111 protein-coding genes, 2 pseudogenes and 1 riboswitch are annotated in these 115,343 nt (G+C 35.7%); of the genes and pseudogenes, 98 read left to right on the top strand and 15 right to left on the bottom strand.

Translation table 11 applies throughout. From position 1 onward, the window contains the following. Positions 1-432 precede the first annotated feature (432 nt). The 3 genes and pseudogenes from A5866_RS00285 to A5866_RS00295 all read left to right on the top strand — a co-directional run bounded on the left by A5866_RS00285 (position 433) and on the right by A5866_RS00295 (position 1,744). Positions 433-1,011 (top strand): annotated as a pseudogene (locus A5866_RS00285) (histidine phosphatase family protein). Positions 1,012-1,053: 42 nt separating this feature from the next. Next, positions 1,054-1,410, top strand: coding sequence for an MmcQ/YjbR family DNA-binding protein (locus A5866_RS00290; protein WP_086444709.1), 357 nt, complete (start codon positions 1,054-1,056; stop codon positions 1,408-1,410). Positions 1,411-1,471: 61 nt separating this feature from the next. Beyond that, on the top strand, positions 1,472-1,744 hold the full coding sequence (locus A5866_RS00295; protein ID WP_086281305.1) for a hypothetical protein: 273 nt from the start codon (positions 1,472-1,474) through the stop codon (positions 1,742-1,744). Positions 1,745-1,960: 216 nt separating this feature from the next. Here the strand turns inward: A5866_RS00295 and A5866_RS00300 are convergent, their stop codons facing one another. Both A5866_RS00300 and A5866_RS00310 read right to left on the bottom strand, forming a co-directional pair. Continuing rightward, entirely contained in the window at positions 1,961-2,194 is a 234-nt protein-coding gene (locus A5866_RS00300; RefSeq protein ID WP_339099735.1) for a hypothetical protein, read from the bottom strand. A gap of 117 nt (positions 2,195-2,311) precedes the next feature. Beyond that, on the bottom strand, positions 2,312-3,748 hold the full coding sequence (locus A5866_RS00310) for a SulP family inorganic anion transporter (RefSeq protein ID WP_086281309.1): 1,437 nt from the start codon (positions 3,746-3,748) through the stop codon (positions 2,312-2,314). 145 nt (positions 3,749-3,893) lie between these two features. Between A5866_RS00310 and A5866_RS00315 the strand changes: the two genes are divergently transcribed. The 19 genes from A5866_RS00315 to A5866_RS00405 all read left to right on the top strand — a co-directional run bounded on the left by A5866_RS00315 (position 3,894) and on the right by A5866_RS00405 (position 18,277). Next, on the top strand, positions 3,894-4,190 hold the full coding sequence (locus A5866_RS00315) for a helix-turn-helix domain-containing protein (RefSeq protein ID WP_086353006.1): 297 nt from the start codon (positions 3,894-3,896) through the stop codon (positions 4,188-4,190). A gap of 169 nt (positions 4,191-4,359) precedes the next feature. Beyond that, entirely contained in the window at positions 4,360-4,659 is a 300-nt protein-coding gene (locus A5866_RS00320; RefSeq protein ID WP_086444707.1) for a hypothetical protein, read from the top strand. Positions 4,660-4,896: 237 nt separating this feature from the next. Continuing rightward, positions 4,897-5,097, top strand: coding sequence for a hypothetical protein (locus tag A5866_RS00325; RefSeq protein WP_086444706.1), 201 nt, complete (start codon positions 4,897-4,899; stop codon positions 5,095-5,097). Between the two features lie 22 nt (positions 5,098-5,119). Next, entirely contained in the window at positions 5,120-5,350 is a 231-nt protein-coding gene (locus A5866_RS00330) for a hypothetical protein (RefSeq protein ID WP_086444704.1), read from the top strand. A gap of 12 nt (positions 5,351-5,362) precedes the next feature. Continuing rightward, complete coding sequence (locus A5866_RS00335) at positions 5,363-5,923, top strand: hypothetical protein (protein ID WP_086444703.1); 561 nt, start codon at positions 5,363-5,365, stop codon at positions 5,921-5,923. A gap of 142 nt (positions 5,924-6,065) precedes the next feature. Continuing rightward, the gene (locus tag A5866_RS00340) at positions 6,066-6,269 is read left to right on the top strand and encodes a hypothetical protein (RefSeq protein ID WP_086444702.1); all 204 of its coding nucleotides are present in this window, start codon (positions 6,066-6,068) and stop codon (positions 6,267-6,269) included. Between the two features lie 33 nt (positions 6,270-6,302). Then, on the top strand, positions 6,303-6,773 hold the full coding sequence (locus tag A5866_RS00345) for an isochorismatase family protein (RefSeq protein ID WP_339099736.1): 471 nt from the start codon (positions 6,303-6,305) through the stop codon (positions 6,771-6,773). 52 nt (positions 6,774-6,825) lie between these two features. Further along, a complete protein-coding gene (locus A5866_RS00350; RefSeq protein WP_086444705.1) occupies positions 6,826-7,089 on the top strand; it encodes a hypothetical protein in 264 nt (87 codons plus the stop codon). Positions 7,090-7,417: 328 nt separating this feature from the next. Next, positions 7,418-7,591 carry a bacteriocin immunity protein gene (locus tag A5866_RS00355; RefSeq protein ID WP_176332569.1) on the top strand — a complete coding sequence of 58 codons (174 nt, stop codon included), beginning with the start codon at positions 7,418-7,420 and terminating at the stop codon, positions 7,589-7,591. A gap of 173 nt (positions 7,592-7,764) precedes the next feature. After that, positions 7,765-8,292, top strand: coding sequence for a hypothetical protein (locus tag A5866_RS00360; RefSeq protein ID WP_339099737.1), 528 nt, complete (start codon positions 7,765-7,767; stop codon positions 8,290-8,292). Between the two features lie 176 nt (positions 8,293-8,468). Beyond that, entirely contained in the window at positions 8,469-8,879 is a 411-nt protein-coding gene (locus A5866_RS00365) for a hypothetical protein (RefSeq protein ID WP_339099738.1), read from the top strand. A 16-nt stretch (positions 8,880-8,895) separates the two neighbouring features. Further along, complete coding sequence (locus tag A5866_RS00370; RefSeq protein ID WP_140335129.1) at positions 8,896-9,252, top strand: hypothetical protein; 357 nt, start codon at positions 8,896-8,898, stop codon at positions 9,250-9,252. Between the two features lie 58 nt (positions 9,253-9,310). Continuing rightward, positions 9,311-9,913, top strand: coding sequence for a hypothetical protein (locus tag A5866_RS00375; protein WP_086444700.1), 603 nt, complete (start codon positions 9,311-9,313; stop codon positions 9,911-9,913). 888 nt (positions 9,914-10,801) lie between these two features. Continuing rightward, positions 10,802-11,023: a hypothetical protein gene (locus A5866_RS00380; protein WP_086444699.1), complete on the top strand. Its 222-nt coding sequence runs from the start codon at positions 10,802-10,804 to the stop codon at positions 11,021-11,023. Between the two features lie 1,130 nt (positions 11,024-12,153). Beyond that, positions 12,154-14,352, top strand: a complete 2,199-nt coding sequence (locus A5866_RS00385; RefSeq protein ID WP_086444697.1) for an adhesive domain-containing protein — start codon at positions 12,154-12,156, stop codon at positions 14,350-14,352. Between the two features lie 35 nt (positions 14,353-14,387). Further along, complete coding sequence (locus tag A5866_RS00390; RefSeq protein WP_086444696.1) at positions 14,388-14,990, top strand: WxL domain-containing protein; 603 nt, start codon at positions 14,388-14,390, stop codon at positions 14,988-14,990. Between the two features lie 85 nt (positions 14,991-15,075). Next, positions 15,076-16,152, top strand: a complete 1,077-nt coding sequence (locus tag A5866_RS00395) for a DUF916 and DUF3324 domain-containing protein (protein ID WP_086444695.1) — start codon at positions 15,076-15,078, stop codon at positions 16,150-16,152. A 488-nt stretch (positions 16,153-16,640) separates the two neighbouring features. After that, positions 16,641-17,939 carry a Y-family DNA polymerase gene (locus A5866_RS00400; protein ID WP_086444694.1) on the top strand — a complete coding sequence of 433 codons (1,299 nt, stop codon included), beginning with the start codon at positions 16,641-16,643 and terminating at the stop codon, positions 17,937-17,939. Continuing rightward, entirely contained in the window at positions 17,936-18,277 is a 342-nt protein-coding gene (locus A5866_RS00405; protein ID WP_086281335.1) for a hypothetical protein, read from the top strand. Before A5866_RS00400 ends, A5866_RS00405 begins: the two co-directional genes overlap by 4 nt. A 51-nt stretch (positions 18,278-18,328) precedes the next feature. Here A5866_RS00405 and A5866_RS00410 read toward each other — a convergent pair whose 3' ends face one another. Continuing rightward, positions 18,329-19,543, bottom strand: coding sequence for a YdcF family protein (locus A5866_RS00410; protein ID WP_086444693.1), 1,215 nt, complete (start codon positions 19,541-19,543; stop codon positions 18,329-18,331). 264 nt (positions 19,544-19,807) lie between these two features. Continuing rightward, positions 19,808-21,658, bottom strand: coding sequence for a sensor histidine kinase (locus A5866_RS00415; protein ID WP_086444692.1), 1,851 nt, complete (start codon positions 21,656-21,658; stop codon positions 19,808-19,810). Positions 21,659-21,770: 112 nt separating this feature from the next. On the opposite strand from A5866_RS00415, the gene A5866_RS00420 reads away from it, so the two are divergent. Then, a complete protein-coding gene (locus tag A5866_RS00420; RefSeq protein ID WP_086444691.1) occupies positions 21,771-22,499 on the top strand; it encodes a response regulator transcription factor in 729 nt (242 codons plus the stop codon). Positions 22,500-22,579: 80 nt separating this feature from the next. Here A5866_RS00420 and citG read toward each other — a convergent pair whose 3' ends face one another. The 3 genes from citG to A5866_RS00435 form a co-directional block, all read right to left on the bottom strand. Then, positions 22,580-23,467, bottom strand: coding sequence for a triphosphoribosyl-dephospho-CoA synthase CitG (gene citG / locus A5866_RS00425; protein ID WP_086281344.1), 888 nt, complete (start codon positions 23,465-23,467; stop codon positions 22,580-22,582). Continuing rightward, entirely contained in the window at positions 23,451-24,155 is a 705-nt protein-coding gene (locus A5866_RS00430) for a GntR family transcriptional regulator (RefSeq protein WP_086281347.1), read from the bottom strand. The genes citG and A5866_RS00430 overlap by 17 nt, the downstream gene beginning before the upstream one ends. Before the next feature lie 156 nt (positions 24,156-24,311). Continuing rightward, a complete protein-coding gene (locus A5866_RS00435) occupies positions 24,312-25,655 on the bottom strand; it encodes a CitMHS family transporter (protein WP_086281349.1) in 1,344 nt (447 codons plus the stop codon). 400 nt (positions 25,656-26,055) lie between these two features. Between A5866_RS00435 and A5866_RS00440 the strand changes: the two genes are divergently transcribed. From A5866_RS00440 to icd, 13 genes are all read left to right on the top strand, one after another. Beyond that, positions 26,056-26,382 (top strand): hypothetical protein, encoded by a 327-nt coding sequence (locus A5866_RS00440; protein ID WP_086444690.1) that lies wholly within the window; start codon positions 26,056-26,058, stop codon positions 26,380-26,382. Between the two features lie 144 nt (positions 26,383-26,526). Further along, the gene (locus A5866_RS00445) at positions 26,527-26,919 is read left to right on the top strand and encodes an acetyl-CoA carboxylase biotin carboxyl carrier protein subunit (protein ID WP_086444689.1); all 393 of its coding nucleotides are present in this window, start codon (positions 26,527-26,529) and stop codon (positions 26,917-26,919) included. 42 nt (positions 26,920-26,961) lie between these two features. Beyond that, positions 26,962-28,077: a sodium ion-translocating decarboxylase subunit beta gene (locus tag A5866_RS00450; RefSeq protein WP_086444688.1), complete on the top strand. Its 1,116-nt coding sequence runs from the start codon at positions 26,962-26,964 to the stop codon at positions 28,075-28,077. Positions 28,078-28,112: 35 nt separating this feature from the next. Next, positions 28,113-28,238, top strand: a complete 126-nt coding sequence (locus tag A5866_RS00455; protein ID WP_010760868.1) for an OadG-related small transporter subunit — start codon at positions 28,113-28,115, stop codon at positions 28,236-28,238. A 13-nt stretch (positions 28,239-28,251) separates the two neighbouring features. Then, positions 28,252-29,247, top strand: coding sequence for a [citrate (pro-3S)-lyase] ligase (citC, locus tag A5866_RS00460; RefSeq protein ID WP_086444687.1), 996 nt, complete (start codon positions 28,252-28,254; stop codon positions 29,245-29,247). Between the two features lie 13 nt (positions 29,248-29,260). After that, complete coding sequence (gene citD, locus A5866_RS00465) at positions 29,261-29,569, top strand: citrate lyase acyl carrier protein (RefSeq protein ID WP_086444686.1); 309 nt, start codon at positions 29,261-29,263, stop codon at positions 29,567-29,569. After that, positions 29,557-30,444: a citrate (pro-3S)-lyase subunit beta gene (gene citE, locus A5866_RS00470; RefSeq protein WP_086444685.1), complete on the top strand. Its 888-nt coding sequence runs from the start codon at positions 29,557-29,559 to the stop codon at positions 30,442-30,444. The genes citD and citE overlap by 13 nt, the downstream gene beginning before the upstream one ends. A 1-nt stretch (position 30,445) precedes the next feature. Further along, positions 30,446-31,975, top strand: coding sequence for a citrate lyase subunit alpha (citF, locus tag A5866_RS00475; RefSeq protein WP_086444684.1), 1,530 nt, complete (start codon positions 30,446-30,448; stop codon positions 31,973-31,975). A gap of 28 nt (positions 31,976-32,003) precedes the next feature. Next, positions 32,004-32,504: a citrate lyase holo-[acyl-carrier protein] synthase gene (gene citX / locus A5866_RS00480; protein WP_254907563.1), complete on the top strand. Its 501-nt coding sequence runs from the start codon at positions 32,004-32,006 to the stop codon at positions 32,502-32,504. A 1-nt stretch (position 32,505) separates the two neighbouring features. Beyond that, the gene (locus A5866_RS00485) at positions 32,506-33,897 is read left to right on the top strand and encodes an oxaloacetate decarboxylase subunit alpha (protein WP_086444682.1); all 1,392 of its coding nucleotides are present in this window, start codon (positions 32,506-32,508) and stop codon (positions 33,895-33,897) included. A 1,210-nt stretch (positions 33,898-35,107) separates the two neighbouring features. Then, positions 35,108-37,822, top strand: coding sequence for an aconitate hydratase AcnA (gene acnA / locus A5866_RS00490; protein ID WP_086444681.1), 2,715 nt, complete (start codon positions 35,108-35,110; stop codon positions 37,820-37,822). A 479-nt stretch (positions 37,823-38,301) separates the two neighbouring features. Beyond that, positions 38,302-39,447, top strand: a complete 1,146-nt coding sequence (locus A5866_RS00495; protein WP_086444680.1) for a citrate synthase — start codon at positions 38,302-38,304, stop codon at positions 39,445-39,447. Then, positions 39,444-40,721, top strand: a complete 1,278-nt coding sequence (gene icd / locus A5866_RS00500) for an NADP-dependent isocitrate dehydrogenase (protein WP_086444679.1) — start codon at positions 39,444-39,446, stop codon at positions 40,719-40,721. The genes A5866_RS00495 and icd overlap by 4 nt, the downstream gene beginning before the upstream one ends. Before the next feature lie 99 nt (positions 40,722-40,820). On the opposite strand, the gene A5866_RS00505 is transcribed toward icd, so the two are convergent. The 4 genes from A5866_RS00505 to A5866_RS00520 all read right to left on the bottom strand — a co-directional run bounded on the left by A5866_RS00505 (position 40,821) and on the right by A5866_RS00520 (position 44,194). Next, positions 40,821-41,021 carry a cold-shock protein gene (locus A5866_RS00505; RefSeq protein WP_010760878.1) on the bottom strand — a complete coding sequence of 67 codons (201 nt, stop codon included), beginning with the start codon at positions 41,019-41,021 and terminating at the stop codon, positions 40,821-40,823. A 473-nt stretch (positions 41,022-41,494) separates the two neighbouring features. Continuing rightward, positions 41,495-42,625, bottom strand: coding sequence for a hypothetical protein (locus tag A5866_RS00510; RefSeq protein WP_086444678.1), 1,131 nt, complete (start codon positions 42,623-42,625; stop codon positions 41,495-41,497). A 506-nt stretch (positions 42,626-43,131) separates the two neighbouring features. Continuing rightward, positions 43,132-43,809, bottom strand: coding sequence for an ImmA/IrrE family metallo-endopeptidase (locus A5866_RS00515; RefSeq protein ID WP_086281705.1), 678 nt, complete (start codon positions 43,807-43,809; stop codon positions 43,132-43,134). Positions 43,810-43,816: 7 nt separating this feature from the next. Then, a complete protein-coding gene (locus tag A5866_RS00520; protein ID WP_086281704.1) occupies positions 43,817-44,194 on the bottom strand; it encodes a helix-turn-helix domain-containing protein in 378 nt (125 codons plus the stop codon). A 336-nt stretch (positions 44,195-44,530) separates the two neighbouring features. On the opposite strand from A5866_RS00520, the gene A5866_RS00525 reads away from it, so the two are divergent. Together A5866_RS00525 and A5866_RS00530 are read left to right on the top strand one after the other, a co-directional pair. Beyond that, positions 44,531-44,950, top strand: coding sequence for an ArpU family phage packaging/lysis transcriptional regulator (locus A5866_RS00525; RefSeq protein WP_086444677.1), 420 nt, complete (start codon positions 44,531-44,533; stop codon positions 44,948-44,950). Positions 44,951-45,121: 171 nt separating this feature from the next. Then, positions 45,122-45,505, top strand: coding sequence for a phage holin family protein (locus A5866_RS00530; protein WP_086281730.1), 384 nt, complete (start codon positions 45,122-45,124; stop codon positions 45,503-45,505). Positions 45,506-45,586: 81 nt separating this feature from the next. Here the strand turns inward: A5866_RS00530 and A5866_RS00535 are convergent, their stop codons facing one another. Beyond that, a complete protein-coding gene (locus A5866_RS00535; protein ID WP_086281702.1) occupies positions 45,587-47,023 on the bottom strand; it encodes an MFS transporter in 1,437 nt (478 codons plus the stop codon). A 504-nt stretch (positions 47,024-47,527) separates the two neighbouring features. On the opposite strand from A5866_RS00535, the gene A5866_RS00540 reads away from it, so the two are divergent. The 10 genes from A5866_RS00540 to A5866_RS00585 all read left to right on the top strand — a co-directional run bounded on the left by A5866_RS00540 (position 47,528) and on the right by A5866_RS00585 (position 56,924). Then, entirely contained in the window at positions 47,528-48,850 is a 1,323-nt protein-coding gene (locus tag A5866_RS00540) for a DRTGG domain-containing protein (RefSeq protein ID WP_086281701.1), read from the top strand. A 12-nt stretch (positions 48,851-48,862) separates the two neighbouring features. Continuing rightward, positions 48,863-49,813 carry a DHH family phosphoesterase gene (locus tag A5866_RS00545; RefSeq protein WP_086444676.1) on the top strand — a complete coding sequence of 317 codons (951 nt, stop codon included), beginning with the start codon at positions 48,863-48,865 and terminating at the stop codon, positions 49,811-49,813. A 202-nt stretch (positions 49,814-50,015) separates the two neighbouring features. After that, a complete protein-coding gene (locus A5866_RS00550; RefSeq protein ID WP_086444675.1) occupies positions 50,016-50,858 on the top strand; it encodes a histidine phosphatase family protein in 843 nt (280 codons plus the stop codon). A 112-nt stretch (positions 50,859-50,970) separates the two neighbouring features. Beyond that, the gene (locus A5866_RS00555; RefSeq protein WP_086281698.1) at positions 50,971-51,315 is read left to right on the top strand and encodes a zinc ribbon domain-containing protein YjdM; all 345 of its coding nucleotides are present in this window, start codon (positions 50,971-50,973) and stop codon (positions 51,313-51,315) included. Positions 51,316-51,617: 302 nt separating this feature from the next. After that, the gene (locus A5866_RS00560) at positions 51,618-52,301 is read left to right on the top strand and encodes a class I SAM-dependent methyltransferase (protein WP_086444674.1); all 684 of its coding nucleotides are present in this window, start codon (positions 51,618-51,620) and stop codon (positions 52,299-52,301) included. After that, complete coding sequence (locus A5866_RS00565) at positions 52,298-53,863, top strand: ABC transporter substrate-binding protein (RefSeq protein ID WP_086281696.1); 1,566 nt, start codon at positions 52,298-52,300, stop codon at positions 53,861-53,863. The genes A5866_RS00560 and A5866_RS00565 overlap by 4 nt, the downstream gene beginning before the upstream one ends. Next, positions 53,864-54,802 (top strand): ABC transporter permease, encoded by a 939-nt coding sequence (locus A5866_RS00570; protein ID WP_086281695.1) that lies wholly within the window; start codon positions 53,864-53,866, stop codon positions 54,800-54,802. Beyond that, complete coding sequence (locus tag A5866_RS00575; protein ID WP_086281694.1) at positions 54,799-55,581, top strand: ABC transporter permease; 783 nt, start codon at positions 54,799-54,801, stop codon at positions 55,579-55,581. The genes A5866_RS00570 and A5866_RS00575 overlap by 4 nt, the downstream gene beginning before the upstream one ends. Further along, entirely contained in the window at positions 55,574-56,281 is a 708-nt protein-coding gene (locus tag A5866_RS00580) for an ATP-binding cassette domain-containing protein (protein ID WP_086281693.1), read from the top strand. The genes A5866_RS00575 and A5866_RS00580 overlap by 8 nt, the downstream gene beginning before the upstream one ends. After that, the gene (locus A5866_RS00585) at positions 56,274-56,924 is read left to right on the top strand and encodes an ABC transporter ATP-binding protein (RefSeq protein WP_086444673.1); all 651 of its coding nucleotides are present in this window, start codon (positions 56,274-56,276) and stop codon (positions 56,922-56,924) included. The genes A5866_RS00580 and A5866_RS00585 overlap by 8 nt, the downstream gene beginning before the upstream one ends. Before the next feature lie 297 nt (positions 56,925-57,221). On the opposite strand, the gene A5866_RS00590 is transcribed toward A5866_RS00585, so the two are convergent. After that, positions 57,222-57,545, bottom strand: coding sequence for a hypothetical protein (locus A5866_RS00590; RefSeq protein WP_086281691.1), 324 nt, complete (start codon positions 57,543-57,545; stop codon positions 57,222-57,224). A 184-nt stretch (positions 57,546-57,729) separates the two neighbouring features. Here A5866_RS00590 and A5866_RS00595 point away from each other — a divergent pair, with 184 nt between their 5' ends. Then, positions 57,730-58,905 (top strand): VanZ family protein, encoded by a 1,176-nt coding sequence (locus A5866_RS00595; protein ID WP_086444672.1) that lies wholly within the window; start codon positions 57,730-57,732, stop codon positions 58,903-58,905. Between the two features lie 66 nt (positions 58,906-58,971). Then, positions 58,972-60,324 carry a DEAD/DEAH box helicase gene (locus A5866_RS00600; RefSeq protein WP_086281689.1) on the top strand — a complete coding sequence of 451 codons (1,353 nt, stop codon included), beginning with the start codon at positions 58,972-58,974 and terminating at the stop codon, positions 60,322-60,324. Between the two features lie 99 nt (positions 60,325-60,423). On the opposite strand, the gene A5866_RS00605 is transcribed toward A5866_RS00600, so the two are convergent. Then, a complete protein-coding gene (locus tag A5866_RS00605; RefSeq protein ID WP_086444671.1) occupies positions 60,424-60,873 on the bottom strand; it encodes a GNAT family N-acetyltransferase in 450 nt (149 codons plus the stop codon). A gap of 127 nt (positions 60,874-61,000) precedes the next feature. Here A5866_RS00605 and A5866_RS00610 point away from each other — a divergent pair, with 127 nt between their 5' ends. The 43 genes and pseudogenes from A5866_RS00610 (at position 61,001) to A5866_RS00820 (ending at position 108,968) form a co-directional block, all read left to right on the top strand. After that, positions 61,001-62,107, top strand: a complete 1,107-nt coding sequence (locus A5866_RS00610) for a DUF7278 family profilin-like fold-containing protein (protein WP_086444670.1) — start codon at positions 61,001-61,003, stop codon at positions 62,105-62,107. 320 nt (positions 62,108-62,427) lie between these two features. Beyond that, positions 62,428-65,067 carry an alanine--tRNA ligase gene (alaS, locus tag A5866_RS00615; RefSeq protein WP_086445531.1) on the top strand — a complete coding sequence of 880 codons (2,640 nt, stop codon included), beginning with the start codon at positions 62,428-62,430 and terminating at the stop codon, positions 65,065-65,067. Positions 65,068-65,425: 358 nt separating this feature from the next. Beyond that, on the top strand, positions 65,426-67,318 hold the full coding sequence (gene glgB / locus A5866_RS00620) for a 1,4-alpha-glucan branching protein GlgB (RefSeq protein ID WP_086444669.1): 1,893 nt from the start codon (positions 65,426-65,428) through the stop codon (positions 67,316-67,318). A 58-nt stretch (positions 67,319-67,376) separates the two neighbouring features. Beyond that, positions 67,377-68,519, top strand: a pseudogene (locus A5866_RS00625) (glucose-1-phosphate adenylyltransferase). After that, positions 68,509-69,660, top strand: a complete 1,152-nt coding sequence (gene glgD / locus A5866_RS00630; RefSeq protein WP_086444668.1) for a glucose-1-phosphate adenylyltransferase subunit GlgD — start codon at positions 68,509-68,511, stop codon at positions 69,658-69,660. The pseudogene A5866_RS00625 and the gene glgD overlap by 11 nt, the downstream one beginning before the upstream one ends. After that, positions 69,657-71,087: a glycogen synthase GlgA gene (glgA, locus tag A5866_RS00635; protein WP_086444667.1), complete on the top strand. Its 1,431-nt coding sequence runs from the start codon at positions 69,657-69,659 to the stop codon at positions 71,085-71,087. Before glgD ends, glgA begins: the two co-directional genes overlap by 4 nt. Before the next feature lie 382 nt (positions 71,088-71,469). Further along, entirely contained in the window at positions 71,470-73,374 is a 1,905-nt protein-coding gene (locus A5866_RS00640; protein ID WP_086444666.1) for an endonuclease MutS2, read from the top strand. A 141-nt stretch (positions 73,375-73,515) separates the two neighbouring features. Next, a complete protein-coding gene (locus A5866_RS00645; RefSeq protein WP_086444665.1) occupies positions 73,516-74,226 on the top strand; it encodes a tRNA (adenine(22)-N(1))-methyltransferase in 711 nt (236 codons plus the stop codon). Next, on the top strand, positions 74,216-75,334 hold the full coding sequence (locus A5866_RS00650) for a Nif3-like dinuclear metal center hexameric protein (protein ID WP_086281684.1): 1,119 nt from the start codon (positions 74,216-74,218) through the stop codon (positions 75,332-75,334). The genes A5866_RS00645 and A5866_RS00650 overlap by 11 nt, the downstream gene beginning before the upstream one ends. A gap of 22 nt (positions 75,335-75,356) precedes the next feature. After that, a complete protein-coding gene (gene pepT / locus A5866_RS00655) occupies positions 75,357-76,586 on the top strand; it encodes a peptidase T (protein ID WP_086281683.1) in 1,230 nt (409 codons plus the stop codon). A gap of 120 nt (positions 76,587-76,706) precedes the next feature. Continuing rightward, positions 76,707-77,615 (top strand): diacylglycerol/lipid kinase family protein, encoded by a 909-nt coding sequence (locus A5866_RS00660; protein WP_176271491.1) that lies wholly within the window; start codon positions 76,707-76,709, stop codon positions 77,613-77,615. A 74-nt stretch (positions 77,616-77,689) separates the two neighbouring features. After that, positions 77,690-77,968, top strand: coding sequence for a DUF1294 domain-containing protein (locus A5866_RS00665; RefSeq protein WP_086281681.1), 279 nt, complete (start codon positions 77,690-77,692; stop codon positions 77,966-77,968). 29 nt (positions 77,969-77,997) lie between these two features. Then, on the top strand, positions 77,998-79,044 hold the full coding sequence (locus A5866_RS00670) for a lysylphosphatidylglycerol synthase transmembrane domain-containing protein (RefSeq protein WP_086281680.1): 1,047 nt from the start codon (positions 77,998-78,000) through the stop codon (positions 79,042-79,044). Between the two features lie 80 nt (positions 79,045-79,124). Further along, positions 79,125-79,224: riboswitch (TPP riboswitch) on the top strand. A 97-nt stretch (positions 79,225-79,321) separates the two neighbouring features. Continuing rightward, positions 79,322-79,990, top strand: coding sequence for a thiaminase II (gene tenA / locus A5866_RS00675; protein WP_086281679.1), 669 nt, complete (start codon positions 79,322-79,324; stop codon positions 79,988-79,990). Then, positions 79,987-80,796 (top strand): hydroxyethylthiazole kinase, encoded by an 810-nt coding sequence (gene thiM, locus A5866_RS00680; RefSeq protein ID WP_086281678.1) that lies wholly within the window; start codon positions 79,987-79,989, stop codon positions 80,794-80,796. The genes tenA and thiM overlap by 4 nt, the downstream gene beginning before the upstream one ends. Then, the gene (gene thiD, locus A5866_RS00685) at positions 80,793-81,611 is read left to right on the top strand and encodes a bifunctional hydroxymethylpyrimidine kinase/phosphomethylpyrimidine kinase (protein WP_086444664.1); all 819 of its coding nucleotides are present in this window, start codon (positions 80,793-80,795) and stop codon (positions 81,609-81,611) included. Before thiM ends, thiD begins: the two co-directional genes overlap by 4 nt. Beyond that, a complete protein-coding gene (gene thiE, locus A5866_RS00690; protein ID WP_086444663.1) occupies positions 81,601-82,230 on the top strand; it encodes a thiamine phosphate synthase in 630 nt (209 codons plus the stop codon). Before thiD ends, thiE begins: the two co-directional genes overlap by 11 nt. A 166-nt stretch (positions 82,231-82,396) precedes the next feature. Next, complete coding sequence (locus A5866_RS00695) at positions 82,397-82,759, top strand: GntR family transcriptional regulator (RefSeq protein ID WP_086281675.1); 363 nt, start codon at positions 82,397-82,399, stop codon at positions 82,757-82,759. Between the two features lies 1 nt (position 82,760). After that, positions 82,761-83,459, top strand: coding sequence for an ATP-binding cassette domain-containing protein (locus tag A5866_RS00700; protein WP_086444662.1), 699 nt, complete (start codon positions 82,761-82,763; stop codon positions 83,457-83,459). Continuing rightward, positions 83,456-84,154 (top strand): hypothetical protein, encoded by a 699-nt coding sequence (locus A5866_RS00705; protein ID WP_086444661.1) that lies wholly within the window; start codon positions 83,456-83,458, stop codon positions 84,152-84,154. Before A5866_RS00700 ends, A5866_RS00705 begins: the two co-directional genes overlap by 4 nt. A gap of 3 nt (positions 84,155-84,157) precedes the next feature. After that, on the top strand, positions 84,158-84,889 hold the full coding sequence (locus tag A5866_RS00710; RefSeq protein WP_086444660.1) for a hypothetical protein: 732 nt from the start codon (positions 84,158-84,160) through the stop codon (positions 84,887-84,889). Positions 84,890-84,892: 3 nt separating this feature from the next. Beyond that, positions 84,893-85,807, top strand: a complete 915-nt coding sequence (locus tag A5866_RS00715; protein WP_086444659.1) for an ABC transporter ATP-binding protein — start codon at positions 84,893-84,895, stop codon at positions 85,805-85,807. A 1-nt stretch (position 85,808) separates the two neighbouring features. Further along, the gene (locus tag A5866_RS00720; RefSeq protein WP_086444658.1) at positions 85,809-86,621 is read left to right on the top strand and encodes an ABC transporter permease; all 813 of its coding nucleotides are present in this window, start codon (positions 85,809-85,811) and stop codon (positions 86,619-86,621) included. A gap of 384 nt (positions 86,622-87,005) precedes the next feature. Further along, entirely contained in the window at positions 87,006-88,448 is a 1,443-nt protein-coding gene (locus A5866_RS00725) for an amino acid permease (protein ID WP_086444657.1), read from the top strand. Between the two features lie 264 nt (positions 88,449-88,712). Then, entirely contained in the window at positions 88,713-90,242 is a 1,530-nt protein-coding gene (locus tag A5866_RS00730) for a hypothetical protein (protein WP_339099739.1), read from the top strand. A gap of 204 nt (positions 90,243-90,446) precedes the next feature. Continuing rightward, complete coding sequence (locus A5866_RS00735; RefSeq protein WP_086444655.1) at positions 90,447-91,163, top strand: YcjF family protein; 717 nt, start codon at positions 90,447-90,449, stop codon at positions 91,161-91,163. Positions 91,164-91,306: 143 nt separating this feature from the next. After that, the gene (locus A5866_RS00740; protein ID WP_217871572.1) at positions 91,307-91,675 is read left to right on the top strand and encodes an SDR family NAD(P)-dependent oxidoreductase; all 369 of its coding nucleotides are present in this window, start codon (positions 91,307-91,309) and stop codon (positions 91,673-91,675) included. Positions 91,676-91,703: 28 nt separating this feature from the next. Further along, positions 91,704-92,018 carry an SDR family oxidoreductase gene (locus tag A5866_RS00745; protein ID WP_254907330.1) on the top strand — a complete coding sequence of 105 codons (315 nt, stop codon included), beginning with the start codon at positions 91,704-91,706 and terminating at the stop codon, positions 92,016-92,018. A 122-nt stretch (positions 92,019-92,140) separates the two neighbouring features. Further along, on the top strand, positions 92,141-92,560 hold the full coding sequence (locus A5866_RS00750) for a VOC family protein (RefSeq protein ID WP_086281666.1): 420 nt from the start codon (positions 92,141-92,143) through the stop codon (positions 92,558-92,560). A 38-nt stretch (positions 92,561-92,598) separates the two neighbouring features. Then, positions 92,599-92,769, top strand: coding sequence for a hypothetical protein (locus A5866_RS00755; protein WP_176271478.1), 171 nt, complete (start codon positions 92,599-92,601; stop codon positions 92,767-92,769). Then, positions 92,723-93,223 carry a hypothetical protein gene (locus tag A5866_RS00760; RefSeq protein ID WP_176332567.1) on the top strand — a complete coding sequence of 167 codons (501 nt, stop codon included), beginning with the start codon at positions 92,723-92,725 and terminating at the stop codon, positions 93,221-93,223. The genes A5866_RS00755 and A5866_RS00760 overlap by 47 nt, the downstream gene beginning before the upstream one ends. A 26-nt stretch (positions 93,224-93,249) precedes the next feature. Continuing rightward, a complete protein-coding gene (locus A5866_RS00765; RefSeq protein ID WP_140335128.1) occupies positions 93,250-93,690 on the top strand; it encodes a DUF6287 domain-containing protein in 441 nt (146 codons plus the stop codon). Positions 93,691-94,009: 319 nt separating this feature from the next. After that, positions 94,010-96,775, top strand: coding sequence for a helicase C-terminal domain-containing protein (locus A5866_RS00770; protein WP_086444652.1), 2,766 nt, complete (start codon positions 94,010-94,012; stop codon positions 96,773-96,775). Positions 96,776-96,855: 80 nt separating this feature from the next. Beyond that, positions 96,856-97,362: a DUF5590 domain-containing protein gene (locus A5866_RS00775; RefSeq protein WP_086444651.1), complete on the top strand. Its 507-nt coding sequence runs from the start codon at positions 96,856-96,858 to the stop codon at positions 97,360-97,362. A gap of 99 nt (positions 97,363-97,461) precedes the next feature. Then, the gene (locus A5866_RS00780) at positions 97,462-98,652 is read left to right on the top strand and encodes a pyridoxal phosphate-dependent aminotransferase (RefSeq protein ID WP_086444650.1); all 1,191 of its coding nucleotides are present in this window, start codon (positions 97,462-97,464) and stop codon (positions 98,650-98,652) included. Between the two features lie 51 nt (positions 98,653-98,703). After that, entirely contained in the window at positions 98,704-100,002 is a 1,299-nt protein-coding gene (asnS, locus tag A5866_RS00785) for an asparagine--tRNA ligase (protein ID WP_086445530.1), read from the top strand. Positions 100,003-100,174: 172 nt separating this feature from the next. Continuing rightward, entirely contained in the window at positions 100,175-101,083 is a 909-nt protein-coding gene (locus A5866_RS00790; protein WP_422389667.1) for a hypothetical protein, read from the top strand. A gap of 256 nt (positions 101,084-101,339) precedes the next feature. Then, a complete protein-coding gene (gene murC / locus A5866_RS00795) occupies positions 101,340-102,677 on the top strand; it encodes a UDP-N-acetylmuramate--L-alanine ligase (protein WP_086444648.1) in 1,338 nt (445 codons plus the stop codon). Between the two features lie 134 nt (positions 102,678-102,811). Further along, entirely contained in the window at positions 102,812-103,294 is a 483-nt protein-coding gene (locus A5866_RS00800; RefSeq protein WP_086281658.1) for a MaoC family dehydratase, read from the top strand. Next, positions 103,287-103,970 (top strand): Bax inhibitor-1/YccA family protein, encoded by a 684-nt coding sequence (locus A5866_RS00805; RefSeq protein ID WP_086444647.1) that lies wholly within the window; start codon positions 103,287-103,289, stop codon positions 103,968-103,970. The genes A5866_RS00800 and A5866_RS00805 overlap by 8 nt, the downstream gene beginning before the upstream one ends. 236 nt (positions 103,971-104,206) lie before the next feature. After that, positions 104,207-105,364, top strand: a complete 1,158-nt coding sequence (gene argJ / locus A5866_RS00810) for a bifunctional glutamate N-acetyltransferase/amino-acid acetyltransferase ArgJ (protein ID WP_254907562.1) — start codon at positions 104,207-104,209, stop codon at positions 105,362-105,364. Positions 105,365-105,483: 119 nt separating this feature from the next. Then, positions 105,484-107,841 (top strand): ATP-dependent DNA helicase, encoded by a 2,358-nt coding sequence (locus A5866_RS00815; protein ID WP_086444645.1) that lies wholly within the window; start codon positions 105,484-105,486, stop codon positions 107,839-107,841. A gap of 161 nt (positions 107,842-108,002) precedes the next feature. Then, positions 108,003-108,968: an asparaginase gene (locus tag A5866_RS00820; RefSeq protein ID WP_086444644.1), complete on the top strand. Its 966-nt coding sequence runs from the start codon at positions 108,003-108,005 to the stop codon at positions 108,966-108,968. Between the two features lie 63 nt (positions 108,969-109,031). Here A5866_RS00820 and A5866_RS00825 read toward each other — a convergent pair whose 3' ends face one another. Continuing rightward, on the bottom strand, positions 109,032-109,526 hold the full coding sequence (locus A5866_RS00825; RefSeq protein WP_025871011.1) for a YajQ family cyclic di-GMP-binding protein: 495 nt from the start codon (positions 109,524-109,526) through the stop codon (positions 109,032-109,034). 272 nt (positions 109,527-109,798) lie between these two features. On the opposite strand from A5866_RS00825, the gene A5866_RS00830 reads away from it, so the two are divergent. From A5866_RS00830 to A5866_RS00850, 5 genes are all read left to right on the top strand, one after another. Beyond that, positions 109,799-110,734 carry a YitT family protein gene (locus tag A5866_RS00830; protein WP_086444643.1) on the top strand — a complete coding sequence of 312 codons (936 nt, stop codon included), beginning with the start codon at positions 109,799-109,801 and terminating at the stop codon, positions 110,732-110,734. A 210-nt stretch (positions 110,735-110,944) separates the two neighbouring features. Then, positions 110,945-112,561 (top strand): alpha-glucoside-specific PTS transporter subunit IIBC, encoded by a 1,617-nt coding sequence (locus tag A5866_RS00835; RefSeq protein WP_086281652.1) that lies wholly within the window; start codon positions 110,945-110,947, stop codon positions 112,559-112,561. A gap of 21 nt (positions 112,562-112,582) precedes the next feature. Further along, on the top strand, positions 112,583-113,914 hold the full coding sequence (locus A5866_RS00840) for a 6-phospho-alpha-glucosidase (RefSeq protein ID WP_086444642.1): 1,332 nt from the start codon (positions 112,583-112,585) through the stop codon (positions 113,912-113,914). 102 nt (positions 113,915-114,016) lie between these two features. Continuing rightward, on the top strand, positions 114,017-114,790 hold the full coding sequence (locus A5866_RS00845) for a MurR/RpiR family transcriptional regulator (protein ID WP_086281650.1): 774 nt from the start codon (positions 114,017-114,019) through the stop codon (positions 114,788-114,790). Then, a complete protein-coding gene (locus A5866_RS00850; RefSeq protein ID WP_086444641.1) occupies positions 114,790-115,239 on the top strand; it encodes a hypothetical protein in 450 nt (149 codons plus the stop codon). The genes A5866_RS00845 and A5866_RS00850 overlap by 1 nt, the downstream gene beginning before the upstream one ends. The last annotated feature ends 104 nt before the right edge of the window (positions 115,240-115,343 follow it).

Raw genomic sequence — 115,343 nt, forward strand, 5'->3', positions numbered from 1 at the left:
TCAAAAGTTGGGAGATAGTTTTTTATTTTCTTGGTAAACCAAGAAAATAAATCTGAGAAAGTTAATTGTGTCAAAAGCAGATATCAACTTCTTTCTTGTTACTGTCTATATCATAGATGAGAAAGATTAAATGAAGCATAAAAAGGAAAGAAGAATTTTTGAACAATCGTGAAAAAAGTATGAGTAATCAATACTTGGTAAGGGGTTCCTAGCGCGTATCAGCAATTTGTATTGATAAGACCTGTAGAATAGCTTCAAACCAGTGATTATTAAGTGTAACTTTTAAACTGTAAAAGTAGAATATTGACAGTTAGTAAAATAACAAGGTGATATTTTAAAGGTCTCAATACTCAGCTGCACATAGAATAAAAGGACCAAGGGGTTAGTAGAAGAAACAAATGTAAATTTAAATGAAGGATAGGTGTAAGGAGTATGAAGACACTATATTTACTGAGACATAGACAAACACTGTTTAATTTACTTGGTAAAATTCAAGGAGTATGTGATTCACCTTTAACTGAGCAGGGAATAGGTCAAGCTCAGGTTGCTAGGGATTACTTTTTAGATCATGATATAATTTTTGATCATGTGTATTCTTCGACACAGGAAAGAGCCGTTGATACTGCAGAAATAGTCTGTGACTACAAAAGTGTTACGCGATTAAAGGGAGTCAAAGAATAGAACTTCGGTTTATTTGAGAGTGAAAGTGAAGACTTAAATCCTAAAATAAAAGCAGGTGAGGTGTCTTATGGAGACTTTTTTGTAGATTACGGTGGAGAATCTAGTGATCAAGTACAAACCAGAATGAATGCTACTCTTGTTGAGGTTATGGAAAAGGAATGTCATCATAATATTTTATGTGTTAGTCATGGGGGTTCCATGTATCGATTTATTCAGAAATGGCTATCGCAAGAGCAAATTAAAACGATTAAATTTACTAACTGCTGTATTTTAAAGTTTGAGTATTCAGAGGGCATATTTAAATTTAAGGAATCAATTAGCCAAGATTAATGGGAGTTCCCAAAAAGGATAAAAAAGAACGGAGTGAGATAATTGGTTACAAGAGAATCAATTTTTGCATATGTAGAATCAACCTATGGGACAATGCCAGAAAAAACATTTAGTAAGTTTCCAGAATACCGTATTTTAAGACACAAACATAATAAAAAATGGTACGGCTTAGTAATGAATGTGCCAAAAAATAAGTTAAATAATGAAGGTAAAGGAGAAACGGATATTATTGATATCAAAGTTGTACCTGAATTAATAGGTTCTTTATTAGAAAAAAAAGGATATTATTCAGCTTATCACATGAATAAAGAAAACTGGATTTCAATAGATCTAAAATCTTGTGTATCGCTACAAGAAGTAAAAAAAATGATTGATATTAGCTATGAATTAACTAAATAATGGTGAAAGAACAAAAATTTAAAAATTGCTAAAAAGAAATAATAATGAAGGAGGAATAACAATGAAAAACAAAGAAATCGAAGGTAAGGTAATTTTAAAGATCAATGATAACTTAATTTATGCGATGATGGAGTTTAAAAATGATAGTCGCTACTTTGCGGTAGATCCATTAGTCAAACTAGACTTACGGCAAACAAAAGATAGTGAAATACCTGAGGAACTGATAAAGTATCTAACTAAGAAGGATGTTTGTGAGTACAATGTGTTTCAACAAATTAATTTAGAGGATAATCATGAATTAGTATATAAAGAAGTGATGGATCAGCTGCGGTAAAGTTCCCAAAAAGGATCCTTTTTGGGAAACACTATTTCTATTTTTATTTCAGAAATTCTATATTAATTCATCACAGATTATTCAAATTTCAATTGTATTATTTATTCATACCAAACAAACAACCCTAACAAAACTTTTTCATTTTTAACTCCTTTTCCTACCTTCCCCAAAGGTAGGTTTTTTTTGTTTATAAAGAGTGTTTATCCTTTTTGAGAACTACTGATATAATTTTTGAGTCAAATCAAATTTTTCTATTTGATCTGCCATTGCAGCGCTATAGCTAGGATCATCATCTTTTATTAAATAAGGGCTACAGAATATCTTTCCTGTAGATTCTTCTAAAAAGATTGAATAGAATTCTGAAATGAAATTGTTTTCCCAATGTGGAACGAGTTTATAAATATTTCCATTTTTATAAAGATAGTCCCCTAATTTATGCTTTCTCTTCATTTTTTGTTTTCTCCATTCGATCATTTTCAGAGAAATTATTCTCTTAGTACAATTTCTTTAAAATAAATTACTTAAATAGCCTGTCCAACGATTAATACAGTTGGACGGGCTACTTCTTTATTCAATAAGAAGTGACTCAATTTCTTTGGATAATTCAGGATTATGAATATCTAAACCAATAATAAAAATTTTTCTTTTTTGATTTTTCATATCAATTACAAAAGACTTTAATGCTTCAACTCCAGAATGATCTAAGATATGAGAATAAGAAAAATCTATTGTTAGCTGTTCGTTGTCATAATTAACAGTTTCAAAATAATGGAGAAACGAATGTGTGGAAGCAAAAAATAAAGGTCCTTTTACTGCAAACACACTATCTTTTTGAACAATTGAAATTGTCGATAGTTTTGCCATAAAAATGACTGCACTTAATAGAACACCTACAAAAATACCAATTGCCAAATTATGTGTATATACAACAATACCGATTGTCACAAGCATTACTAGACTCTCTGTTACTTGGAAAGAGCGTATGAGAGATAAACTTTCCCATTCAAATGTTTCAAACGAAACAGTAATCATAATACCAATAAGAGCTGCAGTAGGTATCTGTATCATAATATCTTTTAGACCAAAAATTAGGATTAATAAAGCCATTCCCGCAACCAAAGTAGAAAGTCTTTTTCTTCCTCCAGATTTTACATTGACCACAGCTTGACCAATCATTGCACAGCCTGCTGGACCACCAAATAACCCCGTCACTATATTTGCAAGACCTTGTGACTTCACTTCCCTTTTACTATCTCCTTTGGTTCCTGTCATTTTATCAACTACAGGAATAGTCAATAATGATTCTATCAGACCTACCATTGTTAAGGCAACTGCTGTCGGAAAAATAATAAAGAACGTTTTAATAGTGAAAGGAACCACAGGAAATGATAATGTTGGTACAATTGTCGACATATTGCCCATATCTCCAATTTTTTGTAGATATCCTGGGTAAGCCAATGCAACAACAGTCATTACTATAATAACAATTAATGCAGGTGGAACAGCTTTTGTAACTTTTGGAAGTCCGTACATTAGCATGATTGTGATAATTACCATGGAGTACGTCCATAGTGATTGCCCAGGTAATTGTTGTACTTGAGCTAGAAAAATTAAAATGGCTAAGGCATTTACGAAGCCAAACATCACAGTTTTTGGAATAAATTTCATTAATCTTTGAATACCAAGATATCCTAGAACTAATTGCATAATACCTGTTAAAATAGTTGCTGCTATCATATATTCAAGACCATGGCTTTTAATTAGCGCAGCCATAACGAGTGCCATAGATCCTGCGGCGGCTGAAACCATGGCTGGTCTTCCACCTGTAAAGGATATAATTAAAATAGTTGTTGCTGAAGCAAATAGTGCTGTCATTGGATTTACTCCTGCAATAATAGCAAAACCTACAACCTCTGGAAGTAAGGCTATAGACGAAACTAGACCAGCAAACAAATCATTTTTCCCATTTCCAATCCACTCTTCTTTTTTTATACTAAATAACATGTAGATAAATCACACCCTTTTAAGTTTTTAGTTGCATTTGACAACTTTATTATAGTATCATAGTCACATTGTTAAATAAAGTCCTAGGTTAATTTAAATTGTATTCAAATTAACCCTATAGTGAATTTTTGAGGTGATTTAATAGATGAATATTGGAATAAGAATTCAAGAATTAAGGAAAGCAAACCACATAACTGCAAGAACATTAGCTGAAAAAATTAATATTTCCCCATCTTTTATTTCTGCAATAGAGAATGATACAACAAAGCTCTCCTTAAAAACACTAACAAATATTTGTGAGGCATTAGGTGTATCATTGTCAGATTTTTTCAATCCTAAATTAAGTCCTACAGATCAGAAATTAATAACTGTTATTATGAGTTTACCAGAACAAAAAAAATATGAACTTCTTCAGTTTTTAACAGGATTAGAAGAGAAGTAATTTTTCCATAGATCAAATTTCTGATTTTAAAATTACTACTCAATTTCTGTAGCTTTTTAACCATGAATACGAACGGTGAAAATTCCTGAAGCTGAAAATCGTTCGGCTTCTCAAAAAGAATCGGTAGCAGCATGTATAAGATCTAAGAAGGATCAGTAGGAGGAAAATGATGAAATATGATATCAATTTGAATATACACTATACGGCTCCAGAAGAAGTGTGGATTGCAATTGAAGAAGTTTACAGATCAATGCCCTATTGGGCTGGATACAACAAAGAGGTCAGATGGACAGGCACGGAAATTGATTTGTGGGCTTCTGTTGAGCCTAGTGGTATACAAATTGCAGGTGTAATGCCTGAAAGTATATGGGATGAATGGTACGATAGTCTTAAAAATAAACTTACACAATCTTTAGGTTATCAAATAGGTGAACCAGAGGAAGGCTTTGATTTCAAGTATTGGAAATAATAAAGAATGCAATATATGCATATTGTATCAAAAAGGATGAATACGAACAGTAGAAATTCCTGAAGCTGAAAATCGTTCGGGAAAATAGGTCATATTGTCTAACTGCAGTGTGAGATCTACCAGAGAAAATGATCAAAGAGACGAACGATCGATCATACCTGGTCAATGGTCAATGGTCAAAGTCAGAATTACGAACTATGTATCAAAAAGGATCAATAACTGAAGGAGAGAATCATAATGAATATAATGAACGGATTTAAAAGACTTAATATTCAAATCTTAGTGTTTTTAGCAATAATCACAATACCAACGATATTGATGTTTGGTGTAATGAATACTCTAATCGGAGTTATTCCAATTGCTATAATCTGCATTTATGTAATACATGATATTGAAAGTTATGAACAAAAAAAGAAAAGTCCAAAAAAGGATCAATAACTGAAGGAGGCAGTCATTGCTTATGTTAGTAAAGTTTCCTAGCTATAAAAAAATATTTAAAGAAACAAATAGATGTCTGAAATCTCTTGAAAAGTTAGGTACAAAAAAAACAGGTGAGTTAGAAAATACCGATAAATTCTTATTTTTAATTGTTGGCAATATAAATTTACGCTTAAATACTATCTTTTTTCTCTTAGAGAATAATATTACAGATGGTGTACTTTCATTGCAGCGGTCTGTCTTTGAATTGTAGATTTCCTTTAAAGTGTATTCTGAATCTGATGAAAAGGAGAGATTCCTTAAGTCTTACTTTAATAAAAAAGGATTTGAGAATAGTATAAAGTGGGAAAGACTTTCAAATAGTAATGATGCTGACTTATTTACTGATAAAGATAGAGAAATGTTAAGTGATTTAAAAAAAGGATACAAATCATCTATTAAAGATAGCTTTGCCAAATCACCATTTAAAATTTGGTATGAATTAGCGAGTGGTAAATCATTAAAAGAGCTAAGCGATGAGTTTTACACAGGAACAGAGTATTATGCAAACTATGATGAATTATCTAGTTGGGTACACCCGCAAAGGTTAGAAGAAAATATAAACGTTAAATGTTTCACACAGTACCTACCTCCCCATTACTATGATCTTCTAATAGGTTCACTCATGTGGGCAATTGATAATTTAGCTAATGATATTGTTTTTATTGTAAAAAAATATAATATATCAGAAAGCCCACGAATATTTAAGTATGGAGAGAATATCAACATATTTTTGAAGGAATTAAAGAATTTGCAAATAGATGTTACCAAAAAAAATCGTTCGTAAAAGTAGTTGATTTCTGTCAGCTGCAGTGTGAGATCCACCAGGCAAAGCATGACTAAAAGCAAACGATCGATAATGCCAGGACAATGGACAAACACAAAATGGCGAACTATAAGCCAAAAAGTATAAGAAAGAAGTGAAATAAATGGATGTGAATTTTGTAAACATTCCTGAAATTATAAGCGACTTTAGAAATGCTGAAGACAAGGGCGATGTTGAAGCAGTCAACATTAACTTAAAAGATTTATACAATGAAATGGAGCATGATTTACATTTCATATGTAATGAGGTCAGTAGTGATCGTTTGGATTATTTCAAAAACAGATATTTTTCTAAACGAATTGAATGATTTCTGAAAAGGATCAATAGGAGGAAAAGTGAATTGAGAAAAGCTCTATTAGTAATTGATATTCAAAGTAAAACAATTGGATCACTGTATGGTAAAAAAAAGTTTTTGAGAAGAGTAAATAGGATGATCGATTTTTTTCATGAGAAAAATATACCAGTTATATTCATTAAGCAAGACGGATGTGGAGAGTTATCTAATAATTTAAATCTACTAGATAACGATGTTGTTGTAGATAAAAAAGAAGGAAATGCATTTACGTCTTCTCAATTTAATGAAGTAGTAAATAATCTCAAACTAGATTCATTCGTGGTTACAGGATTAATGAGTAATGCCTGTATTCAAAAAACATGTAAAGGTGCATTGAAACAAGGGTATTCTGTGACTCTAGTAGAAGATGCGCATGATTCCATAGTTAAGCCATTGAAAACTATTTGGAATAAAAGATTAAAGAAAATTGGAGTTAATACATTAACTTCAAGTATGTATATCACTATTCAAAAATAAATCTATTATTATAGAGGCTATCCTAAAAAGGATTAGTAAAGGGGATGAATAAATGAAAAAATCCCGAGGTAAAAATCCCACATTTTTAATTCTTTCCCTGCTAGTTCCATGGAGATTTATAAATACATGGTACTATTTATTGGAAGGAACATTATTTATTTCTAGATACTATGTAAATGAAAAAAGTCGGACTTTCAAAAAAGAACTTTTGGAAATTGATGTAGAAAATATAGATAAAATTGGTTTCAGTGGTGATTTTGGGAATCAGCCTATCGAACCAATGATACAAGGTTATTATGGCAGCTATAAATCGTAAGAAATTATTTTTATTTTGAATGATGGAAAAAAATTAGCTTGGAATGTAAGATTTTATACAAAAAAGCAATTGGCTGAATTATTTACGTCAATTAAAGAAGATATTATTTTTGGAAGTAGACTACGAAACGTATTAAAACTATGAATTTTTTCAAAAAGGATCGTTCGTAAAATGAAAGAAAATTCTCCGGCAGCAGCTGCGGATCTTCCAGGATAATTTTTCTAAAGGCGAACGGTAAAAATTCCTGAAGCTGAAAATAGTTCGGCTTCTCAAAAAGGATCGATAGCAGCATGTACGAGATCCAAAAATAATGATAAGGAGGGAAAATATGAGTAATGATAAAGAGACAAAACCATTAATAACTAATTTTTACAACAGTTTTAAAGATGGACAAGGAAAGAATTACTTGGAATTAAAAGATGTTTTATTGAAGGTGTATAAAAAATTTGATACGGCGATAAACGAGGAAGCTTTAATAGCTAGACTAACTATTTTATTTTAAAACTCTCACTAAAAAATGGAAATTTACTACAGAACAAAATCAGATCATAAATGAACTAAGCGACATAGCTAAATTTGCTAGTGTAAATAACGATTATAGAGGTGATTTAGGAAGCTTGTCTCAATTTGACTAAAATTGAAAACTTTTCAAAAAGGATTATTAGTGGAGGTTATATGAAAAGGATCATTGAATATATAAGAGGAAAATTGTTAAATAACCCTGAAAAAAGAGAAACAATAGATATTTACAATTTATCTATAACTAGTGCTAATGATAATATTACTAAAAAAGATTTAAACTTGATAAGTTTCTTTTTAAAATTTACTCCATCGGAAAATAAACTATTTAGTGTTATTAAAAAATGGAATGATGATACTTTTGTTAATATATCCTGCGAGAGTAATAATCAAAACTGGATTTCATGTACCCAAAAAATGCTGACTGTTGATGAAATACTTAAGGGTACCCCTGAAGATTATCTTGAAGATTTTTTTTGGTTGATTGAAGTAGAAAAAATATATGATATAGATAATATCATGAATCACGTTATTGATTTTATAAACAGTAATAAAAAAGAATATCAGAGTATTTGTTCAAAAAAAAGTCGTATCTATTTTTCTAGATACAGTGACGTTAATAGCTATACTGTGGTATGGGGACAAGAAAACTATCTTAATTGTATTGTATCTGATGTCGGTTAGTATACAACACTTTTTTATTATTAAAAACAATTGATTCCGATTGAATCAAACTTTCTAGAAAGTGAAAAGGAGTATCAAAAATGACTAGACCGAATAAAGACCGTGAACGTATTTTAAAAGAATTGTAAGATTTCTACACAAAGAATGAAGACAACTATGGATTTGGAAGAATTAATTTGTATACAATTCAATCAATTTCAATTCAAATGAAAGAAGATCCAACTATTAAAAATCTAGCAAGTTATGTCCCTGTTGTTCAAATGCCTTATGGTGATGAATTAATTATTCTTTGTTTTAGTGTACCAATATGTAAAAATAGAACAGTAGATCAATCTAAAGAAGCTGCAAGATTTGTTGTTGATAGAGTCGTCGAGTTGATTAGGATTAGAAACATTACTAGATTAGAGGAAAACGAGTATGTCGTTAGGAACTTTACCGAAAATCAAAGTAGTTCTTTCAATCCATATAAAGTACTATCAAAATTAGCAGTTGAAGATCCTAGTAAATTAGAAACAGTTGTGAAGGAATTAGAAGACCTTCCTAAAATCATCAGTAACAAAAGGAGTCAATATGGAAGTTATAATTGATAGACAGAGTGTATGTATGGGTGATGACATTACAAGTCACAAAACCAAAATTCAAGTAAGCGAAGATATTAGATTTCTAGAACTCTTTAAAGAGTTAATAACAAAAAATTATTTCCCACATATTCAAGGAAATGATGTCGTATGGGTTTTAAGGTTTGCTGGTAAAGATAGGATTGTTTGGAAAACAAAGAAAAATAAATTTTATGAATACAATAAGTCGTGTTGTTCGATAAGTAAGAATGGAAAAAAGATTCCAAAGGTTACTTTTATTTATTATTCAGCAGTTAAAGAGTGGACAGAAAGACAGGAAGACTATCTGGAGAATAAGATAGTAAAAAATTGGTTTGATATGTTGAAGAATTTTTCTAAATAGCTGTTTATGGAATACTGAAAGCATTCCTAAAAAGGATGAGAAAGAAGTGTGAAGAAAGATGAAAAAATTTATTTGTTTTGTTTTAGTTTCAGTTACATTATTAGCGAGCTGTGCTAGCAATAAATCAACCGGGTCTGTAGATTCTACTAAGCATTCGGTCACTAATATTAGCACTTATAAAAAAGAAGAGACCTCATTATCCAGTTCGATAAAAACAGAATCAATAGAAACTACTCAAAGTTCACAAGCAACTCCAAATTCTGAGGAAGCCAAGTACCCTAAAATTACAAAGACGTTGCTTAATGGAAAATCTTGGTATGAAGGAAATTCTACTGGTGTAGAAAACCAACCAAGACAAGGTTTTACTGAAGATAAGCTTCATGATCTTTTCGGTAATGAATTGGAATATGAAATTATTTCTGATGATAATGAACAAACATCTAGGGTTCTTGATTCTAGAAAAAATGAACTTGTCGATATTAAACTTCAAACAAAAATTAAAGTGAATAAACCAACCGTTGATGGTACCTATAGAGACGTATTCTACTATTTATATTATAAATATGACGGATCATTGATGATTGTACTAGAAGGAACTCCGGCAAAAGAGAGCGATTTGACAAGTTATCCTTTGGAAGAAATAAATATTTGGGGAAATTAGAGTGAATGAACAAACGGAATTTTTCACAGGTGACAGCTATAATATACTCAAACCGTTATCAAAAACTATCAGTAAGGAGTTAATAGGCCTGTAAAAAACGATTCAAACAAAAATAGGTATTTGTATATCTTAGAACTTGAAAATAATTGTTTTTATGTTGGGCAAATGTTTAGTTCAATAAAAAAAGATTAACAAAACATTTTAATGGGAAAGGTTCAGCATGGATAAAGAGGGATCTGCCAATAAGATTAGTAGATTTGGTCTATCTAGGAAATTTTACTTACACAGAAGGTGAATGCATGGAAAACAAATATGTATTTAAGTATATGAAGGAATATGGATGAGACAAAGTTAGAGAGGTATACACTTCACATTGAGTGATAGCAATGGGCATTGGATCACTATCAAAAAACACAAGAAGAAAAATGTTGTACGCGGGATTAAGGATGCAATTATTCCAGATAGGGCTCAAGACTAATGTTGTAAAAAGGATCGATAGCAGTATAGATTTGATAAAGAATGATTGAATGGAGAATATACACATGAGGAATGTCATCATTGTAGAATATATACATGAATTTAAGGTATTTAATTTTATCAAAAGCAATAATCCTATCCTTTGTTTATCTGTATACAGAATACGGGTTAAATCTTAAACCACCCCAAAAAAAGTAAGAAGTAAGTGTGAAGAATGATTAATAACATGATAAGAGCTATACTCCAAAAAAGATCGATAAATAATTGAAATGGAGCAAGATAAATTAATTTTTCAAACATTCAGCAAAAAAATATATTAGAATTAAATTTTTATGGGATGTAACGGATAAGACAATTGACAATCTAGAATCTAGTTTTCAAGATTTGTTTTCCCAGTCGGAAGACTATGAATTGAAAACATTTGAAAGACAGTCCTTTGAAGAACAGAATACTAAAACGATATTAGTGAAAATACCTGCGACTATTCAAAAAATTAATCATAAGCTATCCTTCTACAGAGCAGTGTTACAAGAAGAACTAGATAGTGAAAATCTAAAGAGGGTCGGGACTATTCGCTATTACGTGGATATAAATCGTATTTTCTATATACAACTTATCTTTGAAATGAGTTAAAGACTTTGTACCAAAAGAATTTAAAAGAAGAATTTTGATGAGACAATATGTAGAGGATGCTTTTACAGATAAAATTTTTTCAGGAAATTCTGCTGCTATATGCATATTAGATACTTGGATTGAGAAACTTTAATGTTGAAAATTGGAAAAGAAAATAATTTGTCTGAAACTGTTTTTTCAGTAAAAAAAGGTTTTTGAAGAAGGAGCGTAATCAGTATTTTAAAAGAGGATGTTTGATAAATTAATCTTAATTTAATGAAAAGGAAAAGTGACTATGTCAAACGGAAGAAAAAAGAAACTACCTGCAATGAGCTAGTCGTTGTTAGGGCAACAAATGCGATGAGATTTTCAGAGATTCCAGCTTTTTTGGGAGCGCTATTGAAAGCTGAATACTTATTCCATGCTATTTTCTATGGATGAAATAGACTTAATTGCCTCTTGTTTAAAAGCAAATCCTTGAGGATCAGTTTGTATTTTCAATTTAGAAGCAAAGCATGTGTTCCTATTTAAAGAAATATTCACTCAAGTTAAAGGGACTAAATTACAAACAAAAGATTATTATGTACAGTATGAAGAAATGAGACAAAAAAATAATTCAATACTGTTTGAATTTAAGCGGTTAACAAAAAAAGAACTAACGATTTACTAATTTGCTTCTCAAAAGAAAAGTTCTGTCTAAAGAGCTTTTCTTTTTATTTGCTGGCGATACTAAAAAATTAATTTTGGGGTGTGTTTCTTGGGAGAATTAAAGATGATTGTTTATTAACTGACAAATTAAACACTCTATATGAGAATGCTAAAATCAAACTATACTGCCACTACAGCTTAAAAAAATGAATATATTTTTATTATATACAGAAAAAATTAAGACAAATTCTTCCCTTTCTCAATTTTTCTCTGGTGCAAGAAAGAGATAAGTTATTTAAGTTTACTTAAATGAATAATTAAAAATCAGTTGAATCTATCAATCAAAGTTTTTTAATCTATTGATCCAATTTATTAAAAATACAATACTTATTATTTGCTAATGATTTCAATTTGAATTAAATTAAACATAATAAGTAATTTTGATTGTTAAGTTTAAAATGTTTCACAGTCAGTTTAGAATAATATAATTTAAGGAGGCAGTCATGAGAAAATTTACTCATTCTATAATTGCATTAGTAGGGACAGTGATTTTATTATTAGTAGCAATAATACCTAGTTCACTTATAATTGTGGGAAATCGAAGTCAATATGAAGTCAATGCAGAAAGTTCCGTGAGCACAGTTGATTTAGCCAATATTAACATTTTAAAAGAGACGCAACTTTTTTCTAAAAATGGCACATCTGTGAGTGATGGTGTTAAATTGGAAAAAAAAGAAGATTCTACATATGATTTGGATTTACTGTTTAAAGGAACTGCAGTAGCAGATGTTGGGTTGGTGTCACCTAAAATAATTGTTTTTACCATACCAGAAGAACTGAAAAGCAAGATTGTTGGACCGATCAAGATCAACATCAATGCTAAATTAATGCCAATCGTGCCTGGTGATGTTCCAGGTGTGAAAGACTTGGTTTTAAATGTTGGAGGGTTAGTTACTAAATTACTTGGATTGGCAAAACCTTTAGGCTTACAACTAGATTCATTAGAAAAAGCATTTGAAGGACTTAATTCTCTTCAAGATTTAGGGAGTTATCATGCTACTGTTGAAGGGAAATTATCACCAGATGGTAATTATGTTATGGTAGATTTTACAGATGGACTAGGAGAATATGTTCGTGCAGCATATGCCAATTTATTTAATCCGTTGAAGGAGGCTGTGGATGGATTAAAATTTACTGGACTACTAGCTATTTTAAATCCAACTCTTGATTTGTTAAAACCTGCTGTTAATGATTTGTTAGAGCTTGTTGGAAAAATTGCTGATGGTACATCAGATGTATTAACAAATGCGTTGCAAGCCAATGTACTTGGAAATGTTGATGTTGATTTTTCTACAACAGTCTTTGATGTAACCGCTGAAAAAGCGCAAGTAACAGTAATGGCAGTCAATGATCCAGTGATTGATTTAGAATTATTAAATACAATTTATGCGAATGGAGATTCTATCAATCTTTATTTTGACAAAGCGGTAGAAAATCCGTTGGCGAATTACCCAGTTATAAGCCCGATTGTTGAAGATATCATAGAAGGTATGACAGACGTTAAAGGGCGTGTGGCTCTTTCACAACCTATACCAGAAGGAACAACATTCAATGCCAAGGTTGAATTACCAGATGGAAGTATACTAACGAATAATATTAATGAGGATGGTTCTTTTGCAGTTCCTTTTGGTAAGTATCAGCCTCAAGGAAACGACCAATTAAAAATAGTAATCGAATCTCAAGTTGGAAGTTATTCTAAAGTTAGTGAACCTACAATTAAACAAGTCATTGCTGATCCCTTTCTTAAATATCCCATTGCAAAACCAATTGTTGAAGATATTCTTGAAGAGGCCACAAGCCTTAAAGGTAGTGTAACGCTCACTGAACCATTGCCGGATGGTGTAACATTTAAAGTGAAAGTTCAGTTGCCAGATGGAGCCTATCTGACTGGAACAATCAGCCAAAGCGGAACCTTTGTAATTTTATTTGATAAATACCAACCAATAGGAAATGATCAATTAAAAATAACAATCGAAGCAAGTGATGGGAAGCGAACGAAAAGTAGTGAACCTGAAATCAAGCAAGTGGTTGTCAATCCGCTAAACAATTATCAAGTGCCAAAACCGCAGTTTGAAACGGTAAATGAAGGAAGTAAGGCTATTACAGGAACTATTCCATTAGTGAATGTTCCAGTAGGGACTAATTTGTTTATGCAAGTTCGATTTCCTGACGGGTCTGTAAGAAAAGTAGCACTTGAAAAGGATGGAACTTTTTCGATTCCTATAGTAGATAAAAACTTAAAAGAAGGCAATCCTCTAAGGTTAGTAACTATTGCAGAGCATACACAATCTTTGAAAGGCAAAGAAAGTGACAATGTAGTTTTTGCAGTTGGTAGAATTCCATCTTTAGAAGGGTACATCGTTCCAACTCCTGTTGTATCCCCAATTTTCGTTGGCGATACAATGATCAAAGGATCTGTGAAGATTACTTCTCCTCCAGAGGGGACTCAATTTAAAGTTAGAGTGAGATTCCCTGGAAGTATTTACGAAGAAACACTTGTGAATGCAGATGGGACCTTCTCACTGGATATTTCCGGTCGACAATTAGCAGCAGGAACTTCGATCACACTTAATACAGCGGCAACACTTGGCACTGAGGCAGCAGCTAGCGGTCGAGTTATTGTTTCTGTCGGTGCCAAATAAATAGAAGATTTACCAAAAAAGAGAGGGTGCATAAAATGAAGAGTTCAAAATTCGTTACGACTAGCTCTACTGCTTTATTATTGTCAGTTATGTTAGGGACATTATTTTTAGGACAATCTGCTTCTGCTGCTGATATAAATAAGGCAACCGATTTAGATGTCACATTTACGCCAGGTGCTTTAACTTTAGAGGCTGTCTCTTCAATCAGCTACGCATCACAAACAATTTCAGTAAATGATGCATCATACATTCCAACAAACCCTAGTGCGATTAATGTTGTTGTTTCAGATGCTAGAGGAACCAATGCTGGTTGGAAGTTGAGTGGCAAACTGAATGGTTTTAAAGATAATGCGGCCACAGCCTCTTTGCCAAATGCAAGTTTGAATTTTAAAAATACACAGGCAGGAACAAATAGTGATGCTGAAGCACCAACACCCGTTAATACAGTTAAATTAACGAGTGGAGCAGCAACTGCATCTCCGTTTGCAACAGCTGCAGTAGGTGCTGGGGCAGGGACTTGGACTTTTACTTGGCCTGATAGCGAAAACAAAGGAGTTACGCTCAATGTACCTGCTGCAATGGCAACACTTGGCAAGCATACTTCTACAATTGACTGGACATTAGCTGATGCACCATAGAAATAAAGTATGATCTATAGAGAGTGGGATGAGAACTATTTTTATTCCACTCTTTTTTTCTGATTAACTAAAAGGAGTGATTTAGATGAATAGGTGTTCTAGATCAATAACGATTAAGTTATTCTGGTTATTTGGTCTTATTTTTTTATTTGGTTTGTTGCAGACTTTAAACGCTTCAGCACAAGACAAAAATAATGAAACGAATAGTTTTTATGTGCAAGCAGTTATACCGGAGAATCAAGTTGACATCAATAAATCCTATTTTGATTTGAAAATGCAGCCAGAAGAAGAACAAGAATTACAGGTTAAGTTGGTCAATCCAGAAGCAGAACCAATCACTGTTTCTGTAAATGCGATAAATGCGTCGACGACAGAAGAAGGAATGATCGATTATACGGTCAAAGGCATCAAAGACAAAACACTAAATTATCCTTTTGAATCATTGATCAAGGTTCTTAAAACAACGATTTCATTACAGCCGTATGAAACAAAAATTGCTCGTTTTCATTTGAAAATGCCGAAAGAACAATATGACGGTGTGATAGTAGGAGGATTACGTTTTACCAAAAATCTACCTGAAAATGAAGTAAAGAACAAAGAGGTGACTATTCAGCAGCGATTTCATTATGTAGTAGGTGTGGTCTTGAATGAAACCGAGACCACAATAGTGTCAGATTATGAGATGGATGCAGTCAAAGTAGCAAAATCTAAACAGGGGAAGAAAATGTCTGTCATCCATTCGATTCGGAATAAAAATGCTGCTATTTCAAAGGAAATAGAGCTTAAAATGATCATCCGAAAAAAAGGAGACAAGGCTCCCTTGATCGAATTAGAGAAAGAACATCTGGAAATGGCACCTAATTCGGTCATGGATTTTCCTGTACTGATAAAGAGACAGTTGCAGAGTGGAAAGTATACTAGCCATACTCAGATTTTACAAGATGGTAAAAAATGGATATTTGAAAATGAATTTAATATCACAAAAGATCAAGCAAAGCTCGTCAATAAGGAGATTGAAGACAATAAAGTCAAGAATAAAGTACCTTCTTGGCTGATTGTAGTGGTCATTATATTGACAGTACTTGTATTGATTCAATTCTATATTTTGTGGCTAAAAAGGAGCTTAAATGTGAAGCATTTGGATGATGAAAATAAAATTTAGTCAAACATCTTTTCATAAAAGTCTGTGACTATAATTATATGGATTAAAATCGGAATAATAAAAACGTAGAGGATTAGAATATGTTTATTTAAATTTATTATCATATATGAAGTTGTTTAATCTGACGAGCCGTAAGGAGTGTAACGTCATCGGTTTTAACTTCAGAATATTGTTTCACCCACCGAGCGACAGAAAACAGGACGATACCATATTCATTGGCTAATGCATTTTATGATTTTCCATCTTCCTAAAGTGTTACGTTTGTCTAGCATAAATAGTGTCTACTTTAATTAGAATACATGTAAAATCCAACAAGATGGAATGGCAATAATTTTTGTCAAAAAAATTATTGCCATTCCAATTTGTTCTGAGAGGTCTCTTATTCTTTTAATTTTGTCTATTTTCAAAACTTAAAAAGTTGTTCCCCTTTACAAAATGAACATACGTTCGTATAATTGATTGTGAAATAGAATAAGGAGAGGATTGAGATGATATTTGATTATGAAAAAGAACCTAGAAGAGTGCTTTTTTGTATTGATGTAAAATCTTTTTATGCATCAGTCGAATGTGTAGCTAGAGGATATGACCCGCTAGAAAAAATGCTAGTTGTAATGAGTCATGCTGAAAATACTGGCGGTCTTGTTCTGGCGTCTTCTCCAAAAGCAAAAGAAGTGCTGGGAATCACTAATGTAACAAGAAAATACGATGTGCCTAATCATCCAGATTTAATGATCGTACCACCGCGGATGAATGAGTATATCAAAGAAAACATGAAAATCAATGAGCTCTACAAAGAGTATGTTGCCAATGAAGATTTGCATATTTATTCGATCGATGAATCCTTTTTAGATGTAAGTGCTAGTTGGAAATTGTTCGGTCAAACACCAAAAGCTATGGCTAAAATCATCCAGAAACGGATAAAAAAAGAGACAGGATTAGCAATCACAGTTGGTATTGGCGATAATCCTTTACTAGCTAAATTAGCGATGGACATCGAAGCGAAGCGCAACAAAGAACGGTTAGCTGAATGGCACTATGAAGACGTTCCTGAAAACGTCTGGCGTATTGAATCAATGACGGATATGTGGGGGATTGGTCACCGTTTAGCCAAGCGTTTAAACAATTTAGGCATTCGATCTGTGTATGATTTGGCTCATGCAGATGTAAACAGTCTCAAAAGGAATTTGGGGGTTATTGGCGAACAGTTATATGCCCATGCCCATGGTATCGACCGAAGTCGTTTGTCCGAAAAATACATACCAGAAGAACGTTCCTATAACAATTCTCAGATTTTGATGCGCGATTATATGAGACAAGATGAGATCGAAGTTGTGATTAGAGAGATGGCGGAACAAGTAGCAGCGCGTCTTAGAAAAGCCCATTGTCAGACTGAATGTGTTCATTTATCTGTGGGCTTTTCAAAATCAGCTTTGTCGGGTGGATCAGGTTTTTCAAGACAAATGAAAGTACCTTTAACAAACAGCAGCAGGCTACTGATTGAATACTGTTTAACTATTTTTAGACAACATTGGCATGGAGAAGAAGTACGACATATTGGAATTACCTATTCCAAACTGAACTATAATACTTATATTCAATTAGATTTATTTCATGAGCCTGATGAGCAACTAAAAGAACGAAAACTAGACCAGTTGATTGACGAAATTCGACAGCGCTTTGGCTATGTTTCATTGGTTCATGCAAGTTCAATTTCCTCTGGCGGTACAGCAATTTCCAGAGCATCACTAGTTGGCGGGCACGCAGGAGGAATGGAGGGCTTACAATGAGCAAGGAACGAGATTATTATTTTGAACAATATCAAGATCGGAAAATGAAAAAATGGGCAGGTTTCTATTTATCTGAACATACAGCACTCATTGAACGAGAAAAAAAAAGACAGCCAGCCGAAAAGAAACGACAAATGAGTTGGTCAGACATCGATGAAGTGTTAGCGCAGGCCTTTCAAAATCAGGTTGAAGTGACGATTCAAAAAGAAGAACTAGACTCTGAAGGGAATTATGGAGCAGATATCATTGGCCTGATTCAAGGTCATGACGAATTGGGCCTCTATGTAGGCGGACATAAGATCGGCTACGATGAAATACGTCATGTCCAGTTATATTAAAGAAAACCCTCTAACTTTAGATAAGGTGCTAAAGTTAGAGGATTTTCAGTTTTAATGGTTAGTGACAAAAAAGAATTCAACTAATGCGTATAGAACCATCATTAGTGTAATCAGACCACACACGATCATATGACGACGTTTATGCATCATTACGATTGCAATAAATTCTCTTAAAAAGGCATTAGGTAGAAAATAGAAAGCTGTTCGAGCCCCAATCCCATCTGCCTTCAGATTGGCCATTTTGGCAAATAGTCCGGCACGAAATAGATGGAAATTGTTCGTTGTGAAAATCGCTTGAAAACCAGTTCCCCCAAAATCTTGCTCCATGATTTCTTTTGAAAAGCGCATGTTTTCCAAGGTGTTTTTAGAATTGGTTTCAACTAAAATAGCTTCTTCTGGAATCCCTTTTTCAATGGCATATTGTTTCATCGCAATACTTTCAGCGATATGCTCATCGTCACCTTTACCACCAGACATCAAAATTTTGGGTGGATTCAAAGTAGCATTGGACTGGGCTTGGTAAAATTGAATCGCTTTTTCGATTCGTTTGCCTAAAAGTGGTGGTACTGTTTTGCCATCAATCAAACCTGAACCTAAAACAATAATGAAATCCTGCTCATATTTTGGCTGATTAAATTGATAAATAATCGAAATCGTTAAAAAATTATAGAAAACGATTGAAAAATAAAACATGATGAAGGGTAAGATCCCAAATAATAGTGAAGCCCACTGCGGCAAAATTCGCGCTGAATAATAATTGAAAATCAGAAAAACGGTCAAGCCGATAGCTAAAAGCAAGGTCAATAAATTCGCTAATGAATGGCCTTCTTTACGCATAACGACAATCGCATTCCAATATAAGAAAGCGAGTAAAGCATAAAGTCCAATCAATAGCAGTAACAACAAAACGACACCTGTGATCCCTGCTAAAATAATCAATAGTGGGTTCAGTGTTCTAACAAGCAAAACCCCCAAATAGGTCATCCCGACAACTAAAAACAAATTAAAGAATAACCCATTGATTAATCTACGTTTTTCCTTGAAATAACAGAACAGGAAGAATAATAAAAAGCTTAATGGAATCAAAAAATAATAAGTATGAAGTTGTATTTCTAAAAAAATGACATAAACAATAAAACAAAGTGAAAACCAAAGCAACTCAAAAAATTTCCAATTTTGGTTTACCTTTTTTTTCCGCCATTTCGGAATAATAAAAACGCCAATAAGATAAATAAGCCCAATGATAATACTAAAATAATTCCCCATAGATAGAACTCCTTCAATAAATGATTTCACATTAGTATAACGAAAAATAAGCGAAAAAAAAACTACAAACCTTAAGTTAATGTAAATATCTTATGATATAAGTGAATAAGTCCGACTTAGAATGAAAAAATAGAAGAGGTTGGGACAGGAGTGTTTAACCCCGAGAAATAAGAAGGGGTTGCTTCTGCTCCCACCGTTTATTCATATTTAGGGTGTTAAACAAAAGTGCTTTTTACTTTTGTCCCACATCACTCCATTTCAGACTTATTCAGAAAAACGAACTGGAAAGGTGATAAAAAAGCTAGTTCCTTGGCCTTCTTCTGATACTAATGAAAGATGCCATTCATATTTTGCAACAATCGAGGTAACGGCGAAAAGACCAAGACCAGTCCCTTCATCAGCAGATTTTGTTGTAAAGAAAGGTTCAAATATTTTTTCTTGTAATTCTGTGGGAATCCCTGGACCGTTATCAGAAATTTCCAAGGTAACAAAACGATTCAGCTGATTCATCTGATAACTTGTCTTTTTCAGCTGTTCAGTTAATTCTTTTGAAGCAGGTGAAACAGTTACGTGAATTTCTTGCTGTTTTGTTATATTCTCTTTAGTCGCTTGATAGGCATTGGTAATCAAATTGTAGATCAAATTCTGTAAATCGGTTTCTTCCAATTTTGTCGTCCCTAGATTTTCTTGGATAGACAGAGTCAATTGTACTTTTTTAGGGATGATTTCTCCAATCAAGTGAGTAGCAACCCCAATAGCCGCTGAAATATCGATCCATTCTTGAACGCTTTTTTGAGGTTTTGAAAAGCGTAGAACATTGGATGAAAGTTGTTTTCCCTTTTGAGCAGAATGAAGAATTTCCTCTAAATCTGCTTTTAATACAGGATCCTCTCCATGTTCTTCCAACAACAACTGAGTGTTGCCGATAATCGGTGTTAAGAAATTATTCATATCATGGACGATCGAAGTTGTCAGTAGACCGACTGTTTCCATCTTATTTCGTTGGTAAAGTTCTAATTCCAATTGATGCTGCATTTTTTGTTGTTTTTGTTTTTCGATCAGCTGCCGGTTTTCTGCTTCAATCGTTTCTTTTTTTCTAAAATTATGAATAAACAACGAGCAAATGATAATTAAAAGTAATAATAAAACTAAAAGGAAGGACAACACAATGACAAAATTAATAATATCATCATTTCGTTCATTATAATCAGCATTGATTGCAACGACCCAATGAGCGAGACCTACATCGATCCATTCAAAGGCACTGATTTTTAAGACCTCAGTCGGTGTATCTTCATCCCACCAATAAGATTTATAGGTTAATTTTCCTGAATCATGGCTTAGCTGATATTTTTCGAGACGTTTTAAATCAGAATAATCAAAATCAGGATACAATTTTTCTCGCCCATTAATAATATCTAAGCCAACCTGTTGGGCGACCGGATGCATCACAACTGTCATCGAGCGATCTTTGATCATGGGATACCCTTTGTAATCTAATTCAAAATCTTGTAAGAAGTTTTTATAAAATGCTTCTAGATTTAGCGGTAAAATCAAATAGCCATCAATAGTGCCAGCTGCGGTACGGATTTCTTGATAAAAATTGACATAGGCCTTTTTATCGATAAAATAGGAATCACCATTTTGTGCAGTGGGTTTATCAAGTAGCTGCTTTAGGGATAAATCATGGCTGATAAAGGGACGAATTGTTTGGATATCAGCGGTGGTTACCTGTTTCTCCTGAGCATTCCAATGAAAAGCATAGAGAGGAGTACCGTCAGGTTCGATGTAAAAAAGAGCATCGGTTTCATTGTTTAGTGACTCAAAAAAAGTGTTTAGAGAAGAGGCACTGTTTTTTAGATAAGTCGCCGGATCATTACTATTTTTTAAATTTCCATCGATCGCTAGATAATTAAGCGCTTGGTGGCGATTTTTCATGGACAGTTGGATCACTTTCCCAACATACTCTGTCGACTGAAGTAAAAAATCTTGACTACTAGCAGTCGTTGTTTTACGAATGATAGAAAATCCTTGAATTGCAAAGAAAACGGATACAACGATAAAAACAGTCATCGCTGCGATCATGATGTTTACAATTCTGTTTGTTCGTTTCATTGGTCTAGCTCCTTTTAAAAGTCTGTTCATATCATAACAAGTTCATGTTGAAATTTAAAGTTAATTCAGCTATTGTATAGATAATGTAAAAAAGAATAATGAGGTGTGCACGTTGCGGAATGAAAAAATTTTAGTGGTAGATGATGATCCAGCAATTCGTCGATTGATTTGGAAGTCGCTTCAGTCAACGGGATTATTAGTTTATCAAAGTGATACGATCGAAAAAACGTTGGATATCATGAACCGAGTAGAGTTTCAATTATTTCTTTTAGATGTCAGTTTAGAACATGAAAATGACGGATACCATTTAGCTCAATTGATCCGAGAACGTCAGCCTTTGACACCCATTATCTTCGTTAGTGGGAAAAAAAGCGAGCAAGATATCATCAGTGGTCTAGAGTCCGGAGGAGATGTCTACCTTTCTAAACCATTTGCGCCAGATGTATTACGAGCGCAAGTCGTCAGTACATTAAATCGAACAGAGCAGTTATTGACATTAAGCCAACATCGAGAAGAAACGATGTTGAGAGATGGCATCTTTTCATTCGATAAAAATCAGTATCAATTTAGCAAGAATGGTGAAATCGTGAACATGACGTCTAAAGAAATCATGATGATTTTATTTTTTATGGAAAATCCTTATCAAGTATTTAGTAAGGAACAAATTTATGCCAGTGTTTGGAGTGACGGTGACATGGATAAGAATCTGATCACGGTATATATCAACTACTTAAGAAATAAAATTGAAGATGACCCTAAAAAACCGAAATATCTGCAGACAGTATGGGGGATTGGCTATCTGTTTAATCCTGAAGGGAAAGAGGCAGGGAATAGCATTTAGTTAATCGTTAGTATAGTGATAAAAACAGGTGGTGATCAATCAATGGTCATCACCTGTTTTTGTATTATTTTATGTAAAACTCAAAATAGACCTTCTAAGCGACCAAAAAAGAAGCTTAACGCAACTAAATCGGCTGAACCACCAGGACTGAGATGTTCTTTGATCAGTTGTTGATCGAACAAAATCAAAGCGTCTTCTAGTTCTTTTTTAGAGCTATTTATGGAAAAAGTTTGTAAAAGTTCAGTCGCCTGTTTTTGGACATTTTGCCAAGCTGAAATACCGCCTCGATTAATTAAATTAGAATCTTCAATTGTTGCCATTAAATGTAGTAATAAGAGTAAGAATAAGGTCTGTTGTTCTCTGTTATGATGTTGTCTTAAAAATGGAAGAGCACTATTTTTAAGTGCAGGATAACCTAATTCTGCTTCACCGCGAATCCCCACAATACCATGTTCTAAATAAAGTTTTTCTCCATAGCTTAAGTGTTTTTTTTGAGCTAAACCGGCAAAATCTTTAGAAATCAAACCTTTTGTCATCTGTTTTATATAGTCAAAAATTGCTGCTGTGTCTTTTTCAGTAAAAGGCAGCTCAAGTTTTTGATCCTGAATTATTTTTCCTGTTGCGCTTAACAGTAAGGCAAAAGAAAAATTTGCGCCTTTGTGGGTATTGACACCCTTTGTTTTAGCTAACATGGCAGCTTCAGCCAATTGTCCAAGTGTACGAACTTTTTCAAACAAGGCAAAAGGTGTTCCCTCATGGTTGAATCCTAAATTAGCATACTCTGTTAAAAAGGGAGCCAGTGCAGTACTACTATCAATAAAAGTAAAATAATTCATGTCTGCATGTGCACCGCAACTTTTAGGATCGACTAAGCCAGGTTTAGGATAAAGGGCTGCTTCATATAGTAATGCTTCTAAAGCAAATTCACCGATTAAATTTAGCGTTTTATTTCTATTTAGTTGTTTCATTTAAATGTTTTTCCATTTCTTTGAGAATAAAGGTTTGCGAATAATCTAAATGTTCCTTAATCAGTTGTTTTAACTGTTCTTCCTCTTGGTTCAACATACACTTGTAAATCAACCAATGTTCATTCAGCGCTTTATCACGTCGATCTTTTGATCGTATTGAAATATCTCGAAAATAGACTAAGTATTCACGTAATTTCATGACGATCGATTTTAAGCGCAACATCTTGCTTTTTTCATAAATCAATTCATTAAAATCAGAAAATTTTTGTAAGACTTGATCGATTTCATTTGCTTCGTTTAACCGTTCAGTTTCTTCTAACAAGAATTTTAACTCTTCAAAATCTGCAGAAGTCATCTCCTTCATTGCTGTGATCGTAGCTAAAACATCCAATGATTTTCTAATAGCATAAATCTCATTGGCATCGTTAAGTGAAATCCCTCGAACGATGATGCCGACACCGCGAACATGATCAACCAGTCCTTCCTCAACTAATTTTTGAAGTGCATAGCGGATCGGTGTGCGACTGATATTCATTACTTCAGAAAACTCTTTTTCATTGATCCGTTGTCCAGCAGGGATTTCACCTAGAATGATTGTTTTTCTGAACGCTTTATACACAAGTTCTTTCAATGGTTCATTAAGACTTAAATCTAAATTTTTTCCAACTGCTTCTGATATTGTACTCATCTGATTACTCCTTTGCAGACTAATAGTAGGAAACTAACTAAATATTCCTATTTGGTATTGCTAAGAATAAGATAAAAAATATAAGAAAATCTTCTTTTTAACAGAAAATCGCATAAACCATTTTACAGATTATGCGATTTTCAAGGATTAAGTTTTTTATTGCGGAATATAAAGTGGCATATGACCAGTTAGAATGATCGTTACAACAAAGATAATAAAAATTCCTAACGCCCATTTTGCTGATTCTTTTTGCCATTGTCCCATATCTAAACCTGTTAAACGTAGTAATAGATAAATGAAGGCTACCAGTGGACTTAATAAGTGGAAGGCTTGACCCATCAAAGAAGCTAACGCCATTTGCATATCGGTAAAACCATAGGCACGTCCAGCTTCGGCTAAAACAGGTAAGACCCCAAAGTAGAACCCATCATTTGAAATAAAGAAGGTACCAGGAGCTGAAATCAAGGCAATCACTAAGCCCCAGAAACCAGCTAATTGATTTGGAATAATTTTTGTGAAACTTTGAGCTAATGCATCTGCCATACCAGTTCCTTGGAAGAGTCCCATGAAGACACCCGCTGCAAAAACTAAGATGACAACTTGAACAGCATCGCCGCCATTTGCACCGATACGTTTTGATTGATCTTTTAAGACAGGGTAGTTGACCATTAAAGCAATTACAGTACCTGTCAAGAATAAGAACAACGGCGGTAAACCAAGACCAACAAATGAATCTGTTACTAATAATACAATCAGACCAATTGTTAGAATCGCATTGAATAACCAAATTTTTGGTCGACGGATGGACAATGTTTCTTCATCAGTTACAGTGGTCATTGCATCAATTTCTTCATCTGTCAATTGTTTAATTCCAAGGCGAGCACGCTCTTTGCGCCCCATAGAAGGTGCCACGATGAAAATCACATACAGTAATGCAATGATCATACCAGGAATCAGATAGGCTAAAATTTCAGCACCAACATTCAAAACACTCATCGCACGAGCAGTTGGTCCGCCCCAAGGTAGTAAGTTCATGATTGTATTTTGTAAAATAACAATGACTGCTAAGTTCATCAATTTCATATCAAGTTTCTTATAGATAGGAATAAAAGCAGAACAGCAAATCAAAGTAGTTGTCGTTCCATCTCCATTAAGAGATACAGCGGCTGCAACAACAGCTGTTGCAATCAATACTTTCATGGGATCGCCTTTAGCGATATGAATCATTTTTTTCGTGATTGGGTCAAATAACCCTGCATCCAACATAATTGAAAAATAAAGAATGGCAAACAATAACATGATACCAGTAGTGGATGTTGTTTTGATTCCTTCCATAACAAAGTCTCCGATAGAGCCTTTCTTAGAAACACCCGCAAACATTGCAATCAGAGCAAAAATAAGTGGAATCAAAACTAAAGCTGTAAACGGTGACATTTTCTTTTTCATGATGACGAACATAAAGACGATAATCATCACATAGGACAAAACAGTTAATAACATTTTTTTCTCTCCTTCAACACTAAATTCGTTTTCCGAAACAATCGGGCGTCTCTTTTGTGGTGTTGGATCAGTAGAAAAATAACAGTAAGGTAAAAATAGAAAGCCCTTTCTTGTTTCGTTAACAATGCTAAGTTTAATCTAAGAAAGTTTAGATAAATAGACGACAAGTGAAAAAAGAACACCAAAAAAACACGGATGAGAGCGGTTTCTTAAAGAGATGTTAATAAGATGTTAATAAAACCTTAAATGCGTATAAACGTTGATATATCAGTGTTTGTATGCGATTTAGTAGATTTGTGATGAAGAGGAACAGTGAAAGAACAATTTATGCTTGCTGATTTCATTTTATTGTAATCGTTTTTACCTATAATGAATTCATAAACAGAAAGGATGTGAGTTCATGGGTCTATTTGAACGGCTGTTTAATAAAGAAAAAACAGAAATGAAAACGGATAAACCACCGCTTTCTCCTAGTGAAGAAGAAAATGAGTGGCAAGAAATTGTGGGATATCTCCCAGTGGAAAGTACGGAATATCAATTTGTTTCATTGATAGCAAGCGCAATTGCTGCTGGAGATCAACTTGAAAGTGAATTTATTATTAAACGTATTTCAAAAAGAAATCCAGAAGCACAGTTGGTCTCTGTGATTGTTACGAGCATTGCATCAGCTGATCACGCAGAAAGTCAGTTTGTTATTCAGTCGATCAAGGAGAAAAGAACGACTTAGTTTTTGGATTATTTGATAGTATCGGTCAGTTTGTTGGAAAAAAGAAAATGATGAAAGAGGCAAAAAGCACCACAGTCATAATTTCCTATTTTTCAGTCAGAGTTGGACGAGCCCACTACACTTTTAATTTTAGGAGGAAAAGAAATGTTACGTAAGTTTAAAATCTCAATTGATGGAAAAGAGTATTTAGTAGAAATGGAAGAAATTGGCGGTGTGCCGCAAGCACCGGTCGTAGCGCCAGTAGCACCTGCTGTAGAAGCAGCACCAACACCTACACCAGTTGAAGCAGCAACACCGGCACCGACCGAAAGCACGCCAGCTGGAAATGATGCAATGCCATCACCTATGCCTGGAACGATCTTGAAAATTTTGGTTAATGTCGGGGATGCGGTACAGGAAAATCAACCGTTGATGATTCTTGAAGCCATGAAAATGGAAAATGAAATTGTAGCTGGTAAAGCCGGCACAGTCACAGGAATTCATGTTCAACAAGGTGACATGGTCAACCCAGGAGAACCATTGATTACAATCGGTTAAATAAGAAAAAAGTAGTTTAATTTTAAAAGAGGAGTGACGTTTGTGGAGACATTAATTGAAGGCGTAATAGGAATGGGGCAGGAGCCAGGTCGCATTGTAATGATGGTGATCGGGGGCATCCTGATGTACTTAGGGATCAAAAAAGAGTACGAACCTACCTTGCTAGTGCCAATGGGATTAGGGACGATTTTAGTCAATTTTCCTAATTCAGGTGTATTAAGTGCTGGTGGAGAATCTGGTCCGTTTCAAGTGTTGTTTGATATAGGAATTTCGACTGAGTTATTTCCATTATTACTATTTATTGGAATTGGCGCTATGATCGATTTTGGGCCATTATTACAAAATCCTTTTTTATTATTGTTCGGAGCAGCCGCTCAGTTTGGGATTTTCTTTACGATTATTGCGGCAGTGTTATTAGGATTTGATTTAAATGATGCAGCTTCTATCGGAATTATCGGAGCAGCTGATGGGCCAACTTCTATCTTCGTTGCAAACACATTGAATTCAAAATATATGGGTGCAATTATGGTAGCCGCTTATTCTTATATGGCTTTAGTTCCTATTATTCAACCAGTGGCAATCAAAGCTGTTACAACGAAAAAAGAGCGTAAAATCCGTATGACTTATCGTGCTGGTGAAGTATCACAAACAGCGAAAATTTTATTCCCAATCGTGATCACAGTTGTTGCTGGATTGGTAGCACCAGTTTCGCTTCCACTAGTTGGATTCTTAATGTTTGGGAACTTACTGCGTGAGTGTGGAGTCTTAGATCGTTTATCTGTAACGGCGCAAAATGAGCTGGTAAACATCATCAGTATTGTGCTAGGATTGGCAATTTCAGTGAAAATGCAATACGAAGAATTTTTACAAATTGATACGTTAATGGTTATTGGTTTGGGGTTAGTTGCCTTTGTAATGGATTCAGTTGGTGGTGTTTTGTTTGCCAAATTATTGAATCTATTTAGAAAAGAAAAAATCAATCCAATGATTGGTGCAGCAGGAATTTCAGCATTCCCGATGTCTAGTCGAGTGATTCAAAAAATGGCAACAGACGAAGATCCGCAAAACTTTATTTTAATGCATGCAGCAGGTGCAAATGTATCTGGACAGATTGCCTCAGTTATTGCGGGTGGCTTATTATTAGCATTGCTTGCGTAGCGTTTTGAATAGAAGAAAGGGAAAGGAGCTTGGTTATGTCAGCAGATTTATTAAAATCATTAGAGCTATTGGTTTTTGGTTGGGGTGGCGTGTTTGTGGTCATTTTCGTGATTTACTTTGCATCGTTTATGTTAAATAAATTATTCCCACCGAAAAGCTAGGAAGTGTTAAACAATGAACATCAGAAGAATTTGGCTTGATCGAGATTTGGCAGCAAAACAGCAGTGGTCAGATTTTTTGATTAATGCCGATCTTATACCAGATGACCAGTTAGACTATACGATTGGTATCTATGATCAGGAGAAACTGATTGGAACGGGATCGATTTTTAGGAACATTTTAAAATGTGTTGCGGTGGATCCTTCTTATCAAAATGAAAATCTACTTACTCAAATTATTCAAGCATTGCGAGAAAGATTGCAGGAACTTGGGTATCAGCATTATTTTTTGTATACAAAGCCAAAAACTAGCAAGTTATTTCACTCTTTGGGTTTTACGGAAATTGCTGCAACGAGTGAATTGGTTTTTATGGAGCAAGGTTTTCCTGATTTTAAAGACTATTTAACGGAACTTAAAAAGCATCAACGAAACACAAAGCAAAATGCCGCAATAGTTATGAATGCCAATCCATTTACAAATGGTCATTTATATTTAGTAACAGAAGCAGCTAAAAGAGCTGAAACGGTGTATCTGTTCGTTTTATCTGAAGAACGATCGTTATTTGATGCAAATACACGTCTTGAATTGGTAAAAGAAGGAGTCCGTCATTTAACAAATGTAGTTGTTTTACCGACAAGAGAATATATGGTATCCAGTGCGACCTTTCCAGCTTATTTTTTGAAGGATCAGGCGAAGGCTAATATTGCCAAGGTTCAGGCTATTTTAGATGCTACTTTATTTAAAGAAAAGATTGCCACAACTCTGTCAATTTCAACCAGATTTGTTGGAGAAGAGCCATTTTCAGAAGTAACTGAAATTTACAATCAGGCGATGAAAAAGACTTTTGGTTCTGAGCTGAAGCTAGTTATTTTACCAAGAAAAAAAATAGATGGAGAAGCAATCAGCGCCACAAAAGTTCGTGCTTTAATGGAACAAGAGAATTATGCAGCAATTAAATCACTTGTTCCACCCAAAACTTTTGAAGAAATAATCAAACAAAAAAATAAGTAATGAGGTGTCTATTTTGGAAATCAAACAAAACGCATCTGCTGGTACAACTGAATCAAGCGATATTATGATTACAATTGGGAAAAACAGTGGACAAGGAATTCAAATTGATCTAGACAGTAGTGTTGAAAAACAGTTTGGACGTCAAATTCGCGAAAAAATACAAGAGACTTTAACTAATTTGTCCGTCACTGACGCGAAGGTTCAGGCAATTGATAAAGGTGCATTGGATTGTACCATCCAAGCTCGAACGGTGGCGGCTGTTTATCGCGCTGCTGGTGAAGAAAATGTAGACTGGCAGGTGTTAAATACATGGAACGCTTAAGAAGAACGATGATGTTTGTACCAGGAGCAAATGCTTCAATGCTAAGAGATGCGACGTTGTACGGCGCGGATTCGTTGATGTTTGACTTAGAAGATGCGGTTTCTTTAAAAGAAAAAGATAGTGCTCGTTTACTTGTCTATAATGCTTTACGGACATTTGATTACTCAACTGTAGAAACGGTTGTTCGAATTAATGGGTTAGATACAGTTGGGCGCCAAGATGTTGAAGCGATGGTTTTAGCAGGTGTTGATGTGATTCGGTTGCCCAAAACAGAAACGGCTCAAGATATTGTGGATGTGGCGGCTGTGATCACTGAAATGGAAACCAAATATGGCGTAAGTGTTGGGACAACAAAAATGATGGCCGCAATCGAATCGGCTGAAGGTGTTTTAAATGCGCGAGAAATTGCGCAGGCAAGCGAGCGCTTGATCGGAATCGCACTTGGTGCAGAAGATTATGTTACAAATATGAAAACTCATCGCTATCCAAATGGACAAGAATTATTTTTTGCCCGTAGTTTTATTCTGCATTCTGCTAGAGCAGCAGGAATTGCTGCAATCGATACTGTCTATTCAGATGTTGATAATACGGAAGGCTTCTTAGCTGAAGTTGAGCTGATTAAGCAATTAGGATTTGATGGTAAATCTGTGATCAATCCACGCCAAATCCCTTTAGTAAACAGCGTTTATGAACCAACAGAAAAAGAAATCCAAAATGCCAAAGAAGTGATTTGGGGCATTCGTGAAGCCGAAGCCAAAGGTTCAGGTGTGATTTCAGTGAACGGAAAAATGGTGGATAAACCGATTGTTGAACGAGCAGAGCGAGTGATTGCTCTAGCGATTGCAGCAAAATTAATTTCTGAGGAGGAAGTCTAAGATGAAAAATAATGTAGGCAAAGAAATTCCAGATAATTATGCTGAACAATATGGTTTATTTAAAGGAGAACTAGCGAATATTCATGAGTACAAAGAGTCGAGTCGGACAATCAATCCTGTTAGACCGAGAGATACAAAGCTGTTAGGTAGTCTAAGAGAAGCGATTGAGAAAACAGAACTAAAAGATGGCATGACGATCTCCTTCCATCATCATTTCCGTGAAGGCGATTTTGTGATGAACATGGTATTAAAAGAAATCGCAGCATTAGGGATCAAAAATTTATCGATTGCGCCTAGCTCAATCGCAAATGTACATGAACCATTGATTGAGCATATCAAAAATGGTGTAGTGACAAATATTACCTCTAGTGGATTGCGTGACAAAGTTGGTGCAGCGATTTCTGAAGGAGTCATGGAAAATCCTGTTGTAATCCGTTCCCATGGTGGTCGTGCGAGAGCGATTGCAGCTGGAGATATCCATATCGACGTCGCTTTTCTTGGTGCACCGAGCTCGGATGCTTATGGAAACGTTAACGGAACTAAGGGCAAAGCAACATGCGGATCATTAGGTTATGCAATGATCGATGCTAAGTATGCTGATCAAGTAGTAGTCATTACGGATAGTCTAATGCCATATCCTAACACACCAATCAGTATTCCACAAACGGATGTTGATTTTGTTGTAGAAGTTGATGCAATCGGTGATCCAAATGGTATTGCTAAAGGCGCTACTCGTTTTACTAAAAATCCGAAAGAGCTACTGATTGCAGAATATGCAGCCAAAGTGATCACACATTCACCTTATTATAAAAATGGTTTTTCTTTCCAAACTGGAACTGGTGGAGCAGCATTAGCTGTTTCTAGATTTTTGAAGGAAGCGATGATCAAAGATGGTATTACTGCTAGTTTTGCTTTAGGTGGTATCACGAATGCGATGGTTGAATTATTAGAAGAAGGATTGGTTGAAAAAATCATCGATGTCCAAGACTTTGACCATCCATCTGCCGTTTCTTTAGGCCAGAATGAGAATCACTATGAAATTGACGCAAACATGTACGCTTCACCATTAAGCAAAGGTTCTGTCATCAATCAATTAGATACAGCGATTCTTTCAGCTCTTGAAATCGATACGAATTTTAATGTAAATGTAATAACTGGGTCAGATGGTGTGATCCGCGGGGCATCAGGCGGACACTCAGATACAAGTGCAGCATGTAAAATGAGCCTAGTCATTGCACCATTGATCAGAGGACGCATTCCAACAATCGTTGAAGAAGTCAACACAGTTGTAACACCTGGTAGTAGTATCGATGTCGTTGTAACTGAGGTCGGCATTGCAATCAATCCAGAACGTCAAGATCTAATCGAACATTTTAAAGCATTAGATGTACCTCAATTAACGATGAAAGAACTTCAAGAAAAAGCCTATAGTATCGTGGATAGACCAGATACAATCGAGTATGGGAACAAAGTCGTTGCATTGATTGAATACCGTGATGGCTCCATCATTGATGTGGTCAGAAATGTCTAAAACCTATTTAAAGGGAGAAACAATTACGATGATAGATATGCTGAATGCTCGAGAAAAACGAGTCAGTATTCAGCAAGAGCTTTTACAAAAATATCCTACTTGCGTCTTATTAAGCGCTACGATGAATATTCCAGGACCTGTAAAGACGAATGAGTTGCTAAAAAAAGCTTTTTTAACAGTCATTAAAGAGCTAAATCCACTTTTTCCTCCTGAAAAAATAGCGGCTCGGAAACACCGAGAGTTAAAAACAGGTTCAGAATATTATTTAGTCCTTGATGAAACACCTGAAAAACTGAAGAAAAAACTAATTGAAATTGAAGAAACGCATGTCTATGGTCGTTTGATGGATTTAGATGTCGTTTATCTAAAAGATCATCTCTTATGTTCTGTCAGTCGTACCGAACTAAATCACAAACCTAGAACTTGTTTTATTTGTAACGAAGAGGCAAAGGTTTGCGGTAGACAAAGACGTCACAACGTACAAGAAATGCAAGAGACAATAACGAACTTATTGAGAAAGGAAGGATGAAATGACAAAAGAAATCCTTTTTACTGAAACTGTGCTGCGTGACGGTCAACAAAGCCAAATCGCTACACGCATGCCGACAAGTGATATGTTGCCAATCATCCAAACATTAGATGAAGCAGGTTATCATGCTTTAGAAGTGTGGGGCGGTGCAACATTTGATGCTTGTATTCGTTTTTTAAATGAAGATCCGTGGGAACGATTAAGAGCGATTCGAAAAGTCATTAAAAATACAAAGCTACAAATGCTTTTACGAGGACAAAATCTACTAGGTTATAAAAACTATGCTGATGATGTTGTTGAAGCCTTTGTCCAAAAATCAATCGAAAACGGTATCGATATTATTCGGGTTTTTGATGCGCTAAATGATACTAGAAACTTACAAACATCAATTGAAGCAACGAAAAAATTTGGTGGGCATTGTCAGCCGGCAATTTCCTATACAACCAGTGATTTTCATACAATCGATTATTTTGTAGGGTTAACGACAGAACTTGAGAAAATGGGCGCAGATTCGATCTGTATTAAAGATATGGCAGGAATTCTAACACCAGATGATGCTTACCGTTTAGTGACAGAAATCAAAAGTAAAATCCAAGTGCCTTTAGAAGTCCATACACATGCAACAAGTGGAATTTCTGAAATGACCTATTTAAAAGCCGTTGAAGCAGGTGCGGATATTATCGATACTGCCATTTCTTCATTTTCTGGTGGAACGAGTCAACCAGCTACAGAATCAATGGCATTGGCACTAGAGAATCTAGGTTATAATACACATTTAGATATGAAAAAAGTAGCAGAAGCAGCGGACTATTTTAACCCGATTCGCGATAAATTTAGAGAAGATGGTTTGTTGAATCCTAAAGTAAAAGATACAGAACCTAAAACATTGATTTATAAAGTACCTGGTGGCATGTTGTCGAATTTGTTGAGCCAATTAACAGAACAAGGGTTAGCTGATAAATACGAAGAAGTACTAAGAGAAGTACCAAAAGTTCGTGCTGATGTAGGGTATCCGCCGCTTGTAACCCCACTATCACAAATGGTAGGGACTCAAGCTGTAATGAATGTTATTAGCGGAGAACGCTACAAGATGGTTCCAAAAGAAATCAAAGATTATGTCAAAGGACTATATGGAAAACCACCAGTCGCTATTTCAGAAGAAATGACAAAGCTAATCATTGGCGATGAAGAGGTGATTACTGTTAGACCGGCAGATTTGTTAACACCAGAACTTCCACAATACGAAAAAGAAATTAAAGAATATGCAAAGTCAACAGAAGATGTATTGATGTATGCCTTATTTCCACAACAAGGTAAAGATTTCTTAGGTCGAAGAGAAGATCGATTTTATGATGTTTTGATGCAAGAAGTAACCGTTAAACTAGATATTTAATTAAAAGAGTTGTAAAATCAGTCGATTTTGCAACTCTTTTAATTTATTTTTTTAAGATTTTCTTAGCAAAAATAAAAAAGTTTTGTCTTACATGACAACAGTAAAAATCGTTAGAAATGAATGGAATATGACTCAGTAAATGTTATGTAGTTTAGGCTGAATTACGCCGTTTTTATTATGTGTTTTAAATTAGATAAAAATGTGAAAGTTATGTTTAATAGCTAATTTAAACTAAGTATTTACCCTTTTATAGTTGATATATCTAAGATAGATAGAGTTTTTAGTATATGACGCGTTTATAACATATATATGTTAATTAATGTAACTTTTCTCATTGTTCTAATGGTTTACATTTGCTTAGAATGCCGTTATAATGGCTAAAATCAAGTCGAATTTAGAATTGTTGCTTGATGCTTTAGGATAGACGTTGTACATATGAGAGGAATTGAATGGGCTAGTTATTTCGCTCTGCTCTCAATCTAAACAATTCCTAAGAGCTAAAACTCTAAGGATTACTTTGAAACACAGTGAATAAAATGAAGTGATGTTGAAAAGTACAAGGTGAAGCGAAGCGGAACGTTGTTACGATGTGTTATCTAGCTTCAAGAGCTAGCTTCTCGAAAAAAAAGATAAAAACTGAATGAGGCAAAAAGCACCTCAGTCATTTTTTCCTATTTTCTTGTCGAAGCTGAACGAGCTCTTTCAGCTTTTATTGTTATCTAGCTACGCGGGCTAGCCTTTCGGGAAAAAGATAAAAATGGAGTGAGACAAAAAAGCGTCTCAGTCATTTTTTCCTATTTTCCTGTCAAGGCTAAATGATCCCGCTTCGCTTTTATTGTTATCTAGCTGCACAAATCAATCCTTAGGAAAATAGATAAATTGTCAGTGAAATAAAGAGCATTTCAATGCCAATTTCCTAATTTTCTACAGGATTAAGCGATTTGTTCCGCTTTTATAGTTATCTAGCTACACGGGCTAGCTCTTCGGGAAAAAGATAAAAATAGTTTGTGGTAAAGAGCACCACAATCGATTTTTCCTATTTTCCTGTCAGAGCTAAACGAGCCCGCTTCGCTTTTATTGTTATCTAGCTACGTGGGCTAGCCTCTCGGAAAAAAGATAAATTATAAATGAGGCAAAAAGCACCTCAGTTATAATTTCCTATTTTTCAGTCGAGACTAAACGAGCCCGCTCCGCTTTTAAATTAGGAGGGATGTTTTTGATTACTAGCAAACAATCATCAGAGGCTTTTTTTGAAATGAAGAATCAAAAGTATCGATATTATTCGTTAGCTTCATTAGAAACGGAACAGAATCGATTTGTTTCAACGTTGCCGTTTAGTATTCGGGTACTGTTAGAATCGTTATTGCGACAGGAAAATGGTGTCGGGATCACGCAAGAACATATTGAAAATTTAGCGCAATGGTCTTCAGAGCATGAGAATAAAGGTGAGGTGCCATTCAAACCGGCCCGAGTGATTCTCCAAGATTTTACTGGTGTTCCAGCAGTTGTTGATTTAGCTTCATTAAGAAAAACAATTGCTGATTTTGGAGGCGATCCTACAACCATCAATCCTGAAGTCCCAGTCGATTTAGTTGTCGATCATTCTGTCCAAGTAGATGTTGCAGGAGTTAAACAAGCACTACAATTAAACATGAAAATGGAATTTCAACGAAATCAAGAGCGTTACCGCTTTTTAAGTTGGGCCCAAAAAGTCTTCGATAATTATCGTGTTGTGCCACCTGCAACTGGAATTGTTCATCAAGTCAACATTGAATACCTAGCAACAGTTGTGACACAAAAAAAACAAGAGGATGGTACGACGTTACTTTATCCTGATACATTAGTTGGAACTGACTCACATACCACGATGGTTAATGGACTGGGCGTTTTAGGCTGGGGTGTTGGCGGTATTGAGGCGGAAGCCAGTATGCTTGGTGAGCCTTCTTATTTTCCAATTCCAGAAGTGGTTGGTGTTCGTTTTATCAACGAATTATCTCAAGGAGCGACAGCGACAGATTTGGCGTTAAAAGTGACCCAGGTCTTGAGAAAGCAAAAAGTTGTTGGAAAATTTGTTGAATTTTTTGGTACAGGCCTAGTCAGTTTGAGTTTAGCTGATCGAGCAACTGTAGCGAATATGGCACCAGAGTACGGTGCAACGTGCGGCTTCTTCCCTGTGGATGATGAAACGATTCGTTATCTGCGACTAACAGGAAGGGAAGAAGAAGCCGTAGCAATAACGGAACGCTATTTAAAAGAAAATCAATTATTTTATGATCCTTTAACTGATCTAGAGCCAAACTACACTAAAGTGATTGAAATTGATTTAAGTAAAATTGAAGCAAACCTTGCAGGGCCTAAAAGACCACAAGATCTTGTACCATTATCAGAAATGAAAAGTGCCTTTGAACAAGCTATAAGTGCACCAGAAGGATTACAAGGATTCGGTTTGTCTGAAAAACAGCAAACTCAAAGTGTTGCTCTCGATTTAGGAGGTGTTCACCATGAATTAAAACCAGGAGCCGTAGCGATTGCTGCCATTACTTCATGTACGAATACATCGAATCCATTTGTTATGTTAAGTGCCGGTTTGGTTGCTAAAAAAGCAGCGCAACTTGGACTAAATGTACCAAACTATGTAAAAACTTCCTTAGCTCCTGGGTCAAAAGTTGTAACAGCTTATTTGGAAAAAGCTGGTTTATTACCGTACTTAGAACAGCTAGGATTTCATTTAGTTGGTTATGGTTGTACAACGTGTATTGGCAATTCGGGTGCTTTGAAACCGGAAGTTGAGGCAGTGATCAAAGAAAATGATCTTTTGACTGCTGGCGTTTTAAGTGGGAACCGAAACTTTGAAGGGCGTATCCATCCTTTAGTAAAAGCCAATTATCTGGCTTCTCCGCCATTAGTTGTTTTGTATGCCTTAGCTGGAACAGTCGATATTGATGTACTCAATGAATCGATTGGTATTGGTGAAGGTGGTATTCCGGTCTATTTCAACGACTTATGGCCAACGCGTGATGAAATTCAAGCCTTGATTGATGAATGTGTGACGCCTGAGTTATATAAACAAGAATATGCTAGGGTTTTTAGTGATAATGAAGAGTGGAATAGCATTGAGACCGACGCAGAACCGTTATATGGATGGGAAGAAACATCGACGTATATTGCAAATCCACCTTATTTTTCTGGTATGACCAAAGAAAGAGTTGTGAGAAAACCATTAAAACAATTAGCTGTGTTAGCAAAGTTTGGGGATTCTGTGACGACTGATCATATTTCTCCAGCTGGGAGTATTCAAAAGAATAGTCCAGCAGGTCATTATTTGATTGAACGAGGTGTGCCAGTTCGTGAATTTAACTCTTATGGTGCCAGACGTGGTCACCATGAAGTGATGATGCGAGGGACGTTAGCCAATATTCGTATTCGTAACCAGTTAGTTCCAGGTGTAGAGGGAGGCTATACTATTTTTACACCAACACAAGAAAAAATGGCTATTTATGATGCTGCGATGAATTATCAAAAGCAAGGAACAAAAACAGTGATTTTAGCTGGTGATGATTATGGAATGGGCTCATCTCGAGATTGGGCTGCTAAAGGTGTTCAGCTTTTAGGTGTTGAAGCTGTGATTGCTAAAAGTTACGAACGAATTCATCGCTCTAATTTAGTGATGATGGGTGTCTTGCCATTACAGTTCAAATCAGGTGAAGATGCAGATAGCTTAGGTTTAACAGGAACTGAGCTATTTGATATTGCTATCGATGAAACAAAAGGTATTTTAGATACAGTAACCGTTACAGCAACTAAACCTGACGGAGGAAAAATTCAATTTGAGACGATTCTTCGTTTTGATTCAGCGGTTGATATCACCTATTATCAGCATGGTGGAATCTTACCAATGGTGATTCGGAAGAAACTTCAAGGTTAGTTTGGGATAAGTGAAAAAATTTGAGATAAAACGACACGAAGGTTGTTATTTTATTTTCTCTAGATATATAAGTTGGTTCTTTGATGAAAAGATAAATGATGATTCTGGCTACGTGTTTAGTCGAAGCTAAACGAGCCTACTACGCTTTTGCTTTGAAACACAGTGAATGAAAAGAACTGATGTTGAAAAGTACAAGGTGTAGCGAAGCGGAACGTTGTTACCATATCTAGCTGCATAAATCAATCCTTAGGAAAATAGATAAATTGTCAGTGAAACAAAGAACGTTTCAATAACAATTTCCTAATTTTCTACAGGATTAAACGATTTGTTCCGCTTTTATAGTTATCTAGCTAAGTAGGCTAGCTCTTCGGAAAAAAGATAAAATCTACCTGTGGCAAAAAATCGCCACAAACATATTTTCCTATTTTTCTGTCAGAGCTGAACGAACCTACTACGCTTTTAGAGTCAGGAGGAATTGGATGGAGATTCACAAAGGTTTAGAAGGTGTTGTTGTCTCTGAAACAAAAATTAGTTCGATCGTGGAAAATCAATTGCTCTTTGCCGGTTTTAATATTGACGATCTAGTTGCTGAGAATGTTCAGTTTGAAGAAGTAATCTACCTGCTATGGTTTTTGAAAATACCAACAAAAGCGGAGTTACTAAAATTTAAACAAGAACTATCTACACAGATGCCAATATCTGATACGATTATTACGTGCTTAAAAATTCAAACACGTCAGAACCTACATCCAATGAGTGTGTTGCGTTCAACGATTTCGTTATTAGGTGTGTTTGATCCGAACGCTGAAGCAACAGATGAAATTGCAGCGTATCAGCAAAGTATTTCTTTACAAGCAAAAATGCCAACGATTATTGCAGCGTATGCTCGTTTGAGAAAAGGGCTTGACCCAATTCCACCACGAAGTGACTTATCAATCGCAGCAAATTTTCTTTATATGCTAACAGGAGTTGAAGCAGATCAAGTACAGGTATCGGCCATGAATCAAGCCTTGGTTTTACATGCAGATCATGATCTAAATGCAAGCACTTTTACCGCCCGAGTCTGTGCTTCTACGTTGTCTGATGTTTATTCGTGCATCACAGCGGCGATTGGCTCTTTAAAAGGACCACTGCATGGCGGAGCTAATGAAAAAGTATTTGATATGCTAAAAGAAATTGATTCTGACAATCTAAATGTAGAAGAGTATCTAAATCAAAAACTGGATCGTAAAGAAAAAGTTATGGGGTTTGGTCATCGCGTATATAAAACCGAAGATCCAAGAAAAAAACATTTAAAAAAACTAGCAAAAGAGTTGTCTGCAATAACGCAAAAAGAACAATGGTATTTTTTATCTTGCCAAGTGGAACATTATTTAAAAGAGACCAAAGGCTTGATTCCTAATGTGGATTTTTATTCTGCCACAGTTTATCATTGTCTAGATATTGATAGTGATTTATTTACACTGATTTTTGCGATGAGTCGGGTTTCTGGTTGGCTAGGTCATATCGATGAACAGAAAAAAGAAGCTTGTTTAATTAGACCACGCTCGCATTATGTAGGTCCTAAGCAGTTAAAATATGGTGATTTAAATACAACAGTACATTCAGGAGGCATGGAAGCATGATAAATGGGGAAAAAGTTGTTTTGGCAGAGGGAAAATTAGTTGTTCCAGATTTTCCGATTATTCCTTTTATTGAAGGGGATGGAATTGGACCGGAAATTTGGCAAGCAGCCAAAAATGTCTTTGATGTTGCTGTAAATAAGGCTTATCAAGGAACTCGAAAAGTCATTTGGCAAGAAGTTTTGGCTGGTGAGAAGGCGTTTAATAAAACAGGTAGCTGGCTACCGGATGAAACATTGGAGACGATAAATAGCCATCTTGTGGGGATCAAAGGACCATTGACAACACCCATTGGAGGTGGTATCCGTTCATTGAATGTAGCGTTGCGACAAGAATTAGATTTATATATATGTTATCGACCAGTTCGTTATTTCGAAGGTGTACCATCGCCATTAAAACATCCTGAAAAGACAGATATGATGATTTTTAGAGAGAATACGGAAGATATTTATGCGGGAATTGAATTTCCTGCTGAAAGTCCAGAAGCCAAAAAACTGATTGGGTATTTAAAAACTGAATTTGGTGTCAATAAGATTCGCTTCCCAGAAACATCAGCAATCGGGATCAAACCTGTTTCTAAAGAAGGAACAGAAAGATTAGTCAGAGGGGCTATTGAATATGCTTTAAAAAATAATCGTAAATCGGTCACGCTGGTTCACAAAGGGAACATCATGAAATTTACAGAAGGCGGGTTTAAAAAGTGGGGCTATACCTTGGCTACCAATGAATTTGGCGATAAAGTCTTTACTTGGGAAACGTATTTAGATATTAAAATGAAAGAAGGAAAGGCTGCCGCAGATCAACAACTGGCGGAAGCTGAAGCGTCAGGTAAATTGATCATTAAAGACCGAATTGCTGATATTTTCTTACAAGAGATTTTATTACACCCTGAAAATTATGATGTGATTGCGACCTTGAATTTAAATGGGGATTATATTTCTGATGCGTTAGCAGCTCAAGTTGGGGGGATCGGGATTGCGCCAGGAGCTAATTTGAACTTAGAAACAGGCCACGGAATTTTTGAAGCAACACATGGAACAGCACCTGAATTTGCAGGATTAAATCAGCTGAATCCCTCATCGCTGTTGCTTTCCGGTGTATTAATGTTTGATTACTTAGGGTGGACTGAGGCTAGTCAGCTAATCACGAGAAGCATCGAAGAAGCATTGATGAATAAAACTGTAACGAAGGATTTTGCCGACCAAATGGAAGGGGCGACATTAGTGAGTTGTTCAGGCTTTGGAGAAGCGTTAGTTCAGCTTATTGAAAAAAGTTAAAAATCTAGTTCAGAATATTAGTATTCTGAACTAGATTTTTTTTAATAAAAAAACCTGACGAACATTCGTCAGGTTTTGAATTTACTAAGGTTAAGTTAATTACGCTTTGTTAACGTTAGTAGCTTGAGGACCACGTTGGCCTTCTTCAACGTCGAAAGTCACTGCTTGACCTTCTTCTAAAGTTTTGAATCCGTCGCCTTGGATAGCTGAGAAATGTACGAATACATCGTTACCGTTTTCTGCAGTGATAAATCCAAAACCTTTGTCTGAGTTAAACCATTTTACTGTACCTGTTTCCATAATAAAAATCCTCCTTGTGATATACACATATTTTGCAATTACTTGAAAGGTGAAAATGTGGAAGATGTTTATTTGAAACAGCTACACATATATTACCGAACAAAAACTACACTATTAATATATCATATTTAGACCTGTTTGACTAGTATTATCTCTTCTTAAAATAAAAATTTGTTAAGAAATGAAGATTAATTGTCAAAAAAAACTTATTTCTGTTATAGTATAGGAGTATTAAGCATTAAATATGAAAGTAATGATAGATTTATATCGTAGAAATCTATTCCGAAGGCGCAGCCTGGGAGCTGCATAGATTTGAAAGTAGGAAGGGTTCAGATTGTTTAGATGAGAATAAGGTTATCCTTACTAATAGATAGTTTTTATATGGTTTTATAGCTAACAAAATATTTAATTTACTTGATTAAAGAGCCGCTCAACGGATTGTTGAGCGGCTCTTGTCCATTTCATCGATCCAGTTAGTAGCGTAAAACGGCTAATAGTGTTTTTTCATCTGGAGAAGCTTTTTGATCTAACACAAACACTTTTCCACCAGTTTTAAGCACATTGTCTGTGACTTTATTTAAAACTTTACGACGGTCAAATTCTTCTGTTGACATGTCGGTTGTTTCATTCACAAAATTTGAAGTAGAGATAAAGAAATGAGACACTTTTCCTTCAGCAGATGCAGGTACGATATCAACAAGTTGATCGGCAAATTTTTTATCTAATAACTGATTATAAGAAGCCGTTTCGAGCGCTTCTAATTCTTGATTGATTTTTAGTGCTCCTTTTTCAATATCCTGAAGCGAAACTTGAGCAGGAGAAAGGGAAATAGAAACATCAGTTGTTAAATAAGGATTTTTAGCGATTTTTTTAAAAAGTGTTTGGTTTTCTGGCAAAGTGTATAATCGAATTGGTAAATGATCAGCGTTTGCAAAGGTATCTTTTAAGTAATTATCAATTGCTTGATAGTAATTAGTCCAATCGATTTTTACTTCCTCATCTTTTGTATTAACGCCATGATAGGCTACACCTTCTTTAGACGAGCCATTGTAGCCAGTACCGCCTTGAATAGAATAGTTCATGCTACCACCCGTTAATTCATCACCTAAGGTCGTAACCAAATCGGTAGGAGCATCTTCTGGTAAAGAGACTGTTTTGACTTGACTGTTTTCAACTAAATAAAGCTGTATAGAATCACGGTTTAAAGCCATTAGATAATAGCGATAGTTAAATTGATTGTTTTTGATAATACCTAGGAGGTAAGGTCGATCGTCAACGTAATATTGGTTGTCAACAGCCACATTTAATCGATGAATGAAAATATCTTGTTCGCTAATAATGATTGATACACTTTTTGAAGCATTCCGCCAAAATGAAGCATCTGACAGCAATGCATCGATTTTATCTTGGAAAGGGGCCCAAGATAAATCAGTATATTTTTTCTCGAAGCGGATCTTTGCCGCTTTAGCAAAATTTTTTAAAACTAAGGCATCTTTTTCAACATTTTGATGTGCGACATGTGTGTTAAAAATAAATGTTACAAAGGGACCTTGAACTTCGTCAGAGAATAGAACAGATAAATTGTCTTTTTCTTGATCTAACATAATACATTCCTCCTAAATTTTAAAGCGGAACAAACCAGTTGATCCAGCAGAAAATTAGGGAAGTAGCATTGAAGTGTTCTTTACCACAATGACAGCTGACCTATTTTTCTAAGGACTGATTTGTGCAGCTAAATAATGTATTGGTAACATTTCTTTAATACTATTAAAATTGTAGCACAGCCATAAAAATGTTGGAACTAATATGGGTTGAAAGAATCAAAAGCAAGAAAATCATAAACAATTAAGTATATGAGGGTTTACTCATGATTTTTTTATGAAATCCAAAATAGCTATTCATTTTTATTTTAAGTGAAGGTGTTAACCTATCTTCAGGCCAATTATCCCGAATTGGTTTTTCATACTTACTCCTACCAAGAGTAAATAACAACCTTCATTTCCACCACAGACGACGGTCGTGGTGGTTTTTTTATTTTATTGCACAAAATAAGCGTGAAACAATAATCAGAAAAAATGATTATTGTTTCACGCTTATTTATTTACGAGGCTCACAAGGCTTCAATAAATCGATTTGTCCGAAACAGTCGTGCTTCCAAGTTCGTCCCCAGTTCAATTGCTGCATGCTGTCCTTTACCACCAAATTTATACCGAATAGCATCCGCATTGGTTTTAGCTGCAATATAAGAAACACCAAAATTAGCTTGCATCGTATGAATCAAACGAACATACAGTGCACTTTCAGATATACCAAATTGAGTTGAAAGTTGAGCTAAATTCCAGCCTTCTTTTAAAAAACGAAAGAAAACAACATCTGGTATTAGAATTGCTGAAGCACCAATATTTGCCTGGAATTCATGTAAGACTTCATTGTAAGAATATTGCAGACTACGATCTGTATCAGTAAAAATCGTGTCATTTTCCGTCATGTGAAATAAATAATGAGTAATTTCATGACTGATAGTGAAATTTTTTCTTTTTTCACTCATATTTTGGTTATAGCCAATCGTAGTCTCCAAAGAGTCTTTAACGATCATACCAGAAATCCGATCTCTTGCGACGCCATCAAATGGAAAACTGCGCATTGAAACGCCCTTAGATTTTACGAAATCCCAAAGATAGGAACAGTCATAATTTTCATAACCGATATTATTTGCAACCATCAAGGCCGAGATATAATCGTTTATTTTATCTGAAAAACTAAGATATTCATCAATTTGCTCTGTCATCCATTAATCACGCCTTGTCGTCTTGTTTTAATTCTCGCTCACGTTCGATTTCAGATCTTCTAAAACGAAGAAAACGATCTACTTCATCTTTTAATTCATCCACTTCATTTTCAGATAAACCATCTGTGTTCATCCGAAACATAATCTGGGATGATAAATTCTCTTCCTGAGCAGCCTCTTTAATAGAAGGAATTTGCGATCTTCCTAATAAGTAGTCCGTGGAAACGTTAAAGTAATCTGCTACTTTTTGGATATTTTCTATTTTAGGAGAAGAAGTATCCCAACGGCGAATTTGTCCATTTGAAATACCTGTATTTCGTTCGATTTCAGCAAAAGTCACTTTTTTCTTGTCAGCCAGCTCTTTAATTCTGTAAGTTAAACTCATGTTTTTCAACCTTTCATAAGCTTAATGAAAAAAACATTAGCTTTTAAGCTATTTTTAGTTGACAATTAGCTTTTAAGCTATTAAAATGTTCTTATAAGCTAATTTATCAGTAAATAGTTAGTCAAGCCATTCTAGTCATCATTTTCGATAAAAAGGAAACGACAGCAGTAGAATAGAGCTTATTTAACTATACTTACATAATAGCGTAAATGCTATTTTTAGTCAACGATTTTATTATATATTAGCTAATTCACTAAACAAAAGGGTAAAGAAAGAAGTTGTATCAGCGTAGGACGAAAGAAAATAGACAATAGAAAACAAAGGAGAGGATAAACAATGCTATTATTTCCCGAAATTGATCGAAAAAAAACAAAAAGAAAGGTTCATGATTTATTAAATGCCTATCGTGCCTTGGTTCGAATTGCTGGCGAAAAACATGCCCCAAAATTAACAGCCTCCTATACGTTTGAACTGAATAATGTTGAAACAGAATTTACTCGCAAGACCGAACAATTAGTTGACCGGAAACAGCTTGCCGAAATGGAACTGATCAAGATAGTAAATGCTATGAATCAATTGGATGCTTACGATCGGCAATTATTACACGATAAATACATGGATCGCAACTTTACAACAAATATTGCAATCTACATGAAGCATCATATGAGCGAAAGCAAATTTTACCGGGAGCTGGACAAAGCAATGATTCGCTTTGCAGAATCATATGAGAGTGGGCAATTATTGATAGAAAAGTGACAATTTCTTGGGAGAGTTTTAGTAGGTTGCTTGCTTTAAAATAGACTAAACTATCATTGTACCGCTAGTTAAAAAGTGTTCAATTATTAAAGAGAAAAGACATGTAATTTGAACTAACGGGTACAGTAATTAAAAACAAATAATTAAAGAAAAAAGGTGGTAATTATGAAGATGTTTGCTTATTTAGATCGTTTTTTAGTAGACGCTGATCATAAAGCAATTTATGTTTTAACGTTGATTTGCATAGCAATGATCATCGATTTTTTAAGTGGCAGCTTAGCTGCAAAAATCAATCCAAATATTGATTTTTTAAGTAAAGTAGGAATCAATGGAATTTTAAGAAAAGTGGCGAGTATGGTTTTGTTGATGTTTTTTATTCCCTTAGCACCATTGATTCCAGGTGGAGCAGGTGTGGGACTGATTTATGTTTTATATGTCGGTTATCTGCTGATGGAATTGAAATCGATTCTTGAGAACTATAAAAAGATGGGGATCGGAACAGAACTTTTTGAAGAATTTATCAAAAATATCAAAAGTGGCAAAGAAGATGAATAAGGAGATGTGACCTCTTTGATTCACAACAAAAAATGAAACTGATGGCAGAGGTCCCTGCTGCAGTTTCATTTTTTAGTTTGTTTATTTTTTTCTTGCCTTCAGTGAACGGAATAAAGTTAACCCTAAAGCAGTTAAACATAAGATAAAAGAACCCAAGAAAGTAATTCTCATTCCAAAAATAAAAATATCAGGTCGTTCACTAATGAAGGTGGTTACACGTTGACCATAAACGGCACTCATTGCATTATATAGAATCGTGGTAGCTAAGGCGATCCCTAAGACCATTCCTAGATTACGAGCAAAAGAGTTCATACTTCCAGCCACACCTAGATCCTCTTTTGCAACACTACTCATGACAGTTGTATTGTTAGGTGATTGGAATAACGCATTTCCTAATCCCATAATCCCAGTTGCTAAAATATAGTACCAAACTGGTGTTCCTTGATTCAAAAACATGTACATCAAAGAAGTTACCGACAATAAAAATAAGCCAGAAAAAGTCAAAAGCTTCGTCCCGATTTTATCTGTTAAAAAGCCGCTGATTGGTGAACCTACAACCATCAGCAAAGGAAAGACCATCATCAATAAGCCGGCTTTACTTGCTGGTAATCCTCGAGCATTTTGTAAATAAAACGGAATCACGACATTGACGAAAAAGTTTGATGAAAAAATTAAAACAGCAGTGATCAAACTCATCGTAAAGACTTTGTTTTTAAAGATTGAAAATGTAATCAACGGTTGACTAACTCGTTTTTCGACTCTAATAAAAATAATCAATGATAATAGTGCGAAAATAAATAACACCATAGATAAAAGCGCATTGAAGCCAATTTCTTGACCGATAAAGATTGCGCCAAAAAAAGTCATGATAAATACAGCGAATAAACTAAAACCGACCATATCCACTTTTTTACCACTTTTAATAATATCTCTCGGTAAAAATTTCTCCCCAATCAAAATCGTAATGATCCCAACAGGAACATTGATCCAAAAAATATAAGGCCATGAAAATTGTGAAAGAATCAACCCACCGATTCCTGGTCCCGCAATAGATCCAAGGGAAACGAAGGCGCCAATCGAGCCTAATGCTCGACCACGTTCTTTAAAAGGAAAAACTTCTGTAATAATTCCTGAGTTGGTCGCCATAGTCATGCTGGAGCCGATTCCTTGAACGATTCGGGCAAAAAGCAGAAAGCCCAGTGACTGATTGAATCCGCATAATAATGAACCAATCGTAAAAATGATCGTTCCGATTCGGTATACTTTGATCTTACCAAAACTGTCTCCAATTTTGCCAAAAAGTAGCAAGCAAGCACAAACAATCATTAAATAGATTGAAACGATCCATTCTGACTGATTCATAGGTACGTTCATATCTTTTGAAATCGTCGGCAACGCTATATTGACGATGCTGGCATCTAGCGTGGACATAAAAGTAAACATAGCCACAGAAACTAAAATCCACCAGCGGTTTTTTTGTACAATAGGATTTTCTTGAAAACTATTCACTGATTCCATATCTTCATCTCCTTAAAAAATGTAAACAGTCCGCTATTATCATACTCCTTTTTTTGAAAAAATGTCAGTGCCAAAAATAGTTTTAACTAATTTTTTCAAGATGAATGTTCATTGATTTGTTTAATCAAGGCTAAATACAAGCAAAACTTGCCCTGTTTATTTTTAACTTCTGTTACAATAAATTAAGAATAACTGTACTAAAATGTGTGATTTTTTGTTATACTTTTTAAGTGAAGTCAATCAATGGAAAAGTTAAATCTGTCTTAGTATTGATTTTCAGTGAATTAAAACAGTTTATCGATTCAAGCAAAGAATGAACTACTTTTTTGTAATGAGTGTTATAAAGGGTCAAATAGAAGAAGTATGGATATTTAGGAACATAGATTTCTAGTCGGCTGCACAAATCAATCTTTTCAAAATAAGATCAACTAAAGTTAGCTGTTCTTTTATCTTATTTTCAAAGAATCAATTGTTTTGTTACGCTTTTAAATCAAGGAGGATATTATGGCTACGAAACATGATCAAATATTAAAGTACATCGAAGGCTTGCCGATTGGTGATCGGATTTCAGTTCGAAGCATCGCCAAAAATCTTGGTGTTAGTGAAGGAACGGCCTATCGCGCAATTAAAGATGCAGAAAATATCGGTTTGGTTTCAACGATCCAACGTGTGGGGACGATCCGGATTGAACGAAAGTTAAAAAAGCATATTGAGAAACTAACATTTGGCGAAGTGGTTCGTATCATCGAAGGAGATGTGTTAGGCGGCTCAGCAGGATTAGACAAAGTGTTGAATAAGTTTGTGATCGGTGCGATGACAGAAAATGCGATGACGCGCTACATAACACCTGGTTCATTGATGATCGTGGGAAATCGTCAAGGCGTGCAAAAATTAGCTTTAGAAAATGGTGCGGCAGTGTTGATCACTGGTGGCTTTGATACCGAAAGTGAAATTGCAGAACTAGCAGATGAACTGGAAATGCCAGTACTTAGAACAACTTATGATACGTTTACAGTTGCAACAATGATCAACCGAGCATTGAGTGATCAATTAATCAAAAAAGATATTATGTTGGTCAGCGATATTTACACGACATTAGAGAAAACAAATTATCTGTTTTCTACAAATACGATTGCTGATTATCAAAAGCTATCTGAAAAAACACATCATTCTCGTTTTCCTGTAGTTAATAAGAGTTTGCGCTTAGTCGGAATAGTCACTGCAAAAGATGTTTTGGGTAAAACGGAAACTTTGACGATGGATAAAGTGATGACTAAAGATCCGATCGTTGTCAAAAAAATGATGAGTGTTGCTAGTGTCAGTCACCAAATGATTTGGGATGGTTTAGAAGTAATGCCGGTTGTGGAAGATGATTTATCTTTAGTCGGTTTTGTCTCTAGACAAGATGTGATGAAGGCGATGCAACTAGTACAAAGACAGCCACAGATCGCTGATACGATTTCAGATCAAATATCTGGAGAAGTAATGCCAGTAGAAGAAGGCGGTAAAGCAACAGATTCTCAATTTAAATTCACGGTTGCACCTCAAATGGTCAATAGTGTGGGGACGATTTCATTTGGTGTACTTAGTGAAATCATTGCTAATGTAACGCAGCGTACGATGATCACCAATCAAAGAAGAAATGTGTTGATTGAACAGATGAGCTTGCATTATTTGCGTTTGATCCAATTAGAAAGTGAATTAGATATTCGCCCAAGAGTCTTAGAAATCGGGCGACGCTCAGCTAAGTTAGACATTGAAATTTATTTAGAGAATGCACTTGTAGCGAAAGCAATTGTAGTTTGTCAAGTAATGGAGCGAACCTAGGAGGAAGTTACAATGGAAGTTGTCAAAGAAATTTTAGCAAAAATTAAAACCTATCAAACAATCCTGATTCATCGTCACCAAAGACCTGATCCAGATGCGATTGGTTCACAAGTTGGTTTAGCAGAAATATTGAGAGCTAGTTTTCCAGATAAAATGATTTACCAAGTTGGTGGACCAGTTGAAGGATTAGAATTTTTAGCCGAAATGGATGAAGTATCTGATGAGACGTATCATAACGCCTTGGTTATTGTGACGGATACAGCTAATTCACCAAGAATTAGTGATGAACGTTATCATTTAGGGGCAGAATTGATCAAGATCGATCATCACCCAAATGATGAACCCTATGGCGATGTAGTCTGGGTCAATACTAAAGCTAGTAGTTGTAGTGAAATCATTGCTGATTTTTATACGCTCAATCAAGAGGAACTGACCATGAGCGATGAGGCAGCTCGTTTGTTGTATGCTGGAATTATTGGCGATACCGGTCGTTTTTTATATCCCGCAACAACCCCTCATACCTTAGAAGTAGCAGCCAACCTGATGACGTATGATTTTAATGCAGCCGAATTAAATCGGGAATTAGAACAAATTCCGATGAGTGTAGCCAAATTAGCTGGATATGTTTATCAAAATATTGTAGTAGATGAGTTTGGAGCAGCCAGTGTTAAACTGCCGCAAACATTGCTTAAAGAATATGGGATCGTTGATTCAGAAACGGCTGCAATCGTTTCATTACCTGGTGTAATCGATGAAGTCTTAGCCTGGGGAATCTTTGTCGAACAGCCGGAAGGGTATTACCGTGTACGTTTGCGTTCAAAAGGACCTGTCATTAATGAGCTAGCTAAGAAGCATCATGGCGGTGGTCATCCGTTGGCTAGTGGTGCAAATGCTAAAGACTTGGATGAAGTAGCTGAAATTTATCAAGAAATTCAACAATTGTGCAAAGCCTGTAAAAAATAACGTTTGAAAGCATTTACATTTTCCGTAACATCCATTATACTAAAGCTAGTTTAATAGCGGATAGTAATTGTTTATAACAAGCTAAACCTGATTGTACCAAATAACTTTATTTGGTGTAGTTGGGTTTTTTTCTTTTTTAACTGATAAAACGCTTACTAGCTGTTTAATTAAAAATAAGGAATAGTACGGAGGAGAAGGTGTTATGAAATTGAAAAAAATGGTTGTTGGTATGGCGTTATTTTCAATGGTCTTAGTCGGGTGCAGCAATGGGACTGCAAAAGAAGAAAAGAAAGCTGACACAAAAGAAAAAGATAATTTGCAAGTCGTAATTTACCTTGCTCGACATGGTAAAACAATGTTAAACACTGTGGATCGTTCCCAAGGTTGGATCGATGCACCATTGACACCGGCTGGCGTTGAAGTGGCGGAGCAGTTAGGTAAAGGGCTGTCTGATGTTACTTTTGATAAAGTCGTGACAAGTGATAGTGGACGAGCAATCGAAACGGCTGAGTTAGTCTTGCAAAATAATGGTCAAGAAAAAATGATGAAGGAAATGACGAAAGACAAACGTTTAAGAGAATATAATTTTGGGACGTATGAAGGCTTGATGAACGAAGAAATGCTGACAGCAGTGGCAAAAGAACAAGGAAAAACATATGAAGAATACAATGAGTGGATGAAAGAAGTCGGTTTTTATAAAGGCATCATCGAATTTGCCGATGTGTTATCTGATTTAGATAAGAAAAATGTGGAAGAAGGCTTGAATTGGCCAGCAGAAGATAGTAAAACAATCGTCACTCGTTTAAAAGCTGGATTAGATGATATTGTGAAGGATGCTGAAAAAGAAGGAGCGAACAATGTTTTAGTCGTTTCTCATGGCATGAGCATTATTACGTTATTAGGTGAATTAGATGCCAATGCTGACTTGCCTGATGGCGGATTGAAAAATGCGAGTGTGTCAAAGGTAACCTATAAAGACGGAAAATACACGATCGATAGTGCCAATGATCTTTCTTACGTAGAAAAAGGCAAAGAAAGCAAATAAATTCAATTAAATTTACTATTTGTAAATATAATAGTTCTTTTATTTCGTTTAGAAGTACGCTAAAATGAAGTGATAACACTTTAAAAGAGAACGATAATGAAGGAGAATTTAAATGGAAAATTTACCAAGTTGCCCTGAATGTGGCTCAACATATACTTATGAGGATCGTGGCATGATGATTTGTCCAGAATGCGCACATGAATGGTCGGCAACAGATGCTACAGAAGAGACAGCAGCTGTTATTAAGGATTCAAATGGCAATGTGTTAGCAGATGGTGATAACGTCACAGTTATTAAAGATCTAAAAGTCAAAGGGGCAAGTGGTGCAATCAAACAAGGAACGAAAGTGAAAGGCATTCGTTTAGTGATTGATGCGGCAGATGGCCATAATATCGATTGTAAAGTTGATGGGTTTGGTCCGATGAAATTGAAATCTGAGTTTGTAAAAAAAATATAATTATCACTATTTTCAAAGAGAACGTAGAAAGATCATTTAGATTTTTTTACGTTTTTTTTTTCGAGGCTTGACTTTATTCTGAACAACTGATATATTTTTTTGGATAAAATCGTACTCATTACGTTTTATGATTGTTTAATCGAAAGGAAAAAGAGTATGAAAGTATAAAAATAGTTCCATATAAAGACAGAGCTTTGTTGTTTATATAAAATAGGTACATCATAAAATTATATCTTGAAAGTAAATTTGTGTTATGTAATAATTGATAATGAGAATCGTTCTCAATTAAAGGAGGAGTTTTTATGGAAACATATGAAAATTGGTGGCAAGAAGGAAGTCACGGAGATCAAGAAATGGAAAATAGTCACTATGAAGGTTGGCAAAACGTAATTGATTTAATTGACAAAAAGGATATACAGAATAGAACTATTTTAGATTTTGGATGTAATCAAGGTGGTTTTTTGCGACATTTACATGATCGAATTCCATTTAGTAATGCTTATGGAGTGGACTTGGCAAAAAAAGCAATTGAAGTAGCAAAAAGTCGAGTGGCAGACTACCCAATCCATTATATCAACACAGACGATGTCACAACTTTAGACACAAAGTTTGATACTGTAATTAGTACATCTGTTTTATACTTAATCGAAGATTTAGATTCACATTTCGAGAAAATATCAGCTGTTTTAAAAGACGAAGGCGTTTACTACGCTTCATTTTCTGACCAATCCAAAAATCCTAGTATGGAATATATGAAGGAAAAAATAGATAAATATGGCGCAACCAAAATGCAGAATAAGACGTTGACAGAAGTTGTAGACAGTCTTGTAAAGCAAGGCTTTTCAGTAGAATTGATAAAAGAATATAGAGAACCAATCTATCAAGTTACACATTACAGAGAATTTTACCTATCAGTGGATGATTATATTTTGTCTTGTGAGAATTCTTACTTGATTAAAGCTACAAAAAAAGGAGAAAAGCAATGAAGAAAAGAGTTAAAATGATAGGTCTATTGGTAGGGTTAGTCTGTCTAGTTGGTTGTACGGCTACAACTGATAAAAATAACGACAATCAAGCACTAAAAACGGTTAATATTGCTATATCCAATGAAGGGAAAGCAGATTTATTAGATGCCACATCTTATGATGCAGCTATGGCATTATATGGAGCAGTGTATGAGCCACTGATTGAGTATGCAGGGAAAGGTGAATTCAAAGCTGGATTGTCCGAATCGTGGGATATTTCTGAGGATGGGAAAAAATATACGTTTCATTTAAAAAAGAATAGCAAGTTCTCTGATGGAAGTAAAGTAGACGCTGAAGCAGTGAAATTTACGATTGAGCGCGCGAAATATAATAATGAAACAACCTCATTACAAACTTTAACAAATCTTGAAAAAATCACGGTAATTGATGAAAATACAGTCGAGATGCTATTTACGAAAGTATCGAATCAAGTTCTCTCAGAGTTGTGTCAAACACGACCACTAAGAATTATGAGCCCAAATGCGGTAGAGAATCAGAAAATTGATGGAGAGTTTAAAAAAGCAATTGGTTCTGGACCCTTTGTCGTGGAAGAAAGCTCAGACGAGCAGACGGTAATGAAAGCCAATCCATATTTTAACCATGAAACCCCAGTCAACTATAATGTAACATTTCAGACAATTGAAGATGGTAGCTCTCGCTCATTAGCGCTTAAAAGTGGTGAAATAGATATTGCTGGAGGGACATTAGGGGATATTACTGATAGTGACATTTCCTCTTTAAAAAAGGATAAAAAATACAATGTTCATGAATTTACTGGAACGATGTCACATTTTTTAGCCTTTAATCCAGATAATTCTCAGCTAAGTGCCACCATTCGTAATGGGATAGAAGCAGCGATCAACAAATCTGAGCTATCTGATAAAAAGTTAGCCGGATTATTTCGCGAGAATGTACAATATGTAACGGAAGAAAATCAGCACAAGACTTCGTATGATTTAGATAAAGCAAAAGAAATTTTTGAAAGCCAAGGTTATAAGCTCAATCAAAATAACTATTATGAGAAAGGAAATGAGACGCTACAATTTACCTTAGTCATACAAACAACTGAATTTCCCGAATGGAAAGAAAAGGCAGAAGTTATTGAAAGCGAACTTAAAAATGCTGGTGTTAAGTTAAATATTCAGATTTTAGATAAAGAAAGCTATTATGATGTTTTATGGAAAACTAAAAAATATGATTTGATTTTTTATCGAACGTATACAGATGCGCTGCTTCCATATAACTTTTTGAACTCATTATTTCAAAACCAAGCAGGAACGCACGGTGTTTTGGCAAATGATGAAAAACTGACTAATTTATTAAATGATTACGCAACAACCAACGATAAAGAAAAACAACAAGACATTTTTAATAACATTTTTGCTCGTCTATCTGAAGAAACTCTAGCAATACCAATTGAATACAAGGATGAAAACTTTGTAACATCTGAAAAAATTTCTACATTTGAGTATTCAGGTTTATCGGATGCGCCGATTGATTTCAAGAGATTAGCGGTGAACTAAATGTCTACGCACATTTTTTTGAAGAAAACCCTACGGTTACTTATAAGTATGTTGCTCTTTACCTTTATACTTTATGGATTACTTTATTTGTCAACAGGTGACCCGGCATTAAGTGTGCTAAGAAAACTTGGCGTTCAAACCTTATCACCCGAAGTAATTATAGAAACGCGAACAAGACTTGGGATAGAGGGTAATTTTTTTGATCAATACGTCCACTGGTTGCTAAATACTCTAAGAGGTGATTTAGGTCATTCATTTATGAATAATCTTCCTGTGAAAACATTACTTCTAGAAAAATTCTTCGTTACTTTTAGATTAATGAGTAGTTCTTTTATTCTTTGTATTGTTCTTTCGCTTTTAATTGGTGGAGTTATTGGGAATAGTTCGTCATATCAGTGGACGAAACAGATATTTTCGATTTTGTTATCTTTTCCAATTTATTGGTTAGCAATTTTAGCTATCTTTATTTTTGGTGTTCAGCTGAATTGGTTTCCCTTTGTTGGCAGTCGCTCTATTCGTCATTTTATTCTACCTGTTTTAGTTATTAGTTTTGCTGAAGGGAGTTATTTAACAAAAATGGTCAGCGATTTAGTTGCGACTGTGGCTAAGAGTGAACGGCAAGTTTTGGCCAAATTTAGAGGGATCAAGTGGTACTACCGGTATTATTACCAGTTGAATGAGCTATTTGTAGCATTAATATCTCTGTATGGAACAAGTTTGGTTCACTTGTTTGGTAGCTGTGTGATGATAGAAATTATTTTTAGTATTTCTGGATTTGGAAAGCTACTGATGGATGCTATTTCAACTCGGGATTATCCGGTCATTCAAGGAATCACTTTAGTTGTTGCCTGTGGAACATTTATACTAAATTACTTGATTGATCTTGCTATTCAAAAAGTAGATAGCAGAGTCGTTATAGATCAAGGAGGGAAAGAATGAAAAGGATTGTTCAATTAATCTGTTTTATCAGTGTTAGTCTAGTTGTCTTTTTGAATTTAAAAAATCCTTACCTGATTGATAAAGAGTGTCGCTTACAAGGAATCAGTTGGCAACATTGGTTTGGAACAGATTATTTAGGTAGAGATTTGTTTAGTCGCGTTATTTATGGGTGTTTTTATTCATTGAGTATCGCTCTTCTGGTTCTAATTGGCATTGTTCTAATCAGTCTCCTCTTAGGTGGTAGTGCAGGCTTGATTGGTGGGTTTATTGATTCGTTTATTACAATAGTTGCGGACATGATGATAAGTATTCCCTCGATGATTCTTGCTCTCGTTTTTGCAGGTCTTTTTTCTAATTCGATTTTCACTGTAATGGCAGCTTTAATTATCAGTGGCTCAGGAAAATATATTCGTTACATTCGAAATTTAGTGTTGAATATAAAAACGGAAGAGTTTGTTCTTCTAGCACCATTAAGAGGTTCATTTACATTTCATACGTTGTTTTATCATATTTTACCTAATTTAGTGGTAGAATTAATGTCTTTGTTTACGACGGATTTAGGTAAAATACTGATAAGTATTTCTGGTTTGTCCTTTCTAGGTATCGGCATACAGCCACCAACACCTGAACTTGGTACAATTCTTTTTGATGGGAAAGCTTACTTTTTCGTTGCACCTTGGGTTTTTATTTTTCCTGGTATTTTGTTAAGCGGCATTGTTATACTAACGCAGAGAATCAGCAAAAAGATCAATCAAAAATGGGGTGTAGTTTATGATTGAATTAATCGACTGTTCTGCTTTTTTGAAAAATCAAGAAATAGTAAAAGGAATTTCTTTAAAAATTCCCAAAGGAGCATTTTTTACAATTATTGGAGAAAGTGGTGGGGGGAAAACCCTTTTGAGTCGGATGATCTTGAATTTACTGCCTGCTAATTTTCACGTAACGGGTAAAATTAAGGCAAATAGAGAAAAAATGGATTTGGTTTTACAGGATCCAATAGGCAGTATGCAAAGGAATATACCGATACGAACCCAGCTGCATCAACTATTAAAATCAAAAGGAGTAGAAAATAAAACAGTTAGGCAAGTGCGAATTGAGCAACTTTTAAAGTGGGTTGGTTTTGATTCGGTTGATTCTATTTTAGATAAACGCACATTTGAGTTGAGTGGTGGTATGTGTCAAAGAGTTGCTATTGCCAGTGCGTTACTTACCGAACCCGAGATTTTGATAGTAGATGAACCAACAAGCGCGCTAGATGAAGTAAGTCAGAAAATGATTTTGGCTCTTTTGTGGAAGATTTACCAAGAAAAAAACTTAACAATTATTTTTATTACGCATGATCTGACCATCGTCAAAGAATTTAGCACACATGTAGGTATTATGAAAGATGGGCAGCTTATCGAGGTTGGAGAGACCCAGCAAGTTATTAGCAATCCTAGTGCAAAGTACACGAAGGAGTTGATTCAGATATTTGAATAAGAATTCTAGTTTATTAAAGATTGATAAATTAAGCAAAACCTATAAAGAACAAGTTATTTTTCAAAATCTTGACCTTGTCATAAATCAGGGTGAGTGGGTAGGTGTCATAGGAAAAAATGGTTCGGGGAAATCCACATTGACTAAAATTATTTTAGGATTGGAAACATATTCTGAAGGGGAAATTTATTTAAACGGACAAAAGCAAGAGCAATATGAGTTGCGTCAATGGATGCAAAATATCCAATTGGTCGCTCAATATACGCGAAATGCACTTGATCCTACCAAAAAAATCGAAAAAATCCTTCAGGAACCATTGCGAAAATTTAGATTAGTAGATAAATCAAATGAAAATTTACGTATTAAGCAAGTTTTAGATGACTGTCATTTGCCAAAATCATTATTAACAAAGCGCCCTAGAGAACTTAGCGGTGGTCAATATCAGCGAGTTTGTATTGCATTGTCGTTATTAGTAAAACCTAAGTTACTGATTTGTGATGAGGCAACAGCAAGTTTGGATAAAATCAATGAATTGAGAATTATTCATTTACTAAAAAAACAGCAGGAAATGAGTGTACTTTTTATTTCTCATAATAAAAAGTTAGTAAATGAATGTTGTGATAATACATTTTTGTTAGAACATTAGTGCAAAACTAATGAGTGGTTTTATCGATTGATAATACTAAAAAAATTAAGAAAAAAATCTAGAAAAGTGGTAACTGTTAGTGGAGTAATAACTACATTTTAATTTCATTTAATACGGTAGTATCATTGAATAGTATCTGTGTGATAGTCTTAATTGTAGCAAGGAGCTACTGTAAAAGATAATGAAGAATTATAATAAAAAATAAGTGCAAGACAAAAGTAAAAACTACTTTTGTCTTGCACTTAAAAATCGAATAAATGCTTTTATTCCTTCCTCAAGACCCTCTATATTAGTTCTTTAATTAGATTCTTCCCGAAAAGACTTGACTCTCTTTACACCTCTCCATAGATTGAGGATTGCCAACACAGCACCTAAAATAAGTGGAATCCACAGTATTTCTGGTGCATAACCTAATTTTCCTAGTTGTGCAGTAGCATGACTCTCTTCTAAAGTCCACAAACCTTGTAATACTTGGAAACTAAACGCCATCATAAATGTTGCAATCAATAAAAGGACAAAACCAATATAGTGAACAGTACTCTTTTTTCTAATGAAGGCAAATACGATATATAAAAAGAGTAGAAAAATGGGAACGCCAAAAGCAAAGTATGGATTTAACATAATAAAACCTCCGTATTTAAAAGTTGCTGCCAGATTATTGGGGAATTTGATTGTTGAAGCGCTATAATTCAATCATACTGCAATTTTTCTGATTTGCAAAATATATTTTTTGCTAAAGGAGTGACTATTTTAAATGACAAAGTGTCTATTTTTTACTAAACTAAAGTAGAAGGGGGAGTGTTTTATGTCAGCCTATGCTGCACCAATCAAAACAGCCTTGATCGTATTTCCATTTTTAGCTTTTGCCATTTCATTTATTCTTGTTATTCGTGAATATCGGAAATACGGTACTTTTTTATTTAGGCGAGCGCTTATTTTGTATTCATTTGTTTTCTATTTACTCTGTGCATATTTTTTGGTCATTTTACCATTGCCGCCTCGAGCTGAGGTAGCGCAATATACGAGCCAAATGTTAGAATTGCGGCCGTTTTATTTTGTTAACCGTTTTATGCAAGAGACGGTCTTGAATATTCATGATCCAAGTACCTTTATCCCAGCGTTAAGGCAAGGCGTCGTGTTGGAGCCGGTTTTCAACGTTCTGTTGCTCGTTCCTTTTGGGGTGTATTTACGTTATTATTACAAACTTTCATTCAAAAAAGTAGTTCTCGCTAGTTTTCTCTTGTCGCTGTTTTTTGAGTTAACGCAGTTGAGCGGATTGTATTTTATTTATCCTAGACCTTATCGGTTAGCGGACGTGAATGATTTGATCAATAATACGTTTGGTGGAATTGTCGGTTATGCGATTACACCGATGTTGACCTTTTTATTTCCAACAAGAGACGAGTTGGATGAAGCCGCCTATGAAAAAGGGCAATCCGTTAGTTTATTTCGGCGTTTTGTGGCTTTTTTGATCGATTGGTTTGTGATTTCGATCGTGCAAGCATTTGGGATGTTTATGCTCAATTTAATCCCAGAATACAAACAATGGTTTGTAGGATATCCTGCATTAGAAGGAAGAATCTGGTTTTTCGCTATGGTATTTGTAGTGTTTATGTTGCTACCTAAACTGACGAATGGGGAAACAATCGGCAAGAAAGTCGTGCGTATTCAAGTTGTAGAAGAAGGGCATGAAAAAATTCGTTTTCGCGCTTTATTTATTCGGTATGGTTATTTGTATGTTGTTTATGGTTTGATCAGTTCTTACATGACGAGTTCAGCTGATTTGCTCAATTCTAGTAATCGAATGTTGCAGTTAGTGAGTTTTATGTTGTTTCTATTTTGCTCGTTCCTGTTATTACTATTTTTCATTAATGTTCTGTATGTATTGATTAGAAAGAAGCGTCGATTATTTTATGAAAAAGCGAGCCATACCTATACGATCAGCACGATAAAAAGAGAGAAAAATGTAGAAAATCAATAAGGAATCGCAGTTTTTGTGGTATAATGCATGAGGACTTACACAACAAGTTTGAAAGAGGTGAGGTAAATGAGTTCATTTAAACAATTTCAGTTCAACGATTTTATCATGGAAGCACTAGCGGATAAAGGGTTTGAACGACCAACAGAAGTACAAGAAAAATTGATCCCAGTGATTAAAAAAGGCAAAAGTGTCATCGGTCAATCCCAAACAGGAAGCGGCAAGACCCATACATTTTTATTACCATTGATGAATAAAGTTAACCCTCAATTAGATGAGGTACAAATCTTGATCACGGCACCAAGTCGTGAGTTAGCAAATCAAATTTATCAAGAAGCGATTCAAATCGCAAAATTCAGTCAACCTGAAATGCGTGTGACAAATTTTGTTGGCGGTACAGATAAACAACGTCAAATCGCAAAATTAAAGAACCAACAACCTCATGTGGTGATTGGAACGCCAGGTCGTATTTTAGATTTGATGAATGAACAAGCTTTAAAAGCCCATACTGCTTTTGCGTTTGTCGTTGATGAAGCGGATATGACATTGGATATGGGTTTTTTAGAAGAAGTCGATCAGATTGCTGGACGTTTGCCAGATAAGCTGCAAATGTTGGTTTTCTCTGCGACAATTCCTGAAAAATTAAAACCATTTTTGAAGAAGTATATGGAAAACCCTATTATTGAACATATCAAACCTAAAAATATCATCTCAGAAACGATTGATAACTGGTTGATTTCAACAAAAGGGAAAGATAAAAATCGTCTGATTTACCAATTATTGACGATTGGACATCCATATCTTGTGATTGTCTTTGCCAACACCAAACAACGGGTGGACGAAATTACGGATTACTTGAAAGATCAAGGGTTAAAAGTGGCTAAGATCCATGGTGATATTTCACCTAGAGAACGTAAACGTGTGATGCGTCAAGTGCAAGACTTAGAATTTCAATATGTTGTGGCGACAGATTTAGCGGCACGCGGTATTGATATCGAAGGGGTGTCGCATGTTATCAATGCGGAAGTACCAAGTGACTTGGATTTCTTTATTCACCGTGTTGGTAGAACTGGCCGAAATGGCTTAGATGGAACAGCAATCACTCTTTATTCACCAGCAGATGAAGAAGCAATTTCTGAAGTGGAAGATCTAGGAATCAAATTCCAACCGAAAGAAATCAAAAATGGTGAATTAGTTGACACGTATGATCGTAATCGTCGTACGAAACGTGAAAAATCAAAAGATGCATTAGAAGACCCTACCTTGATTGGTTTAGTGAAAAAGAAAAAGAAAAAAATCAAACCTGGTTACAAGAAGAAAATCGAGTGGGCGATTTCAGCAAGTAATAAACAAAAACGTAAAGTTGAACGCCGTCAACAGACACGGACAGCTAAAAAATCTAAGAAAAATAGTTATAAATAAAAATAAGGGTGTGGGACAAAAGTAAAAAGTACTTTTGTTTCACACGCTAAATATGAATAAACGGTGGGAGCAGAAGCAACCCCTTCTTATTTCTCGGGGTTAAACACTCCTGTCCCAACCTCTTATTTTTTTGATCATTTCAACACATAATAGGCCATCTTCTAAATATTCCTCAGAATTTACATAATAATTCAACGCTTCATAAAAAGTCAATGCCGTCTTTTCTGCGGAGAGCGTACTGAATAGATAACCCTCTTTTACAGCCGTTTCTTCTAATAATAAAAGTAACTGTTTTCCAATTCCTTGTCCTCGATACTCTTTTCTTACACAAAAGCGATCAGGTTGAATGGTCTGTTCGTCTTTTTTCTGATAACGAATCGTAGCGATGGCGAGTGAGTTTTCATACACAACAAAATAATTGCGATCATTTGTGTCAAGCTCGTCAAATTCATCTTGTAAGGCAATTCCTTGTTCTAAAACAAAAACTTCATATCGTAAAATAAATGCTGCTGCTTGGTGCCAAACTTCATTGCCAAAATGAGTATGCATAGCAACCCTCCAGATAATTTTCTTAGTGAAAGATCCATTCAGTGGTATACTTAATCATAGCAGATAGTTTAAAGGTCATCTAGCGTTAGTGGCTGGCTCGGCGTTTAAAATACGAGGAGGGTTTGATTTGGACCTATTTGAACAAAGTGAATGGGCAAATTGGAAGAATTTAAATGATAATGAAAAAATCGTTTTATTACAGCAATTATTGATGTATTTTGTACCACCAACAATTGAAGTCAGTACGATTGAATTAGTCAATTTTGAATTATATGGCATCAAATGTCGGACCTTTGAATTAGAGTTGGATGGTGAACTGTTTGTCTTTATTCCAGGAAATAGTGAGGCAATCCTTGGCTGGGATTTAGGGGCAGAAGGGTTACGTGCCCATGAATTACTGGGATTTGATGTGGAAAATCTAGAGAAAAACACGTTTAAAACAACACTGACAAACGAAGTGATCGATTCTGCTACTGAGTGGATTGAAGCAGAAACATCCTATGATTTAACATCTTTAGAAGGAATTTCTGAATATATAAACCAACAGACAACAGATTTGAGGAAAGTCAAAATACCGGCGATGTTTGTTCAAAAATATGCACTACCTGCCTGCACTGAATTTCTAGGCATTTTTGATACTGTTACAGGGACATTTGAAGGTGAGATCGAACAATTTGTTGCGTTTGAAAATCAGATTTGTGAAAAGCTGTTTCCTACATTGTCGGCTGCTGAAAGTCTGAGCTGGACATTTCCACAATCCCTTTTAGAAAAAAATAAATTCTATCTAGAGTTTTTGCCTGAATCTGATTACTATTTTGTATATAGCCACTCTGACTATACTCATGATGAATTGACGTTAGCACTAAAAAGAACGGGTTTCGGTTTATTATCAGAAGATCAATGGGAGTTTGCTGTTGGTGCAGGAACTCGTCGCTTATTTCGTTGGGGGAATGAGTTATTGATTCAGGAAAATGAATCTGGCCGTCAAATCAAAAGTAAGATGGACGGGGGAAATATGTTTGGTCTAGTCGTTGACACACAAAAAAATCGCTATGAGTTAACAACTGATCCAACTGCATTAAAATTAGCTAAACAAATTTTGCCACGAAATACATTGATTGAAGAAATGTTACCGTTATCGACTTATTTTAGTCCAAATCATGCGGTCTTACCTGAACAAAAGCTAAGTCCTACTGATTATTTATATCGAAAAGTTATCCGGATTGAAAATTAAATAGAAAACATTGACATTTTTTTGAAGATTCCTTATACTTTATAAGGAAACTAAAGGATATGATTCATTTTTTCGTGTTTACAGAAAGTTCTTCATTGCTGAAAGAAGGATAACACAATAATGGAATTGCTCCCTTTAAGTCATTTTGGTAGAAATATCAACGCCACTCAGCGTTAGCGAGTTTAAGAGGTAATGAATGTTTCAAGCGACTTCATTGCAAACAAGGTGGTACCGCGATTTTTCGTCCTTGTATTGCAGTGAAGGCCGCTTTTTTTGTTGCACAAGATCAACTAATTAGTGAAGAAAGTAGGAATAAAACCATGAAACAACTATCAAGTAGCCAAGTTCGTCAAATGTACTTAGACTTTTTCAAATCAAAAGGACACTCAATTGAGCCAAGTGCATCTTTAGTACCTGTCAATGATCCAACGTTATTATGGATCAACTCGGGTGTTGCCACATTGAAAAAATATTTTGATGGATCTGTGGTTCCAGAAAACCTAAGAATCACCAATGCTCAAAAATCAATCCGTACCAACGATATCGAAAATGTTGGAAAAACGGCTCGTCACCATACCATGTTTGAAATGTTAGGAAATTTTTCGATCGGAGATTATTTTAAAACGGAAGCAATCCACTGGGCTTGGGAATTTTTGACTTCACCTGACTGGATGGCTTTTGACCCTGAAAAATTATATGTAACAGTTTATCCAAAAGATACAGAAGCAAAACGAATCTGGCATGAAGAAATTGGGCTAAAGATGGATCATATCATTGATATTGAAGACAACTTCTGGGATCTTGGTGCTGGTCCATGTGGTCCAGATTCAGAGATTTTCTATGATCGTGGGGAGTCTTTCAATGATGTTGCTGAAGACGATCCAGAAAACTATCCTGGTGGCGAAAATGAGCGTTATTTAGAAATTTGGAACTTAGTGTTTTCTGAATTTAACCACCAAGCAGATGATAGTTATGAACCATTACCACATAAAAACATTGATACGGGAATGGGCTTAGAGCGGATGGTGTCGATCGTTCAAAATGCACCAACGAACTTTGAAACAGATTTATTTATGCCAATTATCCATGCTGTTGAAAAATTAAGTGGACAAGTTACTTATGGTCAATCACCACAAACAGATATTTCATTTAAAGTGATCGCTGATCATATTCGTGCCTTATCATTTGCAATCGGGGATGGTGCGTTACCTTCAAACGAAGGTCGTGGCTACGTTTTACGTCGTTTATTGCGCCGTGCTGTTATGCATGGGAAAAAATTAGGGATTAATGAAGCCTTTTTATACAAATTAGTGCCAGTTGTAGGAGAAGTAATGGTAAGTTACTATCCAGAAGTTTTACAACAAAAGGAATTTATTGAAAAAGTCGTTCGTACAGAAGAAGAACGTTTCCATGAAACAATCAATGAAGGATTAGATATTTTAAATGAATTGATCGTCAAAGTAAAAGCAGATAATCAAGACACTTTAAACGGGAAAGACATCTTTAAACTATACGATACCTATGGTTTCCCAGTCGAATTGACGGAAGAAGTAGCAGAAGATTCAGACTTGAAAGTCGATCATGCTGGCTTTGAAAAAGAAATGGAAGCCCAAAGAGAACGTGCTCGTTCAGCTCGTAGCAAAGCCACTTCAATGGGCGTTCAATCTGCCGTTTTAACAGATATCAAAGTTGAAAGTAAATTTGTTGGTTATAGTCAATTGGACGCAACTAGCAAATTATTGATTATTTTAAAAGATGATGAAATTCTAAGTGAACTTTCAGAGGGTACTGCACAATTGATTTTTTCTGAAACACCTTTCTATGCTGAAATGGGTGGTCAAGTAGCGGATCACGGAACAATCAAGGATCAAGATGGAACGATTGTCGCTCATGTAGAAAATGTGTTAAAAGCACCAAATGGTCAATTTTTACACACTGTTCAAGTGACTGGCACATTAACAGAAGGGGCTGTCTATGAATTGTATGTGGATGAAAAAATGCGCAATCGCATTTTGAAAAACCATACAGCAACTCATTTATTGCACCGTGCCTTAAAAGATATTTTAGGAGATCATGCCAATCAAGCAGGTTCATTAGTAGCTCCTGGACATTTACGTTTTGACTTCACTCACTTTGGACAAGTAACAGCAGAAGAATTAGTCCAAATGGAAGCAATCGTCAATGAAAAAATCTGGAAAGCCATTCCTGTTGAGACGGTGGAAACAGATATCGATACCGCGAAGAACATGGGTGCCATGGCGTTGTTTGGTGAGAAATATGGGAAAGAAGTTCGGGTTGTGAATATCGGTGGTTATTCAATCGAGCTTTGTGGTGGAACCCATGTGAAAAATACGGAAGATATTGGTATTTTCAAAATAGTGTCTGAATCTGGAATCGGTGCAGGTGTCCGTCGGATCGAAGCTGTGACAAGCAAAGAAGCGTATGAGTTAATGAACGAAGAAGAGCAACAACTAAAAACAATTGCAGGAATCGTTAAATCACCTCAACTGAAAGAAGTTGTTTCAAAAACAGAACAATTGCAACAACAATTACGCGATTTACAAAAAGAAAATGAACAACTTGCTGGGAAATTAGCTAATCAACAAGCAGGAGACATTTTCAAAGAAATCAAAGAAATCAATGGCACAACTTACATTGCTGCACAAGTCAATGTAAAAGATATGAATCAATTACGTCAATTAGCGGATCAATGGAAACAAAAAGAACTTTCTGATGTGTTGGTTTTAGCAACAGCGCAAGAGGAAAAAGTTAGCTTGTTAGCAGCAATGTCAAAAGCAGCTAATGAGAAAGGCTTAAAAGCAGGCGATTTGATCAAAACAATTGCACCAAAAGTTGGCGGCGGCGGCGGTGGTCGTCCCGATATGGCACAAGCTGGCGGTAAAAATCCTGCTGGAATCGATGATGCTTTAACGGAAGTTGCCAATTGGTTAGCAAAATAGAAGACAAAAAGAACCTTAATTTACAGAAACGTATATAAAAATAGAGACCAAGATGAAACGAATGTCCCGTTTTATTTTGGTCTCTATTTTTGTGTGTTGAAGTGCTAATTCTTTCTTTTTTTTATTTTATTGTTAGATTTAAATTAGTAACACTCAGAAATATTTAATGAAACGAGTATAACTTTAGAAATTTATTTGGCTTTCTTTTGAAAAAAATAGTGTGATTAGGACATATCTAAGAACTAAAGCTCAAAAAATTAAAGGATTTGGAAATAAGAGCTGACTAGAGACTAATGTCCTACCCTCTTTTTACTTCCCATAAAATTGAATTCTTCGCTTTAAGAGAGGAGAGAATTGGATGGCTAAACCTAAAAGTCCGATAGAGCTTTTTGAAACAGGTGAAAATTTCTATAGCCAACATTATTTTGGCGTTCATCAAATGCAGCAAGGAGAACAAACTGGTTTTATTTTTAGAGTTTGGGCACCAAATGCTCAAGCAGTTTGGCTAGTTGGAGACTTTAATGAGTGGGAGCATTCATTACCACTACTAAAGGATGAACATTTTGGTGCCTGGGAAATTTTTACACCATTACCAAAAGTAGGTGATTTTTATAAATTTTTGGTCAAACAAGCAGATGGCAGAGAGGTCTACAAAATCGATCCTTTTGCGACTGCATTTGAAAAGCGTCCAAATAATGCAGCTGTGATCCAAATGATGCCTGAAAGAAAATGGCGTGATAAAGTATGGCAAAACAGTGCCAAACAATCCGGCAAGCTTAACCAACCGTTAACAATTTATGAAGTTCATGCCAGTTCATGGGCCTGTGAAGAAGATGGTACGCCATATTCCTTTAAACAACTTCAAGAAACCTTGATTCCTTATGTGAAAGAGCTAGGTTTCACACATATCGAATTTATGCCGTTGATGGAGCATCCTCTGGCTGAGTCTTGGGGCTACCAGTTGACTGGCTATTTTGCTCTTTGCTCAGCGTATGGAACACTTGATGAGTTTCAACAGTTCGTGGAGACCTGTCATTTAAATGGTATAGGCGTTTTAGTTGATTGGGTGCCAGGGCATTTTTGCATTAATGATGATGGACTTGCCAAATATGATGGATCGCCACAATTTGAATATCAAGATCCTGTTAAAGCTAAAAATATTCGTTGGGGTTCGCTAAATTTTGATCTAAGTAAACCTCAAGTTCAAAGTTTTTTGATTTCAAGTGCCTTATATTGGATCGAAATAGCTCATATTGATGGGATTCGGGTTGATGCAGTTTCGAATATGTTGTATCTAGATTATGATGAAGGGCCATTTTCATTAAATGATGACGGTAGTAATCGTAATTGGCCTGGTTATTACTTTTTAGAAAAGCTGAATGCGGTAATCAAACAAGCACATCCGAATGTGATCATGATTGCGGAAGAAAGTTCCTCTGAGACAAAAATCACAGGCACTATTGGAAATGGTGCGTTAGGATTTGACTATAAATGGGACTTGGGTTGGATGAATGATACCCTGTGTTTTTATGAAATGGATGCAGCCTTTCGCAAGTACCATTTTCGTTTAATTACTTTTTCTTTTATGTATATGCGAAAGGAAAATTATATTCTACCTTTATCGCACGATGAGGTTGTTCATGGTAAACGAAGCTTATTGCATAAAATGTGGGGCGATCGCTATAAGCAATTTGCTCAACTACGAAATCTTTATGTTTACATGATGACTCATCCAGGGAAAAAATTACTATTTATGGGTAGTGAGTGGGGTCAATTTCTGGAATGGAAATCCACTGAAAGCCTAGAATGGATTGATCTAGATGATCAAATGAACCGCAGCATGCAGGCCTTTACAAAGGCACTTACTTTATTTTATCAGAAAGAAAAAGCGCTTTGGGAGCTAGAACATACACCTGAAACAATCGAAATCATCGATGCTGATAATAACGAAGAAACCGTATTGAGTTTTATCCGTAAAGGCAAAAACCAAAGCGATTTTTTAATCGTTGTTTTAAATTTTTCACCAATCGAAAGACAAAATTTTTCAATAGGTGTCCCATTTTCTGGTATATATGAAGAGGTCTTCAACACTGAGATAAAAGAATATGGTGGTACTTGGACTGCGTTGAATCAAGCCTGCCAAGCAAGCTCAGAACCGTTTAAACATTTTCCTTATCGTATTCAAACGATTGTTCCAGCACTGGGAGCAATTATTTTAAAACCAAAAGAATTTGATCTAAAAAGAAAATAAGCTGATCGAATAACACATAGTTTTGAAAGGAGGCAGGGTGGCATGTCACCCGTTGCAGATGAGTTCAGAAATGCTTGCAATGATTTTGGCTGGAGGACAAGGAACACGTCTAGGAAAGCTGACTCAAAATATTGCCAAACCAGCTGTGCCCTTTGGCGGCAGATATCGAATTATTGATTTTACCTTAAGTAACTGTATCAATTCAGGAATTAAAAATGTCGGAGTGGTCACCCAATATCAGCCGCTAGCGTTGAATAGCCATATCGGCAACGGCTCAAGCTGGTGGTTAGATGGGATTGATTCTGGTGTGACGATTTTACAACCTTATTCTAGTTCTGATGGGGAAAAATGGTTTGAAGGAACAGCCCATGCAATTTACCAAAATATTGCTTTTATTGATCAAATGAATCCACAATATGTTTTGATTTTATCTGGAGATCATATTTATAAGATGAATTATGAAGCGATGCTAGATGAACATATTGCTAATAATGCTTCTTTGACGGTTGCTGTCATTGAAGTCCCTTTAAAAGAAGCATCGCGCTTTGGCATCATGAATACGGACGAAAATGATCGAATTATTGAGTTTGATGAAAAACCATCAGAACCTAAAAGCAATTTAGCCTCGATGGGAATCTACATTTTTAACTGGGGACGCTTACGGAATGTGTTGCTGAACAGTTATTCAAAAGATGGACAGATGCTAGATTTTGGGAAGCATGTAATTCCTACGTAGCTAGAAGCAGGAGAAAATGTTTACGCCTATCATTTTAATGGGTATTGGAAAGATGTGAGAACGATCGATTCGTTATGGGAAGCAAGTATGGAGTTTATTGGGTTAGAAAATGAGCTGAATATGCGAGATAAAAGCTGGCGGATGTTTTCTAAAAATAACATCTCACCGCCGCATTATATTACAGAAACAGCTTCTGTTGGTAACTCATTGATCGTAGATGGTTGCTATGTTGCGGGAACGGTTAGGGACAGTATCCTTTCCACAGGTGTTCAAGTCAAGGTGGGGGCAACGATCGAAAATAGCGTGATCATGCCTGGCGCTACAATCGGAAAAAATGTCACAATCAAAAATGCCATAATCGGAGAGAATGCGATCATCGGGGACCAAGCTATAATTTATACTGAAAATGAGATCGAAGTCATCGGCTATTCAGAAGTGATTGGGGTGCAGAGTGATGAAGACTAAAAAAATGTGCGCCATTTTAGGGAATGTGTCAACATTTCAAGGATTATTGCCACTGACTGAAAATCGTCCCTTAGACACTTTGCCTTTTGATTGTAAGTATCGGTTGATTGATTTTCCTCTTTCAAGCATTGCGAATGCGAATATCAATTCGATTTTTATGATCTTTAATGAAGGTGAAACACGCTCTGTATTTGATCATATCGGTGGCGGTAAAGAATGGAATTTAGATTCGTTGCAAAATCGCTATTTTGTTTATTTTTATCAAGATATTCTAAAACAAAAAGAACAAGGGCAACATTATTATGAATCAGTGATCGACTATCTTAAAAAATCAGAATCTGAATATACCGTGTTTATAGGCAGTAATATGCTATGTACTATTGATTTACGAGCTGTTTTAAAGAGTCATCAAAAACAAAACAATCGCGTGACGGTTGTTTATAAACGGGTAAATTCATCAACTATTTCATTAGAGGAAAGAACCATTCAGGTAAGTGATGAAGGGAATGCGCTGAGTCTTCACCCGTTTAGACCGAGAAAACAGACTGAGCAGCTGAATCTGTGTATGGATATCTATATTGTTCAAACAAAAAGGCTGATTGAACAACTAGAGCTTGGGCAAACAAGAGAGGCATCACCAAATATTTATCTATTTCTTCAAAGTAAACTAGGTGAGGAGCAAACTACAGCCTATGAGTATACGGGTTATTTAAGCAATATTCATGACGTAGCCTCTTATTATCAAGCAAATCTAGATATGCTAAATCCATCTATTTTTAATTCATTGCTTTACTCAAAACAAAAAATTTATACAAAATTAAAAAATGAAGTACCGACATACTATTCCAAAGAGTCACAGGTGAAAAATAGTCAGTGTGCTACCGGCTGTATTATTGAGGGCGAGCTGGAAAATAGTTTGATTTCAAGAAGAGCGGTGATCAAAAAAGGAGCACGAGTTAACTACTCAATTGTGATGTCTAATGCGAAAATTGCCGAAAATGCAGTAATCGAATATGCAATATTAGACAAGTATGTCACAGTAGCAGCAGGAATCAAGATTATTGGAACGGCTGAACAACCTGTTGTAATTAAAAAAAATCAGGACGTGTCAACAGATGTCATTGGAGGGCTGAAATCATGAAGGTCTTATTTGCATCTGCCGAATGCGCTCCATTTTTTAAAAACGGTGGGTTAGGGGATGTTGCTGGAGCGCTGCCAAAAGAACTAGCTAAAAAGGGCATCAATATTGCAGTCGTCTTACCTTACTTTACAAAAATGCCAGATATTTATAAAGTACAGTGCGAAGAGGTTGCTACGTTTTCTGTCGAAGTTGGTTGGTGTCATCAATATTGTGGTGTCAAGCAGCTGATTTTAAAAGGGATTTCGTATTACTTTATTGATAATTTATATTATTTTGATCGTGAACAATTGTATGGTTATGAGGATGACGCTGAACGCTTTGCTTTCTTTTCATTGGCCATTATTAAAATGCTTGAAAACATTGAGTTTAGACCTGATGTAATTCATGTCAATGATTTCCATACCGCAATGGTCCCTTTTTTATTAAAAGAAAAATACCAAGCAGTTGAAAACTTTCGCGCAATAAAAACAGTATTGACTATTCATAATATTGAGTTTCAAGGAGCTTATAGTAAAGATTTACTCCCGGATCTTTTTGGAATGGGGTCGGAACGGTTTAATGATGGTGCTACTCGTTTTCTGGATGGTGTCAATTATTTAAAAGCGGGGATCTTATATGCTGATCGTGTGAACACAGTGAGTCCTACTTATGCTGAAGAAATCAAAACAGCTGAATTTGGGTTTGGTTTAGATGGAATCTTACGCTTGGAGCAGGGAAAATTAAGTGGTATTTTAAATGGCATCGACTATGAAATGAATGACCCTGAGACGGATCAACTGATTTTAGAAAATTTTTCTTTAAACGATTTGTCCGGTAAACAGAAAAACAAACAAGCGTTACAAAAAAAACTGAACTTACCTGTTAGGACAGAGGTACCCTTGATCGGAATTGTTAGTCGTTTAACTTTTCAAAAAGGATTTCATTTAGTTTTGGATGAACTAACCAATTTTTTGGAACAAGATGTACAGCTAGTTTTATTAGGAACGGGAGATCCCGGAATCGAACATTCTTTCCGTCCTTTTGGAGAGCGTTATCCAGATAAAATTACCGTAAATAGAAAATTTGATGTGTCGTTAGCACAATTGATCTACGCTGGTGCTGATTTGTTCTGGATGCCCTCTGAAACTGAACCATGCGGAATGATTGCTATGCGTTATGGAACGTTGCCGATCGTCCACGAAGTAGGGGGGGTAAAAGATACGGTTCCCCCGTATGATCTGACCACAAAAACGGGAACAGGCTTTGGTTTTTCTGAATTTAGCTCGAATTCCTTGATGTATAGTACGCTAACCGCCATTGATCTTTATAGAATGGATCAGCAGACATGGCAACAGCTAATCAAAAACGAAATGAAAAAAGATTTTAGCTGGGAAAAATCGAGTCAAGTCTATTTGGATTTATATAAAGAGATCATTCAAGTAGGATAAAGCAATGCTGTTTTTCGTTTTTAAGTATTGACGACAGCATAAAACCAAGGTATACTTTTAGCGAGAAATGAATAGCCAAAGATAATTATGAGGTGTTTTTGTGAGTGTAAGTATCTAACCTAAGGAAATGAATAGCTGAAGAATAAACGACCATTTTTAGATGGCTTCTTTAGTGTACTTACGTTGATACCTATCTTAACTCATACAAAAATACCAGATAGACTGCAGGATGACTGTTTTTATTTAGTGATTATTGAGGGATGAAGGGGACACTTCATCCCTTTTTCTATTTTCAAGCAAAATCATTGCTGTAGCTAAAAAATAAATTCTTTGTCCTATTCAAAAGAAGATAGGTATCTCTTAATTAAAAGGAGAGATACAGATGAATCAAGAAACCTATAATAAAACACAATTTAATCAAATCAAAGAAAAATTAATGACCTATGCTATCAGTTACTATGGAAAAGAGCTAATTAAGCGACTAAAACCAAACAGTCACTTAGATGTAGTGAAAAAACGATTACAAGAAACTTCCGAAGCAAAAACGCTGCTTATGGCCAATTTACATGTCCCATTTATGGGATTAAACAACATTGAGCATTTGACCAGCCAAGTTGAAAAGGGCTTTATTTTAGAACCAACTGAATTAATCAGCTATGCAGATTTTCTTAGGAGTAGTCGTTTGATCCAAGCTTTTATGCAAAAAAATGAATTTATTGCACCGCTTTTAGCCAGATATAGTGATTCATTACAACTATTTTCAATGATCGAATTGGAGATCTATCAAGTCATTCGGAACAATCAAGTGGAAAATGATGCTAGTCGTGAACTACGTAAAATTCGTAGAGCTATTCAAGAATGTGAAAAAGAAATTGAAGCGAAACTAACGTCATTTCTTAGAAATACACAAAATAAACCTAAAATTCAAGAAGCAATCGTGGTTAAAAAAAATGACCGTTATACCATACCAATCAAAGCTACCTATAAAAATCAAATTTCTGGAACCGTCGTGGATGCGTCCTCTAAAGGAACAACGGTTTTTGTAGAGCCAACAACGGTAACGAAGTTAAATGACAAACTCTATCAATTGAAAATGGAAGAAGCGACAGAAGTCTATCAAATTTTATCGACATTGACTGGTCTGATTGCCGAACAAATGGTTGCTATCCAGTCAAATCTAGAGGTAGTGGCACAATATGACATGATCTTTGCGAAGGCTAAATATAGTCGAGAGATCAATGGAATCGAACCAGAAATTAACCAAGACGGCATTATTGAGTTTGTAAATGTAAAACACACTTTGTTAGGTGAAAACGCTGTTCCGTTAAATGTAACACTAGGACAAGATTATCGAGGATTAACAATCACGGGTCCGAATGCAGGGGGTAAGACGGTTGTGCTCAAAACAGTTGGACTGATTACCTTACAAACGATGATGGGTGTACAAATCATTGCGGATGTTGGGACAAATGTCGGGATTTTTGATCAGATTTTTGTGGATATTGGGGATCAGCAAAGTATAGAAAACGCCTTAAGTACCTTTTCAGGTCATATGCAGAATATCTCTGAAATTCTTGCTAAAACAAAACGAAATAGTTTGATTTTATTAGATGAAATTGGGAGTGGAACAGAACCAAACGAAGGAGCCGCGTTGGCGATCGCAATCATGGAAGCTTTTTATAAAAAAGGAAGTATCTTGATTACAACGACCCATTATAGTGAAATTAAACGATTTTCAGAACAACATGAAGACTTTCTAACCGCAGCGATGGCCTTTGATTCTGAAAATTTAATGCCGAAATACCAGTTGATTCTAGGGGAAACTGGGGAGAGTAACGCTTTTTGGATTGCGAACAAAATGAATTTGGATGAACACGTCGTAAAACAAGCGCAAAACTATTTACACAATCGCAATTACTCGACTGAAAAAGAACACTCATTGCAAAAGGTAAGAAAGCCAAAAGAACAAACGATTTTTCCAACTTATGAAAAAGGGGATCGTGTATTTTGGACAGAGAAAAAGACAATCGGACTAATTTTTGAATTAATCGAACTATCAGATGAGGTCATCATTTTTGTAGAAAACCAAAAGGTAAGAGTACCTAAACGACAATTGAAATTGGATCGTAGCGCAAAAGAATTATATCCACCAAACTACGATTTAGACTCTTTATTTGACGATTATCATGAGCGTAAAAAGATCCGTGATCTAGAGCGAGGCTCTAAAAAAGCCCATAAGAAATTAAGAAAAGAGATGCAAGCGAGAGCGATTCAAAGAGAAGAATGACCGTACTAACGATTTTAAGCAAACGAGAGGAAGACAAAAGTCTTGCTCTTATTTGCCAGTCAATACTTCTTTCACAACCACATCTTACAAGTTTTCAAGGCGGTTTTTCAATGGTATAATAGCCACGGAGGAATATATAGAATGAATGAAAATCAATTATCAAAACGTTTAGCGCGTGTGGGAGAATTAGTTCCAGAACAAAGTCGTTTAGCAGACATCGGTTCTGACCATGCGTATTTACCTGTAGCATTAGTTTTACAAAATAAACTTGATTTTGCGGTGGCAGGAGAAGTTGTAAGAGGTCCTTTTGAAGCGGCTAAAAAGCAAGTACAAAAAAATGGCTTGAATGATCAAATTATTGTCCGTTTGGCAGACGGTTTAGATGCTGTGGAACAGACAGACGGGATTACTGCCGTGACGATTTGTGGGATGGGTGGTGTTTTGATCCGAGATATTTTAGAGGCTGGTTGGAACAACCAACGGCTTCAAGGAAATGAGTGCCTCGTTTTACAACCAAACATTGGTGAAAAGCCGTTACGTGATTGGTTGACAGTACACGGTTTTACAATACTTGAAGAAGATATTATAGAAGAAAATAATAAGATTTATGAAATCATTGTGGCGTCAAGACTTGAAACTAGAGTGGCTTATTCAGAAGAAGAACGACTCTTCGGTCCACTGTTACTGCAAAAGCAGTCCGCTGTTTTTCGTAAAAAATGGTTAGGGGAACTAAATCAGCGTGAAACGATTCTAGCACAATTGGCCAAAGCATCTGGTGACCAAACGGTTAGAATCCACCAAATAGAAAAAGAAATTGCTGAAATCAAGGAGGTTTTGTCAGATGAGTCTTGATGGAACGTTATTTATTGAACACTTTGAAGCCTATTGTCCTCAGTGGTTAGCTGAAGCAGATGATCCTGTGGGGTTGCATATTGGCACTTTAAATAAAAAGCTAGACCGAGTAATGGTTACTTTAGATATTCGGCCAGAAGTCGTGGCTGAAGCAATCGAAAAGAAAGTTGATTTGATCATTGCCAAACATCCACCGATTTTTAGACCAGTCAAACGATTAGATACAGATGATTTTCAGACAAAAATGTATGCAGATTTATTGAAACATGATATTGCTGTTTTTGCTGCACATACGAATATGGATATTATTGAAAATGGCTTAAATGACTGGTTTTGCGATTTATTAGGAATTGAAGATACTACCTATTTAACCAAAACGCACACCGTCGGTTATAAGAAGTTAGCGGTTTTTGTACCAGTCGATCATGCTGCCAAGATGCGAAAAGTTCTTGGCGAAGCGGGTGCAGGTACGCAAGGGGATTATACCAACACTAGTTACTCAATGATTGGCACAGGACGTTTTACACCAGCTACTAATGCTAATCCAACAATTGGTACAGTAGGTGAAGAGGCGGCTGTTCAAGAGGCTAAAATCGAAGTGATTTTTCCAGAAACGATTCAAGCAAACGTGATTCAAGCAATGCTGTCAGTTCACCCATATGAAGAACCAGCCTATGATCTTTACCCGATAGAAAACATTACCAAAGAATATGGGTTAGGACGAGTAGGGAATTTAGCTAAGGCTGTACCGCTAAAAGAATTTGTTGCTTTTATTAAAGAAAAATTTGCTTTGGATGGTGTACGGATTGTAGCAGAAGATGAGACAAAATTAGTCCAGCGTATTGCGATTTGTGGTGGCAGTGGTGAAAAATTTTTCCGTGATGCTCTCAAAAATCAAGCGGATGTTTATATCACGGGCGATGTCTATTATCATACTGGCCATGACATGCTGACAGAAGACCTACCAGTGATCGATCCAGGACATTATATCGAGCAATTATGCAAACCAAAGTTGGTTGAACTATTCAATCAATGGAAAAAAGACTATAATTGGGATATAACATTTATCGAATCTGAGGTAAATACGAATCCTTTTAAATTTAGATAAAGTAGAAAGAGGGAACGAAACGATGTATGAAAATTTATTGCCACGTTTTTTACGCTATGTAAAAACAGAAACACGCTCTAATCCAGCTAGCGAAACAACACCTTCAACACAAACGCAAGTAGCTTTCGCTCAAACGTTAAAAAAAGAGTTAGAAGAACTTGGTATGAGTGATGTACTATACAATGAAAAAAATGGTTTTGTGATCGCTACATTACCAAGTAATATAGAGAAAGACGTTCGTTCGATCGGCTTTATTGCTCATATGGATACAGCAGATTTTAATGCTGTTAATGTGAATCCGCAAATCATCGAAAAGTATGATGGTGAGTCAACGATTAAATTAGATAGCGAGGGTAAATTTACTTTAAATACAAAAGATTTTCCTAACCTAAAAAATTATGCTGGTCAAACGTTGATCACAACCGATGGAACTACGCTTTTAGGCGCTGATGATAAGTCAGGGATCGCTGAAATCATGACAGCCATGGAAATTTTGATCAAAGATCCATCAATCAAACATGGTACGATTCGTGTTGCATTTGGTCCAGATGAAGAAATCGGTGTGGGGGCTGATAAATTTGATGTCGATCAATTTAATGTGGATTTTGCCTATACGATGGACGGCGGCCCAGTGGGAGAATTACAATACGAAACCTTCAATGCAGCTCAAGCTGAAGTAACGATCCAAGGAAAAAATGTCCACCCGGGAACAGCTAAAAATACGATGATCAATGCATTACAGTTGGCAATTGATTTTCATAATCAGTTACCGCAAAATGAAGTGCCCGAAAAAACGGATGGCTATGAAGGATTCTTCCACTTAGCGCAACTGAGCGGCACACCAGAAGAAGCAAAAATGACCTATATCATTCGTGATCATGATCGTGAAAAATTTGAAGCGCGTAAAGCGCTGATTACAAAAGTTCAAGAAATCATCAATCAGTCTTTTGATCAAGAACGGGTACAAGTTGATTTATTTGATCAATACTACAACATGGGTGAAGTAATCGAAAAAGACATGAGTATTATTGAATTAGCCAAAAATGCGATGATCGAACTTGATATCACGCCATTGATCGAACCTGTTCGCGGCGGAACAGACGGTTCTAAGATCTCCTATCTAGGTATTCCCACGCCTAATATTTTTGCTGGTGGCGAAAACATGCATGGTCGTTTTGAGTTTGTTTCATTACAAGCAATGGAAAAAGCTACAGATGTTATTGTGAAAATTGCAGAGAATAACGCTAAATAATCAGTATTTAGTAAAAATTGAAAAGAGGGAGTACAGTTACAAGGTGTGACTTACTTCCTATTTTTCTGTCAAGGTTGGATCATTTGCTACACATTTAAATCGGAAGGAAACGTGATGACAATGGAAAATGTAATGATTCTTTTTAATGAAACATCTGGGAAAGACAAAGGCAAAGAATTAGCAGAACAGTTTGTTGATTATGCAAGAAATCATGGACAAGCGGACACTCATTTTCTATTAGAACAAGTAGGACCAGATTGTGATAGTCAAAAAATCGTTGAGAAATCCAAGCGTGAAATGATTGATACACTGATTTTTATTGGTGGAGATGGTACGATCAATCATAATGTGGCAGACTTCAAAGAGGAATTACCACATCTAAAAGTCGGTTTGCTGCCTGGCGGGACGGTTAATAATATGGCAAGAGTTTTAGAAATTCCGCTGAAATTTGAAGATGCTGCCGCTGTTATTTTAGGAGGAGTTACCAGAAAAATAGACTATGGAATGATCAATCAAAAAGTAATTGTCAGTACAATGACTATTGGGATTTTAGCTGACACAGCGGCTCGTATCAGTCAAAAAGAAAAACAAAAATATGGGAAATTGATTTTTGTGAAAAATTTTTTCAAATTATTGGCTAAGAAAAAACGTTATCGCTTAGAGATCAAAACTGAAAAAGAACAATGGCAAGGGAAAACACAATTAGTTACAGTGACAATGACAAATTCTGTTGGAGGATATACAAATTTTGACGATTCAGCTTCTCCAGATGATGGTTTGTTCCATCTAACTATTTTACCTAAACTGAATTTTTTCAAATTGGCCTTTTATCTGCCAAAAATTATTTTAGGTAAAGTCTATGAAATTCCAGATGTGAAGTATATGACTGCAGCTGAACTATCGATTAAAAGTTCGAACGAAAAGAAAATTGGTACTCGTGTTGATGGTGATCCAAGTGAGGATCTACCTGTTGAAATGACCGTCATCAAACATGGTCTAACTGTTTTTGTACCAGAGCAAAAACAGTGATCTTGTCGAAATAACTTTACATCTTATACTCTTTCAAGGTATTCTATTAATACAATGATTTTGGAGGAAGAAGGATGACAGGTTTGTTGAAGCATTTACCATGGGTGTATTTACTCATTGTAAATTTGGTTGAGTTTTTTATAATGTACCTTGATAAACAAAGAGCGAAAAGAAGAAGATGGCGAGTCCCAGAGTCTGAACTCTTATTTATTGGCTTGATTGGAGGAGGATTTGGCGGTTTACTTGCTCAACAACTTTTTCATCACAAGACAAGAAAATTACGCTTTTATTTTGCTTTTATTTTTGGTACACTTGTGACTATTGCAATTATTTATTATCATTATAAAAGATAATCGTGAATACAATTTAGTGGGGAGAAACTATGAAAAGCAATTCCAAGACAAAAGTTTTTCTAAATATCGGCTTGTTAGCTATTTTTATTGGAGTGATCATCTATGTGATGGATAATTCACTCAGTGATATCTTTGCTCAATTAATGAAGACAAGTTGGATCGTTGTTGCCCTAGTTATCTTACTAGGAGTCGTTTACCAGATAGTGGAAGGACGCTCGATCAAAGAGATTGCTGCCTATTTTCAAAAGGATTTTACGACAAAAGATGGTTTTTTTACCTCTTGTTATGTGGCTTTTTATCGCGTAATTTCTTTTGGGACGGGTACATTGCTCTCTGAAATTTATTTTTACAAGAAAAAAGGACTGGCTGTTTCCCAAGGAGTTGGTGTGACGGCTCTGCATATGATCATGTATAAAGTAGCAGTGATTTTTCTATCTGTTCTCGGGTTGATTTTTCAGTTCTCTTTATTTTATGAACGTGCACCAAAAATGATTCCTTTTATCTTAGTTGGTGTTGGGCTGACCTTTGTTATTATTTTTTCATTATTGATTCTTTCAAGCAGCATCAATCTTCAAGTGATTTTAATAAAGTGGACGAATAAACATTTTAAACGTAAAAGATTGCGTGACTGGGTGGATAAGTGTAATCTTCAAATTTATTCATTAAGAGAAACGGTTCAAACTATCACAAAAGACCGTTCAGCGATGATTCGAATTTTTTGCTGGAATGTAGCGAAGTTGCTTTTCTGGTATGTGATTCCTTATGTTGTGCTCGTTGAGAATCATCCAAATATTGATTTTCTTTTGGTTCTTTCTTTTACAAGTTTTTCGGTTATTTTGTCGGGAGTATTTCCAACCCCAGCTGGTATTGGACCGTTTGAATTCGTTTATTTATTGCTATTCAAACCGCTTGTTGGAACGGTCGATGCAGTATCTTCGTTGTTATTGTATCGTTTTGGCAGTTTTGTTTTGCCTTTTCTGATTGGATTTATTTATGTATTGATTCAAAAAAGAAGAGATATTAAAACGGATCTTTCCGCAGCAAGAAAAGAGAAAAAGGAAACGTTAGAAGAATAATGTGTAGGCAAGCTTTGAGAATCGAAAGATTTTTAAAGCTTTTTTTTTATCGATTTTGCAAAATACTATGGTATACTTTAGATAAGTACTAGGGGAGTCATTTTGACTGAGATGTTCGCTTGAACGGACCCTTTGAACCTGTGAGTTGAGACTCGCGTAGGGAAGTAGTCTAAGAAATAGAATAACACGGCTAAACTCTATGAAATGGTTCTTTAACATTTTATGGCGTTTTTTTCTGTTTTTAAGATTCTTCTCAAAAATATCGAGGAGGAATTGTATGACATTTACTGAAGAAATAAGAAAATCTGCTGATATAATTTGGCAGGAAAGTAAGGACCATCCATTTATCTTAGAGTTAAAAGCTGGAACATTACCACCAGAAATTTTCCGATTTTATCTGATTCAAGATCGGTATTATTTGGAGCAATTTAGTAAAATTCATTTAAAAGCTGCAGAATTAGCAATAGATAAAGAAGTCAGAAGCTGTTTTTTAGACGGTGTAAAAAGTTTAGAAGCCGCAGAAATATCAGTTAGAAAAACCTTTTTCAAAAAATTAAAAGTCTCAAAAGAGGAAATCAGTCAAACACCGATTGCACCAGCAGCCTATCATTATACCTCACATATGTATAGAGAAGTTGAAAGCAAAAGCATAGCTAGGATTGCAGCAGCCTTATTGCCTTGTTATTGGTTATATCAAGAAATTGGCGAAGAATTAATAGCAAATGGTTCACCAGATCCGTTGTATCAAAGGTGGATCGAAACCTATGATAGTGAAAGCTATCAGAATGCGGTTCGCAGGCAAATTCAATTGACGGATCAGCTAGCCCACCAAGCTTCTTTCGATGAGCAATTATTGATGAAGCAAGCCTTTATTGTTAGTAGTTATGAAGAATTGAATTTTTGGGAAATGGCTTATACAAAACAAAAATGGGGGTTAAAAAGATGATCAACTATCAATTGATTGATACCTTACGCATGAAAAATCCGTTAGTTCATACTATTACTAATATTGTAGTTGCAAACGATTCAGCTAATGGATTACTGGCAATCGGAGCATCACCATTTATGTCGAGTACACTTGCTGAAATGGAAGAAGTGGCGGTGATTGCTGATGTTATAGTGTTGAATATGGGGACGTTGAATGACGAACAATTAGCTGCGATGATTCTTGCTGGTAAAAAAGCGAACGAATTAGGAAAACCGGTTGTTTTAGATCCTGTTGGCGCCGGCGCGACAAATTATCGTAAGCAGGCGGTTGAGCAATTATTGAGCCAGGTCAAACCAACATTGATTCGGGGAAATGCCGGAGAAATTGCAGCGTTAAGTGGAACGGCTTGGGCTGCTAAAGGAGTAGATGCTGGAACTGGATCAGCAGATATTACTGAAATTGCCGAAAAACTAGCACTTGATGTGAATTGTTTTATTGCAGTAAGTGGTGAAACAGATACGATAACAGATGGCAAGCAAACTTATTTTGTTAAAAATGGAACACCATATTTTACGAAGATGACCGGAGCAGGTTGTTTACATGGATGTGTTTGTGGAGCTTTCTTAGCAGTTGCTAAGGAGTCTACTTTAGAAAGTGTCGTTGTTGCAAGTACAATGTATGCTTTAGCAGGAGAGCTTGTAGCGGAGCAGTTAACAAGTGTTTCTGTCGGGTCATTTAGAACGTACTTATTAGATCAACTATCGGGATTAGATAGTATATTGGTTCAGGCAAAAGCGAGAATTGAAAGGATGGCTGAAAAATGAATGAAACGATCCAAGTGTTAACGATTGCAGGGTTTGACAGTGGCGGCGGAGCGGGAATGCAAGCTGATTTAAAGACCTTTCAAGAGCGTTTTGTATTTGGGACCTCTGTTTTAACGGCGTTACCGATTCAAAATACGCAAGGGGTTAAAAAGGTTTATGATATTCCCCTAGAAGCAATTCAAGATCAGTTAGACGTTATCAATGAAGATTTTAAAATCTCAGCTGTAAAAACGGGTATGTTGTTTACAGCTAGTATCACGCAACTTGTTTCAGCATTTTTAAAGACGGTTGATTTTGGTCCTTTAGTTGTTGATCCTGTAATGATTGCTAAAAGTGGTCATGCTTTACTAAAAGATTCCGCTGTTAAAGCTTTAATCGAAGAGCTGTTGCCGCAAGCTTTTGTTATTACGCCAAATATTCCAGAAGCTGAGGTGATCACAAACATGACCATCACAACGAAAGAGGATATGGTAATCGCTGCAAAAAAAATCCAATTGCTAGGTGTGAAAAATGTCGTTGTAAAAGGCGGTCATCATCTTGAAGGAACAGAATCCTCTGATTTATTGTTACTCGAAGATGGCCAACAAGAATGGTTGTCAGCAACAAGGATCGAGACGAAAAATACACATGGTACAGGCTGTACTTTTTCGGCTTGTATTGCAGCGGAATTAGCCAAGGGAAATGATGTAAGGGCGGCCGTTCATACTGCAAAAGGATTTATTCAAGTAGCTATTGCAGATGGTATTCAAGTGGGCTGTGGCAATGGACCAACCAATCATTGGGCTTTTAGAAAGGTAGAACACAATGAAAACTAGTCAAGAAATGTTAGCCATTTATTTTATTGCAGGAACACAAGATATAAAGGATAGAACTTTACCGGAAGTGTTAGAACAGGCTTTAAAAGCTGGAATCACATGTTTTCAATATCGAGAAAAAGGTGAAGGGAGTCTGACCGATCCTAACGACAAAAAGCTGATGGCGAAAAGATGCCAACAACTATGTAAAGAATATCGAGTACCATTTTTGATCAATGATGATGTGACGTTAGCCTTAGAAATAGAGGCTGACGGAATTCATGTTGGGCAAACAGACCAAGCAATCCAAGATGTATTAGCTTTGTTCTCTGATAAAATTGTTGGTTTATCTTGCTACGATGAAAAGGAAGTCCAAACCGCTAATAAAGTGCCCGCTATCACGTATTATGGTATTGGACCTGTTTACGGTACGCTATCGAAAAAAGATGCTAAACAACCGATCGGTTTAGTAAAACTACAAAAATTGACAGAGCTAGCAGAAAAGCCTGTTGTGGCAATAGGCGGTATTAATACTGGAGATGTTGAGCAGATAATAGAAACAAGTGTTGCTGGTGTCGCAGTGATCTCCGCAATCACACAGGCCAAAGATATTCACGAAGCTGTTAAAAGCTTAAGCTAAGCGGGTTAGATGCATACGCAAGGTTTTTCAAAGAGCAAATAAAACCATTTCGTTGGATTTTATTTGTTCTTTATTTTTTATTAAAAAGAGATTGAATTTTTTTTGCAAGTAGTGTACTATCTAACTAGAACACTAGTGAAGGTGAAAATCAATTGGAGGTAAAGCCATGGATTTCCATACAGATCGGCCGATTTACTTACAAATAATGGATTTTATCATTCAGCAAATCGTTTCTGAAAAATTGCAACCGGGAGACAAAGTAAAAGCCGTGAGAGAAATGGCAGTTGAATTAGCTACGAATCCAAATACCGTGCAACGTGCTTTGCAAGAATTGGAGCGGGAGGACATTCTGTTTTCTAAACGCGGCTTAGGGCGTTTTGTAACAGAAGATACTGAAAAAATTAAAGATTTGCAAAATCAAGCGGTTGAACAAGTCATTGAGAACTTTTTAGCTGAAATGAACAAGTTTGGATGGTCAGAAAAAAAAGCGAGCGATTTATTGGGAGAGTATATCGAAAGGAAGAAATAACATGGAGGAATTAGTTAAGATTCAACAATTAAGCTACCGTAAAGGAAGAAAACAAATTTTTAACCAGTTGGATTTTTCTGTTTCATCAGGGAAAATCATTGCCTTGATTGGTGAAAATGGTTCTGGAAAAACAACCATCATGCGCTTGCTTTCTGGCTTAGCATTAAATTGGAAAGGAAAAATGTTGATCGATAATTGCGCCGTTGGAACAAAGACCAAATCATTTGTGGCGTATTTAGAAGATCAAAATAATTTTCAAGCAAATCAACAATTAGAAGAAGTTATTTCATTCTATGCGCATTTTTATCCAGATTTTGATAAACGAAGGGCGTATGAATTGTTGCGTTTCATGAATTTGAGTGTGTCGGAAAAAATAGGAAATCTATCAAAAGGGAATGCAGAAAAATTTGCTTTAAGCATGACCTTAGCTAGGAGAGCCAAATTATATTTATTAGATGAACCATTAAGTGGTGTTGATTTATTATCAAGAGAAAAAATCATTCAATTCTTACTGAAATGGTTTGATGAAGGAAGTACGATCATTATCACAACACACCAGTTAAGAGAAATCGAAACTATTATTGATGAAGTGATGTTTTTACGAGATGGACAGATTATTTTACATGAGTCGTTAGAAACAATCAAAGAAGTAAAACATAAAGATTTAGAAGATTTATATCGTGAGGTGTACGAAATATGATCAAATTATTTCGTTTATTCTTTTCAAAAAAAAATCTATTCCTGTATAGCACTACGTTGATTCTTACGTTCTTACTTGGACTTGCCAATGTCTATAACATAAATCAACAATCCACAGATTTTAGTCGGGCCTTTTTACTTTTTTCATTGATGATTTACTTTTTACTTTTTTTCGTATTAGAATCAACTCGGATCTACCAATTTTTTCGAACAGCCGATTTTCGATTACTGCCGATCAGTACAAGCAGGTTGTATGTTTATAATTTAATTTTTAGTATGCTTGTAGGAATTATCTTTTTTATAGGAAACGTGATTATTGGTGTAATGATCAATTATCTGGCACTCAAGATACCATTTATTTTGGATGCGACGTGGATTGAAGTTGTGGCTGCAGTCATCGATAGTGTAGTGTTGTTTTTAGTGGTGCAATTTCTGGTTTGTATTTATTCTGCTATGAATCAGTTCGTACAAAAAAGATTTCGCTGGGTTTTAGAAATTGTTTTATTCATTTTATTTATGATTCTGATCGATTATTTATCAGGGTTTGATTTAGGGGCAGCAAAAGGGATTGTAATGACCTATTTTGGTTTACAACACGAAGTCTATTTCCGGATGATTGTACAATTAGTAACCGCTAGCCTTTATTTTAGCTTAATTATTTGGGTAATCAATCGATATGTGGAAGCGGGGGATTAATAAATGTGGTTGCTATGGAAGGAATATCGAAAAGAAAGTCGGTTATTTTGGGTATTCAGTAGTTTTGCTTTTCTATTGATTGGTGGATTCATGATATATAAAGTAGGGTTTCAGCACATTCATATTGAAGGAATAGCGCAGATTATTTTGGTCTTAGTGTTTTTCTTCTTGCTTGCTAGTTTTGTTTGGGAGATGTACCGTCAAATCAAAAGTTGGAAAAAAAGTCAGTACCGTTTACTACCAATCAGTGAGGGAATGTTCTATTTTAGTAATATTTTATTTAGTTGGTTCACAACGACGATGCTTTCATTTATTTACTACTTTGGCTTTGTTGGATTAGTTTTTCTTTTGGATAAACAAGTGGATATGTTCGCTTTTCAAGAATATTGGAAACATCTTTTTATTGCTAGTTATCTGTTTTTTTCAGCATCAGTCTTATTTCAATTTGTTTATTTATTAAGCAGTTTGATCAGTGCTAGAGTAGCAGTTAAGTTACAAAGTGTTTCAAAGTTGCTACTTTTTCTTCTATTGTTTACAGGAGAAGTAACCGTTAGTAACCAACTTTTAGAGGGGTACAAAAAAATTGCGTTTATAGATAATCATCAGTTTAAAATTATTATCGGCTATGTCCCTTTGTATCTAGAGGATTTAGTTTTTGATATGCTTTTACTTATCCTATGTAGTATAGCAAGTATTTTTATTTTAAGAAATTATATTGAAGCAGAAAGAGGGTAGCGTATGGAGAATAAACAAGTATTAAATGTTGAAACGATTTCCAAACATATTGGTAAAAAAAAGATCATTAAAGAAGCGTCATTTACGGTTGCTAGTGGGAAAGTTACTGGTCTGTTAGGACCTAACGGCGCTGGGAAAACTACGATCATTCGCATGTTAGTAGGGTTGATGAGTCATGATCAAGGCTCAATCCAAATCAATGGTCAATTCCTTTCTACCAATTTCAAAGAAGCAATGGCACATGTCGGGGCTATTGTTGAAAATCCGGAATTTTATAATTATATGACGGGTAGGGAAAACCTCATGCAGTATGTTCGCATGGCCCAAAAAACAATAACCGATGAAGCATTGAATCAAGTGATTTCTAGTGTTCATTTAGAAAATAACATCGATCAAAAGGTTAAAACCTATTCATTGGGAATGCGTCAAAGATTAGGTGTGGCACAAGCAATTTTACATCAGCCGGATCTCTTACTGTTGGACGAACCAATGAATGGGTTAGACCCAAAAGGAATGCGCGAATTTCGAGAAATGATTCAAGCGCTGAAAGCACAAGGTGTTGGGGTGCTGATTTCTAGCCATCAATTGAGTGATATGGAGTTATTGTGTGATGACTTAGTCATCGTTCAAAAAGGGGAAATTACCTATGTCGGGCCAATGAATAATCCAGCAGATGAAAATAAGTTAGTTCTATTAGTAGAAACAGATCAACAAAAACAAGCGTTGGATTTCTTAAAAGAAGCTGACTACGTTGTAAGCGTAGACGGTAATTACCTAAAGATTGAACTGAGTGAAGATACTCGAACAGTCTTAGTCAAACAATTAGTAGAAAATGGGATTGGAATCAAAGAGTTGAAAGTGCATGTCGATTCTCTAGAAGAGAATTTCTTGCGCTGGACAGAAGATGGAGGATTATAAGATGAGCGTGCTGATAAAAAATGAATGGCTAAAACTAATTAAGAAGAAATCCTCTTGGATCATGTGGCTTATATTAGTCGCAATGACGTTTGGGATTACGTTGTTAGTTAGATCAACAACCAAATCACATAATGGAGAAATCATGATGAAAGCCAATGATTTGTTTGCAAGTTTGACTGAAATGACTTCATTTCTTAATTTATTCGTTGTTATTGTAGCGGCCTCGATCGTATCGGAAGAGTTTAGTCGAGGAACAATCAAATTTTTGTTGATTCGTCCATTTTCAAGAAGTCAGATTCTTTTTTCAAAATTTGTTGTTTGCTTGATTTATAGTGTAATCGGAACGGTTATTTTGTATATTAGTAGTCTTGTTTCGGCAAATTTATTGCTAAATAGCCAATCACCATTTGATGTGGTCAATGGTTATCACGGTTGGAATGCGTTGACGGTCGCGGGTGCTCATGCAGGAGCAAATCTATTGCTCCTTCTATTATATAGTACGATCACATTATTTATCTCAGCTGCAATTCGTTCACAAAGTTTAGCTGTGGGTGTTGGATTAGGTGTTTTGTTTGGTAGTAGTATTATTAATTCATTTTTAAATGTTGTGATCCCAAAACATCAATGGTTGAAATGGAATCCGTTTAATATGCTCAATATCAAGAATACGATCATGGAGAACACTGGTGCTGAGAATAGTTATCCAGCGTACTTGAATTTCTGGCAAATGGCTGGCGGAATTTTAGTGTATAGTTTGATTATTTATTTAGTCATGCAGCTATTGTTCAAGAAGCGAGATGTTTCACTTAGCTAATCGTTTCGTACAGAGGTGTTAGCATGATTATTGAAACCATTGTAAATGTTTGTCTGCAACGGTTCAATTGTTCCGAGTTGATTGATCCATAGGTGTATGAATTTCTGTTCTTCTTTAGTATTAATAGTCATATTTTAATATGGATGAGAAAAAACAAATAAATTAGAAGTGACGATAATGTCCGAAACTTTGTATTAGAAAGGTTTCGGTCTTTTGTTTTAAAAAAGAAGAAATCTTTTATTAGAGAAGCTGGATATTCGGAATTTTAATCTAATAAATTGCTGATAAAATCAATATTTATGCATGTGAAAGCTTGTCTAAACTCTTAAAAATGATTATGATTAAAAAGATATTTTATAGTTGATTATGAATAGGAGTGTTTTGATGGAACAAAAGCAAATGCGATGGTTTACCGTTGGCCTAATTGCCTTCAACATGGTTTGGGGCTTAGGTAATGTAGTGAATAACTATGCACAACAAGGGATTTCCGTTGTAACGTCATGGGTATTGATTTTGGTCTTATATTTTATTCCCTATGCGTTGATCGTCGGACAACTTGGGTCAACTTTTAAGGAAAGTAGTGGCGGAGTTAGTTCTTGGGTCCAAAATACGAGTACGAAGCGTTTAGCTTATTATGCTGCTTGGACATACTGGGTCGTACATATTCCGTATTTAGCCCAAAAGCCTCAGCTAGTCTTGATCGCTTTTGGTTGGGCAGTACAAGGCAATGGTGATATTGTAAATAATTTTTCTGTTGTAGGGATTTCGTTGATTTCGTTGGCGATTTTCTTGATCTTCTTGCTATTGTCTACTAAGGGGTTAATGACCTTAAAAGTTATTGGGGGAATGGCAGGAACGGCAATTTTTGTCATGTCTATGCTATTTATCCTACTAGCAATTGGTGCACCAATGATGAATTCTAGTGTTGAATTTGCGACACCTCATATGGATAAAATCAGTACGTATATTCCTAAATTTGATTTTAGTTACTTTACGACAGTTTCCATGTTGGTATTTGCTGTTGGTGGGGCTGAAAAAATTTCACCTTATGTGAACTCAATGAGAAATCCAGCAAAAGAATTTCCAAAAGGGATGATTTTCTTAGCGGCAATGGTTGGTGTTTCAGCTGTCTTAGGTTCATTTGCGATGGGGATGTTATTTGCAAGTAACAATATTCCAGAAGACTTGATGGCCAATGGAGCCTACACTGCTTTCCAACTATTAGGTGAGTATTATGGTGTAGGGAATTTATTAATGATCATCTATGCAATCACTAATGGAATTGGGCAAATATCTGCTTTAGCCTTCTCAATCGATGCTCCATTACAAATTCTTTTGGCCGATGCAGATCCTGACTACGTTCCAGCAGCATTACGTAAAAGAAGTAAAAAAGGTACCTTGGTCAATGGCTATTTGTTAACAGGTATCTTAGTTAGTATTATTATTGTCTTACCAATGTTTGGGATCGAGAATATCAAAGAATTAGTCAAATGGTTGACCAACTTAAATTCTGTTGTGATGCCGATGCGTTACCTATGGGTGTTTTTTGCTTATATGATGCTAAATAAAGCGTATAAAAATTATCGATCTGAATACAAATTTATTAAAAATCCTAAAATCGCTTTTGGATTTGGCTTATGGTGTTTCTTATTCACAGCATTCGCTTGTATTTTAGGAATGGTACCAAAGGTCGATTTTGCGGTAGACCCGAAAGCTTGGTTCTTCCAATTAGCTTCTAATATTATTACACCCGTCGTGTTGATTTTATTAGGGATGATTTTACCTGCTTTAGCTCGTCGTGACAAAAAGAAAGCGCAAGTTAATTAAAATAAAGAGGGAAAGAGACTCAATAAGAGTGTTTTTCCCTCTTATTTTTTATTAGACATAAACGATTGTTAGTATTGGAAAAAAATATTTTTTTCTGAACCTGTAATCATATTTAAAATGAAATTTTTATCATGATTTTCTTTTAATTACGTATATTCGTAAAAAAATGAGAACATTTTTTTCTTTTTATCGGTATAATAGAGAGGAAGACTGTTTTTTTTTCTAAAAAAATGATACGATTTATAAAGGAAAAAAATTGAGGAAGTGAGAACGATTAGTAAGCGACAACGTCAATCAGAAAAAGAAGAAAGATCAACATATCTTTGCAAAGAAGTTGATCCCGATTATTTAGGTCGTGAGATTTACGCCGATAATGTTGATACGCCGTATTCATTTTATTTAGTGCGAAAACTAAATTTAGCAAAAGATTACCAAAATTTAGCTGAAGGTGAAGCTTTTTTTGAAGCAATCTGCGATAGCTGGGACGAAACCGAAGAGTTTGAAGAACTGGTAGTCAAGAAGATTTATATGTATGTTGAAACTGAAATTATGTACTATACATTATTAATGGGAAGTTTTGAGCCTACGAGAAGAGAGCTTCGGATGAACTTAAAGCAGTGGTTCGAGGAAATTACGCTTGAAAAACAAGACAGATCTCTAGCTTATAAAGGTGAGCCTACATTAAATTCTGGGGAAATACAGGGAATGATGAAGCAGATGCTTGAAACGTCAAATGAGATTTTCCGTTTACGTAAAATGATTACGGATTTAACTGAGACGATCAATCACGGAAAAATGGAGCTATCTGCAGCTAAAAATGACCCCATTATTTCAAGAAGTATTCAAACGATTCATCTTAAACGAGCGCAACCTTTAGTGATTGAAGAAGACAAGGTTGAAGAAACAAAAATCACTGATTCTGATGAAACAGTTGCTGTAGATATGGATATTAAGCTTGTTGAAGAAGCGGTTGTTGAAGCAGAAATTATAGCGGATACTACAGAACTCCCAGTAGAACCCAAGGAAGCAGCAGGAGCGCAACCAGAAAAAAAGCTGGAGAACGAATTGGCGAAAAAACCAATTCAAGAAGATTCCCTAGCAGAAGAAAAAACTACAGCTTCACAAATGCAAGAACCCGAAAATAATGAACCATTGAAAAAAGAACGCACATCAATCAAGTTGAAACGTAAACATATGGCGCAATCCAACGAAAGTGCTGAAACTGAGACAACAGATGCAACACAGCAAGAAACCACTGAGTTAGAACCGTTGGATCTTCGATTGCTTGTATTCAAAAAAAGAAAAACCAAAAAAGCAACACCAAGTAATTGGCCGCGTTTTTCTAAACAATTGAAAGCAAGTAAACGTATTGAATCTCCAGCTAAAATCCCTAATTTTTCTAAGAGTGAAATGGAAAATTTAGAAGATGAAATCTATCTATGTTTTATGAATAAACGGATGCGCTTAGGAACAAAGAAAAACGCTACTCAAAAGAAGAGTGTTTTACGATCTGACTTACTTGCTCAAATCAGCCAAGCTGAATATTTGAATTACTCTTGGGGACAAGTATTGCGACAACGTAAAGAAGATGTCTTGATTTGTGGTCGCTTGAGTTGTGGTGGTTTAGTTTCTTCTTTAGATGATTTCCTAAAGGAGATGCGCGAGATTGCCTATAGTCGTTCGTTATTTGGTAAAAAAGTTCGCTGTTCAGTTGATTTATTACGCCGTTTAGAAGGCTATATTTTAATGGATCAGTATATGCAAAATCTAAGCCTGATGCCAGTTGAAAAATAGTTATCAGGATAAAATGAATAAATTTTGAGAGCGAGACAAAAGCTTATTTTTGAAAGAGCTGCTTTTGTTTCGTTCTTTTTTGTATTCTTGTAAAATAAACTATGAACAAGTGAAAAGTGATCTTGATTGGTGAAAAAAGTTTTCTACGGTATGATTAGATTATAAAAAAACGGATAGTGATCGATCATAATGGAGGTAAATACTATGAAAAAAAATGGCGAAAAGAAGCTTGCAGAAGGAAAAAAATCATTTTTTAAGAAAGTAAAACCGAATCCCAAGCAAAAAGAAACGTTAGTTGTAGAGGACAAAGAAGAAAAAGAATTTGAATCCTTTTTTGCTGAAGTAATCAAAAAATTTCCTCAAAAGACAGCTACGATCATTTTGAATAGTTATGGAAAATCGAAAGAACGTGCTGAACAAATTTTAGCTAAAAGCAAAAATCAATTTGATGGTATTTTTGATGAGTTTTTGCAGGGCGTGGATGCAGAGACTCGTAAAAAATGTCATAAAACTGTTCATGCAGCATCCTTGACCGCTGCAATCATCGGTTGTTCACCGATCCCTTTTTCAGATGCAGTGTTACTTGTCCCTGTACAATTAACCATGTTGGCTCGTTTGCATAAGTTATTTGGCCAATCATGGTCAGAAAGTATGGGGAAAAGTATCGGTAAAGAAATCATCGTTGTGGGCCTAGGAAAAAGTGCTGTTGGTAATATACTCAAATTTATTCCAGCAGTGGGGACTGTTGCGGGAGCTGCAATCAATGCAACAGTTGCAAGCACAATTACTGAAACTTTGGGATGGGTGACGGTAAAAATGTTAAATGATGGCGAAGATATTTTTGAGCAGACAATGACATTTAAAGGGCAATTTCAAACATTGTTTAAAGCAGTACAAAATTCGGGCAAAAAAACAAAATAAAAAATACTTGTCAATAAAAGTTGAAAAATGATTCTTCTATTTGACTACGCTACTTTTTGATTCATTATCCTAAACGAGCTTGTAAAGGCAGCGAGTAAGAGATAAAGTAAATATAGACGTATAAAAAATGGAGGGATTTGAACTTGAAAAAGATAATTGTGACCGGTGCTGGAGGCGGACTTGGCAAGGCCATCTGTGAGAGGAGTGTCAATGAAGGCTTGGATGTAATTGCCGTAGACATAAATGCCGCCTCTCTCAAGGAACTTGAACAGTTGCCAAATTGTCAAACTAGCATCCTTGATATTAGTCATTATAATGATACACAACAATTTTTTAATCAGTTAAAAGATGATCCTACTATAATTGGACTAGTGAATAATGCAGGTATTTACAAAGGGAAAAGTCTTCTGGATTATAATGAAGCAATGATGGATACTGTTTTAAATGTTAATATTAAGGGACCAACGATCTGCTCAAAATTTTTTATAGAAAATCTGCAATTGAATAATTAAAAAGGGAAAGATCATCAATATATCTTCTATTTCGGGACAAGAAGGCAGTTCAGATGCGCTATACGGTTTATCCAAAGCAGCGATTATCGGGTTAACAAAGAGTTTAGCACTACGTTTTTTTGAAACTGTTTTGGTCAATACTGTTGCGCCAACGATGATCGAGACAAAAATGATGGAAAAAATTCCTACATGGCGAAAAGAAGAATATTACGCTCATCATCTGATTAAAGAAGCAGTATCAGCAAATGATGTGGCAAATACTGCGAATTTCTTACTATCAGATGAGAGTAATCATTATACTGGAGCTACTTTTGATTTGAATAATGGTGGTTATTTAAGGTGAATGAAAATAGGATAGTGCTTCTAACTTCACAGGGAGGAGAAAGGACTTACTGATTCGTATAAAAAAGATTGAGTTCAAACTGACGAATTCAGAAACGCTAAAACCAAAAAGGAGCTCTTTTTATGAAACAATCGATTGTTCACATTGCTTTAGTCGTTGATGATTATGACGAGGCAATTGCTTTTTATACTCAAAAACTTCATTTTACTTTGATAGAGGACACGTATCAACCAGAGCAAGGAAAAAGATGGGTGGTAATAGCACCACCAAATTCAAAAGGTACAACTATTTTATTAGCAAGAGCATCGAAACCGATTCAGCATGAGTTTATTGGCAATCAAGCAGGTGGCCGAGTATTTCTATTTTTAGCTACGGATGATTTTTATAGAGATTATACTCACATGGTTGCAAACCAAATCGAGTTTGTTAGAGAACCTAAAGAGGCTGACTATGGAATCGTGGCCGTGTTTAAAGATCTTTATGGTAATTTATGGGATTTAGTCCAGTTTGATGAAGATCATCCTATGAGTGAACGATTATAAGGTGATAACTAAGTTTATTTCTTTAAGAGGGGGAAAAGATGATTAAAAATAATGGTGATTCTATAGCAATTGGTATTTGTTTAGGTGTAGCATTTGGTTTGATTTTCGATAATTTAGCTTTAGGAATAGCCTTGGGTGTAGCCATAGGAGCTGCTGGAATTTTTGACAGCAAGAAAAAAGCGAAAAATAAAGGAGCCAAAAAGGATTGAAATGAAAAAACTACATTTTAAAAAGATGCTACCTTTTTTTAGAAAACGTAGAAATTTTCTAAACCTTTCTATAGTATTAATTGCAATTTCCATTTTTAGCGGTTGTGGAAATAATAAAAATGAGAGAGCAATTAATGGGGCTAGCACTGATACTAGTCTAAAAGATACAGCAAAGATTTCTACATCAAGTTCAACATTCGATAGTAATTCAAAGCAAGAAGCAGGAATAAAAAGTGAAGCTACCGCACAATTAGAATTAAATTATGAAGATTCACAAATAGAGTACGCTCGAGTAATTGCTAATCTAGGCGTTGGGAACAAAATAGGATACACGATCGAGAGGGTTAGAAGCAATCAAATAACATTTAATACATCGGTATCAGATGTGTATAAAAGCATCCACATTCAAGAACTAGGTTCTGAGGATAGATATATATATATTATTTGCCTTTAGGGGATGGTTTTATAGAACATTATGGCATGAAAAAATATCCCTCTGCTCCAACTACATCACCTGCTAAGGTTTATTTAAAAACTGATTATGACGATATTGCTTTAGCTCTGTTAGAAAACCAAAAGGATATCTCTGATAATGATTTAAATATTGAAGCGATAAACAATGGCGATTTCACTTCGTTGATCGGAACCTGGAAAAACTGTAAGAATGATGTTTTAATCATAAATACTGACGGTACAACCAATATGGCGTTTGTAGTTCATGGGGTACCGGAATCTGATAAAACAAGTAAGGTTCCATTTGCAAGTTTAAGCGCAGGTGGTCCTGGTGGTGCAGCACTTGGTCTGTATAAAATAGGGTTCAAAAATCCGGATGGTGATAGTTCAGATAGTACGAAACCTAGGTTAATAATCACACAGCAAGGTGGAAACTATTCTTCAGATAGTTATTATTACAGACAATAAATTAGATAGAATCAATTTAAAAAAAGCTGATTATAGAAATATAAAGTAGAGGTAAGCGTTTAGGCCCGAGAATAAGTCAGTATTCACGAAAATTGTTCTTCGAATTTTTGTGAGTGCTGGCTTATTTCAGGAGCCTTCAACACTTAATGCTTCAGCACTTAGAAAATGAAGGAAGCACGTGTTTTTCAGTGCGCATCGCCGAATCACTTCCAAAAAAGCAGCTAAAATCCTTTTACTTTCAAACCTTTTAAACTAAGACTAAAAAAAACTTCTGTTTTGTAGTATAATTTTCAAGGATAGAGGAAAGGCGGGGAAGTCAATGAGAAAGAAACAAACATACGCAGTAGTGGATCTAGAGACGACGGGAACCGATCCAAAGGTAGATCGGATTATCCAGTTTGGCTGTGTGTTGATCCAAGAAGGAAAAATCATTTCCCGTTTTGCTACTGACATCAACCCCAATCAGGCCATTTCCAAACAGATTCAGCAGTTGACAGGTATTAGTAATAGCCGTGTACAAAAGGCGCCTTATTTTGAGGATGTGGCACTAACGATCTATAACTTATTAGCTGATACGGTATTTGTGGCACATAATATCTTTTTTGATTATTCATTTTTAGCGCAAGAATTGACCCGTTGTGGTACACCAAAATTGCAGATTCCAGGTATTGATACGGTGGAGTTGGCTCAGATTTTTTTACCGACAGAAAAGAGTTTTCGTTTAGGGGATTTGTCTGAGAGTTTAGGTTTAGTACATGATAATCCTCATCAAGCGGATAGTGATGCACAAGTGACGGCTGAACTATTACTATTGATCGAAGCAAAAATGCGCCGCTTACCATTAATTACAATGGAAGTAATCGATCGCTTAAGTCAACAAACAGGTATGGATACTAGCTCTTATATCCATGATATATATGAAGAAATGAAACAAGATATTCAACCTTTGGCAAAAGAGCAACATGTTGTTTCTGGCATTGCGTTAAGAAGAAAAGAAGTTCCGCTTTATGAAGAAAAGTTATATGAACATGCCGTTTTTCCTCATAAGAAAAAAGCCAAAGAAAAACTTTTTAAAGATAAGATCGTTTATCGTTCAGAACAAAGTCGTATGATGAACTTAGTCTATGAGCATTTTACAACTGCTGAAAACAAAAATTTATTTATTGAAGCAGCGACGGGAACGGGAAAAACGCTGGGCTTTTTATTTCCATTAAGTTATCTGGCTACACCAGATAATCCAGTTATTATCAGCACGGTTTCGATCGTCCTGCAAAATCAATTGATAGAAAAAGATATTCCTTTAGCAAATCAAATTTGTCCTAAATCACTCAATGCTACGATCATTAAAAGTCATCGTCATTATCTAGATTTACAGCGGTTTAAGGATACTTTGAAAAACCCTTTGCAGCAAAAGCAATATGCTCTATATCAAATGGGTGTCTTAGTTTGGTTGGTGGATACAGAAACAGGTGACCTTGATGAGTTGCAATTAACGAATTTTAATCATGTTTTTTGGCGGGACGTTGCCCATCGTGGGATTGATTTTTTATCTAATCATGATCCCTTGTATCAGGAAGACTTTGTTCATTTTCTTTATAAGAAGGTCAGACAAAGCAATGTATTGATTGTCAATCATGCCTTTTTGGCACAAGAAACACTAAGGGAAGTCCCACTTTTACCTAAAAGTGCTTATTTGATTATTGATGAAGCACATCATTTGCCCGATATTGCTGGGAAGATTGCAAATCGTCAATTTAATTATACTTCGTTCAAAAAACAAACAAGCTTATATTTAGAGGAAGAACAGTTGTTTGATCAAGTTAACCAAATTTTTGAAAAGAAAACGCAAGAACAACGATTATTGCGTATTTATACGAAAGCCTTGAATGATTTAGTAGAAGAATTTAGTGATTTGTTTTACGAAATAAATCAGTTATTTCCAAAAGCTAAACAGCAGCATATAGAATCCAATCTGTTGACTAAGCCTGTATTCGATCATTTGTCGTTAAATGGTGAGACTTCAATTCAAAAAATTGACATCCTTTTGACCGAGATGCAAGAAATTCAAGCGCGATTGCAGCAGTCGATCGTAAATCAATTGGAAAAATTTACTACCTCTCAACGCATTATATTTGTTAGTTTACTACAATTCTTTGAGCGGATCGTGTTTCTTTATGACTGTTTTGATATCTATGTCAACGAATGGCAGCCACGCTGGATCAAGGAGTATAGCACTACCCCGCAAGGCTATGCGTTACTTTCAATCAATGATTTAGATGCTAGTATTTTGCCAGAGACGACTTGGTATAGTCGTTATGAACGAATCTTATATACTGGTGGAACCTTGAAATTTGGGCATGATAAAAAATATTTGCCGCATAAATTAGGGTTGTCGGATGTCTTATTTAAAACATTGCCTGATCCTTATAATTATGAAGAAAATGCCCGTTTATTTATTCCTACAGAAGCAATTGCAATCAGTCAGGCTGATGCGGCAGAGTTTTCAGGATATATTGCTGAAGTGATCGAAGCATTATCACAGCACCAAGACCGCTCTGTGTTGGTTTTGTTTACGTCACATGAAATTTTATCTAGTGTGTATTATCGTTTACATCCACAATTTCTAAATGCTGGTAGAGAACTTTTAGCTCAAGGAATCAGCGGTAGCCGAGAAAAAATTCTGAAACGTTTTGCCCATTCAAAAAATAGTATTTTATTAGGTGCTGACAGTTTTTGGGAGGGTGTCGATCTACCAGGTGAAGCATTGTCACTTTTGATCGTAACTCGTTTGCCATTTGAAAATCCTAAGAGGCCTTTTGTGAAAGCTCGTTATGATTATCTTGAAGAAAAAGGCATTAATCCTTTTGCCCATGAAGCTTTGCCGAAAGCTTCTTTACGTTTACGCCAGGCTCTGGGCCGTTTGATTCGATCTGACGGTGATAAAGGTGCTTTAGTCGTGTTGGATAGACGATTGATAACGGCTAAATATGGAAAACGTATGTTAAAAGCCTTACCTAAAGATCTACCGGTAAAGGAAGCTGCTCTAAGCGACATCATTTCAGAGCTAAATGAATTTTTAAAATAATAAATTTAGCAACTATACTATTAAAATGAACTGATTTTCTGCTATAATAGTAGCCAGTAAGTTTGGAAAGGGCGAGACGATTGCAAGAACAAGAAGAACGAAATGAAACAAGAAAAACCAAGATTCTTTTAAGTATAATCGCAATTTTATTAGCGATTATCGTAATGATTGCTATTTTTTATGTTCGCTCAACACATCCAAGAACACAAGCGAAAAAAGAAGCAACTGAAATCGCAAAAGAGTATGCACATTTAAACACAGTTGATAACTTTTATTGGTTTACCAGAAAAGAAACGTATTTCAGTGTAACTGGTAAAGATGATAAAGGGGAAGAACTAGTGGTGATCATTCCTAAATCAGGAGAAAAAGTCACCGTTTTAAATCAAAAAGACGGCCAGAACGAAAGTCAGATCCGCCAAGTTGTTGAAACAAAGTACAAAGAAAAAAATATTCAAAAAATTAGTTTAGGGTTATACAATGCTCAGCCAACTTGGGAGATCGTTACAAAAAACGATGATGAACTATTAAGTTATTACCTCCTATCGTTTGCAAATGCTGAAGAAGTCATGATTATTAAAAATGTCTGACGAGACAAGCTTATGAGAATTATTTGACCAGAATTCAGCCACGAATAACTATTTTAAATCCTTGATGAAACAAGGCTAAAAAATGAATGGAGTGGAAGTATGGATATATCAAAACGCGCACAAAAATTAGAACCTTCTGTTACATTAGCGGCAGCGGCGAAAGCGAATGCGCTAAAAGCTTGTGGCAAAGATATTTTAAGTTTAACGGTTGGAGAACCTGATTTCACTACGCCTAAAAATATACAACAGGCAGCAATCCAAGCCATCGAAAGTGGCAAAGCCAATTATTATACACCGTCAGCCGGAATCAAAGAATTAAGAGAAGCGGTTGTACAGCACATTGAGACTTACTATCAATTGAATTATCAAGCAAACAACGTAATCATAACAGATGGCGCAAAATTTGCTTTATATCTGCTTTTTCAAGCGGTCCTGAATCCCAAAGACGAAGTAATCATTCCTGTTCCTTATTGGGTAAGCTATGGAGAGCAGGTTAAACTTGCGGAAGGAGTCCCTGTTTTTATTCCTTGTGCACAGGAAAATGAATTTAAAGTCACTGTAGCACAATTGGAAGCAGCTAAAACGGCAAAAACCAAGTTATTGATTTTAAATTCTCCTTCTAATCCAACTGGAATGATTTATTCTGAAGCCGAATTGCGTAACATTGGTGAGTGGGCTGTAGCAAATGATGTGTTGATTGTATCAGATGATATTTATGGCAGACTCGTCTATAATGGAGCAGTCTTTACCCCGATGGCATCTTTGTCACCAGCGATCCAAAAACAAACAATAATCATTAATGGCGTCTCTAAAAGCTACGCCATGACTGGCTGGCGTATTGGTTACGCGGTAGGTGATGAAACAATTATTTCAGCAATGAACGATATTGCCTCGCAATCTACTAGTAATCCTACTGCTGTTAGTCAATATGCAGCACTTGAAGCCTTAAGGGGTGAACAAGATACAGTAGAGTCAATGAGACAAGCGTTTGAAGCACGTTTAAATGAAATTTATCCGATATTTGCTGCATTGCCAGGCTTTAAATTAGAAAAGCCACACGGCGCATTTTATCTGTTTCCAAATATCAAAGAAACGTTAACGATGTGTGGCTATAGCGATGTTACAAAATGGGTCGATGACTTGTTATCAGAAGGGGAAGTTGCACTTGTCACAGGGGCAGGTTTTGGTGCTCCAGAAAATGTTCGGATCAGTTATGCAACAGATTTAGAAACATTAAAAGAAGCAGCGAAACGTATCCGAGCATTTATTGAGAAAAAAACAGCAAAATAAACACTACTTAATTCGGGATAGGTAAAAGACTAAATGAATGGAGAGACGATCGTGGAACAAATTCAAATTATCGATTCAAAAAATCATGTGGGAGAAACAGTAAAAATAGGGGCTTGGATCGCTAACAAACGTTCAAGCGGAAAAATTGCTTTTCTACAATTACGTGATGGAACAGCTTATTTTCAAGGAATTGTTGTGAAAAGTGAGGTTCCAGAAGAAGTTTTCCAGTTAGCGAAAGGCTTGACACAAGAAACATCTGTCTGGATCACTGGAGAAATTAGAGAAGACAGCCGTTCAAAATTTGGTTATGAAATCGGTGTAACAGGGATCGAAGTGATCTGCGAAAGTCATGATTACCCAATCACGCCTAAAGAACACGGAACCGACTTTTTGATGGATCACCGTCATTTATGGTTACGCTCTTCACGTCAGCATGCGATCATGCAAATCCGTAACGAGATCATTCGTGCAACCTACGAATTTTTCAATAACAATAACTTTGTTAAAATCGATCCGCCGATTTTAACAGCTAGTACAGCAGAGGGTACGACCGACTTGTTTGAAACAAATTATTTTGATCAAAAAGCGTACCTGTCTCAAAGTGGACAATTGTACATGGAAGCGGCAGCTTTAGCTTTTGGTAAAGTCTTCTCCTTTGGACCGACTTTTAGAGCGGAAAAATCAAAGACTCGTCGTCACTTGATTGAGTTTTGGATGATTGAACCAGAGATGGCTTTCATGCATCAAGAAGAGAGTTTAGAAGTGCAAGAACAATACGTAGCGTTCCTTGTTCAAAGTGTATTAGACAATTGTGATCATGCTTTGGATGTTTTAGAACGTGATAGAGAAGTCTTGAAAAAATATACACAATTGCCATTCCCACGTATTTCATATGATGAAGCAGTTGAATTATTGAAGAAAAATGGCTTTGATGATATTGAGTGGGGCGATGATTTTGGTTCACCGCATGAAACGTTTATCGCAAACTCATTTGATCGTCCAGTGTTTATCTTAAATTATCCAAAAGCAATCAAGGCCTTCTACATGAAACCACATCCTACTCGTGATGATGTTGTGATTTGTGCGGACATGATCGCACCAGAAGGATACGGTGAAATCATCGGAGGTTCTGAACGAGCGATCGATCATGATTACTTATTAGAACAAATCCGCAACCATAATCTAGATGAAAAAGAATACTCATGGTATTTAGATTTACGCCGTTATGGTTCAGTGCCTCATTCTGGGTTTGGTTTAGGCTTAGAACGCACAGTAACTTGGTTAGCTGGAATCGAACATGTTCGTGAAGCAAGCCCATTCCCACGTTTGTTAAACCGTATTTATCCATAAAAATAGTCATTCAGTTAGTCGTTGGAAGAAGCATTCTGCTTTACTCCAGCGACTAATTTTATGAAAAATACCATGTTGAAAAAAATAACCCCAAGAAAACAGGAAAAAATAAGGCAAATTGTTTAGAATTCTGTTTTTTTATGGTAAAATTGACAGAAAGTAGATTAAAGGAATGACTCGAATGGAAAACCCAACACAAGTTAAAAGAAAACATTTTCGTTTTCCAGCCTATGATGATGAATTAGGTGTAAAACTAGTTTCTGAAAATAAACGAACATTGTTTCAAGAAGAACCAATGCTCGCTAAACAATCAGCAAAAGTACAACAAAGTGCACCAGTGATTGATCCAATCACAGTTCAACCAGTATTACAGAAACAACCAACACAAACGAATAATCAGCATGTTTCACATAGCCAAGAACAAGTCGCAGAATTAGCACGCCATAAATCCAACTTGCCGAATTATATGATGACGCATAACAAGCCAACATCACCAAAACAAAAAACAAATTTATTTGGCAATATGCCAAAAAGAACCTCTTTTGGTTTTGGTTCTCAGCAAACACCGAATAAAAATAAGGCGGCCTTTTCAAAAGATTTCACTTATGATACTCGTTCTTATTTTGTACCCAAGTATATTCCAGCTTCTGTAATTCCAGAAGAAAAAGCGCCTGTTTTGACAGAGCAAGAATTAGCGGAAGCGATGAAAAAAGATAAAAATTCTTATTTGCTTTTCGATGATGAACCAGCAGCATTTCAAGCGATAGGAAATGAAGACCCAACGGTTCAAAAATTCAACATTCCTAAAGGCACACCAGAAATTCCTGTGACAAGACGCCAATATCAACAAATCAAGCCTGATATGGAACGATTTGGTAAAGAAGAAGACCTTAGTCACGCATTGCCACGCTCTAGAAAAGAGCTGAAAACTGCAAAAGAGAATGCGAAAAGTCAGACAGCTTATGGTCAAAAAGTAGCCGAAGCAGAGCAGGAAAAAAAGAAAGGGATTTTAGACAAATCCTTAAGTGGTATAATTGAAGATTCAAGTATGGAGCTTGAAAACAGTAAGTACTTTAATTAAAACAAACTCTGAGACAAAACGAAATCTGGTTTTGTCTCAGCTTTTTACTGTGAATCACAGCTTTTAAAACGGCTGAGTTAGCTATTTTCATGCAAGTCCAAAACGAAAAATGACTGTTATTTTTCAAGGGAAAAGCATCTGTCTAGTCGTTTTTTAGTTGATTATTTCACAATTATGTACGATAATGGATAGCATATGCTTAAAAAAAATTTAAAAAAGCTACGTTTTATATAGAGTTTAAGAGAAGAGGATTAAAATGAGCAATCAAGAACATAAATTACATCATTTTGTTGGGATCAAAGGATCAGGCATGAGTTCATTGGCCCTTGTGTTATTTGAAAAAGGCTACCAAGTGCAAGGCTCAGATGTAGAAGAGTACTTCTTTACGCAACGTGACTTAGAAAAAGCGGGCATCACTATTTTGCCTTTTAATGCAGATAATATAACCAAAGATATGATCGTCATTGCGGGAAATGCTTTCCCAGACTCGCACGAAGAATTAGTTCGTGCCAAAGAATTAGGGGCTGAAATCATTCGTTATCATGATTTTATTAGTCGCTTTATTCAACCGTATACAAGTATTGCTGTAACTGGTTCCCACGGAAAAACAAGTACAACTGGTTTACTTTCTCATATCTTGACAGGGCTTGCACCAACGAGCTATTTGATTGGTGACGGAACTGGACATGGCGACCCTAACGCTGAATTTTTTGCTTTTGAAGCTTGTGAATACCGCCGTCATTTTCTAGCTTATTCGCCAGATTATGCGATCATGACAAATATTGATTTTGATCATCCAGACTATTTTAAGAGCATTGAAGATGTTTTCTCTGCGTTTCAAACGATGGCTGAACAAGTCAAAAAAGGGATATTTGCTTATGGCGAGGACAAATATTTACGCCAATTGAAAACAAATGTTCCCGTTTATTATTATGGCTTAGCAGCAGATGATGATATCCAAGCAAAAAATATCCAACGCACAACAGAAGGCTCTTCTTTTGATGTGTATCATAATGAAGACTTAGTTGGACACTTTGTATTGCCTGCTTTTGGTCAACATAATATTATGAATGCTTTAGGTGTGATTGCTGTAGCATACTTTGAAAAATTAGATATGAAAAAAGTTGCAGAAGAAATGTTGACGTTTGAAGGGGTTAAACGCCGTTTCACAGAGAAAAAAGTTTCTGATATGATCATTGTGGATGACTATGCGCATCACCCAACAGAAATCACAGCAACTATCGATGGTGCTCGTCAAAAATATCCTGAAAAAGAAATCATTGCCGTTTTTCAACCTCATACATTTACACGGACAATTGCGTTGATGGATGAGTTTGCTGAAGCCTTAGATTTAGCCGACGCGGTTTATCTTTGTGATATTTTTGGTTCAGCTAGAGAACAACAAGGCGATGTCAAAATTGAAGATCTAGGCAATAAAATCCAAAAAGGTGGACAAGTTATTAAAGAAGAAAACGTGTCGCCATTATTAGACCATGAAAATGCTGTAATGGTCTTCATGGGTGCTGGGGATGTTCAAAAATTTGAACAAGCATATGAAACGTTACTAAGTAATACAACTAGAAATGTGTTGTAAAAATAAAATCAATAAAATGTGAAGAAGGAATTTCAACAACTCATTGTGATGATTTGTTGAAGCTCCTTCTTTTTAACTTGCCTTTTATCGTCATTTTGGTACAATTATCTTATCATTAGTGGAGGTGTACTAATTTGAATATCGGAAAACCGAGAAAATTAGGCAAAACCATCGAAGATATTGAGGAAGGCGATTCGCTGTCTTTAACCGAATCGATCGAAGATAAAGATTTACTTCTTTATTTGGGCTTAACAAACGATGCCAATCCCTTATATATCCAACATGATTATGCCCAAAAAACAGAATATGGCAAACCAATCGTACCATCGATCATGTTGATGGGAATCATTACTAGTGCTATTTCAAAGCATTTACCTGGACCAGGTTCTCATGTGGTCAATTTTTCAGTGAACTTTGTAGAGCCAGTTTTTCATTATGAAACATTGACGTTTCAGTTTGAAGTGATCAAGGTAGATAAGATGAAAGATGTTGTAACGATTTCGATTGAAGCTGTTAATGAAGAAGAAAATCGTGTACTTGATGCGGTCGTAATGGTGCAACCCCCTCAAGTAACGTTAGCAGATTTAGAGCAGAAAGAAGGAGATATGAATGAATAATGGAGTAGTAGAAAATGTTGGTTTAAATAAGTTTTATTCAAAAATTTATGCATTTTTAGCGATAGGAATCGGGATCAGCGCAATCGTATCTTATTTAGTATTAAACGTATTTTTCTTTGAAATCGTTATGTTTTTATATCAGTATCCCTTTGCATTTTATGGGATTTGGATTGCGGAACTTGTTTTAGTTGTCTTTTTAGGCTTTAAAGCAATGAAAAATCCGACACTGGCAATTAGTGGTTTTATCTTGTATTCCGTTTTAAATGGTATTACATTAGCGGTTACTTTAGCAATGTATACAGAGGGAACTGTTGTAACGGCGTTTGTTAGTGCGGCTGCTACATTTGGCGGCATGTCGTTGATTGGAATCTTTACTAAAAGAGATCTATCAGCAATGGGGCACGCGGCCTATAGTGCTTTAATTGGCTTGATCATCGCGATCTTCCTAAATGCATTTATCCTGAAAAGTGAACCAGTTGATTACTTGATTTCAATTTTGATGGTGATTATCTTTGCTGGTATTACAGCTTATGATAACCAAAAAATCCGTACATTATATACTCAAACGGGTGGACAACCAGGAACCGGTATTGCTGTTTTTATGGCTTTACAATTATATCTTGATTTTATCAATTTATTCTTGGCTTTCTTACGTATTTTTGGTAAAAATAACTAATTTTTAATACTGTTTAAGCATCCAGATTTTTTCTGGATGCTTTTTTTGTCCTAACAGTATATAAATGCATTATTAGTTGTTCCTTGAAATATGTTGTGTATAAAAATACAAAAAAACCTTTTTTATGATATAAAATCCATTGACTATCTGATCGCTTTGATTTATACTTTTATGAAATTAGAGAAATACTTCGCTTAAATTAGTATTGATTGAGTATGTACGGGAAGGTGTTAGTTATGGGAAATGAGATAAAGGTACCGAAAGGCTTTAAATTTTACGGAACGCACGTTGGTATCAAGAAAAAACGAAAAGATTTTGGTTTGATTGTTGCAGATAAGGTCTGTCATGCTGCAGCAGTTTTTACAAAAAATACATTTTGCGGTGAGTGTATCCCGATCGGAAAAGAACATATAAGCAATGCTGAACTACAAGCCGTTGTAGTAACTAGCGGTATCGCTAATGTTGCCACTGGCAAAGTGGGCAGAGAAAATGAATATAGAATCATGGAGTGCTTAGCCAATAAATTACAGGTCGAGAAGGAAAATATTCTGCCTTCTTCGACAGGTTTGATTGGACCACAGTTACCAATCGATTTAATTGAAAATTTTTTGAAAACAGAGTCAATCGAGATGAAAGAGAACTATGAAGATTTTGCTCAGGCAATTTTGACAACTGATCAACAGATGAAAGTTCGTAGTCTAAAAGTTGGCGATGCAACACTTTTGGGGATCGTCAAAGGCTCAGGGATGATCGAACCAAATATGGCGACGATGTTAGCCTATGTTTTGACCGATGCCAAAATAGCGAAAGAAGCAATTTATCCTATGCTGAAAACGGCTGTGGATCAATCCTTTAATACAATCAGCATCGATTCAGATACTAGCACTAGTGATACAGTTGCTCTGTTGGCTAGCAATCACTATGAAGTGGACCAAATAGCATTTCAAACCGGTCTAAATCAACTCTGTAAGGATTTGGCCCTAGCGGTTGTCAAGGATGCTGAAGGTGCTACAAAGACGATGTTCGTCACTGTGAAAAATGCTGTAAGTCAGGAGCAAGCAAAAAACGCTGGAAAGTCGATCATTAATTCACCACTAGTTAAGACAGCACTATTCGGAAATGATCCAAACTGGGGTAGAATTGCGATGGCTCTCGGAAAAACGGAAGGATTGATTTTTGACCAGAATAAAGTCGCAGTCTATTATGGACAATATCCGATTTTTTCAAATAATAATGAGGAAAAACAAAATATTAGTCAAATATTAGCGTATATTGAACAAAACGAAGATATTTATTTAACAGTTGATTTACATCAAGGAACTGAGCAGTTTGAAGTGATTGGCTGTGATTTAAGCTATGAGTATGTCAAAATAAATAGTGATTATTCGTCTTAACCTATATCTGTTTCAATTGTATAGTCTTATAACATAAAAGTGGAATGGGAAAATAGCTCATTCCACTTTTAATTTGCGAATGTATGTTCTATAATAAGGAGTGATAGGTGGGGTTGAATATGCAGAATACGCAAAGAATCGCAGTCCGCAGATTAGTGGAATTTATTTTACGCAGAGGTAGTATTGATGCTAGACACACAAGTGAACATACAGCATTAGAAGGAGCTAAGATCCATCGTAAGCTTCAGAAAGCTGCTAGTGAGAATTATCAAAAAGAAGTCAAACTGGCGATCGACATAGAATTAAACCAACAAACGTACATAATTGAAGGCCGGGCCGATGGTATTTTTATGGATGCTGAGAATAGAACCGTTATCGATGAAATCAAAACGTCAGAGCCAGCATTTTCTGAATTACTGGAAGAACAGATCGAGATGTATTGGTATCAAGTGATGTGTTATGGGCATATATACTGCCAACAAGAGAACTTAGCAGCAATCACTTTACAGTTGACGTATTATCAAACGACGACGAAAGAAATCACGAGGCAAGAAAAAGATTTTACCAAAGCAGAATTAAAAGATTTTTTTGACGACTTAACGCAAAAATATGAACAATGGCTGATTTTTAGAGCCAATTGGCGTAAACTACGAAATCGCTCACTTCAACAGTTGACTTTTCCTTATGGAGAGTATCGAGCAGGTCAAAGAGAGCTAGCTGTTGCCGTTTATAAAACGATTTTAAGTGATCAGCGACTCTTTGTTGAGGCACCAACTGGAACAGGAAAGACAATTTCGACTTTGTTTCCGACGCTGAAGGCAATTGGAGAAGAACAAGCGGAAAGAGTTTTTTATTTGACCGCTAAAACCATCACTCGTCAAGTAGCTGAAGATGCAGTAGAAGCGATGAAACAAAAAGAGCTCCAGTTAAAGAGTGTGACAGTAACCGCAAAAGATAAAATTTGTTTTTTGACAGAAAGAAATTGTACACCAGAGGCTTGTCCATTTGCCAACGGTTATTATGATCGTTTGAATGAAGGCCTATGGGATTTGTTGAATCATGAGAGTCAGTTTACGCGGGATGTGATCGAAGTCTATGCACGTAAACACACGTTATGTCCCTTTGAACTGTCGTTAGATGTCAGTTTGTGGTGTGATTTAGTTATTTGCGATTATAATTATTTATTTGATCCTGTTGTCTATTTAAGGCGTTTCTTTGAAGAGCAATCAGAAGTGAAAGAGAATATTTTTCTAGTGGATGAGGCTCATAATCTAGTCAATCGCTCGCGGGAAATGTATTCAGCAGTTTTATCAAAAAGTAAGATTTCCGCCTTGAAAGAAACTCTTGATAAAAAACAAAACAAGCTAATCCGAGTACTTAACAAAGTAGAAAAAGAATTTGACAAAATAAAACAGGTCTGTGAGGAAGAAGGCAAAGAGTTTATCCATCAAAATGCGCCAATTGATTCTCTAGTTAAAGTCGCGTATTCTTTAGCGGAAAAAATCAAAGAGTGGCTTCCAGAAAATCAAGAGCATACGAATGTAGAGCAAATCTTGTCTGTTTATTTTGATGTACTGAATTATACTAGAATCAGTGAAGGATACGATAATCATTATTGTACCTATGTCAATTGTCAGAATTATGATATTATAGTTAAACAATTTTGTATCGACCCAAGTTATCTTTTGCAGCAAAAACTTGATAAAGGCAAAGCAAGCATTTTGTTTTCGGCCAGTTTAACACCATTGGATTATTACCAAGAAATACTAGGTGGAAGAGAGGATAGCTTACGTTATCGGATTCCTAGTCCTTTTCCGAAAGAAAATCAACTATTAGTAATCGAAAACTATATTCAAACAACATATAAAGAACGTGAAAATAGCTATGAAAAGATCGTTACAAGTTTGACTAATATGATCCAACAAAAAGCGGGCAATTATTTTGTATTTTTTCCATCATATTCATACATGGATATCATTTATGAACTGTTTCGCCAAAAAAATCCTCATATTAAGACAAAGATTCAAGCAAGTATGATGAATGAAGGCGAACGAGAAGCCTTTCTAGCTGAGTTTGTTATAGATCCTAAAGAAACGTTAGTTGGTTTTTGTGTCTTAGGAGGTATTTTTTCTGAAGGAGTTGATCTAAAAGGTAGCCGCTTAATCGGAACTGCGATTGTTGGAGTCGGCCTGCCACAGATCAATCATGAGCAAGAATTGATCAAGGGCTATTATGATCAGGAAAAAAATCAGGGATTTCAATTTGCTTACCAAATTCCTGGGATGAATAAAGTCTTACAAGCTGCAGGTCGAGTGATTAGAGATACCGCTGACCAAGGAATTGTTTTGCTTTTAGATCAACGCTTTTCAACCGCAGCTGTTCAGCGTTTTTTCCCGCCACATTGGAATCAGGTGCAGACCTCCTTTTCAACGGAACGAACAAAGCAGCTGTTACAACAATTTTGGCAATCAAATTGAACAGATGATGGTAGGAAAAAATAGCTCTTACTGGTATACTAGAACAAGAATTGAACTGTAAATAGCATGATTAAAAAAAGCCGAAGTGTTGATTGTCGGCTCTTTTTTGAGCGTAAATAGGAAAGAATGAGTGAAATAAAAGCATGATAGGGAGACGAAAAATGAAAACAATCCTAGTAATACATACAGGTGGCACGATTTCGATGTCAAAAGAAGTAGATGGAAATGTGACGACAAACAGCATGAATCCATTGCTTGACCAAGAAGAATTATTAGCTGGAAAAGTAAACTTAGTCGTTGAACCGATCTTCAACATTCCTTCTCCTCATATGACATTAGAACGAATGTTAGAGTTAAAGCAACGAATTCAAAAAGCATATACAGAAAATATTGATGGTGTGGTCATCACCCATGGAACAGATACCTTGGAAGAGACTGCCTACTTTTTAGATATTACGTTGGAAAATAAAATCCCAGTTGTTTTGACAGGTGCGATGCGTTCAAGCAATGAAATTGGAACAGATGGGTTGTATAACTTTATTAGTGCTGTTTGGACAGCGTGTTCTGATGAGTCATACGGTAAAGGCGTGCTCGTTGTGATGAATGATGAAATCCATACGGCTCGTTATGTAACGAAAACCCATACGACCAATGTTGCGACATTTCGGACGCCGACTTTTGGTCCAATCGGTATGATTGCCAAAGAACGAACGTTTTTTGCAAGTGAAGTATGTCGACAAGAAGTGTGTGATATTCAAAAAGTATCAGGTGAAGTTTATGTGATCAAAGCATACGCTGGTATGAATGGTAGTTTATTTGACTTGGTAGACAATGCCCAAACAGATGGCATTGTGATCGAAGCGTTAGGAGCTGGCAATCTTCCGCCAGAAACGTTACCAGCACTCGAAAGATTGCTGGCAAGAAAAATTCCGATTGTTTTAGTTTCACGCTGTTCTAACGGAATCGCTGAGGATATTTATGATTATGAAGGCGGCGGTGTTAACTTAAAGAAAATGGGGATTGTTTTTTCTAGAGGATTAAATGGACCCAAAGCTCGGATTCGTTTGATTGTTGGCTTAAACAGTGGGAAAGATCTGCACGAATTATTTGATTTTTTAAGCGAATAAAATAAATCAAAAGAGTATAACGAGCAGGGAAGAGAATCGCTTCAGCTCGTTATACTCTTTTAATTAACGGAAATTGGTAAATTGTAGTTCTACTGGTAAATCTAGATTTCTAAGTAAAGTAATCACTTTTTGTAAATCATCACGGCTTTTTCCAGTGACTCTGATTTGATCTTCTTGGATTTGTGATTTCACTTTGATACCAGAATTTTTGATTGCCACATTGATTTTTTTTGCGTTATCTTTATCGATTCCGCTGATTAAATCACCATATTGACGTGCAGAACCACCAAGAGCTTTTTCACTTGTCGAGAAGTGAATGTTTTTAATCGGAACGGCTCGTTTGACTAATTTGCTGAATAAGACATCTTTTACTTGCTCGATTTTATAGTCGTCCTCTGCAACCACTACTAATTTATTATTTTCTAACTTGATATCTGCAATCGAACCTTTAAAGTCAAACCGGTTTTTAATTTCTTTTAGTGCGATCTGAATCGAGTTTTTGACTTCTTCCATGTTCATTTCAGATGTTACATCAAAGCTTGCTTCTTTTGCTGCCATATGCAAATCTCCTCTCACTATTTCTTACTTTTATAGTACCATTAAATAGGTAAGAAACAAGTCTAAATCATCGTTTGATGTAAAAACAGCGTAAGAAACAAAAATTGATCATAATAGCAATGAAAAAGAATAAAATAATCCTCATTTTCTGCTTTTTTTCTTTTCTTTTTTTGAGTGAACTGTTATCCTAATTCGAGGGATTTTATGTTAGTAAGTAAAGTATAGGAGCTGGAAAGAGTATTTTAGCTTTTCAGAAGATGGGGAGGTTCTGAATGAGTAAATGGGTTATCACCTATAAACGAAGTGAGACATTGAAAAAGTTTGCTGTGATTTTTGTTACCGGGATTTTAGTAGCAATCAGTTTGAACTTTTTTTTAATTCCGGCAAAGGTCTTTTCTGCTGGAATGAATGGGGTTGCACAAATTATCGCAACACTATTGCATACGCATCTAGGGATTACGATCGATACTGGTCTTTTTATTTTGTTATTAAATATTCCAATTTTTATTTTAGGATTTATGAAATTAGGCAAAGAATCAACAATTTACAGTTTTTTAAATGTAGCATGGGTTTCCTTAACGACTATCTTGATTCCCATCGAAGTGATCACCACAAACCCACTGATGAATGCGATCGCTGGTGGCGTCTTGATTGGTATCGGGGCAGGGCTGTCGCTTAAAATGGGCTTTACAACTGGCGGGATGGATGTGATTTCACTTGTTCTATCCAAAACGACGGGTAAGACAGTAGGCAATTATATGTTTATGCTGAATGGAATCATTGTTGCGATTGCAGGTTTTGTATTTGACTGGGAAAGTGCGTTGTACACGATTATTTCGATTTATTGTATGACCCAAGTAGTTGATACGATCCATACTAGTCATCAAAAAATCACAGCGATGATCGTGACTGTTCAACCAGAAGTTGTGACACAAGCGATTTCAAAACAGATGATTCGAGGAATGACTTTGTTGCAATCTATGGGTGGCTATTCTGGTGTTGAAGGGCGAATGATCATGATGGTCATCACACGTTACGAGTTATATGATCTAGAACAAATTGTTTATGAAGTAGATGAAAATGCTTTTATGAATATTATTCCTACACATTCTGTCTTGGGACGCTTTGCAAATGAAGATGAGCAGCGGATCTTTAAAAGCACAGGCAGTTTTCCAGAAATGAAGAAACATAAGATGAAACAGAAATAGAATAATCAAGCAAAATCACTGACAGTCTAAATTCGATTAGAGTGTTTGGTGATTTTTTTGTTGAAAAAACGTGGTAAATTTCCCAAACATTGACACTTTTTCTCTGGTTATAAACTGACTTCCCTAAAATGCTTCAATCTATTGATAGCGTATTCATCAGATGGTATAAATAACCTGTAAACAACTAAATAGAAAGAAGGTGTTTCACTAGTGATGGAAAAAGTGCAGCGGTTTGGAGGAGCCATGTTTACCCCAGTGTTACTATTTTCATTTTCAGGAATTATGGTAGCGCTTGCGATTATCTTTAAAAATCCGATGATCGTTGGGAGTATTGCCAACGAAGGAACAGTTTGGTATGGGATTTGGTCTGTTTTGGAAAGTGGTGCCTGGACAGTCTTTAATCAAATGGAATTATTATTTGTGATCGGGTTGCCAATTGGCTTAGCTAAAAAAGCGAATGCTCGAGCGGCAATGGAAGCTTTTGTCATCTATCTGACCTGTAATTATTTTATCAGCAGTATGTTGGAGTATTTTGGTTCATTCTTTGGTGTTGACTTTACCCAAGAAGTTGGCGGCGATAGTGGCATGAAGTTGATTGCAGGCATCAAAACATTGGATACAGGAATTATTGGGGCTATTTTTATTTCAGCAATCGTGGTTTGGTTGCATAATCGCTATTTTGACACAAAATTACCAGATTTTTTAGGGATTTTCCAAGGATCTTCTTTGATCGCAATTTTAGGCTTTTTCGCCATGTTGCCTATTGCCTTTTTAATTTGTCTGATCTGGCCAAAAATTCAAATGGGTATTGGTTCAATGCAAACATTTTTAGCAAGTGCTGGCACTTTTGGCGTTTGGTTGTATACGTTTTTAGAAAGAATTTTGATTCCTACAGGGTTACATCATTTTATCTATACACCGTTCGTCTTTGGACCAGCAGTTGTTGAAAATGGGATTACGAAATATTGGATGGCCCATTTAAATGAATATGCGCAAACAACAACACCAATCAAGCAGTTATTCCCACAAGGTGGTTTTGCTTTACATGGAAACTCAAAAATCTTTGCCTCACCTGGGATTGCGGCAGCCTTTTATTTCACAGCTAAACCTGATAAACGGAAAAAAGTCTTAGCGATTTTAATTCCGGTTACCTTAACAGCTGTTTTAGCGGGAATCACGGAACCGTTAGAGTTTACCTTCTTATTTGTAGCGCCACCATTGTTTGTACTACATGCAGTGTTAGCTGCAACAATGGCTGCGACGATGTATTTCTTTGGTGTTGTAGGTGATATGGGTGGTGGTTTCATCGACTTATTGGCAAAAAATTGGATTCCACTATTTGCTAATCACAAAGGGATGATTTTCACTCAGCTGCTGATTGGCTTGTCTTTTACACTGATTTATTTCGTTGTCTTTCGGGCATTGATCTTGAAGTTTAATTTTGCCACACCAGGAAGAGAAGCAGAAGATCAAGAAGTGAAGCTATATAGTAAGAAAGAGTACAAAGAAGCGAAAAAAACGGGTGCTCTGGGTGACATTTCCATTGCTGGTGCGAATCAATATACAGAACAAGCCGCTGTTTATTTAGAGGCGTTTGGCGGGAGTGATAATATCGAAAAAGTGAATAATTGTGCTACCCGTTTGAGGATTACAGTAAAAGACGCAGGGATCGTTTTACCCGATGGCGCCTTTAAAGAAGGTGGCGCCCATGGAGTTGTTCGTAATGGTACGGCTTTTCAAGTCATTGTCGGCTTAGATGTTCCTCAAGTGAGAGAGCAATTTGAAAATTTATTAGCATTAGGCAATCAAAACAAACTAAATGAATAGAATGAAGGAGCTGGATAAGAAATGAAGAAATTTTCGATCGTAATTGCAGGTGGGGGAAGTACATTTACCCCAGGAATCGTGTTAATGTTATTAGATAATTTAGAAAAGTTACCCATTAGACAGATCAAATTTTATGACAATAATCTAGAAAGACAAAAGCAAATTGCAGATGCCTGCGAAATTATCATTAAGGAACAAGCGCCAGACATTGAATTTTTGGTGACAACAGATCCTAAAACAGCGTTTACCGATGTTGATTTTGTAATGGCTCATATTCGTGTTGGACTTTATGCTATGCGGGAAAAAGATGAAAAGATTCCACTGAAATACGGCGTGATCGGTCAAGAAACCTGTGGACCAGGCGGAATTGCTTATGGTATGCGTTCCATTGGTGGAGTATTGGAGTTGATCGACTACATGGAGAAATATTCACCAGATGCCTGGATGTTGAATTACTCAAATCCAGCAGCGATCGTGGCAGAAGCAACGCGGAAGTTACGTCCGGAAAGTAAAATTATCAATATTTGTGACATGCCAGTCGGTATCGAGGAACGCATGGCGAAATCTGTTGGGCTGAGTTCTAGAAAAGAGATGGTTGTACGTTATTATGGTTTGAATCACTTTGGTTGGTGGACAGATATTAGAGATCAAAAGGGCAATGACCTAATGCCGCAAATCAAAGCCCATGTCAAAGAGTATGGTTACTCTTTAAAAGAGGAAGTGGAAGAATCACAACATACCGATGCTAGCTGGATGCATACATTTGCCAAAGCCAAAGAAGTCTATGCAGTGGATCCAACCACTTTACCCAATACGTACTTGAAGTATTACTTTTACCCGCAAGACGAAGTAGCTCAGGCAAACCCAGAATATACACGAGCAAATGAAGTTATGGCTGGACGTGAAAAACATGTTTTTGGTGAATGTAATCGGATCACCAAAGCAGGTACCGCCAAAGGGACGACCTTGGAAGTGGATGAACATGCTTCTTATATTGTCGATTTAGCCAGAGCAATCGCCTATAATACCCATGAAAGAATGTTGTTGATTGTTGAAAACCAAGGTGCTGTCGTCAATTTTGATGAAACTGCTATGGTAGAGGTTCCGTGTATCGTTGGCAGTAACGGACCAGAACCGATTGTTCAAGGAAAGATTCCTCGTTTCCAAAAAGGGCTGATGGAACAACAAGTGGCGGTCGAAAAACTAGTTGTTGAGGCTTGGACAGAAGGCTCGTACCAAAAATTATGGCAAGCGTTAATGTTATCAAGAATTGTGCCAAACGCTCGAATCGCACAAGAAATTTTAGATGATTTAATTGAAGCCAATCAAGCGTTTTGGCCTAAGTTGTCGTAGCAATCGATTAGTATCGTTTTCCTTAGAAAATTCCCTTAGTATCGTTTTGATTTTTCATCCTTTATACTAAGGGAAGAACACTAAGGAAATGAGGGACCAGATATGAATTTAGAGACGTTGATGCAAAAATACCAAAAGGGTTTAAGTGAGCTGGATTGGGCTATTTTAGGGTATATTTTAGAAAATGAGCAACAGGTTATGCAACTTAGTATTGTTGAATTGGGAGAGAAAGTTCACAGTTCCAAATCATCGATTTTACGATTAACTAAAAAATTAGGTTTTTCTGGTTATTCAGAGTTTAAGTATTTTATGCGGCAATCGAAACAAAATAACATTGGGACGACAGACACGGATTTGATTGATTTGCAGACCAAAGATATTGAAAATACAGTTAAACTAGCACAACAGACAGATTTTACTTCTTTGAGTAAAGCAATTCAACAAGCAAATACTGTCTATTGCTATGCAACGGGTTACTCCCAACGAAAAGTGGTCGAAGAATTTTCTAAGATGCTGATGATTTGTGACAAACGTTCGATCATCATTCCTGTTAAAACCGAACTTGACATTAGTATGTCAATGATTACGAAAGAAGATATTGTTTTGTTTGTATCGTTAAGTGGAGAAACAGATGACGTCAAAGAGAATATTCTTTCGTTAAATGCGCGAAACATTCCAATTGCGGCAATCACAGCTTTTTCCCATAATTTTTTTGCCGAACACGCTCAATATGCCTATTTTTATTACTCAACTCCTTTTACTGTTTCTGGAAAAGAGCATATTGCCCAGTCCTTAGTTGGGTTAAGTGTATTGGTTGATTTGATTTATAGAAAATATGTGACATTTTTGAATAAACAATTTGAGGAGGAAACCTGATGGCAAGCTTTTTGCATCCAACTAAAATGAAGCGAGTACTATTTGGCTATTGGTTAATGATTCCACTAGTGTTTGGTCTTTACATCTCGATTTTAGCAGCGGTCAAAAATGTTTCAGTGTCTATTCTTTTTACAAGTATTCCTAGTTTGACTTTAACAAGTATTGTGATTTTTTTACTTTTTTTTCAACTATTTGGGTTATTCATGGTTGGAAACACGAGTGATTGTCGTCATTCTTTGTTAGGATTCTATTTAAAATTCAGTATGGTTCAGCAATTATTTTCATTGAATATTCCAGGATTGATTTTGTGTCTATTTGTTTATCGAAGTCTCGTAGATGCAAAAGAGAAAGTGAATGTGTCAAAACAAGTTCAATGGGCAGTTTATATGTTGATAGGGTTTATCGGTTCCATTACTATTTTACTAGTTTGGATTCGATTATCATTATAATGTTACAATGAGTGGAGTTAGTTGAATCAACTGTTTCACTCTTTTTTGGACAAAAAGCAGCAAGTGTCTACAGTTTTGTGAAAGTCTGGACAAAAGTTTTCTGA

Origin of the sequence: Enterococcus sp. 12C11_DIV0727 (assembly GCF_002148425.2) — a bacterium.
Classification (GTDB): Bacteria; Bacillota; Bacilli; order Lactobacillales; family Enterococcaceae; genus Enterococcus_L; species Enterococcus_L lemimoniae.

Coding starts and splice junctions, on each gene's coding strand:
- A5866_RS00605 (WP_086444671.1), bottom strand. CDS start 60,873: ATGCATACTCATTTTGGCAATGAAGTTTGGCACCAAGCAGCAGCATTT.
- glgB (WP_086444669.1), top strand. CDS start 65,426: ATGGCTAAACCTAAAAGTCCGATAGAGCTTTTTGAAACAGGTGAAAAT.
- citE (WP_086444685.1), top strand. CDS start 29,557: ATGGAACGCTTAAGAAGAACGATGATGTTTGTACCAGGAGCAAATGCT.
- A5866_RS00850 (WP_086444641.1), top strand. CDS start 114,790: ATGGCAAGCTTTTTGCATCCAACTAAAATGAAGCGAGTACTATTTGGC.
- A5866_RS00650 (WP_086281684.1), top strand. CDS start 74,216: ATGAGTCTTGATGGAACGTTATTTATTGAACACTTTGAAGCCTATTGT.
- A5866_RS00545 (WP_086444676.1), top strand. CDS start 48,863: ATGGAAGTTGTCAAAGAAATTTTAGCAAAAATTAAAACCTATCAAACA.
- thiD (WP_086444664.1), top strand. CDS start 80,793: ATGAATGAAACGATCCAAGTGTTAACGATTGCAGGGTTTGACAGTGGC.
- A5866_RS00385 (WP_086444697.1), top strand. CDS start 12,154: ATGAGAAAATTTACTCATTCTATAATTGCATTAGTAGGGACAGTGATT.
- A5866_RS00735 (WP_086444655.1), top strand. CDS start 90,447: ATGAAAAAAAATGGCGAAAAGAAGCTTGCAGAAGGAAAAAAATCATTT.
- A5866_RS00815 (WP_086444645.1), top strand. CDS start 105,484: ATGCAGAATACGCAAAGAATCGCAGTCCGCAGATTAGTGGAATTTATT.
- A5866_RS00455 (WP_010760868.1), top strand. CDS start 28,113: ATGTCAGCAGATTTATTAAAATCATTAGAGCTATTGGTTTTTGGTTGG.
- A5866_RS00565 (WP_086281696.1), top strand. CDS start 52,298: ATGAAGAAAAGAGTTAAAATGATAGGTCTATTGGTAGGGTTAGTCTGT.
- A5866_RS00430 (WP_086281347.1), bottom strand. CDS start 24,155: ATGAGTACAATATCAGAAGCAGTTGGAAAAAATTTAGATTTAAGTCTT.
- citC (WP_086444687.1), top strand. CDS start 28,252: ATGAACATCAGAAGAATTTGGCTTGATCGAGATTTGGCAGCAAAACAG.
- A5866_RS00770 (WP_086444652.1), top strand. CDS start 94,010: ATGAGAAAGAAACAAACATACGCAGTAGTGGATCTAGAGACGACGGGA.
- A5866_RS00820 (WP_086444644.1), top strand. CDS start 108,003: ATGAAAACAATCCTAGTAATACATACAGGTGGCACGATTTCGATGTCA.
- A5866_RS00525 (WP_086444677.1), top strand. CDS start 44,531: ATGCTATTATTTCCCGAAATTGATCGAAAAAAAACAAAAAGAAAGGTT.
- A5866_RS00710 (WP_086444660.1), top strand. CDS start 84,158: ATGTGGTTGCTATGGAAGGAATATCGAAAAGAAAGTCGGTTATTTTGG.
- A5866_RS00550 (WP_086444675.1), top strand. CDS start 50,016: ATGAAATTGAAAAAAATGGTTGTTGGTATGGCGTTATTTTCAATGGTC.
- citX (WP_254907563.1), top strand. CDS start 32,004: ATGATAGATATGCTGAATGCTCGAGAAAAACGAGTCAGTATTCAGCAA.
- A5866_RS00315 (WP_086353006.1), top strand. CDS start 3,894: ATGAATATTGGAATAAGAATTCAAGAATTAAGGAAAGCAAACCACATA.
- A5866_RS00355 (WP_176332569.1), top strand. CDS start 7,418: ATGAGTAATGATAAAGAGACAAAACCATTAATAACTAATTTTTACAAC.
- A5866_RS00510 (WP_086444678.1), bottom strand. CDS start 42,625: ATGTTAGATCAAGAAAAAGACAATTTATCTGTTCTATTCTCTGACGAA.
- A5866_RS00445 (WP_086444689.1), top strand. CDS start 26,527: ATGTTACGTAAGTTTAAAATCTCAATTGATGGAAAAGAGTATTTAGTA.
- A5866_RS00715 (WP_086444659.1), top strand. CDS start 84,893: ATGGAGAATAAACAAGTATTAAATGTTGAAACGATTTCCAAACATATT.
- acnA (WP_086444681.1), top strand. CDS start 35,108: ATGTTTTTGATTACTAGCAAACAATCATCAGAGGCTTTTTTTGAAATG.
- A5866_RS00595 (WP_086444672.1), top strand. CDS start 57,730: ATGTCAGCCTATGCTGCACCAATCAAAACAGCCTTGATCGTATTTCCA.
- A5866_RS00415 (WP_086444692.1), bottom strand. CDS start 21,658: ATGAAACGAACAAACAGAATTGTAAACATCATGATCGCAGCGATGACT.
- A5866_RS00840 (WP_086444642.1), top strand. CDS start 112,583: ATGAAGAAATTTTCGATCGTAATTGCAGGTGGGGGAAGTACATTTACC.
- A5866_RS00440 (WP_086444690.1), top strand. CDS start 26,056: ATGGGTCTATTTGAACGGCTGTTTAATAAAGAAAAAACAGAAATGAAA.
- A5866_RS00580 (WP_086281693.1), top strand. CDS start 55,574: ATGATTGAATTAATCGACTGTTCTGCTTTTTTGAAAAATCAAGAAATA.
- tenA (WP_086281679.1), top strand. CDS start 79,322: ATGACATTTACTGAAGAAATAAGAAAATCTGCTGATATAATTTGGCAG.
- glgD (WP_086444668.1), top strand. CDS start 68,509: ATGAAGACTAAAAAAATGTGCGCCATTTTAGGGAATGTGTCAACATTT.
- A5866_RS00695 (WP_086281675.1), top strand. CDS start 82,397: ATGGATTTCCATACAGATCGGCCGATTTACTTACAAATAATGGATTTT.
- A5866_RS00790 (WP_422389667.1), top strand. CDS start 100,175: ATGACTCGAATGGAAAACCCAACACAAGTTAAAAGAAAACATTTTCGT.
- A5866_RS00435 (WP_086281349.1), bottom strand. CDS start 25,655: ATGTTATTAACTGTTTTGTCCTATGTGATGATTATCGTCTTTATGTTC.
- A5866_RS00520 (WP_086281704.1), bottom strand. CDS start 44,194: ATGAGTTTAACTTACAGAATTAAAGAGCTGGCTGACAAGAAAAAAGTG.
- A5866_RS00330 (WP_086444704.1), top strand. CDS start 5,120: ATGTTAGTAAAGTTTCCTAGCTATAAAAAAATATTTAAAGAAACAAAT.
- A5866_RS00555 (WP_086281698.1), top strand. CDS start 50,971: ATGGAAAATTTACCAAGTTGCCCTGAATGTGGCTCAACATATACTTAT.
- A5866_RS00390 (WP_086444696.1), top strand. CDS start 14,388: ATGAAGAGTTCAAAATTCGTTACGACTAGCTCTACTGCTTTATTATTG.
- A5866_RS00375 (WP_086444700.1), top strand. CDS start 9,311: ATGAAAAAATTTATTTGTTTTGTTTTAGTTTCAGTTACATTATTAGCG.
- A5866_RS00845 (WP_086281650.1), top strand. CDS start 114,017: ATGAATTTAGAGACGTTGATGCAAAAATACCAAAAGGGTTTAAGTGAG.
- citG (WP_086281344.1), bottom strand. CDS start 23,467: ATGAAACAACTAAATAGAAATAAAACGCTAAATTTAATCGGTGAATTT.
- A5866_RS00530 (WP_086281730.1), top strand. CDS start 45,122: ATGTTTGCTTATTTAGATCGTTTTTTAGTAGACGCTGATCATAAAGCA.
- thiE (WP_086444663.1), top strand. CDS start 81,601: ATGAAAACTAGTCAAGAAATGTTAGCCATTTATTTTATTGCAGGAACA.
- A5866_RS00295 (WP_086281305.1), top strand. CDS start 1,472: ATGAAAAACAAAGAAATCGAAGGTAAGGTAATTTTAAAGATCAATGAT.
- A5866_RS00600 (WP_086281689.1), top strand. CDS start 58,972: ATGAGTTCATTTAAACAATTTCAGTTCAACGATTTTATCATGGAAGCA.
- A5866_RS00325 (WP_086444706.1), top strand. CDS start 4,897: ATGAATATAATGAACGGATTTAAAAGACTTAATATTCAAATCTTAGTG.
- pepT (WP_086281683.1), top strand. CDS start 75,357: ATGTATGAAAATTTATTGCCACGTTTTTTACGCTATGTAAAAACAGAA.
- A5866_RS00725 (WP_086444657.1), top strand. CDS start 87,006: ATGGAACAAAAGCAAATGCGATGGTTTACCGTTGGCCTAATTGCCTTC.
- A5866_RS00485 (WP_086444682.1), top strand. CDS start 32,506: ATGACAAAAGAAATCCTTTTTACTGAAACTGTGCTGCGTGACGGTCAA.
- A5866_RS00505 (WP_010760878.1), bottom strand. CDS start 41,021: ATGGAAACAGGTACAGTAAAATGGTTTAACTCAGACAAAGGTTTTGGA.
- A5866_RS00405 (WP_086281335.1), top strand. CDS start 17,936: ATGAGCAAGGAACGAGATTATTATTTTGAACAATATCAAGATCGGAAA.
- A5866_RS00350 (WP_086444705.1), top strand. CDS start 6,826: ATGAAAAAATCCCGAGGTAAAAATCCCACATTTTTAATTCTTTCCCTG.
- A5866_RS00700 (WP_086444662.1), top strand. CDS start 82,761: ATGGAGGAATTAGTTAAGATTCAACAATTAAGCTACCGTAAAGGAAGA.
- A5866_RS00540 (WP_086281701.1), top strand. CDS start 47,528: ATGGCTACGAAACATGATCAAATATTAAAGTACATCGAAGGCTTGCCG.
- A5866_RS00765 (WP_140335128.1), top strand. CDS start 93,250: ATGAAAAAATATCCCTCTGCTCCAACTACATCACCTGCTAAGGTTTAT.
- A5866_RS00320 (WP_086444707.1), top strand. CDS start 4,360: ATGAAATATGATATCAATTTGAATATACACTATACGGCTCCAGAAGAA.
- glgA (WP_086444667.1), top strand. CDS start 69,657: ATGAAGGTCTTATTTGCATCTGCCGAATGCGCTCCATTTTTTAAAAAC.
- A5866_RS00805 (WP_086444647.1), top strand. CDS start 103,287: ATGAATAATGGAGTAGTAGAAAATGTTGGTTTAAATAAGTTTTATTCA.
- A5866_RS00395 (WP_086444695.1), top strand. CDS start 15,076: ATGAATAGGTGTTCTAGATCAATAACGATTAAGTTATTCTGGTTATTT.
- A5866_RS00705 (WP_086444661.1), top strand. CDS start 83,456: ATGATCAAATTATTTCGTTTATTCTTTTCAAAAAAAAATCTATTCCTG.
- A5866_RS00640 (WP_086444666.1), top strand. CDS start 71,470: ATGAATCAAGAAACCTATAATAAAACACAATTTAATCAAATCAAAGAA.
- alaS (WP_086445531.1), top strand. CDS start 62,428: ATGAAACAACTATCAAGTAGCCAAGTTCGTCAAATGTACTTAGACTTT.
- A5866_RS00645 (WP_086444665.1), top strand. CDS start 73,516: ATGAATGAAAATCAATTATCAAAACGTTTAGCGCGTGTGGGAGAATTA.
- thiM (WP_086281678.1), top strand. CDS start 79,987: ATGATCAACTATCAATTGATTGATACCTTACGCATGAAAAATCCGTTA.
- A5866_RS00570 (WP_086281695.1), top strand. CDS start 53,864: ATGTCTACGCACATTTTTTTGAAGAAAACCCTACGGTTACTTATAAGT.
- A5866_RS00660 (WP_176271491.1), top strand. CDS start 76,707: ATGGAAAATGTAATGATTCTTTTTAATGAAACATCTGGGAAAGACAAA.
- A5866_RS00400 (WP_086444694.1), top strand. CDS start 16,641: ATGATATTTGATTATGAAAAAGAACCTAGAAGAGTGCTTTTTTGTATT.
- A5866_RS00825 (WP_025871011.1), bottom strand. CDS start 109,526: ATGGCAGCAAAAGAAGCAAGCTTTGATGTAACATCTGAAATGAACATG.
- A5866_RS00515 (WP_086281705.1), bottom strand. CDS start 43,809: ATGACAGAGCAAATTGATGAATATCTTAGTTTTTCAGATAAAATAAAC.
- A5866_RS00665 (WP_086281681.1), top strand. CDS start 77,690: ATGACAGGTTTGTTGAAGCATTTACCATGGGTGTATTTACTCATTGTA.
- icd (WP_086444679.1), top strand. CDS start 39,444: ATGATAAATGGGGAAAAAGTTGTTTTGGCAGAGGGAAAATTAGTTGTT.
- A5866_RS00750 (WP_086281666.1), top strand. CDS start 92,141: ATGAAACAATCGATTGTTCACATTGCTTTAGTCGTTGATGATTATGAC.
- A5866_RS00560 (WP_086444674.1), top strand. CDS start 51,618: ATGGAAACATATGAAAATTGGTGGCAAGAAGGAAGTCACGGAGATCAA.
- A5866_RS00575 (WP_086281694.1), top strand. CDS start 54,799: ATGAAAAGGATTGTTCAATTAATCTGTTTTATCAGTGTTAGTCTAGTT.
- A5866_RS00310 (WP_086281309.1), bottom strand. CDS start 3,748: ATGTTATTTAGTATAAAAAAAGAAGAGTGGATTGGAAATGGGAAAAAT.
- A5866_RS00495 (WP_086444680.1), top strand. CDS start 38,302: ATGGAGATTCACAAAGGTTTAGAAGGTGTTGTTGTCTCTGAAACAAAA.
- A5866_RS00755 (WP_176271478.1), top strand. CDS start 92,599: ATGATTAAAAATAATGGTGATTCTATAGCAATTGGTATTTGTTTAGGT.
- A5866_RS00300 (WP_339099735.1), bottom strand. CDS start 2,194: ATGAAGAGAAAGCATAAATTAGGGGACTATCTTTATAAAAATGGAAAT.
- A5866_RS00360 (WP_339099737.1), top strand. CDS start 7,765: ATGAAAAGGATCATTGAATATATAAGAGGAAAATTGTTAAATAACCCT.
- argJ (WP_254907562.1), top strand. CDS start 104,207: ATGGGAAATGAGATAAAGGTACCGAAAGGCTTTAAATTTTACGGAACG.
- A5866_RS00410 (WP_086444693.1), bottom strand. CDS start 19,543: ATGGGGAATTATTTTAGTATTATCATTGGGCTTATTTATCTTATTGGC.
- citF (WP_086444684.1), top strand. CDS start 30,446: ATGAAAAATAATGTAGGCAAAGAAATTCCAGATAATTATGCTGAACAA.
- A5866_RS00670 (WP_086281680.1), top strand. CDS start 77,998: ATGAAAAGCAATTCCAAGACAAAAGTTTTTCTAAATATCGGCTTGTTA.
- A5866_RS00340 (WP_086444702.1), top strand. CDS start 6,066: ATGGATGTGAATTTTGTAAACATTCCTGAAATTATAAGCGACTTTAGA.
- A5866_RS00720 (WP_086444658.1), top strand. CDS start 85,809: ATGAGCGTGCTGATAAAAAATGAATGGCTAAAACTAATTAAGAAGAAA.
- A5866_RS00370 (WP_140335129.1), top strand. CDS start 8,896: ATGGGTGATGACATTACAAGTCACAAAACCAAAATTCAAGTAAGCGAA.
- A5866_RS00535 (WP_086281702.1), bottom strand. CDS start 47,023: ATGGAATCAGTGAATAGTTTTCAAGAAAATCCTATTGTACAAAAAAAC.
- A5866_RS00780 (WP_086444650.1), top strand. CDS start 97,462: ATGGATATATCAAAACGCGCACAAAAATTAGAACCTTCTGTTACATTA.
- A5866_RS00830 (WP_086444643.1), top strand. CDS start 109,799: ATGAGTAAATGGGTTATCACCTATAAACGAAGTGAGACATTGAAAAAG.
- murC (WP_086444648.1), top strand. CDS start 101,340: ATGAGCAATCAAGAACATAAATTACATCATTTTGTTGGGATCAAAGGA.
- A5866_RS00590 (WP_086281691.1), bottom strand. CDS start 57,545: ATGTTAAATCCATACTTTGCTTTTGGCGTTCCCATTTTTCTACTCTTT.